This is a genomic window from Methylomonas sp. BW4-1, from assembly GCF_052474385.1.
On record NZ_CP184125.1, the window covers coordinates 1 to 115,343 of the forward strand.

The following is a 115,343-nucleotide window of genomic DNA, read 5'->3' on the forward strand; positions in this document are numbered from 1 at the left end:
GTTGGGTGATTAGAATGAGCGGCTCTTCACTGATCTGGCTTTTAAGTTTTAGCGGTGAAGCGGTCGGTTTAGTTCGGCAGGTTTGAAGCTGTTGATTGACGGGTTTGTTTTTTGAGTTTCGGTTTTTGAAATGACTTAAAAATAAATTTGACAAACACTGAAAACGCTGTAGAATATGTCGGCTCAACAGAGCGAAATGCTCTGGCTCTTTAACAAACGAAATCGAAATAATTTGTGTGGGTATGTGTAGCGACTATGTGCTGTTAGAAATAGTCGACACAGAAACCACGTCAATTCGCAAGAAAAGATGTTCTGTAGTCGAGCCAAGATTGGTCACTAATCTTATTTAGTGACAAGTTAAAATTAAACTGAAGAGTTTGATCATGGCTCAGATTGAACGCTGGCGGTATGCTTAACACATGCAAGTCGAACGGTAGCAGGCCTTCGGGCGCTGACGAGTGGCGGACGGGTGAGTAATGCATAGGAATCTGCCTATTAGTGGGGGACAACGTGGGGAAACTCACGCTAATACCGCATACGCCCTACGGGGGAAAGCTGGGGATCTTCGGACCTGGCGCTAATAGATGAGCCTATGTCGGATTAGCTAGTTGGTGGGGTAAAGGCCTACCAAGGCGACGATCCGTAGCTGGTCTGAGAGGATGATCAGCCACACTGGGACTGAGACACGGCCCAGACTCCTACGGGAGGCAGCAGTGGGGAATATTGGACAATGGGCGAAAGCCTGATCCAGCAATACCGCGTGTGTGAAGAAGGCCTGAGGGTTGTAAAGCACTTTCAATAGGAAGGAATACCTATCGGTTAATACCCGGTAGACTGACATTACCTATACAAGAAGCACCGGCTAACTCCGTGCCAGCAGCCGCGGTAATACGGAGGGTGCAAGCGTTAATCGGAATTACTGGGCGTAAAGCGTGCGTAGGCGGTTGTTTAAGTCAGATGTGAAAGCCCTGGGCTTAACCTGGGAACTGCATTTGATACTGGGCAACTAGAGTTTAGTAGAGGGGAGTGGAATTTCAGGTGTAGCGGTGAAATGCGTAGAGATCTGAAGGAACACCAGTGGCGAAGGCGGCTCCCTGGACTAAAACTGACGCTGAGGTACGAAAGCGTGGGTAGCAAACAGGATTAGATACCCTGGTAGTCCACGCCGTAAACGATGTCAACTAACTGTTGGGTTCTTAAAGAACTTAGTAGTGGAGCTAACGTATTAAGTTGACCGCCTGGGGAGTACGGCCGCAAGGCTAAAACTCAAATGAATTGACGGGGGCCCGCACAAGCGGTGGAGCATGTGGTTTAATTCGATGCAACGCGAAGAACCTTACCTACCCTTGACATCCAGAGAATCTGTTAGAGATAGCGGAGTGCCTTCGGGAACTCTGAGACAGGTGCTGCATGGCTGTCGTCAGCTCGTGTTGTGAAATGTTGGGTTAAGTCCCGTAACGAGCGCAACCCTTATCCTTAGTTGCCAGCGGGTCATGCCGGGAACTCTAGGGAGACTGCCGGTGATAAACCGGAGGAAGGTGGGGACGACGTCAAGTCATCATGGCCCTTATGGGTAGGGCTACACACGTGCTACAATGGCCGGTACAGAGGGCTGCGAACTCGCGAGAGTAAGCGAATCCCAAAAAGCCGGTCCCAGTCCGGATCGCAGTCTGCAACTCGACTGCGTGAAGTCGGAATCGCTAGTAATCGCGGATCAGAATGCCGCGGTGAATACGTTCCCGGGCCTTGTACACACCGCCCGTCACACCATGGGAGTGGGTTGCAAAAGAAGTAGGTAGTTTAACCTTCGGGAGGGCGCTTACCACTTTGTGATTCATGACTGGGGTGAAGTCGTAACAAGGTAGCCCTAGGGGAACCTGGGGCTGGATCACCTCCTTACAAAGACGGCACACCGTTACACGTACTCACAACAAATTATTTCGATTGAAAGACGCACCTGGGTCTGTAGCTCAGTTGGTTAGAGCGCACCCCTGATAAGGGTGAGGTCGGAGGTTCAACTCCTCCCAGACCCACCAACGCATAAAAGGCGAAAGCAATAAGGCGAAACACAATCAGACCACACGCCTGGTTAGAATAACTGGCGCTGTGCTTAGTCACGTTTCGGCTTGAGTCTTGGCTTTAGTCTGCTTTAGGGGCCATAGCTCAGCTGGGAGAGCGCCTGCCTTGCACGCAGGAGGTCGGGAGTTCGATCCTCCCTGGCTCCACCATCATGCTGAACGCTGAGGGTCAACCAGTTCGTCAAACGTAAGAAAAATAGTGGGTGAACATCAACGCTATAGGGTTTTATCGGCGGCAACAGATAAAGACTTTATAGCATTGGTATTCGTACCGATAGCTCTTTAACAATATGGAAATCTGTAACTATAGTAATGATCAGCAATGATCAACACTAAAACGAGTTGCGGTTTGAATGACGTCGTTCTCGAAAGGGAAAGGCAGAAAACAAACGGCATGTCGTTCTCAAGCAGAAAAAATCAGCGAAAATGTCAGCTGACAGTATAACCAAAGTACAGACGTATTCGGGTTATATGGTCAAGTGAATAAGCGCATACGGTGAATGCCTAGGCAGTAAGAGGCGATGAAGGACGTTGTAGCATGCGAAAAGCTTTGGGGAGCCTGCAAACCGGCTGTGATCCAGAGATGTCCGAATGGGGAAACCCGGCGCGCATAAGCGCGTCATCTTTGAGTGAATACATAGCTCACTGAAGCGAACCCGGAGAACTGAAACATCTAAGTACCCGGAGGAAAAGAAATCAACCGAGATTCCCTAAGTAGTGGCGAGCGAACGGGGACTAGCCCTTAAGCTAGGATAAGGTTAGTGGAACGGTCTGGAAAGTCCGGCGATACAGGGTGATAGCCCCGTACACGAAAACCTTTTTCTAGTGAAATCGAGTAGGTCGGAGCACGTGAAACTTTGACTGAATATGGGGGGACCATCCTCCAAGGCTAAATACTCCTTACTGACCGATAGTGAACCAGTACCGTGAGGGAAAGGCGAAAAGAACCGCGGAGAGCGGAGTGAAATAGAACCTGAAACCGTATGCGTACAAGCAGTGGGAACCCCTTCGTGGGGTGACTGCGTACCTTTTGTATAATGGGTCAGCGACTTACATTTTGTGGCAAGCTTAACCGAATAGGGGAGGCGTAGCGAAAGCGAGTCTTAATAGGGCGTTTAGTCGCAAGGTGTAGACCCGAAACCGGGCGATCTATCCATGGCCAGGCTGAAGGTTGGGTAATACTAACTGGAGGGCCGAACCCACGTCTGTTGAAAAAGACGGGGATGAGCTGTGGATCGGAGTGAAAGGCTAATCAAGCTCGGAGATAGCTGGTTCTCCTCGAAAGCTATTTAGGTAGCGCCTCGTGTATCACTGCTGGGGGTAGAGCACTGTTTCGGCTAGGGGGTCATCCCGACTTACCAACCCGATGCAAACTCCGAATACCAGCAAGTGCCAGCACGGGAGACACACGGCGGGTGATAAGGTCCGTCGTGAAAAGGGAAACAGCCCAGACCGTCAGCTAAGGTCCCCAAATCTATGCTCAGTGGGAAACGATGTGGAAAGGCACAGACAGCCAGGAGGTTGGCTTAGAAGCAGCCATCCTTTAAAGAAAGCGTAATAGCTCACTGGTCGAGTCGGTCTGCGCGGAAGATTTACCGGGGCTAAGCATAGTACCGAAGCTACGGATTTACACGTAAGTGTGAGTGGTAGAGGAGCGTTCCGTACGCCTGCGAAGGTCGATTGAGAAGTCGGCTGGAGGTATCGGAAGTGCGAATGCTGACATAAGTAACGATAAAGGGGGTGAAAAACCCCCTCGCCGAAAACCCAAGGTTTCCTGCGCAACGTTAATCGACGCAGGGTTAGTCGGCACCTAAGGCGAGGCTGAAAAGCGTAGTCGATGGAAAACAGGTTAATATTCCTGTACCAGTAGTAACTGCGATGGGGTGACGGAGAAGGCTATATCAGCGGTCGGTTGGAAGTGGCCGTTTAAGCAGGTAGGCATGCATCTTAGGCAAATCCGGGGTGCTCTATGCCGAGACGTGATGACGAGCGGTTCGAAAGAACAGCGAAGTGATAGATGCCCTGCTTCCAGGAAAAACCTCTAAGCTTCAGGTTACTAGTGGCCGTACCCTAAACCGACACAGGTGGGTGGGATGAAAATTCTAAGGCGCTTGAGAGAACCCAGGTGAAGGAACTAGGCAAAATGATACCGTAACTTCGGGAGAAGGTATGCCCTCATTACGTGAAGGTCCTCGCGACTGGAGCGGAAGGGGGTTGCAAAAAATCGGTGGCTGCGACTGTTTAGCAAAAACATAGCACTCTGCAAACACGAAAGTGGACGTATAGGGTGTGACGCCTGCCCGGTGCTGGAAGGTTAATTGATGGGGTTATCTTCGGAGAAGCTCTTGATCGAAGCCCCAGTAAACGGCGGCCGTAACTATAACGGTCCTAAGGTAGCGAAATTCCTTGTCGGGTAAGTTCCGACCTGCACGAATGGCGTAACGATGGCCACACTGTCTCCACCTGGGACTCAGTGAAATTGAAATCGCTGTGAAGATGCAGTGTACCCGCGGCTAGACGGAAAGACCCCGTGCACCTTTACTATAGCTTGACACTGGACTTTGAACCTACTTGTGTAGGATAGGTGGGAGGCTTTGAAGCGGGAACGCCAGTTCTCGTGGAGCCAACCTTGAAATACCACCCTGGTATGTTTGGAGTTCTAACCTCGATCCATTATCTGGATTAGGGACAGTGTCTGGTGGGTAGTTTGACTGGGGCGGTCTCCTCCTAAAGAGTAACGGAGGAGCACGAAGGTACCCTCAGCCTGGTCGGAAATCAGGCAATGAGTGCAAAGGCATAAGGGTGCTTGACTGCGAGACGGACAAGTCGAGCAGGTACGAAAGTAGGTCTTAGTGATCCGGTGGTTCTGTATGGAAGGGCCATCGCTCAACGGATAAAAGGTACGCCGGGGATAACAGGCTGATACCGCCCAAGAGTTCATATCGACGGCGGTGTTTGGCACCTCGATGTCGGCTCATCACATCCTGGGGCTGAAGCAGGTCCCAAGGGTATGGCTGTTCGCCATTTAAAGTGGTACGCGAGCTGGGTTCAGAACGTCGTGAGACAGTTCGGTCCCTATCTGCCGTGGGCGTTTGAGATTTGAGGGAAGCTGCTTCTAGTACGAGAGGACCGAAGTGGACGAACCTCTGGTGTTCCGGTTGTCATGCCAATGGCATTGCCGGGTAGCCACGTTCGGACAGGATAACCGCTGAAAGCATCTAAGCGGGAAGCCCCTCCCAAGATGAGATCTCACTGGGACTTTAAGTCCCCTGAAGGGCCGTCGGAGACTACGACGTTGGTAGGCACGGTGTGGAAGTCCAGTAATGGGCGTAGCTAACGTGTACTAATTGCCCGTGAGGCTTGACCATATAACACCCAATGCGTTTGGGTGTCACTGACACGCTGATAAACGTAAGATAACGACACACTCGATACAGATTTCCATGAAGACAGGTAAACGGCAAATGCCGGGAAGCGAATACGCTTCAAGCCTGTGCATGACGGCTGCAAAACAGCCAAACCAGTTTGCTTGGTGAACATAGCAAGCGTGAACCACCCGATCCCATCCCGAACTCGGAAGTGAAACCGCTTAGCGCCGATGATAGTGTGGCAGGTTGCCATGTGAAAGTAGGTCATCGCCAAGCTCTTAAACCAAAAGCCCTGCTTACCCATAGCAGGGCTTTTTTTTACCCCCAAATCACCCCTACTGCTGCTCCCTTCTCTTTTGCGGATTTACTGTTACCAGACAACACCTCTATAGCTAAATTACAAAGTAGTTTTCTATAATTGCGTCAGAAGTGTTTTTAAAGATGCTAAATCGAAAGCGCCGATTTTGTGCATGATGATCACGCCCTGTTTGTCTATTAAAAACATCGTTGGGGTCAATTGCACATCACCAAAAGCATGTACAAGACTACCATCTATATCAAGAGCAACTTGATAAGGAAGCTGACGTTCTTTGGCTAATGTTTGCACGCGGCTAGGCGGGTCGTATGGCATTGCCACAGCAATGATTTTCAGGCCTTGCTGATGCAATGCAATCAAATCCGGAATTTCCTCAAGACAGCTAGGGCAGTCGGTTGCCCAAAATGTTATCAATACGGGCTTGCCTTTCAGCTCGGCAATTGCCAGTCGTTCGCCTGTCAATGTTGTAAAAACGGCGTTGGGGGCGAAACTTTTAGTGTAAGTCAGCCACCAGGCGATTGCGCCAAGTAAACAGATCACCGATAGGACGCCAAGCGCCGATTTTATTCTCATAAGTAATAGACTTTGGTTGTTTGTCGGGAACGCGCATTACGGCGATTATAGCAAAGCTGCTAAAATGCCGGCCTTATCCAATAATCCAGTCATGGCGATGAAAAAGATACTGATTTCAGACAAGCTTGCGGAAGACGGCATTAATTTCTTGAATGTCCAGGACGGTATACAGATACATATCCAAACCGGCTTAAATGAAGACGAGTTGTGCGAGATTATTCCGGAATTCGACGCCTTATTGATTCGCAGCGATACTCAGGTGACGGCTAAGGTTTTAAAAGCGGCGACTCGTCTGAAGGTAGTCGGGCGTGCCGGCATAGGGGTCGATAATGTTGACTTAAATGCCGCGACTGAACAAGGCGTTATCGTAATGAATACGCCGGATGCCAATGCCACCACGACGGCGGAACTCGCTATCGCGCACATGTTTTCCTTGAGTCGCAATCTACCGTTTGCCAATCAATCGGTCAGAGAGGGGAAATGGGAGCGATCTAAGTTGATGGGCGCTGAAATTGCTCATAAAACTCTGGCAGTGCTGGGTTTTGGTACTATCGGCCGGATAGTCGCGCAACGCGGCAACGGTTTGGGAATGCGGGTGATCGCTTATGATCCGTTTGTAGCGCCGGATGTTTTTGCCATACATGGCGCGGAAATGGTCGACTTGGAGACCCTGGTTAAACAAGCCGACTATTTGACTCTGCATTGCCCTTTGCTGGAAAAAACCAAAAACATTATCGGCCGGGAACAATTGGCGATGATGAAAAAATCTGCACGGTTGATCAATTGCGCGCGCGGCGGCTTGGTTGACGAATCGGCATTATATGATGCTTTGAAAGACGGCCGGATCGCTGGCGCCGCGCTGGACGTTTATGAGCAAGAACCCCCCAAGGATTCGCCATTGCTTACACTGGATAATGTGGTATTTACGCCGCATTTGGGCGCTTCGACCAAAGAAGCGCAAGTGGCGGTGAGTGTCGAAATTGCCCGCCAGGCGGTTAAATATTTGCAAACCGGCGAAGCTGTTAATGCTTTGAATCTCCCTAGGTTGTCGGCAGAAGAGCTATCCAAGGCTCAACCATTTATGAACCTTGCTAATATTCTCGGTAAGGTTTTAGTAGGGTTGATCGATCAACCGATTCAAAAATTGGAAGTTGCGGTTTATGGAAAGGCTGCTGAGGTAAAAATTCGGCCGATTTCCGCAGAGGCGATGGTCGGTTTGTTGGGGGGGCAGCTTTCCACGCCGGTTAACCGCGTCAATGTTGAGAACATTGCCAAACGCCAAGGTATAACGCTAATTGAGTCCCAGACCGAGGAATCGGAAGGCTATCAGTCTCTAATCAAAATTACCGGGCACTGCGCCGATAAGTCGGTATCTCTGGCGGGAACGTTGTTAGGAAATCAACATCCACGCTTGGTCAGTATCAATCATTTCGAAATTGAAGTGGTGCCGGAAGGCGCGTTACTGATCACTCGCCACGATGATAAGCCGGGCGTGATTGCGGCGATTAGCTCGATCTTGGGCGTTGCCAATATCAATATTACCCGCATGCAAGTCAGTATCGCCGACGAACATCAATTGGCGATGATGGTCATCAGCATCTCTGATCCCTTAAATGAACAAGTATTGAAATCGGTTTGTGAGGTGCCTGCGGTGCACACAGCAAGGCAGATCGCGTTATGAGTTTTGAAGTTGTTTGTTTCGATTGCGACAGTACGCTGAGCCGGGTCGAAGGTATCGATGAATTGGCTAGGCGTAACGGTTTATTCGAACAGGTTGCGGCGTTAACCGATGCAGCTATGAATGGCGAATTGGCCCTTGAGGATGTCTACGCGAACCGACTGGATTTGATCAAGCCCGATAAAGCCGCGATAGACTGGTTGGCCGAGTTGTATATTGCCGAAATGGTTGACGGTGTCAGCGACACAATTAAAACCCTGCAAGCCAATAATAAGCTGATCCACATCATAAGTGGCGGCTTGCGGCAGGCGATACTACCTTTGGCGGAGCAACTGGGCATACCGGAAGCGCATGTGCATGCGGTTGATGTGCTGTTTGACGACGACGGTAATTACCAGGATTTTGCCCGACACTCGCCGTTGGCCGTCAGTGGCGGCAAAGCCAGGATTTGTCGCCGACTGAGGATGCATCATTCGTCCTTGGTCATGATAGGCGATGGCAAGACCGATCTGGAAGCTAAATTGGCCGGTGCCTATATGATCGGTTTCGGCGGTGTCGTCCGCAGGCCGTTGGTGGAAGAGCAAGCGGATAGCTACGTCTCGGATGCTTCGTTAGCGGCTATATTGCCGCTAGTATTGTAAGCAAGGGTCGATAAGCCGGCGGGACGATGGTAAAATTTCCAAATTTTTAGCAGATTCAGAGAGATAGAATGGCTGGGCATAGTAAGTGGGCTAACATCAAGCATCGCAAAGGCGCGCAGGACGCAAAACGCGGCAAGATTTTTACCAAACTGATTCGCGAGATTACCGTGGCCGCAAAAGGATCGGGTGGCGGTGATCCCGCCAATAATCCGAGTTTGCGTACCGCTATTGATAAAGCGCTTGGTGCTAACATGAAGCGCGATACCATCGACAACACCATCAAAAAGGCCATCGGCGCGGTCGATGGCGTGGTTTACGAAGAGGTGCGTTACGAAGGTTATGGTCCTGGCGGCACGGCGGTGATGGTGAATTGCTTGACCGATAATCGCAATCGTACCGTCGCCGATGTCAGGCACGCCTTCTCTAAGGCTGGCGGCAACTTGGGCACGGACGGTTCGGTGGCTTATATGTTTCGCAAGGTCGGCATTATCAGCTACGCCAACGGCGTCGATGAAGACGCAGTGATGGAAGCCGCGATGGAGGCCGGCGCCGAGGACGTGGTCACCAACGACGATGGTTCTATCGACGTGTTTACCACCCCTGAAGACTATATGACCGTCAAGGAAGCTATGCTTGCTGCGGGCTTCGAGCCGGAAAACGCCGAAGTGACGATGCATGCCGACGTTAAGACTGAATTGGATAGCGAATCCGCCGAAAAAATGCTGAAGTTGATCGACCGTTTGGAAGATCTGGACGATGTGCAGGACGTTTACTCGAATGCCGACATCAGCGACGACATCATGACTGCGCTAGATGCCTAATCACACCGCAAAATTACTCGTATCAATAGACTATTGACCAGAATCTTAGGAATAGATCCAGGTTCGCGCATAACCGGATACGGCGTGGTGGAATCGACCTCGCGCGGTATTCGCTACGTAGCCAGTGGCTGTATTCGAATCAAATCCGACGAGTTTCCCGAGCGCTTGAAGCAGATTTTTGATGGCGTTAGCCAGGTGATTGAGTTGTACCGTCCTGAGCAAATGGCCATAGAGCAAGTGTTTATGCACAAGAATGCCGATTCTGCCCTGAAGCTAGGGCAGGCGCGCGGCGCTGCAATTTGCGCCACCTTAAACCGAGATCTGCCGGTTTTCGAATATGCGGCTAGGCAAGTTAAACAGGCCTTGGTAGGCAAGGGCAATGCCGATAAGCAGCAAGTGCAGCATATGGTGAAAATTTTGTTGAGTATTCAAGGTGATATGCAGATCGATGCTAGCGATGCATTGGCTATTGGCCTGTGTCACAGCCACTATCAGGAGACCGCGATGCGTTTGCAGAAGGCGATTTCATGATCGGTTTTTTATGCGGTAAATTGATTTACAAAGCTCCTCCGCAACTGTTGTTGGATGTGCACGGCGTCGGCTATGAAATTGAAGCGCCGATGAATACCTTTTACGATCTGCCGGCATTGGGTGAAGTGGTTAAGCTGCATACGCATCTCGTGGTTCGCGAGGACGCGCATATCCTGTTCGGTTTTGCCACAGAAAGCGAACGCATGCTGTTCAGAACCCTGATCAAAGTCAATGGTGTCGGCCCCAAGCTGGCGTTGACTGTTCTGTCCGGGCAAAGTACCGAAGAATTCTATCGTTGCGTCCATGATAACGATGTAAAAGGTTTGGTGCGCTTGCCGGGCGTCGGCCAAAAAACAGCTGAACGCTTGATTATCGAAATGCGTGGTCGTTTACCGGAACTAAACAAACTATCGGCAGCTAGTGATAGCCCAAGTTCGCTTCCCGGTTTGGCAGCAAGTCCTAAGCAGGAGGCGATTAGCGCGCTGTGTGCCCTGGGTTATAAGCCACCGGACGCGACGCGGATGGTGCAAGCGGCTGCTACAGACGATAAAAGCTGCGAGGACATTATTCGTCTGGCGCTGCGCGGTGCGGTTAAATGATTGAAAGCGACAGATTGGTTACTGCGCACGGTAATAACGACGAAGAGCGAGTGGACCGAGCCATTCGCCCCAAGCGCTTGAAAGACTATGTCGGGCAAAAAGAACTCCGCGAGCAGATGGAAATTTTTATCCAGGCGGCGGTAACGCGCTCTGAAGCTTTGGATCATGTATTGATCTTCGGGCCGCCCGGCTTGGGGAAAACCACGCTGGCCAACATCGTGGCTGCTGAGATGAATGTCAACATTCGCCAAACTTCGGGTCCGGTGCTGGATAAAGCCGGCGATTTGGCGGCTTTGCTGACCAATCTGCAAGCCCATGATGTGTTATTCATCGACGAAATCCATAGGCTCAGCCCGGCGGTGGAAGAGGTGCTGTATCCGGCTATGGAAGACTACCAAATTGATATTATAATAGGCGAAGGCCCGGCAGCCCGCTCTATTAAGCTGGATTTGCCGCCCTTTACGCTGATAGGCGCGACGACCCGAGCCGGCTTGTTGACATCGCCTTTACGCGACCGTTTCGGTATCGTCCAACGTCTTGAGTTTTACACCGTGGAGGAACTGGCCAGTATCGTCAGTCGCTCCGCAAAGCTATTGAATATCGGCATGGACGGCGGCGGTGCCGACGAGATCGCCTGCCGTTCGCGAGGTACGCCGCGCATCGCCAACCGACTCTTACGTAGAGTGCGCGATTTTGCCGAAGTCAAAGGCAACGGCACGGTGACTCGTGAGATTGCCAAACAAGCCTTGGATATGCTGAAAATAGACCAGCAAGGTTTCGACATGCTGGATCGGAAATTGTTGACCGCCATGATAGAACATTTTCAAGGCGGTCCGGTTGGGCTGGATACGCTGGCTGCGGTAATCAGCGAGGAACGTGGCACGGTTGAAGACGTGTTGGAACCTTATTTACTGCAGCAGGGTTTTATTATGCGCACCCCCAGGGGGCGAGTAGTCACGCATAAGGCATACAGTCATTTTGGCCTGCCCGCGCCCAGGCAGCAAATCGGCAGCGATGACATCTTTGATATTTAATAATTCGTTAAGAGACGAATGAAAGAATTTAACTGGCCGGTACGAGTGTATTACGAAGATACCGATGCGGGTGGCGTAGTGTTTTACGCTAATTATTTGAAGTTTTTTGAACGGGCTAGAACCGAAATGCTGCGTAGTGTGGGTTTTGAGCAGGATAATCTTCTAGCCGAACAAAACCTGATTTTTGTAGTCCGTTCGGTGAAAGTCGACTATTTAAAGCCCGCCCGCTTCAACGAACTGTTGGACGTTAGCGCAAAAGTTATTGAGTACAAAAAAACTTATTTTACCTTTGAGCAAGCGATCACCCGGCAACAAGATACTTTATGCACGGGTGAAATCCGGATTGCCTGTCTTGATGCGCAAAGCATGAAGCCCAAACTTATTCCCTCTGCTATTTTGGAACATTTAAACTAATGAATACCGATTTATCCATCCTGACGCTGGTCAAAGAAGCCAGTATCGTCGTGCAGTTTGTTATGTTCATTCTGTTATCGGCATCGGTTGCGTCCTGGACCTTCATCTTCTCCAAACGGAAAGAATTGAAGCAGGCCATAGCCATTACCGACGATTTCGAAGAGGAGTTTTGGTCTGGCGTCGGTTTGGCCGAGTTGTATAAAAAGATGTCCAGCGACCGGTTCGAGCCGGAAGGTATTGAAAAAATCTTTCTAGCGGGTTATCGCGAGTTTGCGCGGATGCGCCAGAAAGGCGATGTCGAGCCTTCTGTCCAGGTTGAAAGTGCGCAACGGGCCATGCGTATCGAATTGTCCCGCGAGTTGGATAGGTTGGACGAGACTTTGCCGTTTTTGGCGACAGTCGGTTCGACCAGTCCGTATATCGGTTTGTTTGGCACTGTCTGGGGCATCATGAACTCGTTCCGCGCTTTGGGCGAAATTAAAAATGCTACCTTGGCGAATGTCGCTCCAGGTATTTCAGAAGCGTTAATTGCCACCGCGATTGGTTTGTTCGCGGCGATTCCAGCGGTAATTGCCTATAACCGCTTCTCCACGCGCTTGGATCGCTTGGCCGGCCGTTACGAGTTATTCGTCGACGAGTTCGTGGTATTACTGCAAAGACAGGCGCACAGCAAATGAATGTAGGTGGCAGCAATCGTAGATCGCGAAAAAAACGCGGAGTAATGGCCGAAATCAACGTCGTTCCCTATATTGACGTAACTTTTGTGCTGTTGATGATATTCATGATCACCGCGCCGCTGGTGCAAACCGGCGTCGATGTCGAATTGCCGCAAGCCGAGGCCGAGTCTGTGGATTTACAAGATCAGGTGCCGGTGATCGTTTCGATCAAAAAGGACGGCAGTTTATACGTCGATATTGGCAATGGCGATGAAGAAGCCGATACGCCTGTCGATGTTGATACCGTTAAAACCAGAGTAGCGGCGGTATTCAGAAATAATCCCAAAGCCCAGCTCTACGTGCGTGGCGACCATGAAGTGGATTACGGCAGTATCGTCAAAGTGATGGTTGAGTTGAAGAAAACCGGCGCCCCCAAAGTGGGCTTGATGACCGCGCCGCCGCCTGACAGCAAATAATCACTATCATGAAAAGTTTTAAACCTTCGCTCGCGCAGGCGATAGCGCTACATATTCTGATTGTGTTGTTGTTCAGTTTCAGTTTTCTCACCGAGACTGACGACGCGCAAATGTCGCCGCCCGCGGACATTATTGAAGCGACTGTATTGGACGGCGCGGAAATCGATGCGGAAGCCGAGCGCTTAAAGCAGAACGAAACAAACAAGCAGCAAGCCGAGAAACAGCATCAAGAGCAACTGGAAAACGCCAGAAAAGCCGAAGAGCAGTTGTTGCAGCAAGCTAAAAAGCAACGTGTGCTTGAAGAGCAAAAAATTCAGGAAGCCGCCGAAAAGCGCAAGCAGGAAGCATTAGAAGAAAAGAAGATGCAGGAACAGCTCGCTGCGAAGCGTAAGGAAGAGGAAAAAAAGTTAGAGGAGGCCAAGGAACGGCAAGCTCTCGAACAGAAAAAAGCCAAGGAAGCCGCGGAAAAGCAGAAACAGGCCGAACTGGACAAACAAAAGGAATTCGCGGAAAAACAGAAACAAGCCGAACTGGAAAAACAGAAGGAGTTGGCGGAAAAACAAAGGGAAGTAGAGAAACAGAAATTGCTGGAAAAGCAAAAACAACAGGAAATGGAACGCGAAGCCAAGTTGAAGGAACAAAAACTGGCGGAAGCGGCGCGAGAGAAACAGCAGCAGGAAGCCGAAATCAAAAAGCTGGAGCAGGAAAAGAAGTTGCAGGAGCAAAGAGCCCTGGAGCAGCAAAAAAAGCTGCAGGAGCAAAAGAACGAGGAAGCCAAGCGCCAAGAACAAGCAAAACAAGCGGAAGCCAAGGCCAAAGCGGAAAAGGAAAAGCAGTTAGCTGACGAAAAAGCTAAAGCCGAAAAAGAAAAACAGGCCGCGCTTAATGCGGAAAAAGCCAAGCAAGCTGCAGAAGCCGAGGCTAGGGCCAAAGCGGAAAAAGATAAACAGCTCGCTGCCGAGAAAGCGGAGAAAGAACGCCAAGCCAAATTAGCGGCGGAAAAAGCCGAAAAAGAACGCCAGGCTGCCGAAGCGGAAGCCAAAGCCAAGGCTGAAAAAGAACGTCAGGCCAAACTGGCTGCGGAAAAGGCAGAGAAGGCTGAGAAAGAAAGACTTGCTGCAGAAGCGGCGGCAAAAGCCAAAGCAGAACAAGAGCGCCAAGCTGCGATAGCGGCGGCTGAAAAAGCGGAAAAAGAACGGCAGGCTGCGGAAGCAGCCGCGGCGGCTGCGGCAAAAGCGGCATCGGATAAGCAGGCTGTTGATTCTGCCAAACAGATGATTGCGCGCAAAGTCGAAGGCGCCTGGACGCGGCCGATCAACGCAACGCAAGGCTTGAGATGCACAATTCAGGTAAAATTGTTGGCTAGTGGTGATGTGATGGACGCTGTGGTAATTGGTAGTAGTGGTGATCCGATTTTTGACCGTTCGGCGGAGAATGCAGTGAGAAAAGCCTCGCCTTTGCCGGTACCACAAGATAGAAATTTATTTAATCAGGAATTTAGAGTTTTCACCTTTGTGTTTAAACCGGAATAATCAGTAAAACGGAAACGAGAGAATGATGTTAATCACAAGAATGTTAGTCGGCGGCATTTTGGCTGGGATGTTTACAGTGGCGCAGGCGGCCGGTTTAACCATAGAAATTACCAAAGGTTCGCAAACTGCGGTGCCTATCGCCATCGTCCCGTTTGCTCAACAAGGTTCTATCGGCAATGTTAAATTGTCCGATGTGATCAGTTCTGATTTGGGTGGCAGCGGGTTTTTCAAAACCTTGTCCGAAGACGATATGCTGACCAAACCTAGCGAACCCGAGCGGGTTAATTTCAAGGATTGGCAGGTACTGGGCCAAGACTATATGGCGATAGGCCAAGTGGTCGGTAATGGTGGCAGCTACAACATCCAGTTTCATTTGTTTAATGTGCATAACGGCCAGTTATTGATGGGTTACCGTTTGACGGCCGGCGCTAACGAATTGCGTCGTGCCGCGCATCACATCAGTGATCTGATTTACGAAAAACTGACCGGCCGCAAAGGCGCATTCAATACCCGGATTGCTTATGTCACCAGCGTGCGCCGCGGCAATGGCAAGCAGTTCATGCTGCAAGTGGCCGATGCCGATGGTTATAACCCCCGGACTATTGCCGAATCTCCGGAACCTATTATGGCGCCGGCTTGGTCGCCTGACGGCAGCAAAATCGCTTATGTATCCTTCCACACCAAACGTTCGGAAATCTGGGTGCAGACTTTGGCGACGGGACAACGTGAAAGCGTTTCCTCTTATCCGGGCATCAACGGTGCGCCGGCTTTTTCACCGGACGGTAGTCGTCTGGCGGTTACGCTTTCTAAGGACGGCAGTCCCGATATTTACGTTTTGAACTTGGGTAGCCGCTCTTTGACGCGCTTGACCAACAGTTTATCTATCGATACCGAACCGACCTGGTCGCCGGATGGCAGCTCTATCTTGTTTACGTCTGATCAAGGCGGCAAACCGCAGCTTTATTTGATGCCAGCTTCGGGGGGCAAAGCTAGCCGGGTTACATTCCAAGGCGACTATAACGCCAGAGGCCGTTTTTCCGCCGATGGCAGAAGCCTGGCGATGGTAACGGGTAGTGGCGGTGGCTATAAGATTGCGGTTATGGACATGGCCTCGCGCACTGTGAACGTGCTAACCGAGGGTAATCTTGACGAATCGCCCAGTTTTGCGCCTAATGGCAGCATGGTCTTGTTTGCCGCGAATCGCGGCGGGCGCTCGGCCTTATCGGTGGTGTCCACCGATGGCGCGATGCAACAAAAATTGGCATTTGAGAGTGGCGAGGTCCGTGAGCCGGCCTGGGCACCTTGATTGCAAGCGCGATAGCCCTCACACTATTGCTACCTGAGCTTTACTTAATATTTGGAGAAAATTGATGAGATTTAACAAAACCTATTTGGCTTTGGCCATGACTGCGATTTTGGTAACAACCGGCTGTAGCTCAACCGAAGAAGAAGGTTTGGCCGATTCTACCCAAGGAACCGATGCGTCTACCAGCGGTTACAATGACGGTTCCATGTCCGGCAGCCAATTCGGTTCAGGCAATGGCAGCAGCTTTGGCTCCGGTTCCGGCGCGAACCTGGGTCCTGAATTTAGCGACCCTAACAATCCGTTGTCCAAACAAGTGATTTATTTTGAATTGGATAGCAGCCAAGTCAAACAAGACTACGTACCTGTTGTTGCGGCGCATGCCCGTTATTTGGCTTCACACCCAAACCAGCACGTGATTCTATCCGGTCATGCCGACGAGCGTGGTTCCAGCGAATACAACATCGCGCTGGGTGAGCAACGGGCCAAATCGGTGGAAAGAATGATGCGCTCGCAAGGCGTCACTGCCGGCCAATTGGAAGTGGTGAGCTACGGTGAAGAAAAGCCCGCTGTTTCCGGTCATGACGAGTCGGCGTGGCAACAAAATCGCCGCGTGGAAGTTGGCTATCAATGAGTAAGCGTGCGCTTCTGATACTGAGTCTCGGCTTTGGCTTATCTGCCGGAGCTGGTGCTGCGCCTAACGGTGCGGGTTACCCGGCTGGGAATGCTTATGCACAGCCGGCCGCCACTGACAATGCTATTTTTGAGGTATTGGGCAGATTGGAGCAGTTACAGTCGGAAGTGCAGCAATTGCGCGGCATGGTCGAGGAGCAATCCCAGACCATCGCCGACTTGCAAAGAAAACAAAGCAATATGTACTCCGATCTGGATGATCGGATGCAGGCGCTTACCGCGGGCGGGCAAACGCCGCCGAGTCAAACGCCTGCGCCAGTTCCTGCAGATACTGCTGCGGCTGGGCAAGCGCCGGTTACTGCTGCTCAACCCGCTGCTGCGGCTGCACCAACTCCGGCGCCAGTTGCAACTGCGACGCCAGCTCCGGTTGCTGCGCCCGTAGTGGATAATAAGCCGACCGCGACATTGACACAAGGCAACGAAAAGGAAAGGTATCAGTCGGCTTACGACACTTTGCGTAACGGCCACAATGCCCAGGCCATCAAAATGTTTCAGGATTTGCTGAAAGATTTTCCGGCGGGTGAGTTTGCCGACAATTCTCAGTATTGGTTGGCGGAAGCGTATAAGATCAACCGCGAATTCGATGCGGCGCGCGCCGCATTCAATAAGGTGGTTAGTCAATATCCCAATAGCTCGAAAGTCCCTGATGCCTTGTTGAAACTGGGTTATATCGAATTCGATCTGCAAAACACCGCAAAAGCTCGCGATTATCTGACGCGGGTGACGACCAGCTATCCAGGCACCACAGCCGCGCATTTGGCTGAAAAAAAACTGGCGCAAATGCCGCAATAAGTTGGCGTTGGGATGGAACAAACGCTACGTATTACCGAAATTTTTTATTCCCTGCAGGGTGAGGCGAATACAGTGGGGTTACCCACCATCTTTATTCGCTTGACCGGCTGTCCATTGCGCTGTTCCTATTGCGATACCGCATATGCGTTTACTGGCGGCGAAAAACTCAGCATCGACGATATTTTCGAGCAAGTTGGCCGTTACAACACCCGCTATGTCACGGTAACCGGCGGCGAACCTTTAGCACAACCGGGCTGCAATCCTTTAATGGTCAGACTGCTCGATGCTGGTTACCAGGTTTCGCTGGAAACCAGCGGTGCCTTGGATGTGTCGATGGTTGACAGCCGGGTCAGTAAAGTCATGGATTTGAAAACGCCGAGTTCCGGAGAGCTTGAGCGCAATCGATATGACAATATCCAGTATTTAACGTCCCACGATCAAGTCAAATTCGTGATTGCCGACTCCGCCGATTACCAATGGGCCAAGCAGCAACTTGAGCTGTATCGCTTAGTTGAACATTGCCAAGTACTGTTCTCGCCGGTGATGGATGTGATGTCGCCGACCGAGCTGGCTGAGCGTATTTTGGCCGACCAATTACAGGTTAGGTTTCAAATTCAATTACATAAATTTCTTTGGAACGACGCGCGTGGAAAATAACAGCAGTTCCAGGCCGGCAATCATTTTATTGTCCGGCGGCCTGGATTCTATAACGGTGTTGGCACTTGCCAAACAACAAGGCTTTACTTGCTACGCCCTGAGTTTCGATTACGGCCAGCGCCACAATGCTGAATTGGAGGCTTCTCGGAGAATCGCCAAGCATTACCAGGTGGCCGACCATAAGATTATCAATCTCGGCTTGAGCGCAATAGGCGGTTCCGCGTTGACAGACGCTCGGATCGATGTGCCGACTTCGCCGCAAGCCGGCATTCCGGTAACTTATGTGCCGGCCAGAAACACTATATTTCTGGCGTTTGCCCTGGGTTGGGCGGAAGTGGTGAACGCTCACGACGTAATCATCGGCGTTAACGCCGTCGACTATTCCGGTTACCCAGACTGCCGGCCGGAATTTATCAAAGCTTTTCAGGATATGGCCAACCTGGGCACCAAAGCCGGGGTAGAGGGCCATAAAATTCAAATTCACACGCCGCTGATAGCGCTGAGCAAAGCCGAAATTATTCGACAAGGTCTGGCGCTTGGCGTCGATTATGCCGATACCGTTTCCTGTTATTCAGCGGATATCAAAGGCAGAGCCTGCGGTGTGTGCGATGCCTGCAGATTGCGGGCGGCCGGTTTCCAAAATCTGGGTGTGGACGATCCAACTCATTATCGACCTAAATAACCGGTGTTGACGCGCATTTATTAGAAACTCAAATAGCACCGGTATTTATTTGTCGGCTAAGCTATAAATAAATTTATCGTCGATCTGAGGGTCTTTCAGTATGCAAGTCAATCAAACCAAGTCCCAATTTGTCGCCGTGGCTTCCATAGCCGCCGAATTGAGCGCGGTGATGGAAGTGGCCAAGGAAATTTCTCTCGCGGCAGCCAATGCCAAAGCGATTGCTTTCCGCGCCGGTGAAAAGGCCAAGGGCTTCCAACCCATCACGGACTTCATAAACGAATTGGCCAAGGATACGATCGAATTGGTCAATAACATCAACGAATACGCATTCCATCTTTATCGTCTGACAGTCAATGAACAGCGCATGACCGAAGCATGCAGACGCTTCGAGAAAGTGGGGCAGTTGGCTGTCGGAGCCAGATATGCCGATTCCTTAGCCACTCCGTTGCAGGAAGTCAGACTAAGAACGCAGATTTGTCATCGAGAGTTTATTATCCAGGTTTCGGAATTACTGATTAAGTTGGCGGATGTGATGCATCCGGCCAGGGCGGCGCGGGTGATTGCTGCCAACTCCCGGATAGAAGCTTCGCAAGCGGGAGAGTATCTGCAAAGTCTGCAAGCGGTCGCTGAAAGCGTCGATAACGCCGCGCAAATAATAAACGACAAAGTACATAAATGCCGGAGTGCATTGACGATTATAAACGTCGCCGAATAGCGCACCCATCAAACCCAGTATGGCCAAGAGGTACAGTTAGCATGAGAATGACCAAAATTTATGAGGGCGCCTATCAATGGATAATGTTTGGCCGCGATGCACATAAGCCCGAGAAAATCATTGATACCAACCAATATATGGTAAGGACGGCCAATCGCTGCCTTTTGATCGATCCCGGCGGCATAGAGCTGTTTGCGCCAATGCTGGCGGCGGTATTACACCATGCGCCGGTCGAGGAAATTACTGATTTGTTCGCCTCACATCAAGATCCGGACATCATTTCATCTTTGGGTTTATGGGATCAAGCGCTGCCCAATGCCAAGCTGCATGCCTCAGCATTATGGGAAGGTTTTTTAAGGCACTTCGGCTGCGAAACTATCGAATATGTACCGATTCCCGACCATGGCGGAGTCATCAATCTCGGTACTACCGAATTGCAGATTGTTCCCGCTCACTATTTGCATGCCTCCGCTAATTTCCATATTTATGATCCACACGCCAAAATCCTGATGTCCGGCGATGTCGGTGCAGCCTTGGAACCGCCTGGAACGCCAGTATTTGTGGACAACTTCGATATGCACGTCGATAAAATGCGTTTTTTCCATCAGCGTTGGATGCCCTCTAATCAAGCTAAGCGCGCCTGGATTGATCGGGTCAGGAAGTTGGATATCGACATACTGGCCCCGCAACATGGTCGGATGTTCAAAGGCGATGATGTGAAGCGTTTCTTAGATTGGTTCGAGGCCCTACAAGTGGGGATTGCCGTATAAAACAAGCATTTGCCGAAAATTGGGTTTATAATCCGGCCATTACGAGCCCCCGTCGCGAGACGGGGGTTTTTTGTTAGTGAGAGTAGTTGAGGTATCTCATCAAGCATGGCGCAAAAACTTTATATACAGACTAACGGCTGTCAAATGAACGAATACGATTCCGATAAGATGCGGGACGTATTGATCGCATCGCACGGCATGGAATTGACAGACATTCCGGAACAAGCCGATGTGCTGCTGCTAAACACTTGTTCGATCCGCGAAAAAGCCCAGGAAAAGGTATTTTCCGCCGTGGGGCGCTGGAAAAAAATCAAAGACAAACGTCCTGGCGTGATTATTGGTGTTGGTGGCTGCGTAGCCAGCCAGGAAGGTGCGGCCCTGCAAAAGCGCGCGCCGTATGTAGACATTGTGTTTGGTCCGCAAACCCTGCACCGCTTGCCTGAGTTGTTAAACCAAGCACGTAGTGGCGGTAAGCATGTCGTAGACATTTCTTTTCCCGAAATCGAAAAATTCGATAATTTACCGGAACCGCGTGCGGAAGGGCCCAAGGCTTATGTATCGGTGATGGAAGGTTGCAGTAAGTACTGTACCTATTGCGTAGTGCCTTACACCCGCGGAGAAGAAGTCAGCCGGCCGCTGAACGATGTGATTGCTGAAATCGAAACGCTGGCTAGACAAGGTGTGCGCGAGATCAATCTGCTCGGTCAAAACGTTAATGCTTATCGCGGCGCGATGGAAGATGGCGATGTGGCTAGTTTTGCGCTGTTGTTGCATTGCGTTGCCGCTGTCGATGGTATAGACCGTATTCGTTTCACTACATCGCATCCTTTAGAATTCACTGACGATATTATCGAAGCGTTTGCCGAGATTCCGCAGCTGGTCAATCATTTGCATTTGCCGGTGCAAAGCGGCAGCAACCGGATTTTGGCCGAGATGAAGCGCGGTCATAGGCGCGAAGATTATCTGGAAATCATGCGCAAGATGAAAGCGGTGCGGCCGGGCATCAGTTTGTCGTCGGATTTTATCGTCGGCTTTCCCGGTGAAACCGAAGAAGATTTTGAAGATACCATGGCCTTGATCGAGGAAGTCGGTTACGACCTGTCTTACAGTTTTATCTTCAGTGCCAGACCCGGTACGCCGGCGGCCAATTTTGCCGACGATGTCAGTATGGCGGTTAAGGAACAACGTCTGAAGCGATTGAAAGACCGTCTGAACGAAATGTTCATGGCTATTTCGGAGGCTATGATCGGTAGCGTGCAAAGTGTGTTGGTGGAGGGCATCTCCAAGAAAAACCCGTTGCATCTAACCGGGCGGACCGAAAATAATCGCGCCGTCAATTTTGCCGGGCATCCGCGCTTGATCGGGCAGTTCGTCGACGTGTATATTGCCGAAGCCTTGCCCAATTCGTTACGGGGTCGCCTGGTGGAATCGTCCATTGAAAAAATCAAGCAGACCGCCTAGTGTTGACCGCCAGCCATATTTCTCAAGAAATTACCCTGTTACCCGCCGATGCGCAACGCCTGTCCAATTTTTGTGGACAGTTGGATGCGCATATCCGCCAAATCGAGCAACGCTTACAGGTGGAGATCGCCAATCGCAGCAATCATTTCAAGGTCACGGGTGTCGATGCTGCGGTCAAAGCGGCTTGCGCGGTGATTCAGAAATTGTTCGAATTGACCGAGCGGGAAGAAATCACTCCGGAGCAAGTGCATTTGAGTTTGCAGGATGCCAGTATCGACCAGTTACTACAGACTGTTCCGAACATTAAATCGGAGCCGGTGGCGATTAAAACCAAGCGCGGTGTAATCAAGGGTCGCGGTTTTAATCAGCAGGACTATTTGCGCAAGATCATTTCGCATGACATTAATTTCGGTGTCGGTCCCGCGGGTACCGGTAAAACCTATCTGGCGGTCGCGTGTGCGGTTGATGCGTTGCAAAACGAGACCGTGCGGCGGATTATTTTGGTACGGCCGGCGGTGGAAGCGGGCGAGAAGTTAGGTTTCCTCCCAGGCGATATGGCGCAGAAAGTCGACCCCTATTTGCGGCCCTTGTATGATGCGCTATACGACATGTTGGGTTTCGAGCGCGTCGAAAAATTGCTGGAAAAAAATGTCATCGAAGTGGCGCCCTTAGCCTTCATGCGCGGTAGAACCTTGAACGACTCGTTTATTATTCTGGATGAGGCGCAAAACACGACGGTGGAACAAATCAAGATGTTTTTGACCCGGATCGGTTTCGGTTCCACTGCCGTCATTACCGGCGATGTTACGCAAATCGATTTGCCCAACGAAAAAATGTCCGGTCTGAAACATGTGTTGAAAGTGTTGAAGGATGTGGACGGTATCAGTTTTACCTTTTTCGGCGTGCGCGACGTGGTTCGGCATCCGTTGGTGCAGCGCATCGTCGCCGCCTACGAGCATTACGAAAAAGAGCACATGCCGTCGGCGTAGTCTATGAATTATATCGACATGCAAATTGCTACTTCGGCACCTCATCCCGAACTCGAGCAGTTTCAGCAATGGGTGGACGCCGGGCTAGCAAGCTTTGAGGATGATGCGGACTGCGAGTTGGTGATTCGTTTGGTCGACGATGTGGAAAGCGCAGAGCTGAATCAGCAGTATCGGCATAAAAACGGACCGACTAACATCCTGAGCTTTCCCTTTGAAGCCCCGGCGGGCATGGACATGGACTTGCTGGGCGATTTGGTGATTTGTGCACCGCTGATAGGGCTGGAAGCTGCGCAGCAAAATAAATTGCCCGAGCACCATTGGGCGCATATCACTATACACGGCGTATTGCATTTGCTAGGGTATGACCACATAGAGGATCAGGATGCCGAACAAATGGAAGCATTAGAGATTGAGATTTTGAGCAAATTAGGTATAGCAAACCCTTATATGGAGGATGGAAAGCAATGAGCGATGGTAACCCCCCGAGTAGTCAACCCCATAAGAGTTTGATCGAGCGCATCGGTCATTTTCTGAGTGGGGAGCCGCAAGATCAGGAAGACTTGCTGGAAATATTGAGAGAATCGCAAGAAAAACATCTGTTAGACTCCGACGCACTGGCCATGATGGAAGGCGTGATGCATGTGGCGGAGATGCGGGTCAGAGACATCATGATTCCGCGTTCACAAATGGTCGTCGTTCCTAGGGAAGCGGAACTGGAAACCATCTTTCCTTTAGTGGTCGAATTTGCTCATTCCCGTTTTCCCGTCATCGAAGAAGACCGCAGCAAGGTGGTTGGTGTTTTGCTGGCCAAGGATTTACTGGCTCATGCTTTAAAGGATAAAACCCTGAAAGTCGAGGATGTCATGCGCCCGGTCAACGTGGTGCCGGAAAGCAAACGTTTAAATGTGTTACTAAAAGAATTTCGCACCGAGCGCAACCACATGGCCATCGTCGTCGACGAATACGGCAATGCCGCCGGCTTGGTGACGATTGAAGACGTCCTGGAGCAAATCGTCGGCAAGATTGAAGACGAACACGATGACGACGAAGTACAAGAATTTATTTCTCAGCGTAGCGAGAAAGAATTTATCGTCAGCGCGCTGACACCCATCGAAGAATTCAACGATTATTTTTCCGCCGCATTGGAAGACGACGAATACGACACGCTAGGCGGTTTAATCGTGCAGCGTCTAGAACATTTTCCGAAGAAAGGCGAGAAGGTGGAGCTGGACGATTTCTGTTTCGAGGTATTGCGGGCCGACAATCGGCGAGTGCATTTACTGAAATTGAAGATCAAATAACTGTGTTCTGCGCGCTGGTGCCTGAGGCATTAAGCATTAGTAGTTCCTCGAACGCATCGGCCGGCAGGGCTTTGGAGAATAAATAGCCCTGCCCATAGTCGCACTCCGCTTCCAGCAGTAGCTGGCGTTGTTGTTCGGTTTCTATGCCTTCCGCGATGACTTTCATCCCCAGCTTGTGCGCCATGACGATAATCGCTTCGCAGAGAATTTTGTCGCTGGAATTCGGCGACAAATTGCCGACGAAAGACTGATCGATTTTCAGATAGTCGATATCGAATTTCTTCAGATAAGCCAGCGACGAATAGCCGGTGCCGAAATCGTCCAGCGATACTTGTATCCCTGCGTCTCGAAAAGCCAGTAATTGATCTTTCACCACATTACTGGCGTCCAGCAGCAAGCCCTCGGTAATTTCCGCGACGATGCTTTGTCCCGGCAGCTCAAGTGTTTGTAAGTATTCCAGCCAAGTGCCGTGGGACTGGTCGTCGTAAAACTGCATCGGCGACTTGTTGACGCTGATCTGAAAGTCCGGATGGTATCTTGCACGCCATTGTTTGACCTGTCCTGCCGCTTGTTTAAATACCCAAGTACCGATTTCGGCAATCAGGCCTATATCTTCGGCAATATGCACAAATTCGCTGGGGCTGACCATGCCCCGTGTCGGGTGTTGCCAGCGGATCAGCGCTTCGGCTTTATGGATGGCGCTGGATCCCAGTTCCACGACCGGCTGGTAATATACTTCAAATTGGTTGGCCTCCAAAGCATGGCGCAAATCGTCGGCAATCAGCATGCGCGCTAGAGCGGCTTCCTGCATTGATGGAGTGAAATAACAATAGCGATTACGGCCCTGGTGTTTCGCTGCGTACATTGCCTGATCGGCGTTTTTTATTAAGGTATCGATTCTCTCCGCGTCCTTCGGGTACAGGGTGATGCCGATACTGGCCGAGATGTAGGCCACTTTGCTTTTCAGCTGAAAAGGTTCGGCGAGTCTTTGCAGGATGTTTTTGACCACCCGTTCGGCATCCTCAGCATCATCAAGTTCGCCGAGGATGACTGTGAATTCGTCGCCGCCCAATCGGGCGACAGTATCGGAATCGCGTACGCAATGCAGCAGCCGTTGCGAGGCATCTTTTAACAATAAATCGCCCATATCGTGACCCAGCGTATCGTTAACTTCCTTGAAACGGTCCAGATCAAGCAATATCAAAGCGACCTGCAAGCCGCTGCGATGTGCCTTTTTGATTTCTTGATCCAGCCTGTCATGAAACATGCGGCGGTTGGGCAGGCCGGTGAGCGGATCGAAATTGGCTTGGGTCCAGATCAGTTCTTCGGACTGCTTCTTTTGGGTGATGTCGGAAAATAACGCAACTCGCCGCTGCGGCAGGCCATCGGCGCTAAATATGGTATTGATGGTCAGTTGCTCAGCAAATATCTCGCCGTTCTTCCGACGATTCCAAATTTCGCCTTTCCAGTGACCACTACTGTTGATGGCTTGCCACATGGCTTGATAAAACTGTTCGCCCTGCCGCGCCGAGTTCAGAATGTTATGGTTTTTACCGATGACTTCGTCCAATGTGTAGCCGGTCAAAGCGGTGAAAGCCGGATTGACATTGATAATCATGCCTTGTGCGTCGGTCACGGCCATCGCTTCGCTGCTGTTTTGATAGACTAACGACGCCAATTGCAGTTCTTCATTGCTGCGGCTGCGGTCGATTGCAATGCCGGCCAAATGCGAGGCCTGTTCAATCATCTGAATGTCGTCTGCCCCTGGCTCCGCAGGATGGCGCTGGTAAATACCAAAAGTACCCAACAATTGGCCGGACGCGCCACGTATCGGCTCAGACCAGCACGACCCTAAACCGGCCCTAGCCGCAAGCTCGGTAAACGGCGCCCAATAAGTATGGTTTTGAATATCTTCGACAATGACTCGCTGGCCGAAATACGCAGCCGTACCGCATGAGCCGACACCGGGGCCTACGTAAAGGCCGTCTACAGCAGAATTGTAGAAGTCGGGTAGATGCGGTGCAGAGCCTATGAACAAGCGATTACCTTCGTTATTTAATAGCAATATCGAACAAATTAAGTCAGGATTTTGGGCTTCTACACCCAATACCACCGCTTGCAGGATCTCCGACAGTGCCGCACCTTTGGATACTAATTCCAGCACATGATTATGGGCGCGCTCACGATTGGCCGCTTGTTGGCGGTCAGTAATATCCATGGCTATGCCGATGATGCCGACCGTCTCTTTGTTGATGTCTTGCAATGGCGTGCGGGTTATTTGTATGGTGTGCCGTTTGCCATCGGCAAATTTTATTTGCTCGAGGGACTGATGTGCTTGATTTGCTTGCGCTAAACACGCTTGATCGGCACTTAAAAAACGGGCTGCGATCTCCGCGCCAAACAACTCGGCCAATGGTTCGTTGGCAATTAAACGGGTTTCCGGCAGGCCAAGGGCATCGCAAAAAGTATGGTTCACAAACAAAAAGCGCGTATCAAGGTCGGCCAACCAAATGCCGACGGGGGCGTTGTCGAGAATGGCATGCAACTTAGCTTCGGAGGCATGTAACTCGGCTATTTGCGAGTTTAATTGTTCGGTCATCGACATGAAACTATTCGCCAGATAGCCGATTTCGTCGTTACGATGTGTCGGTAACCCGGTCAGCGGCGTGCCCAGCTTGAATTGACCGATGGCGGTGGTCATCGAATTGAGCGGTTTTGCCAGGACGCGCGCCAACATTAGCGAAATTGCACTTGCCAGCAGGCTGAACAACAAGGTTATTTCGATAACGCTCACTCCCAGAGCTTTACTTTCCTGCAAAACGTTTTTCAGCGGCGTATATAAACCCAGCATGGCGAAGCGTCCGCTGCTTTCCGAGCCCAACGGCAGTTTTACGAAAGCGGCGAGTGAAGAAGCGGCCAAGCTTTGCGTATCGCTGGTCGCGAATACCGAATGCGCTTGTTTGCCAGCCAGAATCGCTTTTACGTTCGGGATGTCTTCCTGAATCAGGAAACTGCGGCCGCTCTCAAATCCAAAGGTTTTTGCCGCGTCGGGGTGAATTAAATAGTCCCCTCTGTCGTTGCTGAGCAGCAATTCAATATCGTCGGGAATATTGCCGCGTACTTGCTCGAATAGCCCTTGTAAATCGACATTGATGACGATCACTGCGATGGTGGCGTTGGCCGACTTGATCGGCATCGCTATCCGCAGTGTGGGTTTGCCGAATCCCAGGTGCGTGCCTAATTCCTGATTTAAATTGATTTCCGAAACGTAATATTGCTCCGCAGCCAGCGGCACGGTTTCGAATACGTAAGGAAAATGGTTTTTCTCTTGTAACTGCGCGTCGGCAATCACTTTGAGGTTGTCTTGATCTCTATCGACTCTGACTAATTCCTTGCCGTAATGCTGCGTGTCGATCAAACGGATTTGACTGTATTCGGGATGGGCATTTAGCAAGCTGACAAAAATCTCCGCCAATTGATTTTTACGTATGCCCAACTTTGCGTCAGGTGTTGCCGAGACCATGTCGGCGCTGACCGGCAAATTGCTTAGAAACTTGACGTTGCTGGCGGTAGCTGCCAACGCATCGGCAAATCGGTTTCCCACGGCTTGGGTGTCGTTGAGCAGCTTATCCTTGGCGGTTCCCACCAGCATGGCTCGGCTGCGGTCGTAAACATAATAACCGGTCAGGCCTGTCGATAACGTGCCTAGCAGTGCCAGCCAGAAACCCAATTTTATGCCTATGCTGGAGCGCACTCAGAATGCCTCGGGCGCTTCGCCGGAAATGATTCTATCCCATAGCGTTTTGCGCGCTAGCGGATTGAGTATCGGTTCCAGCCAAATGATGGGTTGGTTTTGGGTGCTGTCGTTCTCCGGCGCTGTAATGGTGTTTGCCAAGCCGTGTTGCTGGGTTAGCGTTTCGCTGACTGCTTTTTCCAAGGTGTAATTGATCCATTTTTCTGCTAACTCGGGGTTCCGGCTATTTTGGGTGATGGCCCAGCAATCCAGCCAGGCCAGCGCACCTTCGCGGGGAATCACATAACCAATGTCTGCACCTGCTTCGCGCAGAGCTTTCAGTTGCTGGGTGCCGTAATTACCGAAAATCAAGGCTATATCATATTTGACAAACAGCCTGGTCGCTTCTTCGGCGGTCGCGTAAAAGGTCAGCACATTACGGCGTAACTTGGCCAATTCGTGAGCAGCCTGTTTTAGCTCGGGATCTGTCATCCGGAAGGGATTGGATACGCCCCTTAATAAGCCGACTATGGAGAAATTGTGATTACTGGCGTTAAAAGCCAATACTCGGCCCCGATAGGCTGGGTCCCACATAGCCGACATGGATTGGGGGGGAGTGTTAATGAGTTTGCGGTTATAGATCAGCCCCATTTCCGAGTAGGTGTAAGGGACAGCATACGTGTCGTTCCCGCGAACCAGGCCGGGGATGGCTTGCAAGTTTTGGAAACGCGGCAACTGCCGGGCATGGTTGGGAATATTTGTCATGCTGATCGGCCTGCTCAGGCCTTGATCGATATAACGCTGCAATTCCGCAGTATTGACAGCAAATACGTCATAGTTGCCACCATTGATTTTCTGCCAAAGGTCGTCGTCGGACGTTACCAGGGTTAACTCTATCGCGACGTCGAACCGCTGCTGGAATGCCGAAACCACTCCACTATCGGCGTAACCGTCCCAACTAAGCACCCGCAGTGTTTCCTGGGCGGATACCCATCCGGATGTTGCCAGACATATAATCGTAAGAAAATATGTCAGAACGGTGGCGGAACATTTGGCAGTAATGCTCATAAGGCTATCGGCATGAATTTGTCGGGCCATCATAACCAATAAGTATGCGCTTTCCGCCAATGTCGATATTGATATTATGTTTCCGCGCACAGATTCCGAAAATAATGCCATGAGGCTATCTGGTCGGATTGTCGTTTAGGGTGGGTCCGGATTAATCGGCTTGATCGACTTTGATCAGAATGCGTAAAGCATTTTGCCGGGTGCTGTGGTTGAAACTGTTGAAGCCGTGATTGTCGGATTGTTCAGTGTCGGTGTTGCCGGCAATTTCCACCCATTCGCCGAGATTGGCGCGTAAAGTGGTGTGAGCGGATTGGGTTTCGATGTGGCCGTTGCGCTGAAAGCTATCCGACCACGGTTCTATATCGAGAGTAACCTGGTTGCCGGCCAAGCGCGGCGTAACAGCGAAGCCGGTACTGGCTTCTATCATCTGGGTATTGCTGCTCACCGCGGAGCCGTAACCATAACCCGAGTCGTATACGCTGTAATTTTGCATCGGCCGGACCTGTCCGGTTTTGATATGGGCCGCCTGGCCTTCCAGGGTGCGTAATTGTTGGTGTTGTTGCCGGTTTCGCAAGTCTTCGCTGTTGCCCATCATGCCGCGCATCTGAATCGTATTCTGCGTTGCGGCAATGGCCGCTTCGGCGTTCAATTCGGCTGCGGTTTTGCTACTGGTTTGCAAGACGCTGATGACTAAATTGCTGAGCCGGGCATCGAGTTTTTGAATGACGGCCCGGATTTCGCCGAGTTTGGCGGGATTGGTTTTAACGATCAGACTGGCGCCGTTCTCGATGACGCGATCATCGGCATCCAGCAGCGGCGCCAGTAAAGCGCGTACGTCGGAGGCCGGACGGTTCATCAGGGGGATGACTTCTATCACCGATTCGTCGGCAACCGCGAGGCCGGCTATCAACATCAAGCCGGCCAAGCAGGTTTTAAATCTCATCGTAAAGCGCGAGATATTGATTCGCACTGTTTTGCCAGGAGAAATCCTTGAGCATCGCGTTACGTTGAATTTTCTTCCAGACCGGTCGGTTGTGGAATAACACGAGGCTGCGTTTGATGGCTTCTATCAGCGCGGCCGCCGACGCATCGTTGAACGAGATGCCGCTGGCGGTGCCGTTGGCAATACTTTCCGGCAATGCGTCGACTACTGTGTCTGCCAAGCCGCCGGTCTTTCTGACGATAGGTATCGTGCCATAGCATTGGCTATACATTTGGTTTAAGCCGCAAGGTTCGAAGCGCGAAGGCATCAGGAAGATGTCGGCGCCGGCTTCGATTTGATGCGCCAAGCGTTCGTCGTAGCCAATGGTGATGGATACTTTTTCCGGATATAGGCGGGCAAACTCCTGCAGGCGGTATTCGATGCTTTTATCGCCGCTGCCCAGTAAAGCAAATTGCAAGGGTAGGGTGGTCATCTCTTGTAAACAGCTTAGTACCAGATCGATACCTTTTTGTTCGACCAAGCGGCCAATCAAACCAAACAAAGGAGTTTCCGATTCCACCGGCAAGCCCAGTTGTTGTTGGAGTGCCGCTTTATTGATTTGCTTGTCTTTTAGGGTATCGACGCTGAAAGGCTTTGCGATATAGGCGTCGTTCGCCGGATTCCAGACCGACACATCAATGCCGTTCAGAATGCCGCGTAACTGGCTTTGTTTATGCGCCAACAAGCCTTCCAAGCCGTAACCGAATTCAGGGGTCTGGATTTCCTGGGCATAAGTGGGGCTCACCGTGGTAATTCGGTCGGAATAGCTCAACCCGCCTTTGATAAAGGACAGCATGCCGTGGAATTCCAGACCGTCCGGGTGTAGTAATTGCCCCGGCAGATTTAACTGGGCGTAGGTGCTGCCGGGAAACAGTCCTTGGTAGGCCATGTTGTGAATGGTAAAAATCGTCGCCGGCGGGTTGGGTTCCAATGACAGCAGTGCAGGTACCAAGCCGGTTTGCCAATCGTTGCAATGCACAATGTCGGCGTGCCAGTCTAAATAAGCCCGGTTGGTGGCCACTTCGACGATGATGCGGCAAAACAGCGCAAAGCGCTCACCAATGTTCGGCCAAGGGCGTCCGGCTTCATCAAGGTATGGGTTACCCGGAAAATTAAAGAACGGCGGATAGTCCACCAGCCAGACGATGACGTTGCTGTCCGGCAAGCGGGTCTCCAAAAGATTGACGTCGCAATTGTTGACTCGCACCGTGCATAGGTAACGGCCGGGCTCGCAGTTCTTGATGCCCTGGTAATTGGGCATGATGATGCGCACGTCCTGGCCCAACGCGGCCAGGGCCAGAGGCAGGCTGCCGGCGACATCCGCCAGGCCGCCGGTCTTGATCAAGGGGTGGGTTTCGCTGCTTGCGAACAGAATTTTTTTCATGGCGATAAAACTACATTTTCAAAATAATACCGGCCAGGGGCGGCAAGGTGACGGAAATGGAGTGGTCTTGGTTCATCCAGGGTTGCGGTTCTGACAACACCGAGCCGTTGCCAAGGTTGCTGCCGTCGTAATACTGCGAATCTGAATTGAAAATCTCGTAATAGGTGCCGGGATTAGGTACGCCGATTCGGTAACTTTCGCGCGGCACCGGGGTAAAGTTCAGGATCACGATCAAATCTTCATGCGCCGATTTGCGGCGATAACTAATGATAGATTGTTGATAGTCATGGCAATCGATCCATTCGAACCCGTGATGATCAAAGTCGTAACGGTGCAGGGCGGTATGGCTGGAATAGAGTTTATTCAAGTCTTTCACCAGGGTTTGCAAGCCTTTGTGATGCGGGTAATCTAAAACATACCAATCCAACGTGCGGTTACAGCTCCACTCGGTGCCTTGACCGAATTCGCAGCCCATGAACAACAATTTTTTGCCCGGATAAGTAAACATCATCGTGTACAGCAGGCGCAAATTGGCAAAGCGTTGCCATTCATCGCCCGGCATCTTATTCAACATCGAGCCTTTGCCGTGTACCACTTCGTCGTGCGAGAACGGCAGCACAAAGTTTTCTGTGAATGCGTAAAGCAGGCCGAAAGTCAGCGAATCGTGATGGTAGGAGCGGTGGATCGGTTGTTCCTGCATGTAATGCAGAATGTCGTGCATCCAGCCCATGTTCCACTTCATCGAGAAGCCCAAGCCACCGGTCCAGGTGGGGCGAGTGACTTGCGGCCAGGAAGTAGATTCCTCGGCCATGATCACCGTGCCGGGATGCTGCTCGTGGGTGACGGTATTCATTTGACGCAGGAAGTCGATAGCTTCCAGGTTTTCATTGCCGCCATACATGTTCGGGATCCAGTCGTTGGCGTCGCGGGAATAATCCAGATACAGCATCGACGCCACCGCATCGACCCGCAGGCCGTCGAGGTGGAATTCCTCCAGCCAGAAGAAAGCGCTGGACAGCAGGAAGTTTTTCACTTCGTTGCGGCTGTAGTTATAAATCAGTGTGCCCCAATCGCGGTGCTCGCCTTTACGTGGGTCTTCGTGTTCGTAAAGCGGCGTGCCGTCGAAGCGGCCCAGAGCGAAGTTGTCTTTTGGAAAGTGGGCGGGCACCCAATCCAAAATCACGCCGATGCCGTTTTGATGACAATGGTCGACAAAATAACGGAAATCGTCCGGGGTGCCGTGGCGGCTGGTCGGCGCAAAATAACCGGTGGTTTGGTAGCCCCAGGAGATGTCCAGCGGATGTTCAGTGACCGGCAATAACTCGATATGAGTAAATCCCAGTTCCTTGACGTAATCCACCAATTGCTCGGCAAGCTCCCGATAATTCAGGAAATTGCCGCGATGGTCGCGTCGCCAGGAGCCCAGGTGTACCTCGTAAATCGACATTGGCTGATGCAGCCAGTCGTGTTGTGGACGGTGGTCCATCCAGCTACCGTCTTGCCAGGTATAGCTGTCTTCTACTGTGACTATCGCGGCGGTTTGCGGACGGAATTCGAATTGCTGGCCGTAAGGATCGGTTTTGACAAGCAGTTGGCCGGTATGGCGATTCAGAATTTCAAACTTGTACAAGCAGCCGGCAGACAGGCCGGGAATGAAAATTTCCCAGATACCGCTACTGCCCAAGCTGCGCATCGGATGGCAGCGGCCGTCCCAGCGATTGAAGTCGCCGATCACGCTGACCCGCTGTGCGTTTGGCGCCCAGACCGCAAAATGTACGCCGGGAATATCGGCCACGCTGTGCAGATGCGAGCCAAGCTTTTTGTAAATATGCCAATGCCGACCCTCGGCAAACAAATGTTGGTCGAACTCCGGCAGCACCGGGCCGAAGCAGTATGGGTCGTAGTGTTGATGGTCGTAGCCGTCCTTGTCCGTCCAAAATAATGGGTAATGCTCGGGGATGGCTTCGTTGCCCGGATGGTATTCGAAAAAATCGGTGTCGGGAATGCGGGAGAATTCTGGGCCTTTGGGACTGCTGATTCTTACGGTTTCCGCATAGGGCAAATACACTCTGATGACGTTATCGCGGCCTTGACCATGACGGCCTAGCAGGGCGAAAGGATCGTGATGCTTTGCTTCGGTGAGTTTGATTAGTTCTGAATCAAGCGTGTTGGTTTTGCTTGGCTTGTTCATTTTGCAATGCCTCAGTTATAGTTAGTTATCGGTTGGCAGGAATAGCAATTTTGGTAATGACCGACTTTTCAGCATCAAATCGCTTGAGTTTTTACTTTTCCGTGAAGAGTAACGATAATGGCTCTACGCGGCAAGTGGCAGGTAGAGAAATCTGTGAAATGTCGGTTGCAGCCGGTTTTGGGCGGTAAAGCTTATTTAATTGAAAGAGGATACACATGTCAGTCGTCGATACACATCAAACGGAGAGACGGGTCAATGATTTAACCCGCAACACCATTGCGTTAATTCTGGCTGGCGGACGCGGATCGCGGCTGAAGGATATGACCGACTGGCGGGCCAAGCCGGCGGTGCCGTTTGGCGGTAAATTCCGTATCATCGACTTTCCTCTATCCAACTGTATCAACTCCGACATTCGCAAGATCGGTATCCTTACCCAGTATAAAGCTGATTCGCTAATTCGCCACATCCAGCAGGGTTGGGGTTTTTTGCGCGGCGAGTTTGGTGAATATGTCGACTTGATGCCGGCGCAACAACGGCACGACGAGCATTCCTGGTACCAAGGTACCGCTGACGCGATTTACCAAAACATCGACATCTTGCGAGCCCGTAATCCTGAGTTTGTATTGGTATTGGCTGGCGATCATATTTACAAGATGGACTATTCGGTGATGCTGGCCGATCACGTTGCCAACAAGGCCGATCTGACTATCGGTTGTATCGAAGTCTCGCTGGAAGACGCCAAAGCGTTCGGCGTGATGCATGTGGATGAAAATCGCCGGGTCAAGGCGTTTGTGGAAAAGCCCGAAAATCCGCCGGTCATGCCCGGCCGGGAAAACACTGCGCTGGCTTCCATGGGTATTTATATTTTCAATGCTGGCTTCTTGTTCGAACAACTGATCAAAGATGCCGATACCAAAGGCTCCAGCCGTGATTTTGGTAAGGACATCATTCCGTCAGTGATCGAAAAATATCGGGTCAACGCCTATCCGTTCCTCGATTTACAAAGTGGTCAACAAAGTTACTGGCGTGATGTGGGAACCATCGATGCGTACTGGGCGGCCAATATGGAATTGGTCGGTGTCAAACCCGATATGAATTTGTACGACAACACCTGGCCGATCTGGACCTATCAAGCGCAAACGCCACCGGCTAAATTTGTGTTTGACGATGACGATAGACGCGGCCAGGCTATTGACTCCATGGTCTCCGGCGGTTGCGTAATTTCCGGCGCCACAGTGCGCCACTCCTTACTGTTCTCTATGGTGCGTGTTAACTCCTACAGTTCGGTGCAGGATTCAGTGATTTTGCCCGAAGTGAATGTCGGTAGACATTGCCGGATTACCAAAGCCATCATCGAAAAGGGTTGTCAAATACCGGAAGGTACCGTGATCGGCGAGGACAGGGCGGAAGACGAAAAACGTTTTCACGTCAGCGAGGGCGGGGTGGTGTTGGTGACATCCGATATGCTGGGACAAAGACGGAATTATGTCCGATAAAAAGCTTAAGCTGGTGCTCTGCTGGCACATGCACCAGCCTGAGTACCGCGACATGCAGAGTGGGGAATTCAAGCTGCCGTGGACCTATCTGCATGTGATCAAGGATTATGTGGATATGGTCGCGCATCTGGAAGCCGTGCCGGGGGCTAAAGCGGTGGTGAATTTTGCCCCTATCCTATTGGAGCAAATCGAAGATTATTCCAACCAAGTCAACGGCTATTTGCACGATAGAATTGCCATCAAGGACCCTCTGTTGGCTGCTTTGGTCGAACCTTCGGTTTCCGCCGATCCTGAAAAGCGCTTAAAGTTGTTACGCGATTGCCGGAAAGCCAACCGAGAGCGGCAGATCGAACGCTATCCGGCTTTTCGTAAGCTAACCAATATGGCAGACTGGATTGAAGCTCACCAGGACTCAGTCAATTACCTGAATGCGCAATTTATTTCCGACATTCTGGTCTGGTATCACTTGGTCTGGATGGGCGAGACGGTCAAGCTCAACGATAACCGCGTCAAACGCTTAATCGAAAAAGGCAGCGGCTTTAGTCTGCATGATAGGATCGAGATTGTCGAAATTATTCGCGATCTGTTGTCGAAAGTTATCTACCGCTATAAGGCTTTGGCTAGAAAAGGCCGCATCGAACTGTCGGTGACGCCTTATGCGCACCCCATCATGCCGTTGATGCTCGAGATAGACAGTGTCCGCGAGGCAATGCCTGGAGTAACCTTGCCGGGTATTAGTCATTACCCCGGTGGTGAAGAGCGCGTGCGTTGGCATTTGCAAAAAGGCTTGGCGACCTTTCGGCATTTTTTCGGTTTCGAACCGCAAGGGTGCTGGCCGTCCGAGGGCAGTATCAGTCAGCGGACCCTGGAAGTGTTAGCTGATTTTGGTTTCAAATGGGCCGCCAGTGGCGGTAATGTGTTGCATAACAGCATACGCGCCAGCGCGGTTGGCGAAGCAGTTGCTGTGCATCGCCCCTTTAAGCTGGGTTCTGCGGAGATCGCCTGTTTTTTTCGCGACGACGGCTTGTCGGATTTAATCGGATTTGAATATTCAAAATGGCATGCTGATGATGCGGTGGCCGATCTGATTCAGCACTTGGAAAATATCGCCGATTATGAGCCACAGACGCCCCTGGTTTCGATAATCATGGATGGCGAAAATGCCTGGGAATATTTTCCGGATAACGGGTATCATTTTCTTAGTGCGCTGTATAAGCGGCTTAGCGAACATCCGCGTATCGAATTAACCACTTTTTCTGACTATCTGGATAGTGCCGCTCCCCAGTCTGGGTCCTTGCCGAAATTGGTGGCCGGTAGTTGGGTGTATGGTACGTTTTCGACTTGGATCGGCGATGCCGATAAGAACTGCGGCTGGGAGATGTTGGCTGATGTCAAAAACGCTTTCGACAAAGCGGTCGCCAACGGCAAACTCTCCGAGCAACAATTGGCTGCCGCACAGGTGCAATTGGGCGTCTGCGAGGGGTCGGATTGGTTTTGGTGGTTCGGTGATTATAATCCCGGCGAAGCGGTCAGCGATTTTGAAAAACAGTATCGGCTTAATTTGAGCAATCTCTATCGTTTGCTGGGCGAAGAGCCGCCGCCGTATCTGGCCTTGTCGTTTACGCAAGGTAGCGGTAGCCCGGCGATGGGTGGCGCAATGCGGCGCGGTATTCAAATATAATAAAACGGAATAAACAACATGGGTGCTCTCTTGGATAAACGCCGCGCAGGTGTTTTGTTACATATAACATCGCTCCCGGGCCGTGGAGAGTGTGGTGATTTGGGTAAGGAAGCCTTCAATTTTGTTAATTTTCTGCACGATATAGGTGCTACCGTCTGGCAGACCTTGCCGCTGGGCATGACGCATGGCGACGGTTCACCTTACCAGTGCTTGTCGGCACATGCCGGCAATCCTGCCCTGATTAACATTCAATGGCTAGCCGATAAGGGTTGGCTGCAAACTACCGACCGTTGCGGCGATTGCCATACCAACGCCGAATACACCAAAAGTTGTTTGGTAACTAAAGCCTTTTACGGTTTTCAAAGCTTGGCTGATGCCGAGCAGCAGCACGATTTTAAACAGTTTTGCGTGGAAAAGGCCGATTGGCTGGATGACTTTGCCTTGTTTATCGCTTTGCGCAATGTGTTTGGACATAAAAGCTGGAATCAATGGCCGGACGCGCTGAAGCAACGCGAGCCGGGCGCACTGAATGAATCAAAGCAGTTACTGAAGGCTGTGATCGAAACGATCAAATTCGAGCAGTATGTGTTTTTCCGGCAATGGCACGAGTTGAAAGATTACGCCGCCAAGCATGGCGTACTGATGTTTGGCGATATTCCGATCTTTGTATCGTATGACAGTGCCGATGTTTGGGCGAACCGGGCGGTCTTCAAACTTAACGATTTGGGCGAAATGGATGTCGTGGCCGGCGTGCCGCCCGATTATTTTTCTGAGAACGGTCAGCGTTGGGGGAACCCGCACTATGACTGGAAATATTTGCAGAAAACCGGTTTTAACTGGTGGTTGGATAGAATCAAATCCCAGTACGAAATGTTCGATATTTTGCGAATCGATCATTTTCGCGGCTTAGAGGCGGCATGGGAGATTCCGGCCAGCGAGCACACCGCCATCAACGGGCGTTGGGTTAAAGCGCCGGGTGCGGAATTGCTGGCGGCTATTCAGGAGCAATTTGCCTCGCTATCCTTGGTGGCAGAAGATTTGGGAATCATCACCGAAGAAGTGGAAGCTTTGCGCGACGATTTCGATTTGCCGGGCATGAAAATTTTGCAGTTTGCTTTCGGTGACGATAGTCGCAATCCTTATTTGCCCTGCAATTATCAGAAAAATAGCGTGGTTTACACCGGTACCCACGATAACGATACCACGCTGGGCTGGTTCGAAGGGCTTAATGACGGCGAGAAACAGCGTATATACGATTATCTTGGCTGGTCTAGCCTACCTATGCCCAGCGCCTTGATTCATGCCGCGTTAGGCTCGGTTGCCAATCTGGCGGTGATTCCGATGCAGGATATTCTGAAGTTGGGATCACCCGACAGAATGAACACGCCAGGCACAACCGAAGGAAATTGGCGCTGGCGGTTCGATTGGTCGCAATTAACCGATGATAAAGCCGGACATTTTGCGCATCTGGTTAGATTGTTTGGACGTTAGCTCTTAAATGGCATTTCAATCGTCGTCTTTTTTGCCGGTGTCTGCCGGGATCGGCAATACAGCGATGTCGTAACTTGCGATGATGGCCTGGATTTTATCCAGGTTTTTGTCGATCAAATCATTCAGTTGTTGCTTACGTTTGTTGTCGCCTTGACGCAGGCCCATGGCTATTGAAAAATCAAACTTTAAGCCCGGTGAAGATTGCATAGGTATAGCAATATAACTGCCTTTTGGGGCTTGCGATTGCACATATCCCGCCATAGGTCCCCAAAGTATCACCATATCTATTTTTTTGGCACGTAAGTCTTTTTCGATTTGCATAGCGGTGTTGTGTTCGCTGTCTCCGGTCATGCTTTGGTAGGGAATCCCTTGCTCCAGCAAGCCGTTTTTTTGCAGCCATTCTGTGCCTGGGCCGCGGTCGAACATTGCTATTTTCAGCTTTTCCTGCCTGGCCAATGGGAGATTGGCTAGTTGTGCGCTGTCTTTAATATCGTCCCAGCCGCGGCCTTTGGCAATCAGCAGCACATAAGTCGAGTGGAAGTAGGGTTTGCTGGTATCGGTAAGATCGTAGCCGGCTGGCACGCCCATCACTACATCGCATTTAAAACCTTCGCCGTTATCGTTCTCGGCTTTCAATGTGTTGCGGATAAAGCCGATTCTTTCCGGTAGCCAGGTATATTCCAGTTCCTGTCCTAACTGTTCGGCAAATAGGGCGGCGATTTTGTTTTCGTAGCCGGTTTGTTCTTTGGTGGAATAAGGCGGGTTTAACGGGTCGGCGCAAACCCGGAATTTATCTTGGGCATTCACGGAAATAGTGGCTACCGCCAAGGTCGCCGTCATTAACAATCTTGAGGCGGTTGAGAGCATTTTCATCGCAGTTTCCTTTTAGCTGGGGTCTATACGTAAAAAAGCCTTGGCCGATGACTCGGCCAAGGCTTGCTTTACTGAAATCTAACGAGTTAGATCTTAGTTAGGCAGAGCGAACACAGTCAGTGTACCACCCAGTTTGGTGTAAGAGCTCAAGCTTCTGTAAGCACCCACCGCGCCCAAACCTTCTGAGCTGGATGCAGAAGTACCGTCGTCGATACCGGCAGCGATACCGATACCAGCCCAACCGCCGATACCTGACAGAACGCCAACGTATTGTTTGCCTTCAAATTCCCAAGTATTGACGTTACCGATGATGCCGGACGGAGTTTTGAATTTGTACAATTCTTTACCGGTTTTAGCATCAACTGCTTTCAGGTAGCCTTCCAGGGTGCCGTAGAATACGACGCCGCCAGCGGTAGCAACCGAACCTGACCATACAGAGAATTGCTCTTTGTTGGACCAAGCGATTTTGCCGGTTTTAGCGTCATACGCAGTGAACTGACCCAAGTTGGTGGTGCCGTCTTTTTTACCGGTCAGCACGTCAGCGCCGGCAGGCATCATGGACAGCGTAGCACCTACATAAGGTTGGCCAGCAGTGTATGAAACTTCAAAGGGTTCATACTCCATGCACAAATGGTTGCCTGAGATGTAGAACAGGCCGGTTTGTGGAGAGTAAGAAACAGGTTGTTGGTTTTTAGAACCCAACGCCGCAGGGCAAGTACCTACAGTGTTGACGTCTTCACCGTTGTGCTCGGTAGAAAACTCTGGCACTACTTCAGGACGGCCTGATTTCAGATCGACGTGAGAAGCCCAGTTGACGGATTTGTCGAATTTCTCAGCAACCAACAATTCGCCGGTTTCGCGGTCCAGGGTATAACCGAAGCCGTTACGGTCGAAATGCACGATGGTTTTGTGCATTTTGCCTTTGACTTCTTGGTCAACCAGAACGGTTTCGTTGATACCGTCATAGTCCCATTCATCGTGTGGAGTCATTTGGTAAACCCATTTAACTTCACCGGTGTCGGCGTCACGCGCCCACAAAGACATGGACCATTTGTTGTCGCCTGGACGTTGTACAGGGTTCCAGGTCGATGGGTTGCCTGAACCGTAGTAAACCAAGTTCAGTTTAGGATCGTAAGAATACCAACCCCAGGTAGTGCCGCCGCCGATTTTCCATTGGTCGCCTTTCCAGGTGCTGGTGCCAGAGTCAGCGCCAACAGGGGTGACTTTGCCGTCTTGCCAAGTGGTGGATTTGCCGGGTTTCAACAGGGTGTCTTTATCCGGACCCATACTGTAGCCTTTCCATTCCAGCTGGCCGGTGCGGATGTTGTAAGCAGCCAAGAAGCCGCGTACGCCAAACTCACCACCGGAAATACCGGTAATGACTTTATCTTTAACAACCAATGGTGCGTTGGTGTTGGTCATACCCAATTTTGGGTCGCCGTTTTGTACGCTCCATACGCGCTTACCGGTTTTGGCATCCAGCGCAGTCAGTACGGTGTCTGATTGTTGCAGGAAGATTTTGCCGTCGCCGTAAGCCAAACCGCGGTTAACGGTATCGCAGCACATTACTGGGATGGTGACGTCAGCGTCCATGGTTGGGGTAAATTCCCAGATGACTGCTTTAGTTTTTTGATCGATCGCGTAAACGGTGTTTGGGAACGGAGTGTGGATGAACATGACGCCGTTAACAACCAAAGGGCCGCCTTCATGACCACGCAAAACACCTGTAGAAAAAGACCAGGCTGGTTGCAGGTTTTTAACGTTTTGAGCGTTGATTTGCGACAGCTTGCTGTAACGTGTGCCGGCGTAGTCGCCGCCCCATGTAGCCCAGTTGGCTGGGTCTTGTGTCAGTTTTTCAACATCGCTGTTAGCGGTAGAGACAGTTGGTGCAGCAAGTAAAGTCGCTACAGTCGAAGCAAGCAGCCAGTTTTTTACAGGCTTCTTCATATGTTTCCTCCTGGTAATCTGTTGATGAGACAGAGTACGGTTTTGTGTTGTTAAGACTAATATTAGTTTTAAAGCTCTGTTTGGATGACTGCCCTTTAGGGCTTGTTCGGCTATAACCGAGCGCAGAGGGAGAGCCACACCAAGCGCGTAAATTGAAGGATTTTTTCCTAAAAGTCAACCGGAAAAACTCTCCCGGGATGGCGGGGAAACAATAATCTCAAGTCTTATAATGCCTTAGGATTTCTCGGCGATTCGGCTATCTGGAAAAACAGACACCCAGGCCGCCCAAGCCACAGTAACCGGACGGGTTTTTAGTCAGATACTGTTGATGATCTTCCTCGGCATAATAAAAAGTCGGAGCATTGCGGATTTCGGTGGTGATTGCTGGAAAGCCGGCGGCTGTTAATTTTGCTTGGTATTGTTGTTGGCTTGCCACGGCTGTTTGATATTGGTCGTCCTGGCAATAGATGACTGATCGGTATTGGGTGCCGACATCGTTGCCTTGTCGCATGCCTTGGGTGGGATTGTGAGATTCCCAAAATATTGCCAATAAATCCTGGTAAGACACTACGCCCGGGTCGAACACCACCAACACCACTTCGGCGTGGCCGGTCATGCCGGTGCAAATTTCCTGATAAGTAGGGTTGGGCGTAAAGCCGCCGGCATAGCCCACTGCGGTGCTGAATACGCCGGCTTGTTGCCAGAATTTACGCTCGGCACCCCAGAAACAGCCCATGCCGAACACGGCTTGTCGCAGATGCGCCGGAAATGGCGGATGGATAGGATGTCCGTTGACGGCGTGAAATAGGCCGCTGTCTATGGCTTGCTGACGTCCGGGTAAGGCTTGGTCGGCGCTGGGCATGGCGGTTTTTTTGAATAGAAAAGACATGAGTGCATCCCGAGGTCGAATGATGAGGGTGTGCGGATTATAATCTCCGCTTATTCAAGAGGATTCCACTAAATCATGAAACAACAAGATTGCTTACGCCGCTTTATTTTCGAGGAACACGGAGTTCGTGGCGAATGGGTGCGGCTGGAACAAAGTTGGCAGCAAGCCAAACAATATCAACATTTAGTCAATGATGCCGTCGATGCGCAAATGGGACAAGCCTTGGCGGCGGTGGTGTTGTTGTCGGCAACCATCAAGTTTAAAGGCGCGATGATCATGCAGATTCAGGGCGGCGGCGATTTGAAAGCCCTGGTAGCGCAATCCAGCAATGAACGGCAAATCAGAGGCTTGGTGCGCAGTGAGGCCACTGTTGCCGGCGCAAATTTGCTGGACATGGTAGGTGAGGGCGGCCGATTGGTATTGACCGTGGAATCGGAGAATGCCGAACCGTATCAAGGCATCGTCGGTGTGGAGGCGGAAACGCTGGCGGATGTGTTAAGAACCTATTTCACTCAGTCCGAGCAACTCGATACCCGGTTGTGGCTGTTTGCCAATCAAACCCATGCGGCCGGCCTGTTCATCCAGGAGTTACCGAGTAGCAATCAGAACAAAGCCGACTGGGAACGCATCGAAATATTGGCGAATACCGTTACCGCCGACGAACTGTTGAGTCTGGATTGCGAGGACTTATTGCACCGTTTATTTCATCAAGAAAAGGTCAGGATTTACGACCCGGAGCCGGTGGAATTTAAATGCAATTGCTCCCGGCAAAAAATCGGCGGCACTTTAGTCGCATTGGGGCGGTCAGAGTTGGAGGCGATTTTGCAGGAACGCGACGACATCGAAGTCGATTGCCAATTTTGCGGAGCGCAATACCACTTTGACAAGGTTGATGTGGAGAACCTGCTGACCAATCCGGCAGCCGAAACCGATACTAACTCGCCTACCCGGCATTGAGGGTGCTATGAATAAAATTAATCGCTTTTTTCGCCTGTTCCTGGCTTTTGCATTGCTCAGTACCATGACCGGGTGTTTGCACTGGCTGCACGCCTACCAAACTTATTTGCAAATGGACGAGTTTGATCGTTATTTTGCGGTGACGTCTAAAGAGGATTTCACTGTGCATTTCAAACAACCCAAGCTGTTGAGCGAAGATTTTGTATCGCTGGCCAAGCTGCATGCCAGCAGCGAGGAACACACCGGCGACGGCAAGCGATGGCGCTATTGGTTTCGTAAGATAGACAAAGACAGTAAGTTGATCGCGCCGGAGATTAGTTTTTATCTCGATCTGGCCTTTAACAAGGAAGACAAGATCACCGATTGGACTTTCTCCAACCTGTTTTTACAAATTGCGCCGCCGGAGTTTTTGGAAGCGTCATTTCGTTCGCTGGGCGGCGCGGAAATCAATGAAGAGAAAAAACAGTTGAGAGCCAAGGCCGATCAAATGGAAAAAATCGCCGCGTTGCTTCCGAAAAAAGCCACGGTGATTAAACAATTGGGCGAGCCGTTGGAAATCACCGATGAAGAAAAACAGGAAGTCTATCTTTACCATTTTCGGCTAGACGCCAAGGACATCGAAGAAGGCTACGAGGACAGAGCTTTGAGCGAAGTCAGGCTGATGTTCGACAAAACCACGTCCGAATTGATCAAAATGTCCGGCCGCTTTGCCGGTTTAAAAATATCCATCAACTACAGGAATTTCCAGGAAGAAGACGAGAAAAAAGTGGCGGGCATGTAAGCTAGAACGGCAGGCATAAAAAAGCCCACATTGAGTGGGCTTCGTCCTGTGTTATTTTTTATATTGATTGGACGCCTACCGTTGAACAGTAGGTTAATTTCTTGCGTTTATTGTTGTTGTTATACCGGATTAACGGTCGCCTATCCCCCCCCTCATTTAACGATCACGATTCTTTCGAATCGTCAGCGCTTCGCTGAAAGTGGGCGAATTCTATTGGATTAAAATACGGCTGTCCACAAAAAAGTGTGACAATTTGTCGCACATTGATTTTGTGGGCATTCTGCCTGGTTTCTCCTCGGCGTAAGCGAATGACCGAATCGTCTGATTATTGACGCTTTAGAGAGCTAATTGCTTGTCCAGCCAGCGGTTTTAACGAATTTTGCTCGCCTTGACTAAGTGGGATCGCAAGGTAACTTCTCCCGAGTGGTGCTGGTGATGTTCAGGTTTAGGTCGGGAGATAGCTAAATTTGACTTATTAGTGCCACTGCGAACAAATGAAGGTATTTTTACTTTGCTGCCGGCTAAATCTCGAGCCGTTTGAATACCGTGCAGTATTGCCTTATAGGCTCTTGCCTGTCAGCGCTGGGTCCAGCCGGAAGCCGTTTCTACAAATTGTCCCGGTGCCGCTTGGCCTATGACTTTCTGAGCGGTCAGTCGACCTACTTCCTCCACAGCAACGCCGTTTTTAGCCGCTATGCGTTGATATTCCGCCAGGCGTTGGGCGTTAATGCTTTCAACTAGGGCTTTTATCTCGGCCGATGCATCGGGCTTAACCAAGCCCAGGAAACCGTTCATTTGTTCACCCACCAACCCAGCCGATTTTGCCTGGGCTAGATCGGTGGCGTTGACCGGTAGGGCGGTCAGATATAAGCCCAGAAACAAAGGCGCCAAAATTGATAGCAAATTTTTGTTGTTCATCACTCGCTCCTTTAAAACAAGCCTTTTTGGCTGGAAAGCAATTCGTCTACGTCTTTTTCCACTTTCAGACGGATTTCGTGTTCGATTTTGACGTTCATATTGATCTCAATCGGTTTGTCCGGCGCTTCCAACCTTACGGAGGGCGAACACCCCGTCAGGTAGATGCTGCCGCACAAGATGGCCGCGCTGCTTGCAGCTTTCCAGTTCATTGATTCCTCCGGTCCGCCGGCGGCGGTTTGGGTGGTTGATCCCCGCTTGGGGGCTTGGGCGATGCTCCTGCATCGGCCGGTTTGGCGATAGCCTGTTCCAGAATGGTCCGTTCCAAATCGCCGGCTAAAATACCTTTTTGTAGTAACTCGGGTAGCTGGCCGCTGATATTTAGGTTAAACGCCAGCGGATGGCCGGACAATACTTCCGGGTTATTGCCTTCCAGGCGTAAGCCCAGGTGATAGTCGCCGTTTGGGCGATAATTTACCTTGGCTTGCAGATTCCGGTAAACCAGGTTTTTGAGAGCCTTAAAGGCGATATTCTGACTATCGGCCGGTCCCATATAGCGTAACACACCCGGCTGTGTGCCGCTGAGGCTGCCGTCTTGCACATCTATGGCCCCCGCCGACAACTGCAACGGTAGTTCGCCGTCTATTGAGCCGGTTCCGGAAATATTCGGATAATGCAGGCTTATTAAAAGTTGCGACAGATCGATGTCATGCAGTCGTAAAGTCAGCAGTATCGGCGTTTGCTCCAGCGGTATTTTGTCCGGTTTCAATTCCATGATGCCGCCGAATATTGCCAGATTGGCTTGGCTTAGTGTCAGTTCCTGATCGAGATAGCGGGCCTTGATACTAAGATTTTGCGCTATTAAGTCTTTACCTAATCCCAGCGTAGGTATCTCGGCAGACAAGTCCAAGGCGCGATCCGCCAGCTCCGGAATGTTCAGTTCCACCTTGCCGTTCTCGATTTTCGCCGCGCCGGCCGTCAAGGCCAAATCGGCGATAATCAATTGTGCCGTTCCGGAAACATCTTGTTTGCTTGGCCGATGCAGTTTTAGATTTCCGTGTGCCTTGCCGCCGGCAACCGTCCAACTGGCCGCCATGGCCGGTAACCAGGGCTTGATTAAATCGAATGCCTGGCTGGCGGCCATGTCCAGGCGGCCGTTCATATCGATTGTTTGCTTGTTCGTCATCGACAAATCCATAGCCAGCAGAGACTGTTTATCTTTTGTCAGAAAGGCTTCAGCTTGCAGAGTGGCAAAGTTGTCCGGCGTAGTGGCGCTTGCACTGAGCTGCGTGGCGCTTAGTAGCTGGTTTAATTTGGCTAAGTCGTATGACTGGGTTTTTGCCCGCAAAGTCTGCGGTATCAGTAGGCTGTTGCTGAGCCATTCGATTAGCGAAAGTGCACCGGCATTCAGGTTGATTTGCTTGGTGGGGCTATCCAGTTGTTGGACTGCCAGTTCGAATAGTTTGCCAGTTGGCAGCCGTTGGACCTTGAGTTTGGCGGCGCTAAAACCGGGTTCGATATCTAGGTGAATGGATTGTTGAGTGTCTCGAAACGTTGCCTTGAAGGAGTCGGCCTCACTACGCATAACCTCCGCTTGACCAGCAAAGCTGCTCAAGCCCCAAGGCGTATCTACATCAACTTCCAGTTTCGCGATGCTCAATCGGTCCAGCGGTAAGCTGATGGGATTGTTTTCCGATGTCTGCGTCGCGGCTTGGTCGGTAGGGTGGTAGTTGAATTTTAGCGCGGCGTGACCGATGCTGACGTTGCTGATAGTTCGCTTTTCCAGATCGTAATCGGTTGAAACATTCTGCATCGCAACCGATAAGTTGCCAGCCGGTGTGGCGAGGCCGAAGCTGATTTCAGCCAGCTTGGCTTGCTTGGAATCAAACGACAGCCCCGACAGCGAGGGTGAGCTTAGCGAGGTTTGTTTCAGCGCCTGTTGCAGTAGTAACTCCAGCATAACTGAACGCTGCCACCATAGGGCCAGGCAAAATAACCCAAGCATCAGCAGCGTAATAGCCATCTTGCGCCGCCATGAGCCGCGCTGCTGCAAATTATTTGTGGTGGCAGGCAAGTTCATAGCCTGCCGTAGCCGGTCTGTTGCGTGACTAAGCCGTACATGGGAGCTGGGAGTTTGGGACGATAGACACGCAAAATCGGCTGCCCTCAGCCCAAACGCTCGATAAAGGCATCGACTTGCTCCGCCTGCGTCGCAAAAGTGGTGACCAAACGCACCAATACTTCCTGGTCGGCTACCAGGCCAGGGTTTGCGCGCGGCGGATTCCAGGGGTAAAACACCGCCCCTTGTTGTTGCAAGAGGTCCGCGTGCGCTTGGTCTAGCACGGCAAACACCTCATTGGCTTCTGCATGCCAGGCCAGGCGGGCGTTTTTTGAGTGGGCAATGCCGTTTTGCAAACGCGCCGCCATCGCGTTGGCGTGGCAGGCGAGATTCAGCCAAAGTCCGTCGTCTAAATACGCTTCAAACTGACAGGCGATAAATCGGCTTTTAGATACCAACTGCGCGGCGCGCTTGCGGATAAACGGTAAATCTTTGGCCTGTGCCGGATTCATAAACACCAAGGCTTCAGCGCACCAGCAGCCATTTTTGGTGGCCCCGAAAGACACAATATCTATCCCTAGCTTCCAGCTCATTTCCGCAGGCGTTAACCCCAGCGAGACTAGTGCATTGGCAAAGCGCGCGCCGTCCATGTGCAAGGGTAAGCCGTAAGTTTGGGCAATGTCGGCAATCGCGGCAATCTCCTCCGGTTGATAAAGCGTGCCGATCTCGGTGGCCTGAGTGATGGAAATGGCCATGGGTTGGCCGGCATGCACAAAATTAGGCGGGAAACGCTCGATTTCCGCTTTCAGATTTTCCGGATCGATTTTGCCGTTGTCGCCGTCCACTGGCGCCAACCGTGCGCCATGCGTGAAAAACTCCGGTGCGCCGCATTCGTCTTCCAGCATGTGTGCTTCTCGATGGCAAAACGAGACGCCGCCCGGACGGTTGACGGCCGCCAGCGCCAGCGAATTGGCGGCCGTGCCGGTGCTGACGAAATAGACTGCGACTTCCCGTTCGAATAGCTCGTTAAACTGTTGCTCGATTTTGCGATCCAGCGCGCTGGCGCCATAGGGGGCTGAAAAGCCCGCGGAGGCTGCCAACAAACGTTGGGAAATGGCCGGATGAGCGCCGGCCCAGTTATCGGATGCAAAATTCATGGTTGCTATCATGGCGGTGATGTTTAATGTATGGGCTATACGACGGTATGAACTATACCAACGATACCGCAATCCGACACGCGAGCCTGACTTTCGTTCGGCGTATTCCCGGAAAATAGCAATCTTTTAAGGCACTCTCAACTCATGCAAAATACCATTCGCGATCTCGTGCTTCAGGCGACCGGTGCCGATGATGCATTTCAACTTGAAACCATTCAAAGTCTGTGGAGCGGCTACGGCTATATTTTGCGCTATGGCGTAAGCGGCTGCGACAGTGCTAGCGTGATCGTCAAACACGTAAAACTGTCGGCACAAAGTCTGCAAACGCCCGGTTCCAATGAAGATTTATCGCATCGGCGCAAAGTCCGCTCTTATCAGATAGAGGCGGCTTGGTACCAAGGATGGGCCAAACGTTGCGACGCGGATTGCCGAGTCCCGGCGTGTTTAGCTTTCGAAATGTTCGGTGAGGATATAGTCATGGTCTTGGAAGATCTGCATCCGGTGGGGTTTCCGCAACGCCGCTCGCGGGCCGGGGAAGGGGAGATACGCACATGTTTAAATTGGCTGGCCAATTTTCATGCCACGTTTATCGGTGAAAATCCCAGTGGTTTGTGGCCCACCGGCACTTATTGGCATCTGCAAACCCGGCCCAACGAATGGGAGGCCTTGCAGGATATTGTCTTGAAAAATGCCGCGCCGATGATTGATCAAAAACTGCGCGATACGCCTTACCAAACCTTTGTGCACGGCGATGCCAAATTGGCCAATTTTTGTTTTTCGGCGGACGGCAGCCGGGTCGCGGCAGTGGATTTTCAATACGTCGGCGGCGGTTGCGGAATCAAGGATGTCGCGTATTTTATCGATAGCTGTTTGGGCCAGGACGAGTGCCAGCGCCGGGAGAGCGAATTGCTGGATATTTATTTTCAGGCTTTGCAACAGGCGTTGAGGCGTCAACAAAAACCCGTCGATGCCGATGCGGTCGAACGTGATTGGCGGGCACTTTATCCAGTAGCCTGGACCGATTTTCACCGCTTTTTAAAAGGCTGGAGTCCCGGCTATTGGTCCCCCAACAGCTATAGCGAGCGGCTGACGCGGCAAGTCATCGCCCAATTATAAAATTACCAGGAGAACCGATGCGCTTGTCAGCGGACGATCTGTATTTACTCGGCCAGTGTGCCATCTCCGCTGCGATGCAGGCCGGACAATTGATTGCCAGGTCTGCGCATACTGCGGTTGTTGTAAACAGCAAAGACGGCGGCGCCAGTCTGGCTGCTCGGGTAGTGACGGAAATCGATCATTTGAGTCAGGAGATTATTCTGCAAACCTTGCGGCCGATCTGCGCCAGATACGATTTGGCTTTATTGTCGGAAGAAAGTCTGGATGACGGCGCGCGTCTGCAACACGACTATTTCTGGTGTATCGATCCTTTAGACGGCACCTTGCCGTTTATCGAAAACGTGCCGGGTTATTCGGTGTCCATCGCCTTGGTATCGCGCGCCGGAGAGGCGCTGATTGGCGTCGTTTACGATCCCTTAACTCATACGCTGTATCGGGCGATTACAGGCCAAGGCGCTTGGCAAAACCAACACGCTTTTAAGCCGGCACCGCCTGCGCCAGTCTTGACGTTCATTACCGATAAAAGCTTTGCTCACGACCCCTTGTACCAAGCTACGCTAGTCGAATTGCAACGGATTGCCGTTGAGTTGGGCTATGCCGAGGCCAAGCTGCGTTTGCAAGGCGGCGCGGCCTTAAATGCCTGTCAAGCGCTGACTGAGGCACCGGCGTGTTATTTCAAATTTCCTAAGCTGGATAAGGGCGGCGGCAGCGTTTGGGATTACGCGGCTACCGCTTGTTTGTTCCAGGAAGCCGGCGCGCCGGTCAGCGATATACACGGCAAACCGTTACTATTAAATCCGAACGGCTCGACGTTTATGAATCATTGCGGCGTGTTGTATGGCTCGGAACAAGCTATCGCCGATAGCATGATCAGGCTTTACCGGCAGTTACGGCAGGGATAAGCGAACAAGTTGCCCGTTTTATGGCTTGCTAGTGAATGAGGCCCGATAGACGCAAGGTTTTGAATCTATCGGGTATGGATGGTGGCTTCGGTCTTTTTCAGCAGGGAAACAAATCCTGGAAGTGACGCTTATAAAATCGGTTTTTGGAGCGGGCTTTCAGAAATGCGGCGAACAGGTGTTCGGGCACATGGCAAAAATCCTGAGCTTGCCGGTCTTTGAATGACACCCGTAATTTATGGGTTTGTTCGTCGTAGCCGATCACGTCGATGGTGCTGGATTTAACTGATTGCATTTGCATAGTAGCCTCCGGGAATTTCATGCTAAAACTGTGTCGGTGAGGCATGGCTAAATACGAATAGTTCAATCGGCAATTACTTATCAAGACTGCGTAAAACTATAGCTTCCCTTATTTTTCAATCACTCGTTTGGAGACGTAACGATGCAAACTGTTTTAATTACCGGCGCCAATCGCGGCTTGGGTCTGGAGTTTTGCCGGCAATATGCCGCCGCCGATTACCAGGTCATCGCGGCCTGCCGCAAGCCGGACCAGGCCGAACATTTGGCGGCGCTTGCCAAACAATACTCGCACATTCAAATCGAGACACTGGATGTGGCAGATTTCAGCCAAATCGATGCGTTGGCAAGCAAGCTAGCCGACCGCAAAATCGATGTCTTGCTGAATAATGCCGGCGTTTACGGCGATCAAACCGGTCGCGGTTTCGGGCAACTGGATTATCAAACCTGGGAAAACGTGCTGGCGGTCAACGTGATGGCGCCACTTAAATTGGCCGAAGCCTTCCTGCCGCAGGTGCAGAGTGGCGACAAACGCTTGATCGTGGCCTTGAGCAGCTTGATGGGTAGCATGACCGACAATACCAGCGGCGGCAGCATTCTGTACCGCTCCAGCAAGGCCGGTTTGAATGCGGCATTGAAGAGCCTATCCATCGATTTGCGGCCTTCGTCCATCGGCGTATTGATTCTGCATCCGGGTTGGGTCAGAACCGATATGGGCGGACCGAACGGCCTGATTGACGTTGAAGAAAGCGTATCGGGCATGCGTAAGGTGATAGCCAATTTCAGCTTGGCCGATAGCGGCAGCTTTGTTAAGTACGATGGCTCGGCATTGCCTTGGTAAGCTTTTTGGCTTCTAAGTTTTCGCGTCTTAAATAAGTCAGTATCAGAACCACTGCTTAGGTCTGCATAAGCGGTGCGTATACCCCCTCAAGCTAATGCTCATTAGCGATAAAAATATCGAATCGAAACGTTATTGCTTGCATAAAAATTTCGATTCGATATTATTTGTTCGGCTGCCGATACGATCTTCCAATACATCGGTTGCTTAAGTGCGACGCCTAAGAATCGCATCGTTTACATCGCAACGACACAAGAGGAGGGGTTTATGCAGACTCCCAACAAATTGCTGCTGGAAAACAAAGCCTGGTCAGAAGCCATGACCGGTAAACAGCCCGATTACTTCATCAATATGGCCAAGGAACAACATCCGGAGTTTTTATGGATAGGCTGTTCCGACAGCCGCGTGCCGGTCGATACCATCGTTCATGCCCAACCCGGCGAAATATTCGTGCACCGCAATATCGCCAATCAAGTCATCACCACCGATTTTAACGGTTTAAGCGTGCTGCAGTACGCGATTAACGCCTTAAAGGTCAAGCATGTGATCGTCTGCGGCCATTATGGCTGCGGTGGTGTTGAAGCCGCTTTGCGCCAGCAACGCGGTGATTTGGCGATTGCCAACAAGTGGTTGACGCACATTAAGGAAGTGTATCGCTTGCACCAAGACGAACTGGACAATTTACAGCCCGAACGCAAGCTCAACAAATTGATCGAGTGGAATGTCATCGAACAAGTGCAACGTCTGGCCCACACCTCTATCGTGCAATCGGCCTGGAAGTCCGGCCAAAAAGTCAGTTTGCGCGGCTGGGTATACGGTTTGCACGACGGTTTGTTGAATGAGTTGATACACATCGACGCCACCTCGCCGATTCACAACATCTACCAATACGCCCATTAAGGCTCCCAGTTATCCGCACGGAGACCGTCTATGAAAATGCAGTTTAATGATTACCTGAAATATTTTTGTCAGGATTTTTCGGCCAGCATTGTGGTATTTCTGGTGGCCTTACCCTTGTGTTTGGGGGTGGCGTTGGCGTCCGGCGCACCCTTATTCGCCGGGGTTATCGCCGGCATGATCGGCGGTATCGTTGTGTCCTTGTGCAGCGGTTCGCAGCTCAGTGTCTCCGGCCCCGCGGCTGGCCTGACGGTCATCGTTTTCAACGCCATCGAAACCTTGGGCAATTACAAGGCTTTTTTGTTGAGCCTGATGTTTGCCGGGATTTTCCAAATGCTGTTCGGTTTCCTTCGCGCCGGGGCTATTGCCGCGTTTTTCCCTACCGCGGTGATCAAAGGTATGTTGGCGGCTATTGGTATGATCCTGATCATCAAGCAAACCCCGCACGCCACCGGTTACGATGAGGGCTACGCGGCTGACGAGAGTTATATGCCGGATACCGCCAGTTCCAGCTTCATCGAGTTTACCCACTCACTGCACGGCATTTCGCCCGGCGCGACTCTGGTGGCTGGCGTGGCCTTATTGATTCTGATTTTTTGGGAAAGCGCTTTCATCAAACAATTTAATGCCTTGCGGATGATTCCCGGGCCGTTGTTGGCGGTGATTTGGGGAGTGTCTTTCAATGCCTGGGCCTTGGCTGCGGCACCTGAATGGTCCATCGGCGTCAAGTATCTGGTGTCTTTACCGGAACTTGGCTCCACCAGCAATTTTGTTAACCAGTTGCGCTTGCCGGATTTCAGCTATCTCGGCAATCCCAAGATATACAGCATCGCGCTCACCCTGGCCATCATCGCCAGCCTGGAGACCCTGCTGAGCGTTGAAGCGGTGGATAAGCTCGATCCGCATAAGCGCGTTTCGCCGACCAATCGCGAATTGAAAGCCCAAGGCCTGGGCAACCTGCTCAGCGGATTGATAGGTGGTTTGCCGATCACGGCCGTGATTGTGCGCAGTTCGGCTAACATCAATGCCGGCGGTCAAACCCGGGTATCCAGCTTTTTCCATGGGGTGTTGTTATTGATCAGCGTATTGTTTTTCGCGCATTTTCTGAACATGATCCCATTAGCCTGTCTGGCGGCAATCTTGTTGCAAACCGGTTACAAGCTGGCGAAGCCGGCCATGTTTGTGGAGTTTTACCAAAAAGGTTTGAATCAATTTGTGCCGTTTGCGATTACCGTGTTCGCGATTTTATTTACCGACTTGTTGGAAGGTATCGCGATTGGCATGGTGTGCGGTATTTTTTTCGTCTTGCGGGCCAACTTCCATGCGGCTATCACCTTAACCCAGCATGGGCCCAACTACTTGCTGAGGCTGCACAAGGACGTGTCTTTTTTAAATAAAGCCTTGCTTCGTAATTATCTTGCCAGTATCGCCGACGATAGCGAATTGATCATTGACGGCGGCAAAGCCCTGTTTATCGATCACGATATTCTGGAAACGCTGAGCGATTTCCTGCAAGCGGCGCCGGATCGCAATATCCAAGTGGAATTACAAGGTTTGGCCTTGGAGTCTCGATTGCTTGAGCAGGAAGCCGTCTTCATACCCCGCTTGGCTGCGGCTGGGCATTAGCGGGAAACACGTTCATAGGCTCTGCGACACGCGGGCTTTGCATCAATCCAGCAAGATGCAAAGCCTTGCGCTCTACGGATCCGATGCCTTATGAACTATTTTATGACACGCTGTTTTCTTTGCGTGATGCCGGCCAGTCCCAGGGCTGAAGCAAATAGCCAGACACTTGCTGGCAACGGGACCACGGACGCCTGTATGTGATAACTGTAACCCGCTTTTATGTTATCGACTGCTGCGAAGCCGTTCATGCTGATGGATTCATTGCTTAGGGTTCCGAACCAAGACGATGGGTTTGGGTTGGGCATGGTCACACAGGAAGGAATAAGGCCCTGTGGGATAGTACAACCGAGAGATGCCGACTCCGACTGAAACGCCGTGTCGCTGGTCATAAGACTAAGCAAACTCGGGAAATTGAAGCTATGGATTGCGCCGTTCAGTGTGACGTTGGCGTTGGTAAACAATAGCTTGTCGGTAATTTCACCGCTTGCCGACGTTGTAGAAGCACTTGCCGTGCTTTGATAGCGCTCGACGTCAAATGACCCGAAAATAGTGAACGGTCCGAAATTCTCACTTGGCTCCGAACCGTCTGCGCCGATTACGATAAAAGAGGGGATGTAGGTAGCAAAGCTTCCCGCTGAGTTAATAACGTAATGAGTCGTTGCAGTCTTGATGAAATCCGAGCCGGCAACCACGGTTGCTTGCGCCGAACTGATCGCCAGCATGCCGCCTAACAGAAGGATGCCGCGTGAAATAGCCAAAGATCTAAACATGAATTTTCCTTAAATTGTTGAAACGACAGGCTTCCTAACCATGCGTTAGGCGGCGGCGATTCTATAGGCACAGGTAATTTCAGTCAAACAAATAAGCTATGCGGCCAGGCGGTTTTGCCGTTTCCCCAGTTGCCGATTACGTCTCATGTAAAGTCTTTTAAATGCGTTTCCAAGAAATCGATAAACACCCGGGTCTTGGTCGGCATCAAACGCCGACCTGGGAACACCAACCAAGCCGTGGTTTGCGGCAAACACCATTCCGGTAGCACGCGCACCAGTTCCTGATTGGGCATGTAAGTGCTGGCGTAAGAATCCGGCGCGGCGACGATGCCTTGATCCTGCATTGCCAGCTTGACCAATAATTCCGGCGAGTTGGCTTGGATGCGTACCGGCGGCATGCCCAGCCATTGTTGTTCACCCTTCGTCAAGCGCCAGACCGGCGCTTCTCGATTACCGGCCAACAGGCTGAGGGCATCGTGTTCCAACAATTCTTCAGGGTGCGCAGGTGTGCCGCGCTTATGCAAATAAGCTTCAGACGCATACAAGCCCCAGGTTTGCAGATTCAAGCGCTTGGCCGTCAACGTCGCATCATCCGGCAAATCGCCCATCCGAATCGCCAGATCGAAACTCTCGCTGAGCAAATCCACCCGCCGTGCAGATAGATCGATTTCCAAGGTAATAGCCGGGTAGCTGTTGCTGAATTGAGCCAGTAAGGGAGCCAAAAACAGATTGGCGAAGTCGTTGGGCATCGAGATGCGTAGTGCACCGCTGGGCTGGATTTGCCGATGTTGTGCCAATGCCATCGCCGCTTCGATTTCCTCGCTGACCTGTCGGCCGTGTTGTAACAAGCGCAGTCCAAATTCGGTCAAATTCAGCTGTCGGGTGGTGCGTTGCAGCAAGCGCTCGCCCAGTTGTTTTTCCAGATTGCTGATGCGCCGCGACAAGGTTGACTTAGGCAAACCCAGCAATTCGCCGGCTTTGGAAAAACTGCCGGCATCAGCGATTTTGGCGAATAGCCACAGGTCGTTAGGTTCTATCTGCATGATTGTTCCTCCAGTGGAACAATGTTATCCATTTTCCGGTCTTCTGCCCAATATTATCCCGGCGTATAGTCAACCCAACTTCAACACCTTTGGGAGACTTAAATGAACATTCTGCAAATCAATTCCAGCATCCGTGCCGAAAATGCCTATTCCAGCCGTCTGGCCGACAATTTGGTGGCCGGTTTACGCCAGCAAACGCCCGCTGCACAATTGACCGTGCGCGACTTGGCGAAAACCCCGCATCCTTTGCTGGATGAAGCGGCTTTGATTGCGCTGAGTACGCCCGCCGAACAGCGCAACCCCGAGCAAGCGCAACGGGTGGCGCTGGACGACGCCTTAATCGCCGAAATTCAACAAGCCGACATCGTAGTACTGACCGCGCCGATGTATAACTTTGGGATTCCGGCGCAACTCAAAGCCTGGATTGACGCCATCGCTCGGGCCAGGGTGACCTTCCAATACACCGCAAACGGCGTGGAAGGCTTGCTGAAAAACAAACAGGTGTATGTGATTCAAACCGCCGGCGGTAAACACAGCGGTACCGAGACTGACAGCCAAAGCGCTTATTTGCGCACCGTCTTGGGATTTTTGGGCATGACCGATGTCACCTTTATTTATGCGGAAGGCTTGGCGATGGGCGGCGACGCCGAGCAATTGGCCTTGCAAGCTGCCGCTACGCAAATCGCCGCCTTGGCGGCCTGACCTAACCTTAATATAGGAGATTCGCGATGAACACAGACACAGTTAAAAACGATGAAGTAATGCGGTCCCGCGCTATCGAGCAATTGGTGGTTGGTCATGCTACGTCGGATGGCGCCGGCGTGAAATTGACCCGCGTGCTGGGCCAATCCTTGCAGCTACGCCTCGATCCATTTTTGATGCTAGATGCCTTCGGCAGCGATAAGCCCAACGATTACATCGCCGGCTTTCCCAATCATCCGCACCGCGGCTTCGAAACCCTGACTTATTTGATTACTGGGCGGATGCGGCATAGTGATAACGCCGGCCACCAAGGCTTGCTGGAAACCGGTGGCATTCAATGGATGACCGCGGGGCGCGGGATTATTCATTCGGAAATGCCCGAGCAAAAAGACGGCATGCTTGAAGGCTTTCAATTGTGGATCAATCTACCGGCTGCCGAGAAAATGCAGCCGGCCGGTTATCAAGATGTGCAAAGTGAGCAGATTCCGGAATTACTCACGGCCAACGGCGTCAAGGTGCGGGTGATTGCCGGCAGCAGTCATGGCGTCGCGGGCGCGATTCAGCGGCCGGATACTGAACCGCTGTTTTTGGATCTGCATCTGCCCGCTGGGGCCAGTTTCAGTCAGTCGCTTCCGGCAGGCCACAATGCGTTTTTTTATGTGTATCGCGGCGAGGTTGCGGTGGCAGAGCGGTCGGTAGCTGCGCAACGCATGGCGGTGTTAAGCAGCGGTGAGTCGGATGGGGTGATATTGCAGGCCAAGCAAGACAGTCGTTTGATCCTGGTGGCCGGCAAGCCTTTGCGTGAACCAATCGCTCAGCACGGGCCGTTTGTGATGAACACTCGCGAGCAGATCGAGCAAGCTATAGACGATTACCAAGCCTGTCGTTTTAACGTCGCGGCTTAGAAGCAAACATATGGGAGTAGAGACGATGAATACGGCCCAGCCCGACAACCAAAACTTGCCGAGGATGCCGGCCTTATTCATCGGTCACGGCAGCCCGTTGAATGCGCTGGAAGATAACGAATTCAGTCGGGCTTGGGCGGAACTGGGGCAAAATCTGCCCAGGCCCAAGGCGATTTTATGCATCTCGGCGCATTGGCAAACCGATGGCACACGGGTTACTGCGATGCCGCAGCCACGGACCATCCACGATTTCTACGGCTTTCCACAAGCCTTATTCGATTTTGTCTATCCTGCGCCGGGTAGCCCAGCATTGGCGGCGAGGATCAAGGCGCGGATGCCTGGGATTGAGCTGGATCAGGACTGGGGTTTGGATCATGGCAGTTGGTCGGTTTTGTGCCATCTGTTTCCCGATGCAGACATCCCGGTTTTACAACTCAGTCTGGATACAAAAAAGTCGCCTGAACAGCATTACCAACTGGGTAAAGCCTTACGCTGCTTGCGAGACGAGGGGGTGTTGATCGTCGGCAGCGGTAATATCGTACACAACTTGCAAGCGGCGATTTGGCGGGATACGGCTCATGACTGGGCCGTCGCGTTTGCCGAGCGGGTTAAACGCTTGATTGCCGCAGGCGATCACAGCGCCGTCGTCAAATATCGCGAATTAAGCGATGCGGCGTTGGCCATCCCGACAGACGAACATTTTCTGCCCCTCCTATACATCCTGGGCTTGCAAGGTGACGGCGAACAGGTCGGCTTTTTTACTGACAAAACCACGTTGGGTGCCATTGCCATGTTGTCTGTGCAAATAGGTTAACGGCCGTCATGTAGTTTGGCTTACTTCCCGCCGATCATTGAATATTCGCCGTTTGTGGTGGTCTGTTTGCGCATTCGGGCATAAAATCCGCCGATTAACCATTCTGTGCGCCGCCAGCAATATGCCCAACGATCCAATTCGCCGCAAGTCACCTGAACACAAAGCCAGCAATAGTGTTGCCGTTCCTGGAAATACGCAGCGCGAAGTCGCCGCTGGCTGGGCGGACTATGAATTATTGGATGCCGGTGACGGTAAGAAACTGGAACGCTGGGGCGACGTGGTGACGATACGCCCGGAGATTCAAGCACATTTCCAGCCGGGTTGGTCGTGGTCCGATTGGCAGGCGAGGGCAGATTGGGAGTTTGTAGAGCTGTCATCCACGCAAGGCGCCTGGAAAAAATTGAAGCCGCAGGCAGTCGAAAACTGGCAGATTGCTTATGAGCAATTGAAATTCGGGTTGAAGCTGACCAAATTCAAACACCTGGGCTTGTTTCCGGAACAACAAGCCAACTGGCGGTTCATCGCCGAGCGGGTCAAACCGGGCGACAAACTATTAAACCTGTTTGCTTACACTGGTGCGGCCTCACTGGTGGCGAGGGTGAATGGCGCGGAAGTGGTGCATGTGGATTCAGTCAAGCAAATGTTGGATTGGACCAACGACAACATGGTGCGTAGCGGGTTGGCCGACATCCAATGGGTACTGGAAGATGCCTTGAAATTTGCCAAGCGCGAATTGAAACGCGGCAACTATTACGACGGCATCATCATGGACCCACCGGCCTGGGGTTTGGGCGCCAAGGGCGAAAAATGGAAACTGGAAAATCAGCTGGCCGACTTGATCGAAACCGCGCGCGGCTTGATGAATCCGGGGGCGTTTTTAGTCCTGAACACCTATTCTCCCAAGGTGGACTTGCAGGATTTAGCCCGCGCTGCCGCACCTTGTTTTGCTAAACGCCAACTCGAAATCAAACAACTGTGGATGCAGAGCCAAACCGGCAAAGCTTTGTTTTATGGGAATTTGCTGCGGGCGACGGCTTAATCCGTGAATGGATTGAGGACCCGAATTCCTGTGCCGGCAAAGTCACCAACATTCCGGGTGACAACGGTAAGATCGTAAATTAACGCCGTAGCAGCGATCAATTTATCCAAGGGGTGTTGAGGATTTGGTACGCGCAATTTCCCCCAAACCAGCGCAATCTCGTTGTCGATAGGCAAGACATGATGGCGATATTCCTGCATAAGCTGGTTTAGCCAGTTCTCGAGTAACTTGCCTTGGCTAAAATCGCCGCGGTGATTCAGCAGATCCACGCCGCGCCGCAATTCACCGACGGTGACGACAGAAATATACAGCTTGTGATCATTTTGGGCGACGCCGGCAAAGAACTGGTTAACGCCCGGATTTGTCTTGCTGCCTTTGCGGATTTCGCTAATCACATTCGTGTCAATCAAATACATCAGCCAAATCGCTCTCGGTATCCACACGCAGAAAGTCAGTATCCGAACCGACATTGGGCATGGCGGCTAGCGCTTCCGTAAAAGATTTCCGTTGCGGCCCGGTCAAAACCTCCGCCAGGATGGCGCGATGTTCTGCTTCTGTGGAACGATGGTGGGCGGCAGCTCTGGCTTTCAAAGCCTTAACCAGCGTTTCATCAAGATTTCTAACAACAAGGCTGGGCATAGCTAACTCCAAGGGGTGGTGCTATCAATGCTAGCACGCGCTTTGGCGTAGCGGTAGTCTTTTAACTCTAACGTTGTTGGCCCGTAAAAAACGGCCGAGTCGCAAATACACCGTCGGCAAAACGCTTGCCCTGCCACGACAAACTGCGTTTCAACACAAAATCGAAGCGAAACGGGTGATATTCCTGTAGGGCCAGCAACGGTTCGACGGCATCGTCCGCCAGCAGGCCGGCCTCGGCAAAAGCCGACGGTGAGATCAACGGCAAAATGCCGGTCAACGGGTAATCCGAGCCGTACAGCAAGCGGCTATGCCAGCTGGTTTCCGTCAGCAGGGTTTTGATCACGCCCATATCGCGGTTGCGTAACACAATCGCCGAAATGTCACCGTATAGCCGGTCCTGCCACTGTTTATCCGCCATCAACTTGGCAAACAAATCAAAACTTCGCACTTCCCGGCCGTCTTCGTCTACATCCTTGCCCAATGTCGCACAATGGGCAATCACCACCCGGACGCCGGCATCGAGAGCTCGCCGCAAACGCAGCGGATTCCCGAACAAAGGTTGGTCGGCGCCATGCAATGCGTTCTCTTCGCCACCGTGGGTAATGATCGGTATGTTCAATTTTGCAGCCGCTTTATAAAACTGGTCGCATTGCGGCGACGCCGGGTCTATGCCCATTGCCGGCGGTAGCCATTTCACGGCGCGGGCACCGTTGGCGGCGGCCTGTTCCAGTACAGAGACGCAATCGGGGCGATAAGGATGAATGCTGGCTACCCATTCGAAGCGCTGCGGATAGGCTTGCGCCAAACGCTGAGCGTACTCGTTGGGGACAAAGAATGCGGTATTGGCATGATCCGGGTCGCCGCTGGCCCCATGCGCACGGTCAAACGCATAGAGCATGGCCTTGGCGCCCTTGGGCATGTTGTCCATCAGGGCTTGTAAGCGTTTGACGAAGGCGGTGTCTTGGTTCGTGTCAGGGATGCAGGCCGCGTTGGCGTAAGCCCAATGTTGCAGGGTTTGCACCGGGTGCTTGAGCGGGGCATGCATATCCGGCGTTTGCGTAATGCCGCTACCGCCGTCGCCGGAGCCGATGATATGCGTGTGGCAATCCCACCAGTCTGCCGGATCGATGCCTTGCCAAGCGGCGGTTTCTAGGGCTGATGCCGGCGTCCCGGCTGGATTCAGACAGGGATTAGTTAAGCGAAACAGTGCAGACGCCGGCATGCTGGTGGTGACCAAGCCGGCAGCCGCCAGTTTTAAAAAGCGGCGGCGGGCGCGACTGGTAGCGGGCACACGATGGTTTGATGTCATGGGCTGTTTTCTAGGTCGGATACTGTGGGGATAGGATCCGCAAAATCAAATGGGTTGTAAAGAGGTTGGGGCGGATTTTGCCTGGCTTGGTGCTAGCGCCATGGCCTTGCAGATTGGGTGATTATTAACCCGGCTCTTAAATTTCCTGGAAGGTGGAAGCCGTTAGACGGCTCATGGGTTTCGCGCAGCTGCAGCGCTCCCGCTTTTGCGGGAGCAACGATGTGTAAAGGCCGGGTTAAAAAATTTCTTACAACTTAGAAACTTATTGCGCCCTCAAGGAAGAACGTTCTTTGCGGATAAGGATGGAACACATAAGCCGTTTTGTCCGTCAGGTTGTTGATACCGAATGAGATGCGGCTTTTCGCGGGTTTACCCAGCAAATCGTACTTAAAGCGGTAGCTGGTTTTAAAGTCCAGGAAGAAAAAACCGTCCTGCGAGCCGAAGACATTGTTGACGTGGTCTTTGTTATCAATATCGTTGTAAGAGTCGCTGGTGTAGCGGCCGGCCATCGAGACATCCAGCGCTTCGTTCACATGATAGGTCGCCAGCGCATTAAAACGCCATTCCGGCAAACGGATACGTTCTTTGCCGGTTAGGTTAAAGCGGGTAAGTGATCCGTTCGCTTCTTGAAAGTTAATGTCCGGCCCGCCGTCTTCCACAATAGCGTTCATCCAGGTGGCGTTGAAATTCAGATCAAAGTCAGAGTCGAGCACGCGAGCTTGGTCATACACCAGTTCTACGCCGGTAGTGCTGGTGGCGGGAATGTTTTGGAAGGCATTTTCAGTCAAGATGCCGGTGGCGCGTCTAACCTGCTGGATAGTGTTGCGGATGTCGTCGCGGAACACATTGACCCGCACGTAACCGTTATCCAGTCCGTATTCGATCATAAAATTATGATGCCAGCCGTCCTCGGCCTTTAAATTCTCGTTTGCCGTGGTTATGCTCGTCGGCGACTGGAGGTTTTGATACAGCTCTGCGATGACCGGAAAGCGGTAGGCGCGACCAAACGAATAACGGAATTTCCAATTGGACGGCTCAAATCCCAACGATGCTTTCGGGGAGATGGCATCGTCGCTACGATCTGACAATGCACGGTTAGAGCCCACGCCACTGGACGCCAGCCACCACTCGTAACGTGCGCCCAATGTCAAATCCCAGTCCGGCGCAAAGTGATAGGCGAACTGACCGAACATCGCATTGGTAGTGACTTCACCTTGGTTACGCCGTCCTATGGTTTCTGAGCCTATCTGATCGGCCGAATAGCTGTTATAGGAGAACTGTTTGAAGTTCATGTTGTAGTTGTCGAAGTGGTAACCGCCTAAAAATTCCAAGGGTTTCCAGCCTAAAAACTCTCGGGTGCTCAGTTTCAAGTCGTAGTTTTTCCAATTGAAATCGTCAAATACTTGCAGTTGGCCGGTGTTTTGGTTGCGCGGATCGTCAGGATTAAAAAAAGCGGTTCTGCGCTCGTCTTTGATTACATCCAAGTAGCTGAACGTGGTGTCTATATCCCAGGTGTCGGTAATCGCCCCTTTTACCTGCATGCCGATTTGCATGGTTTGTCGTTCGTCATCGGACGGCCCGAAGCCGCTGTTCAAAACGTTGAATGCTCTTCCCGCGTAAACGGCATCGCGAGAATTGGTATTGTTATCGCCGTAATAGGCATTGCCGTTTGCAGAGGTCAGATAATTGCGCGGTTTTTCGGATTTGCGGGTACGTTCCTCGAACGCACCGGTAAAGATGGCCTGCAAATCCGGCGTGATGTCGTATCCCACTTTGAGTTTAACCAGATCGGTATTGATTAATTCGGGGCCAGTGTCGCCGTAGATATAACTGGGCGTGCCGCGGGTGTCCAGAATCGGCACCGCGCCATTGACTGCGGTCGTTACGCCGGTAGGATTGCGCAAACCGGTATTATCGATGAAGTAACTCATAGGCTGGCTTTCCGCTTCCAAGCGGTTGTAGGAAAGCAGCGCAGACCATTTATCCAAGCGGTTACCGTATGAAAAATACTGCCGGTTGCCGTCAAAGGTGCCGCCATCCGCGCCAATATTCTCCCAAGGCTGCACAAAGTAGCTGGTTTCCGCGTAATACTCTTCTTTCATTGGCATGTGGGTTTTAAGGTTCACTACCCCGCCGATGGAGTTGCCGCTGTATTCCGCGGAGAAAGGACCGTAAACCACGTCAACCGCGTCGATTTCGTTTGGGCCCACCATCGACCAGCGCGGCGCACCGTTAAAAGAAGCCTGCAATTGATTGTGCAGCGGTAAGCCATCGGCATACACCATGTTTCTGGCCGTCGAGAACATATCGGCCCCGCGGATGCCTAACACGCCGTTCGGGTCGCCGATATAACGCTGGCGTATCTGCAAGCTCGGTTGATACTTGACCGCTTCTTCGGTGGTTTGGGCGTTTTGCCGTTCAATTTCGGCGCGTGATAGGCGGGTTGATGGCGAGGTGAAATGCGAGTCTTTCGCCACTTCACCGGTGATCACCATTTCTTCCATCACTTCGTCTTTGGTGCTACCGCCCACAGCCGGCGTTTCCGACGACACTTGTTTTGATGCTGTTTGACTATTGTTAGCAGTGGGCTGGTCCGATGGCTTGGAAGCTTCTGCATTTTTTGCCGTATGTTTCGTGGCGTCGCCTGTACTTTTCTTCTGTGTTTCAGCGATGGCGACATTGCTGGTAATAGCCAGCAGAACAGCAGTAGACAATAAAAAACGCATCGGCAATCTATAAGACGCTGATTTATCAAGTGTTTCGGATTGGTTTTTCACGTTTGATCTCGGTTGTAATTATTATTTCTGGATTATTGCTAAGTTTGTTTTAGCCTTCTGATCTACTCAATTTGAGCGATTTTCCGAGCTGGATCATGCTGATAGCTAACAGGTTTTCCGGATAAAAAATATTCCGAATTTCCGGCAAGATTGGGGCCAAGATTAAATGGCTTTGATTTTATTGATAAAAAATTAATAGTTGCGTTTTATATTTAATAAACTGTGTTATTTAACTGATTTTTTAGGTTTTTTTGGGTGATACGCCTTGCTATTCCAAGGTGCTATGTCTGAGACATAAACTTTTAAACAAGCGAGATGTTTAAAAAAAGTCGGATAGTTCAATAATTTGATAGGCGTATTGGTTTGCACAAGATTGAGTGGCTTAAAAAGATTCAACCATTCGTTAAAGCAGCCGGTAGGTAAAAGCAAAGTAATAAACTATGTTAAATGACTACATCGCCTGAGTTGAACCTGGACCACAGCCACTTTATCGTTACCTCTGCCGTTTGGGCTTGAATGTGGTCTTGACTGGCGATAAGGTGCTTAGTTTTTTGATGGCACATTTGGCCCTGGCAGCTAATTTAATAAGGATACTATGAACACAAGAACCATTCTGGTTGGTCTAGCTTTAAATCTCATTGGCTGTGGTGTGGTTTTGGCGGAACAGCCCGAAATAAAACCCTTCACTCCCGGCAGCTATCAACAGATTTTGGCGGTAAACGCCAACAAGCCGTTAATGCTGGCAATCTGGTCGGTGGATTGCCCATCCTGCCTGAAGGACATGGACATACTGGGTAAGCTGCACGAGAAACATCCGGCTCTGAAAATCGTCATGCTAGCCACCGACGACGCGGAAGCCTTGCCGGAGATCAAACGTATCATCGATAGCCATAAACTCGGCGGGCTGGAGAATTGGGCTTTCGCCTCCGATAACCCCGAAAAACTGCGTTACGAGATCGACCCGGCCTGGTATGGCGAATTACCCAGAACCTATTTCTTCGATGCCGGCCATCAGCGGGTGGGTAAGAGCGGGGCGATGTCGCTGGAAGAGTTTGAAGCACAATTCAGCAAGTTAAAGATGTAACGGGCATCTCTAAATCTCTCTGTAAGCACATCGACGGGTCCTAGCACGTCTTTCTGGTTTGCCGGGAACCATACAGGTAATAAACTGCAACCCCCAGCAGGTTCCAGATCAGAAAATACAGCTGCGTAGTGCTCGGCAGGCTGATAAACAGATACAGGCAGCCCAGTATCGCCATCGGCCCGGTGATCCAGACAAACGGTGCCGAGAATTTCCGCGGCATTTCCGGCTGTTGATGCCTGAGCAACAACATGCAAACCGCCACGACACAGAATGCCAGCAGCGTGCCGGCATTGGCCAGTGCGGCGATGTCCGCCAGCGGAAACACGCCGGCGATGATACTGACGATCACGGCGGTAAACACACTGGTGCGAACCGGCGTACCGCGTGGCGACACTTTGGCTAAGCTGCGCGGAAGCAAGCCGTCGCGGGCCATCGCAAAGAAAATCCGGCTCTGTCCGTAAAAAAACGCCAGGACCACGGTTGGCAGGGCGATGACGGCCGATGCCGCCAGCCAGCGCGCCGCGTTAGGTTTGCCCAACTCGCGCAAAATCAGCGCCAGGGGCTCGGGGCTGTCGGCGAAGCGCCGATAATCCAAAGCGCCCAGTGCTGCCACCGCCACCACGACGTAAATGGCCACGCAGATCAGCATCGAACCGACGATGCCTAGCGCCAAATCGCGTTCGGGGTTGCGGGTTTCTTCTGCCGCCGTGGCAATCGCATCGAAGCCGTAGAAGGCAAAAAAGATGATGGCCGCCGCAGCCATCACCCCGCGCTCGACGCCGTCCGCGCCCAAGGTTTTAATGAAGCCAAACGGCAGAAAAGGCTGGAAATGCTCGGCTTTAAACAGCGGCAACACCACTGCGATAAACAGCAGTAATGCGGTGAGCTTTACCACTACTAACAAGGCATTGACGCTGGCGCTTTCCTTTGTGCCGATCAGCAAAAGCATGGTGACAACCAGGATGATGAAAATCGCCGGCAGGTTGATCAGCCCGCCCAATTCCGGGCCTTGCATCCAGTGCATGGGTACGCGCAATCCTTCGTGCAACAGCGGCGCCGCATAACCGGACCAACCGACTGCCACCGCACTGACCACCAGCGAATATTCCAAAATCAAACTCCAGCCCACCAACCAGGCGGCCCATTCGCCGATCACGCTGTACGCATAGGTGTAAGCACCGCCGGCCGCCGGCATCAGCGTCGCCATTTCCGCATAAGCCAAGGCCGCGCAGGCGCAAATCGCCCCGGCAATCACAAACGCCAGGATTACACCTGGTCCGGCCTTGGCCGCGCCAACCCCGATCAAGGTCAAGATGCCGGTGCCGACAATCGCCCCCACGCCCAGCGCCATCAGGTGTGGCCAGCTTAGCGTTGCGGGCAGGCGGTGTGCAGTCTGCTGGCTGTCAGCGGTCGGCCAAGGTTTACGTCGGCTCTGATTGTTCATATCGCGTCCCCGTTGTGGTGCGCAAGCCGGTAAAATAACTAGTCAATTCGGTCTATCCCAATGGAACCCCACATGAAAATCATCTCCTGGAATGTCAATGGTATCCGCGCCGTGCAAGATAAAGGTTTTGCCGATACGCTGTCCAAACTCGATGCCGACTGCGTGTTGCTGCAAGAAACCAAGGCCCAAGACGAGCAAGTCAGCAAGGCTTTGGAAAATATACACGGCTATCATCTGTACTCCAACTCCGCGGAACGCAAGGGTTATTCCGGGGTGGCGATATTGAGCCGGCAACAGCCGCTGCAAGTGGTGCACGACATGGGCATCGCCGAGCACGACCAGGAGGGCCGGATCATCGTCGCCGAATTCGAAAAATTTTATTTGTTGAATGTCTACGTGCCCAATTCCGGCGACGGTCTGGCGCGCCTGGATTACCGGCAGACCTGGGACAAAGAGTTTTTGGCCTATATGCAAAAATTGCAAAGCCAAAAACCGTTGATTGCCTGCGGCGATTTCAACGTCGCCCATCAAGCCATCGACATCGCCCGCCCCAAAGCCAATTACAACAAGTCGGCCGGCTATACCCAAGTCGAGATCGACGGCTTCAGTCATTTTGTCGAAGCCGGTTTGATCGACAGTTTCCGGCACCTGCATCCGGATACCGTGGCTTACAGCTGGTGGAGCTACCGCGCCAATGCCCGCGAAAAGAACATCGGTTGGCGGATTGATTACGTATTGACCAGCCAGGCGCTGCTCGGACAAATCAGCGATGCGTTCATCCTGCCGGACGTCTTTGGTTCGGATCATTGCCCGGTCGGCATCGAGCTGGCGCTTTGAGCGAAATGATCGAAAAGTCCCCTCTCCCTCCGTACCCGCAGGGCATAAAGGAGAGGGTTAGGGTGAGGGATGTTTTTAATTTTTTTATTCCGACAATCATGAGCGACCAACAGCATTTGCTACAACAACACCGTCAAGCGCTGCTGGCCTGTACTCGCTGCCCGGCCATGATCCGCCCAGTGGTTAGCGGCAAGCCGGTATTGTCGCCGGTGTTGCTAATCGGTCAGGCACCCGGCGATAAAGAAGGGGTGTTGGGCAGGCCGTTTGCCTGGACGGCGGGTAAGACGATGTTCAAATGGTTTGCCCAGATCGGCCTGGACGAAGCCAGTTTTCGGGAGCGGGTCTATATGGCGGCGGTGTGCCGCTGCTTTCCGGGGAAAAACCCCAAGGGCGGCGACCGCGTACCCAATCCGCAGGAAATCCAGCAATGCGCGGGGTGGCTGCAAGCGGAGGTAGCGCTGTTGCAGCCCAAGTTGATCATCCCGGTCGGCAAACTGGCGATTCAGCAAATGCTGGAGGTGGATAAGCTCAGCGAGGTCATCGGCGGTTTGCACCGCCTGAATTTTCACGGCCACGACACCGACGTCATCCCGCTGCCGCATCCCTCCGGTGCCTCCACCTGGCATCGTACCGAACCGGGTGCCGGTTTGCTGCAAGCGGCATTGGCCGAAATTCAGAAGCATCCGGCTTGGCGGCAGATTTTGCTTGGTTGAGTTAGGGTGTCGTTGAGCTTGCGAGTTGCTTCATTCGCGAATGATGTAGCCTATAGGATGTGCCGACGTTAGGAGGCGCATCGATCGTGAAACAATTGCGCCATGACAGAATACCGCCGATTTTACATACCCAACGCTATGTGGTTTTTCACCGTCAATCTTGCGGAACGGAAAAACAATCACCTGCTGATTGATAAGATTGATGAATTGCGAAATGCCTTTAGCTATGTAAAACAACGCAAACCTTTTCATATTGATGCCATCGTCATCATGCCTGATCATTTGCATTGTATTTGGACATTGCCGCCCGATGATGGCGATTTCTCTGTTAGATGGAATATGTTGAAAGGACGGTTTTCCAGATCCATTGACCATGGAGAACGAATTTCAAAAAGCCGTCAAAAACGCCGAGAACGAGGTATTTGGCAACGCCGATTGTGGGCGCATTTGATCGAAGACCAAGACGATTACAACAGTCATGTCGATTATATTCATTGGAATCCGGTGAAACACGGTCATGTCAAAAACGTCATCGACTGGTCGTATTCAAGTTTTCACCGTTTTGTGAAACAGGGGGTTTATGAAGAAAATTGGGGGAAGAGCGAAATGCCGGATATCAAAGGCATCGAGTAACTCGACAGATGCGCCTCCTGGCGTCGGCACATCCTATTTTCGTCAGAGTTTTGCGCACATTATCGCGTTGGCCATACTCGACTTTTCACCGATGGGTTGAAAAGGGCGTCTATCCGTTAGATTGGGCAGGAATTGACGGAGATTTATATGGCTTTGAGTAGTTTTAAAATACGGCGCAATCCCCGTTGGCTATGGCGCCTTACGGTTTTTGTATTACAAATCCAAGTGTAGGGCGTCAATAGGCGCAGCCGTATTGCGCCGTATGCTGGCCTTCAAACATGCGGCGCATTACGCTATCGCTAATGCGCCCTACGAGCTATTTTCGCCGGGATTTAGCGCACGTTATCGAGTTGCCGGAGCGCGGAGGGAAGCAATAAGCTCAACTTGTTGGCAGTCCCTCTCGAATGCAAAGTTAGATTTTTGCACCCATCTTCCTTTTCTTAACCCACTCAGGAATCTCTCCAATCTCTGGTGCTGTATCAATCTCAAAGATGTGCTGAAGTAGTGAGTTTATATCGGTGTCGATTTCTGACTTTGATATGCCAAGTTTTGATTTCATGTATATAGGCGTATTTTTTTCAAAATCCCCGTAAGCAACAACGATGTATTTTGTATTCATTTCTCCTTGGAGCATCATATCTCCTTGGATAATCATTGTTTCCCAGCCGACACCCGCTTTTCGCATGTCAGCTTTTTCTGCATAGTGCGAATCACAAATCAACAAAACCTTGCTTGCCTTAATTAATTCGTTCGTCATCCATTGCGGAAGATCCATGCCTGGTTTTAGATGAAATCTATCTAGTCTGGCGTCCACTCCATTTGCACAAAGTCTTTTTGCAAGTTCGAAGGTCCAGCTCTTAACGGAATCATCCTTCCACGAGTAGGAAATGAAAACGCGAGGATGCTCTATAACAATTTCTTCGTGATGGCGAGAGGCGGGTTCTTTTCCGGATATTAGTTGATATATATTTTTGTCCGGAATATAGACATTGACGGTGAAGTTTTCATTGCCGATAACTCGTTCGTAAGTATTAAATACCTCTACTGGGTCGAGGCTCCCAGCTCCTGTTCCTAGGAGAGGGATATTTACTATAGAGCAATCGTTTTGTTTACAAAAAGAAATTAGATCAGAGGCTATTTGTTCAATGGCCAGCAACTCTGAACTAGTTGTGTTTGCGTCGACAGATGCAGCATAGCCAACATAATCCGCCTTTGTATATCGCGCTTCTGTTGAAAGGACTCTGAGCTGTCCAAATGGCAGTGATGCGCTCGGGTACGGCAGATTGTTTTGCTCTATTTCCCCTTTAACCCAACTCGTGACTGAACCGCTGGAGCTGCAAGGCAGCACAATGAGGTCACATTTTTCATCAAATACGCTACCGCGCTTAATTTTTATCATTGGCAGTAATCCAATCGGACTAGAATTAGACGTCCTAAATGACGTAAAACATTGCGTCAAACATCGGTCTAATGGGTTTGTTAAGTAAAAAATTCATATTTACGCCAATGTTTTATAAAGATTCAGCCTATCCCAATCTCTTGGGCAAAAACGTCAATTTCCTGGGGCCGGTTATTTGGATGGCGGCATTCTAACGTGACTAAGGCCTTGGTGCTACATCGGACAAATCAGTACTCTGCTGACTCAACGCCCAACCACCCCCCAGCGCCTTATACATCTGCACCTGGGCGACTAGCACGTCCAGCCTGGCTTGTACCCGGCTGTTTTCGGTGGTTAGGTAGCTGCTTTGCGCGTTCAGCAGGGCTTGGTAATCGACGGCGCCGAGCCGGTAGCGGTTTTGCGAGATGTCGTAGGCCAGTTTGGCCTGGGCGGCGGCGTGTTGCAGGGCTTGCAGGCGGCGGCTGGAGTTGGCGTAGGTGGTGGCCGCATCTTCGACTTCTTTGAAGGCGGTCAATACGGTTTTCCGGTAGTTTTCCACCAATTCGGCATTCGTTGCCAGGGCGTTGCCCAAGGCGCCCTCCAGACGGCCGCCTTGAAACAAGGGCTGGGTCAGGCCGGCCGCCAGGCTGGCGGCGACGCCGGCTGGTTGCGGGTTGGATAATACGCTGCTCAGGCTGAGTTGCAGTTTGGGATAAAACGCCGCACGGGCCACGGCGATGTCGGCATGGGCGGCGATCAATTCCATTTCCAACTGGCCGATGTCGGGCCGACGTTGCAACAGCGTGGCCGGCTGCTCGGCGGCGATGGCCGGCACGCTCAGTGCGGCGAATTGCGCCGGTTCCAGTACCAGATGTTGCGGCGGATGGCCCAGCAAAATGGCCAGGGTGTTTTCCGCCAGGGTTTGCTGTTGCATCAGTAAATCCAGATTGGCCCTGGCGTTGGCTTGGGCGGTGCGCTGCTGCGCCACTTCCAGTTCGTAAGCGGCGCCGGCTCGCTGCCGGGCTTCGACGATGCTCAAAATCGCAGTAACCGTATCCAAAAAGTCGCTGGCGATTTGCCGGCGCTCCTGGATAGCCAGCAAATTGAAATAGGCCTGGCCGACATCGGCCATTACCACCAATTGTAAGGCATCGCGGGCGAACACCTGGCTGAGCAGCCGCGCGCTGCCGGCATCGCGCCGGGCCCGGTTGGCGCCCCATAAATCCACTTCGTACGAAATGTCCAACTGGCCGCTGGTTTTTTGGGTGTCGCTGGCGTTGTTGCGGGTGTCGGTAAAATCGCCGTTCAAGCTGGCGGCCGGCCACAGCCCGGCACCGGCGATACGGGCTTGGGCGCGGGCTTGTTCGATACGCTGGCGGGCGGCGCTCAAATCGTTATTATAGGCCAGCGCGTCGGCCATCAACCGGTTTAACTGCTCGCTGGCAAAGGCCCGCCACCATTGCGGATTGATGTTGGCGCTGTTGGCTTGTTCGGTCTGCCGCCATTGCGTGGGGGTTTCCACGACGGGGCGCTGGTAGTCGGTCAATAGATTGCAGCCGGTCACCAATAGCACCGTGCCGGCCAATAGCAAACGCACAGGCTTGATCAAACGTATTCTCGAATCGCCATGGGTCTTCATTCCCACGAAACCGGGAAGCCATGGTGATGTAAGCTGTTGATTGGATTCCCTCATCCCAGCCTTCTCCTTTATGCCCCACGGGTGCTGAAGGGAGAAGGAGTCTTTTTGAGCTGTTAGAAAGTCCCTGAAGTCAAGGTTAACCATTTTATTCATTCCGCCGCCAAAGCCACGACCGGGTCTAGATGAGCGGCCTTGCGGGCCGGTAAATAACCAAACAGCAGGCCGGTGCCGAAGGCGCAGGAAAAGGCCAATATCGCCGGCAACGGCGAGAACAATACCGCCATCTCGAAATACTTCAGGACGTAACCGGCAGCAAAACCCAACAATACGCCCATCAATCCGCCCAAAGTGCAGACCACCGCCGCTTCGGTATTGAATTGCAGCAAAATGTCGCGGCGGCGGGCGCCGGTGGCGATGCGGATGCCTATTTCGCGGGTGCGTTCGGTGACGCTGACCAGCATGATGTTCATCACGCCGATGCCGCCGACCAGCAGGGAAATCGCCGCGACGATGCCCAGCATCAGGGTAAAGGTATTTTGGGTTTCGGTGGCCGATTCGATGATGGAGGCCATGTTGCGGATCCGAAAATCTTCGGTCTGATGGCGGGCGATCAACAAATCGCTGATGGCTTGTTGGGTGTCGTCAATTTTGTTCAAGTCGCGAACCTTGACGGTGATGCCGCCCAGATATTTTTGACCAAACAGCCTGATCAAACCGGTACTGATCGGCACAAACACTCCATCGTCGCGGTCGCTGCCCATCGCGTCGGCGCCTTTGGGCGACATCACGCCGATCACTTCAAACGGAATATTGCCTATCATCACAAAGCGGCCGATAGGGGCTTCGCCTTCCACAAAAAGCAGTTTGCGCACCGTTTCGCCCAGCACCATCACCGGCGCATAGCGGCGCTGGTCGCGTTCGTCGAAGAAGTCGCCGCTGCCGACCGGCCAGTCGCGCACCATCGGCATGCTCGGCGCGACGCCTTGCACGCTGGTGGCGTAATCGACGGCGCCGTAACGCACCGTCAAGCGACTGCTGCGCTCGGGCGACGCCCATTCGACATTGTCCAGTTCGGCTATCGCCTCGGCGTCGGTCAAAGTGAGTGTCGCCACGTCGCCGCCGCCGCGAAAGCCGGTCAGGCCGGGGCGAATCGACAAGGTGTTGGTGCCCATCGCCCGCATCTGATCCAGCACTTTTTCCTGGCTGCCCTGGCCGACCGCCAGCATGGTGACCACGGCGGCGACGCCGATCACAATGCCCAGCAAGGTCAGGGAGGTACGAAACAAGTTGGCGCGCAAAGATCGCAACGCGGTTTTGGCGGCTTCGCCCAGTTCGGCCAGCAAACCAGCCGCGCCGATGCCGCGGTGCTGGGGCGGGGCCAATCGCTGTCCGCTTTGATTGGGGGTGCCGTCGCTGACGATTTTGCCGTCGGCGATATGAATGATGCGCTGGGCGTGGGCGGCGACTTTATCGTCGTGAGTGATCAATAAAATGGTGCGGCCTTCCTGATGCAAAGCTTTCAAAAGGGCCATCACTTCCGTACCGCTTTGGCTGTCCAGCGCGCCGGTAGGTTCGTCGGCCAGGATGACCGGCGGATCGTTCATCAAGGCGCGGGCGATGGCCACCCGTTGCTGTTGGCCGCCGGATAGTTGCATGGGTTTGTGACCGCTGCGTTCTGCCAAACCGAGTTTGCCGAGCAATTGCAAGGCGCGTTGCTGGCGTTCGGCTTTAGGTAGACCGGCGTACAAGGCCGGAATTTCCACATTTTCGGCGGCGGTTGCTGTGTTCAACAGGTTGTAGCGTTGGAAGACAAAGCCAAAGCTTTCCCGGCGCAGCTCTGCCAGTTGGTCAGGGTCTAAATCCGCGACATTTTGCCCCAGCACTTGGTAGCTGCCGACATCGGCTTTATCCAGACAGCCGATCAGGTTCATTAATGTGGATTTGCCCGAGCCGGACTGGCCGATGATCGCCACAAATTCGCCGGGCCAGATGCTTAGCGAGACATCGTCCAGCGCGCGGACGATGGCATCGCCGTTGGGGTAAAAGCGTTGAATATGCTCAAGTTGCAGCAGGGGCAGGGTGCTCATAGTCTGGGCACTCCGGCGCCGGGATAGCCTTGATTGTTTTTGCGGTTTTTAGCCTTGTCGTCCATGCCGGCGTTGATTTGTAGTTTGTCGCCGACGGTCAGGCCATCCAGCACTTGTGCAAAGCGCCGGGTTCTCAAGCCGATTTGGACGATTTTGTCTTGCACGCCTTGTTCGGTAAGGACTTTGATTTGGTAAGCATGACCGCTGGCTTTATCTTCCTTGCGTTGGCGTGGGCCCAGTGCGTTCACAGGAATCAGCGGCACTTGTTCGGCCTTGCCCAGCACAAAAAACATCTGGGTGCTCATGCCGGTCATCAGTTGCCGGTCGCGGTTATCGACATCCACCAGCACGTTGTAAAGCACCACGTTATTGATCACTTCCGGTGTCGGCAAAATCTGCCGCACCGCGCCTTGCCAGCGGCGTTCGCCGGAACCCAGCGTGGTGAAATACACCGGCATGTCCGAACGCAGGCGCATCACGTCGGCCTCGGCCACTTGAGCGCGCACTGTCATCGTATCCAGTTTGGCCAGTTGCAGGATGGTGGGAGTGGTTTGGTTGGCGTTCAGGGTTTGACCTTCGCGGGCTTTCTGATCGACCATGGTGCCGTCCATCGAGGCAAAGATTTTGGTGAAACCCAGATTGGTTTTGTCGCCGTTTAAAGTCGATTGCACCTGTTCGATTTGGGCTTGCAGCGATTCGGCGGTAGCTTTGGCGTTTTTCAAGGTGAATTCGCTGTTCTGAAAGTCCTGGACGCTGACGCCCTGGCTTTTCAGCAGTTCGCGGTTGCGGTCGTATTGTTGTTGGGCAAACACCACTTGCGCCTGCTGGCCGGCCAGTTGCGCCTGCAAATTTTTGATATTGGCTTCGTCGGCCGCAACGCGAGCGGCGTAGATCCGTGGGTCAATCTGCGCCAGCAATTGGCCGGCCTGGACGTTGTCGCCGATTTTAACGTAGATTTTTTGCAACTGGCCGGTCACCTGCGCACCGACATCCACGTATTCCTTGGGTTCCAGCTTGCCTTGGGCGGTGACGTTTTCTTCCAGATCGCCCAGCGTTACTTCCACGCTATCGGCTTTGTCCTGGTTTGCGTGTTTGGGTTGCTTGGCAAAATACCAGCCGCCAACTGCGACCGCGATAGCCAATAAAAACAGAGCAAGCCAGCGCAGACGCCGGCGGTTTGGGGAGGAAACGAGCGATTGCTGCATGGCAATAATGTATGTCTACTTGAGGATGACGGATAGTTTCCCGACCGGCAGTAGTGGCGATGGCTTCGACAGCGGATAGCAGGATATGGCTTGGCGGGATGCAGGAACGCTAGCTCAAGCCGCCCGCCAAGTCTGCAGGGAGTTTATGCTTTGGTATCGGGCTTGGCAATACTGGGAAGGTAAAGCTTGGTAAAGATGAGGTATCGGATTTTGGTTAGCGTCAATCAAGCAGGGAAGTAGTCGCAGTCGACCCAACGCGGAAGTTCGTGTATTTATCTTGAATGTCGGTTTAAAATTTAAATCGGCCATTCAAATAATAAAAATTGTAGGGTGGATAAGCGAAGCGCCATCCACCATGGGAACGCAAATAGGTGGATGACGCTTCGCTTATCCACCCTACGGCCCTGGGGTAGGTTTGTGACCTTTCCAGTCGTATAGTGCTGAGCCTGTAAGCTAATTACACGGCCTTTGCCGCCGGTCGCGGTCATACAATCGAGTGATTGTGGCCGGCATCTCGCAGCTTGCTGTCATTGAATAGGCAATTTGAGTTGGAGGAATACTCCCAAATTGATCCTAAATGTAATTACCCCGGCCAACGAGCAGTAACGTCATACTCGAAAAGCGCCTTGTTGCAGTTCCGCTTCCGTATGACCATCGAATCAGTGTTTTCGTACCCAAGCATCAGCAGGGAGGCAGTCAGAATCGCTGGGGTATCAACCATGTTTCCGAAGAAGCTGGAATTGCCGACAATGTAATGAAGCTCTGCACCCGGCTCCAGTACGTTTGGTAGCGACGATAAATGCAGGTGCATGTCATAGAAGTACTTGAGCACATAGGTCGCCATGAGCTGAGCATTCTTGCCGTCGCTCTTTGCGATGCGTCCAACCGCATCAGTTAGAACCTCCGGGAGCACTTTGCCATTTGGTCCCCATTCATTTAGGCGACTTGTAGCGATCCCCCAAGTGCCGCCTATCGCCTTCCAATCCATCTCACCCGCTTCTCGGGCTTCTTCAAGAAACTTCATCCAATACATGTATGGGCGAAGTTCTCTAATATAGCTGATGCGATTCGGATAAGGGGGGGAGGTGACGACAAGGTTGAAGCGCCGCCCCATTTCTGGAATAGCGCGGGCATCCACCGCAACAACCGCCCCCTGGCCGCGTAGCTGGGTACCGCTAGAGGCAAGCACGGCATCGAGAATGACTAGATACAGGTCTGTCACATGCTCGACTTCGTGGTCTATCGTCTCCGACGAGAATGACATGGACACGTGATTGAAGGCGGCTGCAGAAGTCTCTATCACCAACCGACAGAAGGCCACCCACGCCAGCCCGGTCGCTCGATCTTTCGCCGGCTCTCCGAACACTTCGACAAGCCCTGTCCGAAGTGCCGCTAGAGCTTGGAGTGTATCGGCTGACCACCAGCGCTCGATGTTGAACAGGCGGGGGGTCCAATTGTCCTTCTTCATCAAGGCGGGAACCCGAGCGATAGCCTGTTGCGCACCGTCTTGCACTAAGGCCAAGTGATCAGACGAGTATGACCGACACTTCACATTGCCAAGCCAGATCAAGAACGGATTGATGTCGAATGAAAGCGCAGAGTTGCCATGCTCCGCCGCCGTAAGTGTCGTGGTCGCAGTCCCGGAGAACGGATCAAGAATCGCAATATTGGGGGGGAATCTGGCGATTATCTCCTTCACCAGCTTTACAGAGTAGGCCGGAGTAAGCCGGAGCCAGCCGTGGCGACCGAGCGACTTGTTATGCTTAAACGTGAGGTCCGAGCGTTGCTTAACGGAATGGCGCGTGACTTCAAGCATTCAACAAGGCTTCCAGCGCTTCTTGGACTTCCTTCTGGATTGCGGGGGAGTTGCGCTTGAAAAAGTCGGCAAGATCAAAGCCCAAGACCTCCTTGCAGAAGGCGAACAGGGATGCGGTCGATGCGTCGTCTGCACGACCGACCAAAACTCCACCTCGGCTGTTTTGATAGCGAAGGACCAAATCACCGTCAATCTGACCGGAGAAGATGGCAAACACGGGCATGTAGCCTTGTGCCCAAGCTACGGCGATGTTGTCGATATCGCCGTTCTGCCGTTTACTATCCTTGCTCTTGTACCCCTGACGAACCTCGAACACCGCGCCGTGGTCGGGGATCTTCGCACCAAGAATTCGGCAGTATTCGGCAACCCACTCGTTCACCCGTGCCTTCACCGCAGCGTTCGTAATGTCATCGAATTGGAGGCGACCATCAAGCGAGAGTGTTTTGTCTTTCCCTGCGCTCGTCTTAGTCTTGTAGGACCATGTGGCGCTGTTCCTGTCCGTGTAGCCCGTGGCATCGATGATGATTTCACGAAAAAGGTTCTCGCACCCCTTGCCGATTTGCCGGTACACCGAGGTCATACCGCCTGCGGCTTTGTGGGCTGCATACATCAGTTCAGAATTCAGGCCGCACCACGCATAGAACGGGTCGGCCCCGTACAAGTCAAGAAACTGCGGAAGGGATACGCCTTCTTCTTTATTTCCCTGTCCAAACTTTGGTTTGTACCGCTTGCATACCTTCAGCGGGTCTAAAAACTTCTTCAACAACTCTTTCTCTGTCGCCACCGGCGATTCCTCTTCATTCTTGGTCTAAAAGCCGCCTCAAAGGCGGCGTTTCCATTATCCCACAATCAGAAAGGCCGAATCCCTGGAATTGACCGCCCGTCTGTATTCAGGATAAAGAGGCCCATTGAATGCCACTTAATCCAAACAATTGGTTCGCTAAAGACTTGCCTAACTCAACTAAAAAAACGCCAACCTTGCCGCCTCGCGCTCGCCGCCGTCGAAAAATCGCAAAGCCCATTGGTCGGTAGGGTCCAGAAAGCCGGCTTTGGGATCGGTTTTCTTTTGTTTGGCGGTCCAGCTGACATAGTCGCGAAAATAGTAATGATCGAACATACGCATGAACTCGCCCAAATACACGTCGGCGACCGCTGTGTCGCCGATGATGAATAGCTGGTTCTCGTCGTTGTAACGGCAGGAATTGGTGCTGAAGTTGGCCGAGCCGGTGACGACCAAGGGCTTGTCGGAAAGCGGATCTACCAGCAGGATTTTGGTATGCACATGCACACCGGAATGATGTTTGGATTCGGCCAGCAGCCGGCCTTGCCATTGCTCCAAAATGGATTTTTCATCTATAGCGGCACTGGCCGCCAATTGGGTGTTGGGCGCGTCGTGCAAGGCTTGACCGACTACGCTGCGGGTGTTCAACAAGCCCAAGACGTGAGCAGGCGCTGCGGCCAGGGCCGCTTCCAGGTCGTCGTGCATGGCAAACGGCGCGGTAAAGCAAATCAGGCGTTTGCTTGCCGTTACCCATTCCGCGCATTCGTTGATGGCTTCGGTGGATTTGCGTGGGCTTAGTACCAGATGCGAACCCGTCGCGGTCGTGGTCGGCGGTTGGGTTAAACCCATCGCGACTTTCCGCGAGTCGGCGCCGGGCAAGCTGGGGTTTTTCCAGACGGTTTGATGCCACTCGAAATATTGTTTGGCGGCTGTGGCATCACTGATGACGTGGCCGACGTTGGATTGCCCGTAAATCGCGCTATCGGTGAAATTGGTCGAGCCGGTCCACACCGACAGCGGTTTGCCTTTGCCGTTGCTCAACACCATAAATTTGTTATGCGAGATATTCAAACCGGCACCGGTGCGGGCTTTGCAGACGCTTTTCAAACCGTATTTTTTGATCTGCGGCAGCGCGTCGAGTGAAGGGCCGTCGCCTTTGGCGTCCAGCAAGCCGTCGTACAAAATCTCCAGCCTGACCTTGCGTTGCTTCGCGCGTTTAAGTGCCTCGAAAAATGCGTCCTTGGCAAATTCGTATAAAAATAAATGTAAGCCCTGTTTGGCTTTGGCCGCGTCTATATAGGCGATCAAGGCCTCCTCCAGGCCGCGCGACAGCCAGCGGCGCGCATTTTCATCGACAATCTCGCCGGCCGGCAAATGTGGAAAGCGCGATGCAAAAGCTTGGCTGGCAGCCGCACTGCGGTTGAAATGCACCGCATGACCTTGGCTGCCGATGGCGGCGGGTTGTTCGCAATTGACTTGCACGGCTACCGAATCGAAAGTCTTTAACGCGCCTGGTTTGCCGGTCAGCGCATGGACGGTGTAGGTATAACTGCGCCCAGGCTTGGTAGTGTAGTCACCCCAATGAAATTTCTGGATCGGGTGATGACGGCTGCTAACGCTGGAGCCGTCGTCGCCGGGTAGCTCGAAGCGCTTTAAGCCGCGCAGCCAAGTGATTTCGCCGTTTTCATGGTCTGTGCGTTGGATGCCGAAGCCGAGCAAGCCGCTGCAATAGGCTTTCGGGCAGGTAAATGCCAGCAGCACCACGTAGGTGCCGGCGATCGCTCTGACTTGCAAGCCCTTGGGGCTGATATTAATTTCGCTACGCATGGCCGTCTCCGTTTAGATAGAGTGGATGACAAGTTTAGGTCTGTTAACCCTCGGTTGCGAGGCTGGCAAGCGTCAAGAAATCGCTGTAAAGCCCCCGCAGCTATTTAATATTCCGCACCAAAAAATCCTTTTGCCCGCAAGATTTCGCCGCACTTTTCACCACGTCGGCGCTGCAACTAGCTGTCGCGCCGCTCTTATCCAAACACACGAACATTTCCTTGAAAAACCGTCCGCCGCCGCTGCAGAATGGGGCGATGGCTTGCTCTTTCAGCCAGGGGTTGACGTCGGCAAAGGCGTTTTTCAAAACTTCGGCTGTGGTTCGGAAAGGTTTTTGCGGCCGCTGGTAGGCCTCCGGGATGGCGACTTTGCTTTTCAGTGCTTGCGATAATTGAAAATAACCGGCTTGGGTTAATCCGGAGCAGGTGCCGTGCTTTTCCCATTCGTGTTCGAACAGAAATTCGGACGGATAAAGCTCTGGAAACGCTTGAGCTTGACTAGGTGCGTAGGCTTCCTTGGTGCAAAAGCTTGGATAACCAACGTTGTATTGCGGCCAAAGGCCATGCAGTACCAAACCCAGTTTTTTGCCGCATTGTTCGCGGTCTTTGGGCTGTTCCTCGCAATAGGTGGGTGACCAGGATAAGGCCAGCACATACCCATCAAACTTGCCGGGCTTGCCGTTGGCGGCCAGGGCGGTCGAGAACGCTGCCAAACACAGCAGTAACCAAGCTTTCATAAATTTCTCCAAGTCTTAGAGTTTAGGGCGAGGAATTCGCCGTCTATATTTTTTAGCTCAGTATCAGAGCATAAACTGCTGCCAAATCCGCTCCACTTCCTTGCGCAGTTCTTGAAATTCGTCGCCGTGCGCGGTGGCGCTGAGGCCTTGCAGTACCTGATGATGGCCGTAATCGCGGTAGGCGCAATAGGCTTGTTTTAGCAAGGCGGCATCGGTTGGCGAGATAAAACCGTGCTGCTGTAAACCTTCCAACAGGCGGACGTTGTCCGTGTAAGTCGCTAGACTCGGCTGCTGCGCGGTTTCTGCGAGGACGCCGAACTGGACGATAAACTCAATGTCGGCGATGCCGCCCTGGCTTTGCTTTAGATCGAATATTGCCGGGTCTTTGGGGGCCAGGTTGTCGCGCATTTTTTCACGCATCTCCCGCACCTGGGTTTTCAGTTCTTCGCGATCCCGCGGTAAGGCTAAAATCCGGCCGCGGATGGCTTCGTAGCTGTGTTTCAAACTTTCGTCGCCGGCCACGAAACGGCCGCGCACCAAGGCTTGGTGTTCCCAGGTCCAGGCCTCGTTTTTTAAATACGCTTCGTAATGGTCAATATGCGTGACCAGCAAGCCGGAGTCACCGTTGGGCCGCAAGCGTAAGTCCGCTTCGTAGAGGATGCCGGACAGCATTTTGGTATCCAGAATGTGGCGGATTTTTTGGCCCAGGCGTAAATAAAACTGGCCGGAATTGATCGGTTTTTCGCCGTTGGTTTGCGCGTCGCCGTCGGCGCAGGCATATAAAAATACCAAATCCAGATCCGAGCCATAGCCCAGTTCGATACCGCCGAATTTACCGAAGGCAATGATCGCAAAGTTTTGCGGATCGGGGCCGGTGCCGGGCGGGTGGCCATGCTTGCTGACCAGCATTTGCCAGGCGCATTGCAATACCTGCTCCAGAATGGCTTCGGCGGTCCAGGTTAAATAGTCGCTGACGATCATCACCGGTATCACGCCCATGATGTCGGCGGCGGCCACCCGCAACACATTCAGATGCTTGAACTGGCGCAGCGCAATCATCAGTTGTTCGCTGTCCTGGGTATCGACGCGCGCCAGTTCGCGCTGCAAGTCCTCGCGCAAGGCCTGCTTTTGCAGCGGGTCGTACAGCGAACGGGTATCCAGCAGTTCGTCGAACAGAATCGGATACAGCGACAGATATTCGCAAATCCACGGACTGGCTGCGGCCAGCTTGATCAGCTGATTCAGCGCGTCCGGATTTTCGGCCAGCAAGGCTAGATAGACGTTGCGGCCGGCTACGGCTTCGAATAAATCCAGAATCCGCAGCAAGCTCGCATCGCTTTTTTCGCTGTTTGCCACTTGTTCTATCAATTGCGGCATCAACCGGTCCAGGACACCGGCGCCTTTGCTGGTCATGCGTTTAATCGCATGCGATTCTTTAAAATTGACGAGCGCTTTTTGGATGTTCAGCGGATCGGCAAAGCCATAGTCGGCCAGTGCTTCCAGCGCCAGTTCGTTGTCCGCGGGGTTGGCCCAGATCAAGCGCGCGCTTTGCTGTTTATTGTCCTGTTCGCTGAGCGAAAACACTTGCTCGAAAATATCCTGCACCGACTCGCGGACCTGGTCCAGTTCGGCTTTGAACGCGCTCCAATCCTCAAAGTCCAGTGAATACGCCAGAATTTGCTGTACCAGCGGGTTAGCGGGTAGGTCGTGGGTTTGTCTGTCCTGGTATTGCTGGATGTGGTTTTCCACGCGCCGTAAAAACCGGTAGGCAAATTTTAAGGTCGCCACATCCTCGACCATCATCAACCCCAACTCTTCCAGTACGCTGAGGATGGTCTGGATTTCCCGTTGCTGCAAGGCGACGTCCTGGCCGCCGCGGATCAACTGAAAGGCTTGGCCGATGAACTCTACCTCGCGGATGCCGCCGGGGCCGAGTTTGACATTGTCGGCGCGATCACGGCGTTTCAGCTCCTGGGCGATTTGGAATTTTAATGAACGTAACTCCTCGAACGCACCGTAATCCAGATAGCGGCGATAGACAAACGGTTTGATTAATGCGGCCAGGTGTTTGCCGGTATGGAAATCGCCCGCCACTTGCCGGGCTTTGATCATCGCATAGCGTTCCCATTCCCGGGCTTGGGTCAGGTAGTAATGCTCCATGCCGTCGAAATTCATGATCAACGGGCCGCTGTCGCCGAACGGGCGCAGGCGCACGTCGGTACGGAACACAAAACCGTCCACGGTAATTTCGTCGAGCATTTTCACCAAGGAACGACAGATGCGGGTGAAGAATTCGCCGTAGCTAATTTCCTTTTTCTCGGTGAGGACGCCGTCTTCGGCGTAAGCAAAAATCAGGTCGATGTCGGAAGAATAATTCAATTCCCAGGCGCCTAGTTTGCCCATCCCCAGCACCACGATGTTAAACGGCGTGCCGTCGGCCAGCGTGGGCGTACCCCAGCGCGCGCAAGCCTGCCGGTATAAAAAATCCAGCGCGGTTTGAATGCAGGCCTCGGCCAAGGCGGTTAAATCCGACAGCGTTTCGTCCAGATCGGACCAGCCGGCCAGATCGCGCCAGGCGATTCTGATCATCTCCCGGCGGCGGAATATGCGTAATTGCCTGGCTAGGGCTGGTTCACCGTCGGCATTGCCGTTTTGTTGCAGCGCGGCGGCGTAATCGGCGCGGCGTAGCGGGGCGAATAGATCGGTGGATGTCACCAGCTCCGGAATCAAATCGGGATGGCGCAGCCAGCTTTCGCTGATAAATTGGCTGCAAACACAAACTTTTAGTACCGAAGCGCAAAATACGGCGTTGTCGAAAACCTGGCGTTGCTCCGGGCTAAGCTTTTCGTCGAGCTTGGTGCAAAAGTCGGAGGCCAAAGTCCGCAGTTCATCCGGCAACAGTACCGTGTGCTGGGACAGCGAATCGAAAAGTGACATAGGCGGGATCCTGTCGGAAGAACGGAAGCAGCATGATACCTAAACTGCAGACGCTACCCTAGATGGCGGCTGAAAAAATATCCACACAGGAATCGGGTAAACTTAAACCAGGCCATGATGCGGCTGAACGCCGCATCATGCAGATTGATCGAACCGGAGCGCAACGTATGAAAACCCTGTATCTAGCCGCACTACTATTGATGTTGAGCGCTTGTAGCCAAAATAATCAGTATGCGTATTTGCAGGGTGGGCACAGCCAAACCGGCCAGCCGGCCTTACATGCGGTGCGGGACAAGCGCTTGCATGAACTGATGGACCGGATGAACAGCCTGATGCAGGAGCGGTTTATGACCGAACAGCAACTAGACGTGGAGCGCCGTAAATATTCAAGGCAAATCGGCGAAGCGGCGCGGGATTTGGCGGCTACTGTCGAGATCATGATTGCCCGTATGCCCGGTTTGCAGTTAAACGCGGCCGAACAAACCACGTTTCTGGCCCTGGCCGGCAAGCTGCGCGAAGAGATGCGCCAATTGCAGCAGCTGGCCGAGCAAAATCATATAGACGCCATTCCGGATAGCTTGCATGAAATCAATACCACCTGTACCTCTTGTCATGCGTTGTTTAGAAAGCTGGGGGGTTAGAAAATGAGCAAATTCCTACAACGATGTTTCATGTTGATGTGCTGTTGGATGGTTAATCCCGCGCAAGCGGCCGACGAAGATATTAAGGCTTTGCTGAAAGCCTTGAGTCAGCAAGTCAATCAATTACAGAGCCAGGTTGAGCGTTCCAATGCCAGGATCGAACAGCTGGAGCAGGAGTTACAGCATGTCCGCGCCGAGCAAGTTGCCGCCGGCAAGGCACCGGTCGGCACGGTGCAAGCTGCGGCGGCGTCGCCGACAGCGGTAGCGACGGGCGGCACCGGTTCCGCTTCGGTGAGCGATAAGGCCAAAGAGAAACCGGCGGTGACGGTTGGCGATGTGAAAGGCACGTTTAAAATTCCCGGCACAGACACTTCGGTGGGTTTGGGCGGGTTCGTGAAAATGGACACCTTGTTTAACAGCGTCAGCGCCGGGCGAGACAGGCTGGGCGATCAGCAGTTGGCGATGGCGCAAATCCCGGTGGGTGCGGCCGGTGAACGTGGGCAAATCACCTTTCACGGCAAAGAAAGCCGCTTGTGGTTCAAATCGTTTACCCCGACGACTGACTGGGGCGACATCAACACCTATATCGAGTTTGACTTTTACGGCGATCCGGCAACGTACACATACACGCCGCGTTTGCGCCATGCTTACGGCTCCATCGGTCATTTCCTGGCCGGACAAACCTGGACCACCTTTCTCAACGTATCCGCATTGCCGGATACGTTGGATGTGGGTGGCTCTGCTGGCGCTGTCGCGAGCCTGCGCGATCCCTTGGTGCGCTGGAGCGAGCCGTTTAATTGGCTGGATACGCCGATGGAGTGGCAAGTGGCGTTGGAGGCACCGCGCAGCCGTTTATGGGTCGATAGTGCGCTGGAGACTTCTTCCAGTAAAAGTACCAATCCCAATTTGGATGCGGGTTATTACACGACGCCCAACGCTGATCGTTATCCGGATTTGATGGCAAGGCTCAACCTGAATCCGGATTGGGGTAATGTGTCTTTGGCGGCGGTCGGCAGGCAGTTGCGCTATACCCATGGCACGACGGGTTATCGACAAGCCGAGTGGGGCGGCGGGGTTAACTTGGCCGGACGGATAAGTACCTTCGGTTTGGATAATATGCGCTTTATGGCGCATTACGGCAAAGGCGACGGGCGCTACGTGTCCACCAATAACACTTTCGCCGACGCGGCGCTGGATCAACATGGCGCTATCGAGCTGGTCAATGCCTACGGCGGGATGTTGTCTTACCAGCATTGGTGGGATAAGCAATGGCGATCTAATGTTACCTATGGTTTTGCGCAGGCGGATTACCCCAGTTACGCAAATACTGTGCTGAGCCGTCAAGTGCAGTCCGTGCATGCCAATTTGCTGTGGAGCCCGGTCAGTCAGGCCATGTTTGGCGTGGAATACACTTATGCGACGCGCGAGTTGATCGATGGTCGGGATGGCGTGTTACAGCGCGTGCAGTTTTCAGCCAAATATAGTTTTTGAATTTGGCTGCAACAAATTCCAATGGGTCGGGCGGAAGCTTTTAGGTGTGCCGCCAACGGTTATTAGCGTTTGATCTTGAACACTCGGCCCTGATAACGGACGATGATTCCGTCTTCTGCTATTTCCTTCAGTTCCAACTGGTCTTTGATAGTTTGGCCGGGCACGTATTTGACCATGTCTATCATCACGAAACGCTCCGCCGGTGTGGGTGAATAGCTAAATACATTAATCGGCAGACTCGGCAACGATAGGCGCACTTCCGGCGGCAAGTCTTGCAAGGTGGGTAAATCGTTTTGTGGCCTTGCTAGCGCGAGTGGCTCCGGTTTTTTTGCTACGGCTTGTTCACTGGGTTCTTCGATGCGTTGCGGAACAAGTTTAGATTGTCGTTCTATCTCGGCTGTCGGCTTGCTAGCCGGCGTTGCTTCGGCGATTATCGTCGGTAAGGGCTTAACCGGCTGCGCTGGCGCAACGGCCGGTTTAACCCTCTCGACCGGCTCAACCGCTTGTTTTGTGTTAGCGGCGAGTTTCTCGGCTGCCGACGTCGGATTGCGAGGCGGCTCAGTTTTGGGCGTGGGGGCAAGCTTTGCCGGTTTCGGTGGACTATCGGCCGGCAATTGTGGATTTGCTTTCGCGATCAACGGCGCCGCTTCTTCGATATTGGCCAGGGGCTGCACTTTGTCTGCGGGTGCCTGCGGCGCGATGCCCAGAAAATAGATCAGAATCGCCAAATTCAACAGGACCAGCGCCACAATGATCTTAGTCAGGCCGTGTCGTTCCGGCATTTGCTCGATAGCGATGCGGCTGGTCACCGAGTCGGGCTGCATGGCTTGGCGTTCTCGTTCAGATTTGCGCAATGCATTCAAGATGTAAGACATATCAACAAGCCTAGCGAGTGGTGATTGCCAAATGAGGCGCAGCAGAGGCACCGATTTGGTTATCCAGGTGTATCAGAGTGCGGGCGCCGGCTATGCCGTCGGGCGTCAGATGTTGCCGGCGTTGGAAAGTAGACAATTCGGCTTTCAGCGTTTCATCGAAAACTCGGGAAGCCATGTCCCCAGCAGGTTTGCCGGTGATTTTACTTAACCGTTCGCGCAGCCAGAGCACTGCTGCGGATTGCTGCGGGGGAGCGATTTCCGTGATCCCCGGATGCGGCGGCCGCCACAGCAGCAAATAATTGCCGTCCCAGAGGGTTAAAAGCTCCGCGAGTGGGATGTTGACGGTGTCCTTTAAGTGGATGATTGCCGAATCCTGGTCAACACCGGGCAACAATACATAGCGTTTGGTGCCGGTCGGGTCGGAAAAAGCCAAAATCGCCGGCCGGTTTAAGGCCAGGAGTTCTTGCCAATTGCCCTTGCCGAATAAGCAATTCAAACCCAAAGCGGCCGCCGCGCTGCAATCCGCTGTGCGGCCGGCGGGGGCGGATAGATGCCAAGTCTTTAGCGACTCGGTCACGGCTTCGGTAAAGTTGAGGCCGGCCTGATCCAGCTGATCGGCAAAACTGACCGGCTTGGCGGCGGGGATGGGCGCTGCCAGTATCGGCAGCACGGTTGGTTGGGTAACAGCCGGTTTGGCCGGTTCAACAACGGGCATCGCCGGATGCCAAAACTGCAATCCTGCCCAAGCGCCGACTGCCAAAATCGCGGCGGTTGCGCCATACCAGCGGCGTTTGGCTGTTACCGACCCCAACACTTCCTGCGCCGCTCGGCGAATAATCGCCGGGTTGATTTCCCGCGCATTAGTGGCGTAAGCGCCTAACAAGGCCCGGTCGCACAGAATGTTGATCAGCCGCGGCACGCCTTGCGAATACAGGTAAATCTTGCGGATGGACGCTGGATTGAATAGGCGATGGTTGCCCTTGCAGACCCGCAAGCGATGCCTGATATAAGCTCGTGTCTCGTCCAGCGACAATGGCAGCAAATGATAGCGGGCAGTGATGCGTTGATTGAGCTGGCGCAAGTCTTGGCGGGCCAGCAACGCATTCAGTTCCGGCTGCCCGACCAAGATGATTTGTAACAGCTTGGCTTTGCTGGTTTCCAGATTGGTCAGCAAGCGAATTTGCTCCAAAACGTCCAAGCTAAGGTTCTGGGCTTCATCGATCAACAATACCGTGCGCCGGCCTTGCGCATAAGCGGCCAGCAGGTATTGATTGATGGCGTCGATCAGCTGTTTGGCCGCGAAACCAGCATGGCTGATGCCCAATTCGTCGCAGATTGTCGCCAGTAATTCCTGTGCCGTTAATTTAGGGTTCAAAATTAAGGCAATATCCACGTTATCCGGTAATTGCTGCAGCAAACAGTGGCACAGCGTAGTCTTGCCGGTGCCTACCTCGCCAGTCAAAGCGACAAACCCACCCCCTTGATTAATGCCATACAGCAAATGCGCCAAACCTTCCTGATGTCGCTCGCTCATGAACATGAAGTGCGGGTCAGGCGAGATCGAAAATGGCAATTCGCTGAAATTGAAGTATTGCTGGTACAAGGTTCTGGGGCTTCAAGGAAATGGTCGCACGATGCTAATTGAAACTGGGGGAAATTGCACTTAAAAGTCTGTATCGAGGCAAGTCTGGGAGGGCTTTTGGTGTCGCTAACGCGACGGTTGTTTTAATGTCGGGTCTCGGCCCGACAGCCGAGTAACTTTTCTTTGTTTGGCCAAAGAAAAGTCACCAAAAGAAAAGCCACCCGGATGCCGCTTGTTTCCTGCGCTCCAGAGCTTTTGGCAGGGGTTGGCGAAAGGGGCTTCCTGCCCCTTCGCCAACGTGCGGCATCCCTGCCGCACCCCTTCGGGCTATTCCCACCAAAAGCTCCGGTGCTCGGCGCGGCATACGGGGAAACCCCGTCGCGAGCTTAAAGGGCTTTGACGGTTCTTTTGGATTTAGAGGAATAGTGGTGTAGCTCGTAGGGCGCAATAACCAACGGGCATTGCGCCGCGTGTCGATTCATCCGGCGTATTGCGCTAACGCCTATGCGCCATAAGGCCTTGGAGGACTACTTGTGCAGCCAATAGTCACGCATTAGTTCATGTGACCAGACTGGTTGATGAACTTCCTGGCGTGGCAGGAACTCAGCCATGACGGGTTTGATGTCGAGCACTGGCGTGCCATTGATGGCATCCAATTCAGCGACGAAAAGCTTCGCCCCTTCCACACGAATCACACGGCAGATCGTGCTGCCGATGCGGTTTGGCCGATTCTTACCACGTTGTGCGAAGATGCCTACGGCTGGCCACGCGCTATTGTTCCGAGGGTGGCGCGCGGCCTTGACAATTTTTGATGGCTCGACTTCATGGAAAAGAAACAGTACTTCGACATGGGAAAAATCAGAAATCCCTTGCAATGCCTCAAAAGTAAATTCCGATGTCAGCGCAATACACGCTTCCTCTCCTCCCCAAAAGTCATCTTCCGCATGAGGCCGAACGGCGTCGACAAATCCGATTGCTGTGACTTGTGAGTGCATTGAAACATTTTCCATTTTGATGCCCAACAAAGAATTAGATAGTTAACTGCACATCTAGCACGAATCCGATCTGGCTGCAATAAGTCTATGTTTTATAGAATGTATTTCCTTATGACTGTCTTCCAAGCCATCGAAAATGGCTAGCCGGGTTTCTCCTCGCGGTGAAAAATCAGTGGCGTAGCTGCGAATAGCGAAGCGTATTCGGAGGAACGAGGGGTATGCGAAACATCGTTTGGACCATTTGCGAGATAGCACACGCCCAGAGTGATTAAGGGATTGCCAACATGTGTTCGAACAGCTCGTAGGGCGCAATAACCAACGGGCATTGCGCCGTGTGTCGATTCATTCGGCGCATTACGCTAAAGCTAATGCGCCCTACGGTCTCTCGAAAGCCCACCGATAACCGGGATGGTTTTCTCCCGTATGCCGCGCCGAGCACCGGAGCTTTTGAACGGTTCAGCCCGTTAGGGGCGCCGCAGGGATGCGGCGCGTTGCCGAAGGGGCAGGAAGCCCCTTTCGGCAACCCCGTTCAAAAGCGAGGAGCGCAGGACAAATCGGCAGGATAGCCGATTTGCATGCGTTAGCACCCGAAGGGCGAAAAACAAGGACGTTTTTCGTGAAACCGACATTAAAATCAGTCGTCGCGTTAGCGACACAAAATACGAAAGCTTATTAACCGGGCTTAAAAACCAACGGGCATTGCGCCATGTGGTTTCATCCGGCGCATTACGCTATCGCTAATGCGCCCTACGGCCCTGAGCGGTTAGGCGTCATTGTGCGGTAGGCAATTCAGGAAGCCACCGACGCGAGATGTAGTCAATGGTGATTCGGCCATTCATGTATCGACTCATTCCAACGGTGCCAAGAATTGGCTCTACGGGGCGGAATGTTAACGTCGGGCAATAGGTGACGCTTGGCCTGAACGGCTTAGAACCCGAAAGGATGATCGCTCGTCGTGATGGCCTCGTTGTGCACCAATGCTGCCTTCCCCAGGCTTGGACTGAGAACTCGCGATCATGCTTCCTCGGTCTCTTGGTCAAAGCACGCCATACGCGCTCGTCATGCACACCCAGATCAAGGCGCAGGGAACCCGTGTCCAGCAGGGCCTCATTGGGTAGGTTCTTCCGAGAGTCCGCCGGCACCAAGACGTGTCCACCCTCGGCGCCCCATTTCGCATACCTGAACGAACTGGCTCGCGTTTCATTGGCAAGCAGTGGTTCTGGGCTGAAGGTCAAGCGTTGGGCGGCGAAATCAATTTCCAAGGTTCCGGTATCGAAGAAGCCATTTCCGACTGTCGCAATGGGATCTCCAAGGTGACATGACTGAATGGCTGCTCTTGTCGCCTGGCTAATCGCGACAGTGTGGCGCAGAGAACCAAGCCGAAAATCGACCGGCTCCAACGCTTCTCCGCTTTGGTCGGTGTGCAGAATGACTGCTGCATTGGCACCAGTGTCTACTTGAACACTGCACTGCTGGCCGCCTATCTCGGCTTGCACCAGAAGAGCAACGGGAGTGTTCCTTTCACCCGCGAAGTCGCCGATGGCATAGTGGACCGCGAGCGATTCGGGTGAGCATTGCGCACCTGTAGCGAAAGCGAGCAGAGGTAGAGTCAATACGGCAATGCGGATCATGGCGCCTAACAAGTAATTAGATAGTTAACTGTATATCTACTAAAAATCATATATTTCTCCGATAAGTCTTTGTTCGATATGGTGTATTGCCTTCTGTCTATCACCCCAGGCCATGTAAGATGTCGGTTGGGCTCCGCCTCGTGGGGGACAACCCCGCCACTCACCCCCCAACAACGGCGACTGCATCATTATCGCCGCCGCAATCAACACCGCCGCGCTGAGAATCGCCCGCAACGTGCGGGTATTATTCCGCTTAAGTTGTTTGCGTAGCTCCAGCATGTCTTTTTGTTGCTGCTGAAGCTGCTGCTGCATGTGCGCGGCGCTTTGCAGGGCTTGGAATACCAGGCCGGGGACTTCCGGAATCTGTTCGGTGATTTCCGGGAATTTGGCAAGCAGCTCTTTGATCTTTTTACCGGGACCGACGCGCTCTTTGAACCAGTTTTCCAGAAAGGGTTTAGCGGTTTGCCATAAATCCAGATCAGGATAGAGCTGGCGGCCTAGGCCTTCGATGTTCAGCAGGGTTTTTTGCAATAACACTAATTGCGGTTGCACCACCATGTCGAAGCGGCGGGCGGTCTGGAACAGTCTGAGCAGCAGTAAGCCGAAAGAAATGTCCTTGAGTGGCTTCTCAAAAATCGGCTCGCAGACGCTACGGATTGCTGCTTCAAATTCTTCTACCCGCGTCGTCGCCGGCACCCAGCCGGATTCGATGTGCATTTGCGCCACTTTCCGGTAGTCGTGGTTGAAGAACGCTAGGAAATTTTCGGCCAGATAACGCTGGTCGGAGCTGGACAGGCTGCCGACGATGCCAAAGTCTACCGCCAGGTATTTGTCCGGCAATTGCACGAAAATATTGCCCGGATGCATGTCAGCGTGGAAGAAATTATCCCGAAAGACTTGGGTGAAAAAGATTTCCACGCCGCGCTCGGCCAGCTTTTTGAAATCGGCATTGCCTTTGCGCAGGGCGTCGATGTCGCCGACCGGAATGCCGTAGATGCGTTCCATCACCAAGACTTTGCGGCGGGTCAGCGGCCAATGAATTTCCGGAATGTAGAGCATCTCGGAGTTCTTGAAATTGGCGCGAATGGCGCTGGCGTTGGAGGCTTCCCGCACCAGATCCAGTTCATCGAGAATGGTTTTTTCGAACTCGGCAACGATTTCCATCGCCCGCAGTCGGCGGGCATCGCTCCAGAAGCGTTCCGCCAAGCGCGCCAGTTCGTACAGCAAGCCGACGTCGGAATGAATCTTGTCTTCGATGTCCGGCCGCAAGACTTTAACGATGACTTTTTCGCCGGTGTGCAGCGTGGCGGTGTGTACTTGCGCAACCGACGCCGAGGCTAGCGGTTGCGGATCGAACTCTGCGAAGGCCTCTTCTATCGATTGCCCCAGCTGTTGCTCAATGATTTTGCGGGCAGTTTCGGCGGAAAACGGCGGCACCTTGTCTTGCAGTTTGACCAGTTCTTCGGCGATGTCTTCCGGCAGTAAATCCTTGCGGGTGGACAGGGTTTGGCCGAATTTGACGTAAATCGGCCCCAGGTCTTCCAGGGTTTTACGGATGCGGGCGCCGCGCGGTTCGCGGGAGTTGCTGGTCCAATAATTTGGCGACAAGAACGCGATGTAACGGATGGGCCGGAACAAATGAGTTTTTAAGACGATTTCGTCCAGGCCATGGAACATCATCACCCAGTTGATATGGATGAGGCGCATCAGAATTTTCGGGCGAATCACGGGGCAGGTCCTTGTTATTGAGGCGCGGATGTAGTTTGGATTGCGGCTTCCAGGCGGGCGAGGCGGGCATCAAGGCGGTCGCAGTCGCTGCGGCAAGTGTCGATGTCGCGGAAAAATAACTCGGCTTCCGATTTGGCCGGCAGCTCACGAGTTTCTTCTTGCAGGAATTCTTCCAGGTTTAAGCGAAAGGTGGTCAGGGTGTGCTGCGTCCAGTCGCGGCTGCCGCGGAACAACTGGCCCAAGCGTTGAGCAAAGGCGTCGCCGGTATAACGGGCGATTTTGCTTTCCAGATTGATGTCCAGTTTTTCGAAGAGGCGTTGCAGACGGCGGGCGACTTGGGCGTCGCCGTCGATGCGAACTTCGCCTTTAAACAGTGAGCGCATCGGTGTGGCACTCAAACCCATCAAACCCAAGGCTGATAGAGAGCCACTCAACGTGGCATCGACGGTTCCCGGATAACTTTCTAGAATTTGCATGCCTTGCGTGGTAGGGCAAAGATACAGGCTGCTGTCGAAAGACGTCACATGCAGGGCGATGACTTTGCCGGCCATGGGCGTTAGATACTGTTCGATGTGATCGTCCAGCGCTAAATAACGATTCAGTGCGGTTTCGAGCGCGGAGATTAATAAGGACTTAACGCTGCTCGACATCACTCGCCTGTGCTTGCTGTTGTTGCAGAAACTCTTGCATGTCTTCGTTATTGACTCGTTGGTATAAATCGCTGACTGTCACGGTTAAGTCTATTGATTCCAGGGTGAGGCTGTCGCCAAGGAAGTAATGTTCCGATAGCCAGTGGGTCGAGCGGCGTAAGATTTCGACGTCGACAAAATCCTGTTCGATCAGTACATATTCTTGCAAGCTCGGCAAGGCCTTATAGGCCGCCAGTTTGGTGGATTTGTCCATGCGTCGGGTGGCTTTGGATAGCACTTCGACGATAATGGTTGGCTTTTCGGTGTAGTACTCGTCGCCGTTTTCGTCGGCGCAGACTACCATCACATCGGGATAGAAAAAGTTGTTTTCGGCTTTGACTTTTATGTCAGCCATGAACGTCTCGCACGGCGTGCCTCGTAGATGTTGGGCGAAAGTCGTGAAAACATTCCCGGCTAATCTTTGATGGTTACGGCTGGCGCCAGCCATTGCGTAAACTTCGCCGTCGATCAATTCATGCTTGATGTCGCTGATCATTTCGCCGGCCAAGTATTCGGCTTCACTGATGTAATGCTGAGCTGGTTTTAGTGCCATTGGCAATTCTCCGATTTCACGACCGGCGAACGGGAGCTTAAAATTTATAGCCCCGGTGTACGGCAACGATACCTTGCGTCATGTTGAAATACTCGCAACGCTCCAGGCCGGCGTTTTCCATCATTTGCTTGAGTTCGTCCTGCTTGGGATGCATGCGGATCGATTCGGCCAGATAACGGTAGCTGTCTTCGTCCTTCGCCACCACGGCGCCGATTTTTGGCAGTAGTTTGAAGGAGTAAAAGTCGTAGACTTTCTCGGTAATCGGGTCGATGGGATGCGAAAACTCCAACACAATCACGCGGCCGCCCGGCTTTAGAACCCGATACATGGAGCGTAAGGCGGCGTCCTTGTCGGTGACGTTGCGCAGGCCAAAGCCGATGGTCACGCAATCAAAAGTGTTGTCGGCAAAAGGCAGGCATTCGGCGTTGACTTGGGCGTAGCGGATATTGCCGCTCAAACCGTGGTCGATCAGCCGGTCGCGGCCGGTGCGCAGCATGGCGGCGTTGATGTCCGCCAGTATCACCTGGCCGGATTTGCCGACGCGCTTTTCGTAGAGTTTGGTCAAATCGCCGGTACCACCTGCCAGGTCCAGCACGCTGTCGCCTTCACGAACATTCGCCAGTTGCACGGCCACTCGTTTCCAGATGCGGTGGATACCCATCGACATGAGATCGTTCATGACGTCGTACTGGCTGGCGACCGAGTCGAACACGCCGCGCACCAGCGCCACTTTTTCCTGTTTAGGAACCTGTTTGAAACCAAAATGGGTGGTATTGTCGTTTGTCATGATGTCGTTTAATTATGGATGGGCGAGCGGCGGCTGAGGCCGGCGGCTTTCAGGGTTTCAAGATACTGCGACCAAAGCAGCGGAAATTCCGAACCCAATTTATACAGTAAATCCCAGCTGTAAATGCCGGTGTCGTGGCCGTCGCTGAACACCAGTTTGATGGCGTAATTGCCCACCGGCTGGATGTCGGTAATCGTCACGTCTTCCTTGCCGATTTGCAGGGTTTCCTGGCCGGGGCCGTGGCCGACCGCTTCTGCCGATTGGGTAAACACCCGCAGGTATTCGCTGGGCAGCTCGTAAATACTCTCGTCGTCGAAATGAATTTCCAGGATGGCCGAAACCTTATGCAGCTTGATTTCGGTCGGGAAACGCTGAGTGGGGGTGATTTTGACGCGCATAATTATAAAATGTAGCGGCTAAGGTCTTCATCATCGGCCAGTTCCATCAAATGTGAATCCACGTAAGCGGCATCGATGGTAATGGATTTTTCGGCCAGGTCCGGCGCATTGAAGGAAATTTCCTCCAGCAGTTTTTCCAGAATGGTGTGCAAACGGCGGGCGCCAATATTTTCGGTCTTTTCATTGACTTGCCAGCCCAGTTCCGCAATGCGCTGAATACCGTCGGCGGTAAATTGTACGTCTACGCCTTCGGTTTTCAAGAGTGCCTGATATTGCTCGGTCAGCGAGGCGTCCGGCTCGGTCAAAATCCGCACGAAATCGTCCGCGCTCAAGGCGTTCAGCTCGACCCTGATTGGAAAGCGGCCTTGCAATTCCGGAATCAGGTCCGACGGCTTGGTCAAATGAAACGCACCGGAAGCGATAAACAGAATATGATCGGTCTTGATCATGCCGTATTTGGTGGTGACGGTGCTGCCTTCCACTAACGGCAATAAATCGCGCTGCACGCCTTCGCGGGACACTTCGCCGCCGCCCATTTCCGCGCGTTTGCAGATTTTGTCGATCTCGTCCAGAAACACGATGCCATGTTGCTCAACCGCTTCCAGCGCGGCTTGCTTGATTTCTTCTTCGTTGACCAGTTTGCCGGCTTCTTCTTCCTGCAACTGTTTCAAGGCATCTTTAATTTTTAATTTGCGGGTCTTGGTGCGGCCGCTGCCTAGGTTTTGAAACATGCCTTGCAACTGGCTGGTCATTTCTTCCATGCCCGGTGGGGCCATGATTTCCACACCCACTGCAGGTGCGGCAACGTCTACTTGAATTTCCTTATCGTTCAAATCGCCTTCGCGCAGTTTTTTGCGCATTTTCTGCCGGGTGGATTCCTCGGTTTCCGAGAGCATGCCGCCTTCGGCGCGCGGCAATAGAATATCCAGCACTTTTTCTTCGGCGGCATCGGCGGCGCGGTTTTGCACACGTTCCATCGCCGAGATGCGGGTGGTTTTCACGGCAGTATCGATCAAGTCGCGAATAATCGATTCCACGTCGCGGCCGACATAACCCACTTCGGTAAATTTGGTGGCTTCAATTTTGATGAAAGGCGCGTTAGCCAAGCGAGCCAGACGGCGGGCGATTTCAGTTTTACCGACGCCGGTGGGGCCTATCATTAGAATATTTTTCGGGGTGATTTCATCGCGCAGCTCGGCGGTAACCTGGCTGCGGCGCCAGCGGTTACGCAGGGCTATTGCGACGGAGCGTTTGGCGGCGGCTTGGCCGACGATGTGTTTGTCCAGTTCGCTGACGATTTCTCTCGGGGTCATTTGACTCATGGTTTTACTCTTGTGCCGGTTGGGGTTCGGCGTCTAATTCTTCGATGCGCAGATTGTGGTTGGTGTAAATGCAAATATCGGCGGCAATGCCTAGCGATTTCTCGACGATTTCGCGGGCGCTGAGTTCGGTATTTTCCAGTAAGGCGCGCGCGGCACTTTGCGCAAACGCGCCGCCGGAGCCGATGGCGATAAAGTCGTATTCCGGTTCGATGACGTCGCCGGTGCCGGAAATCACCAGCGAGGTTTTACTGTCGGCAATGATCAATAACGCTTCCAGCTTGCGCAGGGCGCGGTCGGTGCGCCAGTCTTTGGCCATTTCCACGGCGGCACGGGTCAGATTGCCGCGATGTTTTTCCAGCTTGCCTTCGAAATGTTCGAATAAGGTAAACGCATCGGCCGTCGCGCCGGCGAAACCGGCAATCACTTTGTCGTGGTACAGGCGTCTGACTTTACGGGCATTGCCCTTCATCACGGTGTTGCCCAGGGTGACTTGGCCATCGCCGCCGATCACGACTTTATCGCCGCGTCTGACGGAAAGAATGGTGGTGCCTCTGAAGTTCGTCATGTCTGTGAATGAGAAAGGGAAAGGCGGCGATTTTACATGTTCTCGACGGCGATAGGGTAGAAGTTTAAAACCGTAAGCCCGGTGGGTAAAAGGCGCAAAGATTGAACAAAGCAAGAAAACTGATTAAAGTTCAAAGTGCTGGTATTTTAAAGGATGCGCCGCATTGACCGGCGTTTCCAACATTACAATAACAACAAGAGGGTAGCTAGTCATGAAATTGTCAAATCGCTGGAGAGGTGCGTGCTTACTGGGTGCTATGGTGTTTTCAACGGCGGCCCTGGCTTTATCGCCGGAAGAAGAAGAGCGCTTGAAAGAGTGTAAAAGGCCCAAATTCCGGGATTTTGTGCCTGAACAAAAAGCCGAGGTCGATGCGGGCACGGAAATCTCTTTTCATATCTCCCACAATGCCGATCCATTGACCGTGACCGCCGAAGCGCGTGGCGAAAAAATGAAAGTCAATGTGGTGGATAAAAAGACCTTTTACTTTGTGACCGCGAAATTGCCGCCATTGACGCCGGGATTTGCCCGTGTGCATGTCACCGCTAAATCCGCAGAAAGCAAATTGGAGAGCGGCTGTTTGGGGCAGGATGGCTGGTTGCTGAAAATCAAAGGCGAGGAAGCTGCTAAACCGGCTGAACAGCCGGCGGCGGCTCAGTAGCGAATTTTATCTGTTTTGATCCGCCACATTTGGAAGGGGCGATTGGCCGAGTCGAGCGAGAGTTGCTGCATGACGATCCGGCGTTGCAGGGCGGGTTTGTCGATTTCGGTGTAAATAAAACCGTCGTCGAACCCGGCTTTAGCGGCGTCGAAACGGTCGCAAGCGAAGTAAACGGCTTGCAGTCTTGCCCAATAGATGGCGCCCAAGCACATCGGGCAAGGCTCGCAACTCGTGTAGAGCGTGCAATCGGTTAATTGAAAATCGCCTAGTTTTTGACAAGCCAGCCGAATGGCGACGATTTCGGCGTGAGCGGTCGGGTCCAGATCCGGCGTCACCCGATTCCCGCTGGCGGCAATAATTTCGCCGTCTCTAACGACAATCGCGCCGAACGGCCCGCCACCTTGGTCGATGTTATCGCAGGCTAGTGCGATGGCTTGGTTTAGAAAGCCTTCGTGCATTACAAATCCAGCGGATTATCAGGATTAATACCGTCCATGAACGGCAATCGGCGGTCTTCGTTGGTGATCTGATAAACCTTCCCCAGCCAGTTATTAAACACGGCTTTAGCGGAATCCCGCCAGGTGATGTCCAAGTGCTCGATGATTTGTTGCTCAGGCATGGCTTGCAGTGGGCAGTTACCAAGCTTGGCTTCTTTCACGTGTTCTGTGTACTCGGCCAGTAGCTGTTGCACTTCGTTATCGAAATAATGCTCGGGGTAGGGTGGGTAGTCGTCGCGCTCGCCGTTGTAATAACGCAGTACTTCGCGCTTGTATTCTTTGAGCAGGCTAATATCGTCGTACTCCGGATGACCCTGGAAGAAGACGACGCGAAATCCGTCCGGACTGACGGCTAGATGCACACCGGCGGATTCGCTGGCCACCAGGACTTTCAGTCCGTGTGTTTCCATGTCGCGCTGAAACACTTCGTTAAAACGCGAATGCGGCACATCGAAGCGGGTGTTGATTTCCGCTACCAGGGGATGCTGCCTATCCACCACTTTGTGCGAGAAAACACCCCAACGCTTGGCCGGCAGACGGGTGCGCTCCACACCGTAACTATGCTGAATGAAGGCATGGGTGGCCAGGCAGGAGCAAAGCACCGAGGTGACGTTTTGCGTGGCCCATTCGAACACTTCGGTTAACGGCCGCCAAAAATCTTCCTCCTGCAAATGGTCGTGGGTGACATTGGCACCGCTGATAATCAAGGCATCCAGGCCGTCTTGTCTGATTTGCTCGAAGGATTCGTAATATTGCTGGATATGCGCCAGGGCTTGCGGACTTCTTTCCAGGCCCGCAATCGTAAACGGGTGCACATGAAACTGGGCGATCTGATTACAGGCGCCAACCAGCCGGAAAAACTGGCGCTCCGTGGCTTCCAGCGCCGCGTCAGGCATGATATTCAACAAGCCGATGTGCAATTCTCTAATCGATTGGTGGCTGGCGCGGTCCGGGCTGAGAATTTCTTCGCCTTCTTCGTGCAGACGTTGAAAAGTGGGTAAAGCGGTATGGGCAACTAGCGGCATTACAAGAACGGTCTCAAGATTGTTGCCGGGCAATCGCCTCGGCAATCAGACGGATAAAGTCGTCTTCGTTATTGACTTTAGCGGTTTCGTCGGCACTGATGGTGTAGCCGTACTGGGCGGCAATCGCTTCGTAGCGCGGCACTCTGGCTTTGAACAACTCCGGAAACACCCAGCTGACGAATTCGTCCGGTGGAATCTGATCGGTAGAACTGTAACCGCGTTCACTCATGAATTGGTCCAGTTTTTCATCGACGAATTCAGGGCGGTAGTACAGGGGTTTGGGATCTTTTTTGGCGCGGTCGATGATGGTCTGTTCCAAGGCCGGCGGAATTTTGATGTAGACGATCAGTGTGTGTTTGGCCAGGTTTTCCAGGACTTCCGGACAATCCAGTTCGCAAACGCTACCACCGGCGTCGTTGATGAAATGTTTGTAGCCGTAGATGTCCTCGGCTTTGTGGATAAAGTCCGGCACGTCGTTCATCGCTGCGATTTCGGCTTGATGATGCAGCGCTTGGCGGCGTTTGAATTCGGCTTGCGACAAGCCGCCTTTGGCCGGGTCGCCGATTTTGCCCAGAAAACTGGATACGGGGGCCAGGTTTTCCACGGTGATATTGCTGCAAATATAAATCGAGTCGGATTTGAGCAAATCGCGCAAAAACGGCACGCCCATCGCTTGCTGTTTGATGTTATCCAGAATCGGCTCTTCCAGATATTTGGTGCCGATGCGGTAATCGCCGGAATAATGAAACCATTTATCCCTAGGTAACTTGGCCGAGAGGGTGGTTTTGCCGGCGCCGGACATGGCCAGCAGGGTGATACTCTTGGATTCCCAGTCCAGAAATTGTTGCGGGGTCATTCTCATAAATTATCTCAATCCAACAAATCGCTAATGTCCAAATCTTCCGCATCCGGGCGGGCGTGTCTATCGGGGTCTGTGTAGCCCAGATCGTCGGCTTCCAACTCGTCGAACGGCGCGCTCCAGTCTTCCGGATCTTCGATGTAATCGATAGTGGAGCCGTACCAGGATTCGTTGTCGTATTCGCCCAAATCGCCGTTGGCGAACTGAACCTCCACCGATTCGTCGTTACCCTCAATCGCTACGACCTTGAAGGTAAGATTACTTTCCAGGTCTTTATACCAGCGGCCAATGACCGGATCTGTAATAGTTGCCATAGTTGCATCCTCGCTATTTTGATGACTTATCAATGATAGCGAGTTTATAGAAGCTGTGCGAGTGCATGCGGCAAAACTGTCGGGATTTTCGATTAGAATGGCAAATTTACACAGTCAGCGGCGGGAGCCATGAGCGAAGAAAGATTCATCGAATTGGAGATCAAACAAGCGTATCAGGAAGATTTGATTCAGGCGTTGAACCAAGTGGTGGCAGACCAGCAAAAGCAAATCGGCAAACTGGAAGAAACTTGTAAGTTGCTGCACGACAAGATCAAAAGCCTGGCGCTGGATGAGCGCCAAGCGGGGGCGGTCGATGAGCGTCCGCCCCATTACTGACTTATCAATTACGACTTGCGATGGCTGACGCGGCGTAGCTGCTTCGTCGGGTTGGATGCTGTTGCCAAGCTGGTTCGAGGTTGCGGCGAGGCGCTGCAATCCATATGTTTGGCGCGCAAGCGTCGACAAAAATCCTGACTGTCGTCTTGCTGTAAGCCGGTCCATTGCGCCCGCCAAGATGTGGCGTTTTTGACTTTGGTTTTGACAATGCCGGCCCGCCCGGTTTTTGCTAATGGGCCGAGAGCATTACGCGCACGCTGCAGATTGACATTGGCATCGATTTTTCTGGGGAAACTTCCCATGCTGACGGTCCAAACATTGCCGCGGCTTTGCGGTTTGGCTTGCGCTAATTGCGTGAGCTTTTCGCGGCGACTGTTATACGGCGCGTTGATATGAATCGGTTCATATCGGCTGCTGCCGGAATCGGCGCCCATTTGTTCCGCACTGCCGGCGCAGCGGTTGGACGACAACTGAAACGGCGGCGGCAAGGCACTGTAATCCTTCAGTTGCGATATGTGCTCGCCGAACAGGCCTTTTTCGCTATTGGCAAAGCCCATGTCCAATAAATTACCCATTTGTTCGAAGCGTTCGCCGCTGCTGTGTGCGCCCAATAGCACGCCAATCAAGCGGTGGCCGTTGCGTTTGGCCGAGGCGATCAGGTTGTAGCCGGAGCCGCAGGTAAAACCGGTTTTCAGGCCGTCGGCATCCGGATAGCTTTTCAGGATGCGGTTGGTATTGGGCATTACCCGGCCTTTGTAGTTAAATTCCGTTGCCGAAAAATAATGATAATGTTGCGGGAAATCGCGAATCAACGCGGCAGATAACAAGGCCAGGTCGCGGGCGCTGCTGATTTGCCCGTCGTTGGGCAAGCCGCTGGCATTCTCGAACGAACTGTTGTACATGCCCAGTGTACGCGCTTGCTGGGTCATCATCGCGGCAAAGTTGCTTTCCGTACCGCCCAGTTTTTCCGCCAGCACGACCGCCGCGTCGTTGGCGGAACGGGTGGTGACCGCCATGATGGCTTGTTCCACCGTCAAACTTTGGCCGGTGCGCAAACCCAGCTTGGAAGGCGGTTGCGAGGCGGCGTGTTTTGAGGCGAACACGGTATCGGTCAGTCGCAGACGGCCATTTTCCAATGCCGACAGCGTTAAATAGATAGTCATGACTTTAGTCAATGACGCGGGATACCAGCGTTGAGTGGATTCGGTTTCGTGAACCACGCGGCCGGTGTCGGCGTCGATGACAATCGCCGCATATCTGGCGGACGCAGGAGCGCTTTGCAGCATTAGGCAAGCTAGAGAAAGTAACGCTAAACGGGTTTTGGGTAGGGTGCTCAAGTTATTACTTTGCTCCAGATATGTGGCCTAAACATTTGGCTATATTATTTAATCAGAATTATCGATTTCGAAAAAGACCCAATTAATGCGGGGATGGTCGGTTTTGATCTGCTTTTCCATTCCGTTAATTAATTCAACAGCTTCCCCCACGCTTAAATCCGCCGGCAATTCGGCTTTAATGGCCAGCATCACTTGGCTGCCGTGGCTAATAGCCCAAATATTCAGCACGCGATTGACGCAGCCTTGCTTTTCCAGATAGCCGCGAACGGCATCGCGAATCCCCGCATCGGCCTCACCGAGCAGCAAAGAATGCACTTCCCGGCCAACTAACACCGCCACGACGACCAATAAGGCGCCAATCAACATCGAGCCCACTGCGTCGTACATTGAATTACCGGTAAGCGTAGTCAAGCCCAGCATCGCCGCGGCTATCACTAGACCAATCAGCGCCGCCAAGTCCTCGCCGATGACCACCATCAATTCGCTGGATTGCGTTTCTTTAAACCATTGCCACATGCCTCGTTCGCCGCGTTCGCTTGCCATGGCCCCCAAGGCCGCGCGCAACGAAAAGCCTTCCAAAACCACGGCGATAGCCAGTATCCCCAAAGCCATGCCGGCGTTTTCCACAGTGTGCGCTTCGTGAAAACGCAACCAACCTTCGTGGATAGAGAACAAGCCGCCCACCGAGAATAGCGTAATCGCTACCATCATCGACCAGATATACGCTTCCCGGCCATAGCCCATTGGGTGGTGTTGGGTTGCTGCCCGCGCCGAGCGTTTCATGCCGATAAACAGCAAGACCTGATTGCCGCAATCGGCGAAGGAATGAATGGCTTCCGCCAGCAGCGAGCCGGAACCGGTCCAGACTGCTGCGCCGGTTTTGATCAAAGCGATACCCAGATTAGCGGCGAACGCATAAATGATGGCTGAGGCGGAATTGCTATGAGACATGAGCTATGGGCCAAAAAAATTAAGAATTAGGCGGCGATTGTTTGCAGCAGACAGCACCGAAACAAATCAAGTAATTATGCAGATTTTAGATGAGTCGAGCGGATTTGCTGCAAATACTTAGGTGTTGACAGACAACTTGAGTCATTGACTGTCAACTAGGCAATAGAGAGCTTATCGATTCTGTAAGGCGGGCGGTTGATGTGGGTTTTTTGCCGATTGCTGGTGCCGAGGATGCAGTTGCCGGCCGCGGCGTTTTTGCAGCCAGCGTATCACGCCGGTGATGAACAGCAGCGGGCAGAGCAAGCCGGCAACCAACACCAGCAATTGCCCGGTCAAGCCAAACGCCTCTCCGGTATGCAGCGGATGCAGCCAGTTGATGATTGTGTCCGAGCCGCCCAGTTCTTCGGGGTTGCTGACCGCCAACACCTGGCCGGAATATTGATCGACCCAGACGTTGGTTTTGGGAAAGCGCTGACTGGGCTCGCCAGCCTGGCGTAAATTGATGCGATAGCTGCCGTTGGTATCGTGCGGCGTTTCTATCCAGCACAGGCGCGCCTGTGGAAATCGCGCTTGGCCGACGGCCACGGCTTGATCCAGGCTGATGCGCGCTGGGTTGTTTTCGCTGATGGCCGATTTTGGCGCGGGCGATGCCTGCAAAGGCGAGAAATAGCCCAGTATCGGATTGACGTATTGCGGAATTTCCAAGGCAATCCCGGTTACCGCCAATACCAGCATCACAATCAGGCTGTAGACGCCCGCCAGTTTATGTAAATCGTAATTTCGGCGTTCGCGGCTGGCATGGCGCTTTAGGCTCAAAGCGCTCTTTAATTTGTGTAGTGGAGGCCACCACAGATAGACGCCGCTGATCAAGGACATCAGCAACAAGCCGCCGACGATGGCCATCAAAATTTTGCCGGGATTATCCAGTAGCAGCTTGTAATGCAAGTCGTAGAGCCAGGTCATCGCAAACTCGCCCCAGAAACGATTGGCGAGTACCGAGCCTGTATAGGGATCGACCGACAGCATCAGCGGCGCAAAGCCGTGATGCTCGGTTTCTTGCGGCTTATAGTAGCGGGCGGTGATGGCGCGCTGTGGATCGTCGGGAATTTCCAGCCGCCAGCCGCGTTGCCGCGTGGGCTCCGCGCGGCGCAAGGCTTGAAAAATATCCTCGTAGCTTTGCCGCTGGGCGCTGGATTCGGAAATGATCAACTTTGGATTCAGCCACTCGTCCAGATCGATATAAAACACCAACAGGCTGCCGGTCAGGCCGACCAGGGCGAAGATCAAACCCAGCGACAGTCCGAGGTATAAATGCACGGCCAGCCAGAACTGGCGTCTAGCCTGCTTCTTGCTGGCCGTTGCTCTCATGATTTACGCTAACTCAGTAGTCGAACTTGACGTTGACGGCGCCGTAGAAGGCAACGCCGTCGCCTGGCGAGAAGAACGGTTGGGCGGTGGCACCGAATGATTCGGAATACCAAACGTATTCCCGGCGAACGTCGGTCAGGTTTTTAGCTTGAAATTGCAATTCCACTTCCTTGGTCACCTGATAGCCCAAATCGAGGTTGAGCAGGGCGTACTCACCGTATTGGCCGCGCTGATTGGCTTGATCGACAAAGTAGTCGCCTTGGCCGCTGGTCCATAGCGAAGAACGCAATTGCGGCAGGATTTGGTAGTCGATGCCGGCCGAGAACAAATAATTCGGGGTATTGACCACCTGATTACCCGAGACGTATTCCATCGTGCCAGCCGAAACCGCCGGCGGATTGGTGACTTTAGCTTCCTGCAACGAGTAGGCAGCCCAAACCCCGACTTTATCGGTGGGATACACCTTGACTTCAATGTCCACGCCTTGGCGCAGTGTGGGGCCTATTTGGCTCGACTCCACGCTGGCCAGATCGCGGCTAATTTCGTTGCTGGCTTTTTGCGACCAGTAGGCGACCCGGCCCTCGGCCCACTCGACCGGTTTCAGCTTGACACCCACTTCCCAGCCATCGTTCAACGAGGGGCCGATATTCGCTTGGTTGCGGCCGATGAAGGTGGCTTGGCCCAGGCCGACCTGGAAGGTGCGGCCCCAGTTGCCGTAAAGGCTGTAGCCTTCGATCGGCGTAATCACCGCGCCGATTTTCGGCTGCGAAATCGTACCGTAGTCGTTAAGGGGGTAGGAGCCGAACGCTGAGCCGGGGCGATAGCTGAAGAAGCTGCCGTCGACGATATCGGCACGGTAACCTGGCGTCAGTTTCAACCATTTGAAAGGCTTGATGATCGCCTGGATGTAGCCGCCGTAATTCAAGAAATCCCACTTTTCGTCGTTACGCAAACCGCTGCTACGGCGAACCCTGCTATCGGTTAGATAACGCAGATATTTGTTTTCTTGTTGCTGGAAGTCGAAGCCGGTTTCCAGCGAAAAGTCGTCCAGCCAACTGACCACCGGATGGTAGGTCAGCGAGGTCATCGCGCCGTACTGGATTTCGTCGCGGTCGCGTTCTTGCTGTGCTGCGCCAGGGCCATAGGTGACATAACGCTGGTCGTCGAATAAAGTGCCGTAGACTTTGGACGACCAGAATAAGGTCGGGCTGAGGTTGACGTCCAAGTGGGTGCTGACCTGGCCAACCGTGCGTTTGCCGCCGTCAGTGGCATTTCGGGTGAAGGTTTGGGTTTGATTGAGTAACTGTTCCTGGTAAGTCATATAGCCGGGTTCTTGGGCGCCGGCTTCGCTCCAGCGGGCGATCAAACCTATTTTGTATTTTTGGTTGTCCGGCGTATAGAACCATTTGCCGGAAAAACTGTTTTTGTCGGTGTCGCTATGGTCGCGGTAGCCGTCGCTGGCACGGTAGGAAATTTGATAGTTCTGCGAGAAACCATCTTTTTCATAGCCCAGACCGGATTGGATGTCGTGGGTATTGAAACTGCCAAAACTGGCTCTGGCCTTAGCGTAGTTGCCGCCAGTGGTGGTGTTCATGCTGATGTTGCCGGCAAACGAATGCAGGCCGTAGCGGGCGTCGTTGGTGCCGCGCACCACTTCGATGGATTCGATGTCCAGTGGAAACAATGAATCGACGAAGTAGGTGTCGCCGCTGTTGGTGTTGCTCGGAACGCCGTCGATCAATAATTTGACCGCGTTAACCCTGCCTTCGCCGTTGAAACCGCGAAACGACATTTTTCCGGTGGTGATGCCTTGGCCGAATTGGGTCACTTGAACGCCGGGCATGCGGTGGAACAAATCGTAGGCCGTTAATACGTTTTGGTCGGCAATTTTATCGGCGTACATGATGTCCACTGAAGTGGCAATGTCCTTGCTGGTTAATTTCATGCTCTCGGTTTGATCACTCACTGTGACCGCACCCAGTTCGAAAGTCGAATCGTCCTTAACGGCTTGTGGTTTTGGCGCGGGGACTTTTTTAACCGCAATGACGCCTTCGCCTACTTGCTCGTACTGTAAGCCATTCTGACTTAACACTTTTTCTAGCGCCTGTTGTACGGTGTATTGGCCCTTCAGCGGCTGGGCTTGCAAGCCTTGCACCATCGAGTCGGCGTAGATCAATTTGGTATTGGTGGACTTCGCCAAGTTCTCCAACGTAGCTGCCAGCGGCTGCGCGGGAAGGTCTATGCTTGCGCTGGTGCTGCCTGCCGCGTTTGCGTCGATTGAAGCGGCTAGGGCGAAAGCCAGCAGTGGCGCCTGTCGGCGCGGTTTTTTCGCGGGTGTGGTGTTAAGTTTGCAATCCATGATCGTCTCCTGTTAGTCGTGGGTGGCAATATTTTTTGACTCGCCATACCCCATTAACGAAGCAGACAGGTCAAACTGGACAGGTTTGGGGAATATTTTTTTAACCCAAACGCGAACCTTGTTTGTTAGCGGTTGTAAAGCACGACGGTTTGTTTTTGGCGTTGTACGTGGATAGGCAGGATTTTTTCCAGGGCCTGCAGAAACGGCTTGAGATCGGCGCTATTGAAACTGCCGCTCAGGGTTTGCTTGGCCAAGGCCGGATCGGCAAACGCAAAACGCACGGTGTGATAACGCTCCAATTCCGCGACGACTTCGGTCAGCGGCGTGTGGTCGAACAACAGTTGGCCGTTGAGCCACGCCGCCACTTGCTTGGTATTGGTTTTTTCGGTTTTTTGCCAGTGACCGCCTGCATCTATTTTGCGGCTGAAGCCGGCGGGTAAATTTTCGCCAAACCAACTGCGTCCCGCGTGCACGGCAACTTCGCCTTCCAGCACCGATACGGCGGTGCCTTGATTATCATGTCGCACGTTAAACACGGTGCCAATGTCTTTAATTTTTAGATTGCCGGTGTTTACGGTAAACGGGTGCCAGGCCTGATGGGCGACGTTGAACATGGCTTCGCCTTGCTGCAACTCGATCTCGCGGCGCCACCAGGATAGACGTACGCGCAGTTGTGTATCGGTATTCAATTGCAGTTGGGAACCGTCGGCCAGTTGCACGGTTTGCCGTTCGCCAATGCCTGTTTGGTAAACTCTGCTAGGTGCCTTGAAGTCCAGCCATGCGCCGGTCAACACGGTGGCAAGCAGCAGGCTAATGGTTAACATTTTGCCGTTTCGCCAGACGCGGGGCCTTGCGGAGCGCGCGGTATTCAAGCCGGCGACCTCAGTGGTTTTTAGCTCGTCCAGGTTGCCCCAAAGGCTGGCGATGTCGTCGTAAGCGGTCTGATGCGCTGGACTTTGCAGAAGCCATTGCGCGAATGCTTGACGCCGCTGCTCATCACAGGATTCAGACTGTAACTCCACGAACCACGTCGCAGCTTGCTGAAGAATTTTTTGCGATTGCGAAAGCTTGGGCGCCGTCATCGATTGGCCGGTTTAGTGCTGCGTGCCGATTAGCATGTGATGGCAGTGCAACATGGCCTTGACCAACTGGCGTTGCACCGTTTTCTCGGAAATACCCAGTTTTCCGGCGATTTGGGCATAAGTGAGTTCGTCGATCTTGCGCAGCAGTAAAATATGTCGGCATTGCTGCGGCAGGCTGGCGATAGCCTGCAACAGGCGTTCGCATTGTTGGCTAAGAATGGCAAAGTCTTCCGGTTGCATAAGCGGGCAAGTCAGCTCGTCGTCCAATTCTTGGGTTTTTGCACCGCTGCGCTGATGGTGGCGAATAAAGTCTATCGACAGGCGTTCGGCGGTACGAAACAGATAACCGGGCAGATTGTCGGTGTGTGTCAGACTGTCCTTGCCCAGCAAACGCAAATAAGTTTCCTGACTCAGATCTTGTGCGGCATCGGGGCACTTTACCTTGCGCAGCAAAAAATCGACGATGGCTTCTTTATGAGTCAGAAATAATTCGGCTATCTGATCGTGCTTTATGGCGATGACGGACAAGCGACAAGCTCCGGATTTTTGTGAACGAAAGACGGAAACTGCCGCAAGCTGTGTGCCAATAAACGCATAAAGCCGTCCAATTCCAATAGTGCTCGGCTGTAAGGTTGTTGAGGGGAGGTGTAGGGGGAGGCTTACGTTTAAAACTATGTCATTTAACGCAATTACCTGTGGCATATGACCTGATTTTTCTGTGCAAATCAGCTGCAATGGAAGTCATTCTTCGGCAGGAATCGAGGAAAAGTTGTCCTTTAAACACAATTCAAGAATTGACAATCAATCGATTGATTGATATTGTTTAAATCAATCGATTGATTTTTTCTAACAAGCACTTCCGCAGAGGCAGCATGGTCGCACCTGAAAACTCCGAAACCGAAACTCACGATGCCCGCAGCCGGCTGGTCATGGCGGCATTGCGGCTGTTTGCCGAAAAAGGCTACAAGGCGGCCTCCACCCGCGAAATTTGCGAGGCGGCTGGCGCCAATATTTCTGCCATCCGTTATTACTTCGGCGATAAGGCCGGTCTATATCGCGCCGCATTCTTCGAACCGATGGGCGACGCACGTTGCGGTTCCGATGTCGCGGCCTATGCCGACTTACCGTTGCCCGAAGTGTTGACCCGGTTTTTCGGCGAATTCCTGGAGCCGCTGAAAGAAGGCGAGGACTTTGGGCTTGTGATGAAGCTGCACTTCCGGGAGATGATCGAGCCGACGGGCGCCTGGCAGCAGGAAATCGATGCGGAAATCAAACCGCAGCATGAATCCCTGGTGTTGCTGCTCAAGGAACATTTGGGATTGAGCGGCATCGACGACGACTTGCATCGGCTGGTTTTCGCGATGATAGGCATGGCGGTGCATTTCTATGTGGGACAAGACGTCATCTCGATGATTTCCCCGCAAATTTTAAATTCTCCACAAAACATCGACGTACTAGCGGAACGTCTGGCCGGTTACGCACTGGCCATGATCGACGGTGAAGCCGCGCGGCGTGCTCGGGATGGCGACCATGAACAATAATATCTCGCGGCCGCTGGGCTTGAGTCTGATCCCCTTGCTGCTTTCGGCCTGCGGGTCCGGCGGTTTATTGACGACCGTCGGCCCGGACTATCAAGCCGAACCATTGCCGGCGCCGACTAATTGGCAAGCACCGCAAGCGGATACGGCCAAAGGGCAGCAGGCGCATCAAGGCGACACCGCCGAGCTGATGCGTTGGTGGGAGCGTTTTCAGGACCCGGCTCTGATTCGCCTGTTAAGCGCCGCCGAACAGGTGAGCGCCACGGTCGCCGACGCCCGAGCGCGCATCGAAGAAGCCAGAGCAAATCTCGTGGGCGCCGATGCGGCCATCCTGCCGAAATTGGATTCCGAGTTCGTCTCCAAACGCTCCTCGTCTTCGTTTGGCGGCACGCCGTTCATCTGGAACCAGTTCTCGGCCGGATTGCAATCCAGCTGGGAAATAGACTTGTTCGGCGGTTTGGCCCGGCAGCAGGAAGCGGCCCAAAGCCAACTGGAATCGCGCAACGCCTCCTGGCACGACGCCAGGGTCGCGGTGGCGGTGGAAGTCGCCGATGCCTACCTGGCTTATCGCTATTGCGAAGCGCAAGTGCAGCTATTGCGTACCGACAGCGATTCGCGCCTTAAATCGGCGCGGGTAGCGGCGGTTGCCGGCCAAAGCGGGTTCCGCTCGCCGGGCGATGTGGCTTTGGCTACCGCCAGTGCCGCCGAAGGCAGCAGAACCTTGCTGCAACAACAAGCCCAGTGCGAACGTTCCATCAAAAGCCTGGTGGCGATGACCGGCCTCGCGGAAGCCGACTTGCGGTCGTTACTGAACGGCTCGGCCGATCAGGCGGCGAAACTGCCCACTCCACCGGCGTTCGAAATCGCGTCCTTACCGGCCAAGGTGTTATTGCAACGACCCGACGTGGCAGCCGCCGAACGCGATCTTGCCGAGGCCAGCGCCAATATCGGCGTGCAACGGGCCAAGCAATTTCCGAAACTGAGCCTGTCGGGCAACATCACCCCGACCCTGCAAAACATCAACGGCGCGGCGCTGATGCTGGCACAGACTTGGGCGATAGGACCGACGCTGAGCTTGCCGCTATTCGACGCCGGCAAGCGCGCGGCCGACGTGGAAGTCGCCAAAGTGCAATACCAGGCGGCGGAAAGCCGTTTTCGCGCCAAAGTGCGCACGGCGGTCAAGGAAGTCGAAGACGCCCTGGTGCGATTGGACAGCAGCCGCCAACGTTTGCCGCAAGGCCGCGAGGCGGTCAGCGGCTACCGGGCAAACTTTCAGGCGCTGCAAACGCTCTACCAAAGTGGCCTGGGTAATTTGCTTGATGTGGAAACTGCCCGCCGCAACGTGCTGGCCTCTGAACTGGCGCTAGAAGAACTGGAGCAGGAACAGGTTGGCGCCTGGATCGCGCTGTATCGCGCGGCGGGCGGCGGCTGGATGGATGCCGGCGAGTCGCCGAATCCGGAAGCGGCGGCGGCAGATCCATCCATACCTAGTGACACTGGCAACACGCATTTATATCCGAATCAAAACGACATGCTCAACGGAGGAAACTCATGACCAAGGGAAAAATAGGCGTGCTATTCGCCGCCTTACTATTATTAATCGGCATTGGCGTAGCGATCGGCCGCGTCAGCCAGCCCGCGCCATCGGCCGAAGCACCGGCTGCCAATCCGGCGCTCAGCGTTTCCGCGATTCGTCCGCAAACGCGCGATATTCCGCTCAGTCTCACGGCTAACGGTTCGATTGCAGCTTGGCAGGAAGCCGTGATCGGCGCCGAAATCGGCGACCTGCGCCTGAGCGCGATTAACGTGCAAATCGGCGAAGCCGTTAAAAAAGGCCAGGTGTTGGCCACTTTTTCGGACGAGAGCGTATTGGCCGACGTCGCGCAAGCCCGCGGCGTCGTGGCCGAAGCTGAAGCCAATCTGGCCGAAGCGCGGCTTAACGCCGAGCGGGCGCGCAAGGTCTCGGTATCCGGCGCTTTGAGCGCGCAACAAGTGGATCAGTATCTGACCGGCGCCAAAACCGCGGAGGCCAAACTGCAATCCGCCAAGGCGCAGTTGGATGCGCAATTGTTGCGGCTGAAATACACCAAAGTATTGGCCAGCGACGACGGCGTGATTTCCGCGCGTAGCGCCACCTTGGGCGCGGTCGCCACGAAAGGTCAGGAATTGTTTCGCTTGATTCGGCAAAACCGCCTGGAATGGCGCGGCGAGCTTACCGCCGCCGAAATGACGCAGTTGAAACCGGGCAACAGGGTGAGGGTGGAAGTGCCGAATGTCGGCAGCCTAGAAGGAACTGTACGTTTCCTGGCGCCTACCCTGGATGTGCAAAATCGCAATGGCCTGGTTTATGTTGATTTACCTCATGCCGCGCAGACCGGTTTGCGTGCCGGTATGTTCGCCCGCGGCGAATTTGAATTGGGCAGTTCCACAGCTCTAACGGTGCCGCAAGAGGCGCTGTCGCTGCGGGATGGTTTTAGTTATGTATTTTTGTTGACCGAACAAACCGAAGACCGGGCCCGCGTCAAGCAAGTCAAAGTGCAGTTGGGCCGCAGAAACGGCGACCAGGTGGAAATTTTAGCCGGCGTGGCCGCCGAAGATCGGTTGGTGGCTGGCGGTGCCTCGTTTTTGGCCGACGGTGACAGCGTGCGGGTGGTGACACAATGAACGTCTCAGCCTGGTGTATCCGTAACCCCATTCCGGCCATGATGTTGTTCGTGCTGCTCAGCTTCGCCGGTTTGCTCAGCTTTAAAGCAATGAAAATCCAGAACTTCCCCGATCTGGATCTGCCCACCATCACGGTCTCGACCTCGCTGCCGGGCGCTTCGCCGTCGCAACTGGAAACCGAGGTGGCACGGAAAATCGAAAATGCCATCGCCACCTTGCAGGGTTTGAAACACATCACCTCCAAAGTGCAGGATGGCAGCGCCACGATTACCGCCGAATTTCGTCTGGAAAAACCGGTGCAAGAAGCCTTGGACGATGTGCGTTCCGCGGTGTCCAAAGTCCGTGCCGATTTGCCGGGTGACCTGCGCGATCCGGTTGTCACCAAACTGGATTTGGCCGGTTCGCCGATTTTGGCCTTAACCGTCAGCTCCGCGCAGCGCGATGAAGAAGCGCTGTCCTGGTTTGTGGAAGACACGGTAGCCAAACGCCTGTTGGCGGTACGCGGCGTCGGTGCGGTCAATCGGGTGGGCGGCGTCAGCCGGGAAGTAACGATTGCGCTGGACCCGATCAAGCTACAAGCCTTGGGTGCCACGGCGTCGGACATTTCCCGGCAATTGCGGCAAATCCAGCGCGAGAGCGCCGGCGGCCGGATCGATTTGGGTAGCGGCGAGCAACCGGTGCGCACCTTGGCCAACGTGGCCTCGGTCGAGGAAATACGGCCCTTGCAACTATCCTTGGCCGATGGCCGCCACATTAGGCTCGATCAAGTCGCCAAGGTGGACGATTCGGTAGCGGAACCGCGCGCGCTGGCGCTGCTGAACGGCAAACCGGTAGTGGGCTTTGAAGTGACCCGTAGCCGGGGTGCCAGCGAAGTCGAAGTCGGCGCCGGCGTACAAAAAGCCTTGGCCGAATTGCGTGTCGCCAATCCGGATATCGAATTCACCGAAGCGTTTAATTTCGTTACCCCGGTCGAGGAGGAATTTCAAGGCTCGATGACCATGCTTTACGAAGGTGCGTTGCTGGCGGTTTTGGTGGTCTGGCTGTTCTTGCGCGATTGGCGGGCCACTTTTATTTCCGCCGTGGCGTTGCCGCTATCGGTGATTCCGGCCTTCCTGGGCATGGATTATTTGGGCTTTTCGCTCAACGTGATCACGCTGTTGGCCTTATCGTTAGTAATCGGCATTCTGGTGGACGACGCCATTGTCGAAGTGGAAAACATCGTCCGCCATCTGCGGATGGGCAAAACGCCTTACCAAGCCGCGATGCAGGCCGCGGACGAAATCGGCTTGGCCGTGGTGGCGACCACGTTTGCGCTGGTCGCGGTATTTCTGCCGACCGCCTTCATGAGCGGAGTGGCCGGCCGGTTTTTCAAGCAATTCGGCTGGACGGCGGCGCTGGCGATAATGGCGTCGTTGGTGGTCGCCAGGATGCTGACGCCGATGATGGCGGCGTATATGCTGAAAGACCTCGACCATTCTGAGCCCAAGGAAGGTGCGGTGATGCGCACTTATATGAAGTTGGCGGGCTGGTGTCTGCATCATCGGCTGGCTACGATGGGCGGCGCGGCAGCGTTCTTTATCGGCTCGCTGTTTTTGATTCCGTTATTGCCAACCGGCTTCATCCCGGCGGACGACAACCCACAGACCCAGGTGTTCGTGGAACTGCCGCCCGGTTCGAGTTTGGCGCAAACGCGCGCGTCCGCCGAAGCGGCCAGGCAATTGATTGCCGGTATCGACTACGTAAAAACGATTTACACCACCATCGGCAGCGGTTCGGCGGGTAGCGATCCGATGGCCGGCAACCAGGGCGCCGGCGAGGTTCGCAAGGCCACGCTGACGATTACCCTGGCTAACCGCCAGGACCGCCCGGTGCGTAAACAGGCCATTGAGCAAAATATCCGCCTGGCCCTGCAAAAACTACCCGGCGTGCGCACCAAGGTGGGATTGGGCGCTTCCGGCGAAAAATACGTGTTGGTATTGAGCGGCGACGATCCGCAAGCCTTGAGCGCGGCCGCCCGCAATCTGGAACGCGACCTCAGAACCATTCCCGGCCTGGGCAGCATCGCCTCCAGCGCAGCGCTGGTGCGGCCGGAAATTGCGGTAAGGCCGGACTTCGCCCGCGCCGCCGATCTGGGCGTGACCACCACGGCACTAGCGGAAACCCTGCGCATCGCCACTTTGGGCGATTACGATTGGTCTTTATCCAAGCTCAATCTGGCGCAACGCCAGGTGCCGATGGTCGTCAAACTGGCCGAGGAGGGCCGGCAAGATTTAAACGTATTGGAACGCTTGGCCGTGCCGTCCGCAAAAGCCGGTATTGGCGCGGTGATGGTCGGCCAGGTGGCGAAACTGGAACTGTCCAGCGGACCGGCCGTGATTGATCGATACGACCGCTCGCGGAATATCAATTTCGAAATCGAATTATCCGGCCAGCCGCTGGGTGATGTTGCGGCTGCGGTGGAAAATCTGGACAGCATTAAAAACCTGCCTGCAGGCGTGAAACGCATCAATATCGGCGACGCGGAAATGATGCAAGAGCTGTTCGCCAGTTTTGGTTTAGCGATGCTGACCGGCGTGTTGTGCATCTTCATCGTGCTGGTGTTGCTGTTTAAAGACTTCCTGCAACCCATCACCATTTTGGCGGCGCTACCGTTGTCCTTCGGCGGCGGCTTCGTGGCCTTGCTATTGACCGGCAAAGCTTTTTCGATGCCGTCCTTAATTGGTTTGGTCATGCTGATGGGGATAGCCACCAAAAACTCGATATTGTTGGTTGATTACGCCATCATTGCTCGGCGCGAGCAGGGCTTGAGCCGGGTGGATGCACTATTGGATGCGTGCCACAAACGAGCCCGGCCGATTGTGATGACCACGATTGCGATGGGTGCCGGTATGTTGCCGATTGCGATAGGCATGGGCAACGCCGATTCCTCCTTCCGCAGCCCGATGGCCGTCGCCGTAATCGGCGGTTTGGTGACGTCCACCTTGCTGAGTTTATTGGTGATTCCGGTGGCTTACACCTATCTGGACGATTTCAAAAATCTGGGCATGGCAATTTGGAAACGCTTTACGGGGCCCAAAGCTGTCGCTGTCGAATCGTGATTTTCGAAACACGGCATCATCCATAGCGCATTCGGAAAGATGAAACAGAAGCGGTCGGGCTAGGGTAGGGCGTCAGGCGATGTTCGAACTATCCTGCCGGCCATCAAGCTTATGCCGGCAATTGAAGGGTGTTGGCGTTCGGAGCATCGATTTCATCGAGGCTACGGTTCGCCGAAACTCTGATCGGCAACATTCTCGCCAGCCCAGTTCAGAGGGAGCCAACCGCGATGGACATAACGGTGAAACGATGAAAACGGCCAATCTTGCACGCATTGCGCCCAACCGTGCTTCACCGGGTTGAAGTGAATGTAATCGATGTGATGCAACCAATCCTGTTCGTCGCGAATGGTGTGTTCCCAATAACGGCGTTGCCAGATAGATGCGCTGCCGTCATGCCGTTTGCCGACATCGATACCCCGGCGGTCCAGGGCCTGAGTGAACAGCGATTTGATCGATTTCCAACGTCCGGGATAATCGGTATCGTGTTCCGGCAAACGCCAGATGGCATGCAAATGATCGGGCAATACCACCATAGCCTCAATCACGAAGGGTTTTCGGGCGCGGGTTTGCGCAAATGCTCGGCGTAAATCGCCGATATGTTCGACCAGGAAACGCGCCCGACGATCACGCAAAGTCACCGTAAAAAAGTAGGTGCCACCCGCCACGAAATTACGCCGATACGCGACCATCCCCATTCCTTACGTCGATTAAAGTCAGGCCATTGTAGTCTCGATGTAGCGTCAGCGGAATCGAGGGCGTCGGCTTACCGACCACCAAACCCACTTCGGCAATTGAAGGGGATTGGTCTTCGAAACCTCGATTACATCGAGGCTACTTGCTATTCTGACGCGGGGGGCCAGAAACGATGGGCGCTCTCGGCAACTCGTGCTGTGACAAGAGCCTATCCGAACAGTTGGTTTATCAACCTGATGGGACAGGAAATACGATCCGACCGGCAGTTAGCGCATTGGTTTGATGTTTCTCAGTGGATTCGTCTTGCGTGAGGAGCCGTGTACGGACCCGTACGCACGGTTCTGTGGGCAGACGGGAGCTGCGGCTCCCTCTGACCCGATAAGCGTTAGCGGAGTCGGCTGGAGCGTTGGGTTATGCACCATTTTCAGCCTCGCTTGCCAAGCAGTAAATATCAACGTCAAGCTCGGCACCGATATGACAGAGGATGTTTAACGCTTTTGAACTAAGGTGAAATCCAGGATTGCAACCACTATAATAATACTGGACTACAGATAGCTCCGCACTACAAGTGGCGATTACATCTTTGAGGGTGTCTTTTCTTGGCTCGACAACATGAGCCACAAATTCCTCGACAAGCTCTTCAATAAAGCGATCTTCGCTTCGAATCCAGCGCAATTCCCAGTAATTCCAAGGGTAAGCTCGCTTTTCTCCTTGGTGTGATGGACCGTAATTTCGATTCTCTCCTTTCAATGCCGTTTTTGTTGGTTCAAGTTGCAGACGAGCGCTTAACTCAGCAGCTGAGCCTTCGAAACCAAAAATTTTCAGGGTCGTGTGGTTC

General features: G+C 53.0%; 100 protein-coding genes, 2 tRNA genes and 3 rRNA genes (1 of these 105 running past the window's edge). 52 read left to right on the plus strand and 53 right to left on the minus strand.

Annotation, left to right across the window (positions count from 1 at the left end):
• The first annotated feature begins 365 nt into the window (after nucleotides 1–365).
• The 5 genes from ACH5Y9_RS00005 (at nucleotide 366) to rrf (ending at nucleotide 5,722) form a co-directional block, all read left to right on the plus strand.
• Nucleotides 366–1,899: ribosomal RNA gene (locus ACH5Y9_RS00005) — 16S ribosomal RNA — on the plus strand.
• A 60-nt stretch (nucleotides 1,900–1,959) separates the two neighbouring features.
• A tRNA-Ile gene (locus ACH5Y9_RS00010) sits at nucleotides 1,960–2,036 on the plus strand.
• Nucleotides 2,037–2,152: 116 nt separating this feature from the next.
• Nucleotides 2,153–2,228: transfer RNA gene (locus ACH5Y9_RS00015), tRNA-Ala, on the plus strand.
• 323 nt (nucleotides 2,229–2,551) lie between these two features.
• A 23S ribosomal RNA gene (locus ACH5Y9_RS00020) occupies nucleotides 2,552–5,446 on the plus strand.
• A gap of 160 nt (nucleotides 5,447–5,606) precedes the next feature.
• Nucleotides 5,607–5,722, plus strand: a 5S ribosomal RNA gene (gene rrf, locus ACH5Y9_RS00025).
• Together the 16S, 23S and 5S rRNA genes with 2 tRNA genes alongside form the textbook arrangement of a ribosomal RNA operon.
• Nucleotides 5,723–5,858: 136 nt before the next feature.
• On the opposite strand, the gene ACH5Y9_RS00030 is transcribed toward rrf, so the two are convergent.
• Nucleotides 5,859–6,335, minus strand: coding sequence for a TlpA family protein disulfide reductase (locus ACH5Y9_RS00030; RefSeq protein WP_033158325.1), 477 nt, complete (start codon nucleotides 6,333–6,335; stop codon nucleotides 5,859–5,861).
• A gap of 97 nt (nucleotides 6,336–6,432) precedes the next feature.
• On the opposite strand from ACH5Y9_RS00030, the gene serA reads away from it, so the two are divergent.
• The 21 genes from serA (at nucleotide 6,433) to ACH5Y9_RS00135 (ending at nucleotide 24,080) form a co-directional block, all read left to right on the plus strand.
• On the plus strand, nucleotides 6,433–8,016 hold the full coding sequence (gene serA, locus ACH5Y9_RS00035) for a phosphoglycerate dehydrogenase (protein ID WP_445369862.1): 1,584 nt from the start codon (nucleotides 6,433–6,435) through the stop codon (nucleotides 8,014–8,016).
• Nucleotides 8,013–8,654 carry an HAD-IB family phosphatase gene (locus ACH5Y9_RS00040; protein ID WP_445368023.1) on the plus strand — a complete coding sequence of 214 codons (642 nt, stop codon included), beginning with the start codon at nucleotides 8,013–8,015 and terminating at the stop codon, nucleotides 8,652–8,654. The genes serA and ACH5Y9_RS00040 overlap by 4 nt, the downstream gene beginning before the upstream one ends.
• Nucleotides 8,655–8,722: 68 nt before the next feature.
• The gene (locus tag ACH5Y9_RS00045) at nucleotides 8,723–9,475 is read left to right on the plus strand and encodes a YebC/PmpR family DNA-binding transcriptional regulator (RefSeq protein WP_445368024.1); all 753 of its coding nucleotides are present in this window, start codon (nucleotides 8,723–8,725) and stop codon (nucleotides 9,473–9,475) included.
• A 33-nt stretch (nucleotides 9,476–9,508) separates the two neighbouring features.
• Nucleotides 9,509–10,006, plus strand: a complete 498-nt coding sequence (ruvC, locus tag ACH5Y9_RS00050; RefSeq protein ID WP_033158328.1) for a crossover junction endodeoxyribonuclease RuvC — start codon at nucleotides 9,509–9,511, stop codon at nucleotides 10,004–10,006.
• Entirely contained in the window at nucleotides 10,003–10,605 is a 603-nt protein-coding gene (ruvA, locus tag ACH5Y9_RS00055) for a Holliday junction branch migration protein RuvA (protein ID WP_445368025.1), read from the plus strand. The genes ruvC and ruvA overlap by 4 nt, the downstream gene beginning before the upstream one ends.
• Nucleotides 10,605–11,639 (plus strand): Holliday junction branch migration DNA helicase RuvB, encoded by a 1,035-nt coding sequence (gene ruvB / locus ACH5Y9_RS00060; protein WP_240348370.1) that lies wholly within the window; start codon nucleotides 10,605–10,607, stop codon nucleotides 11,637–11,639. The genes ruvA and ruvB overlap by 1 nt, the downstream gene beginning before the upstream one ends.
• Before the next feature lie 18 nt (nucleotides 11,640–11,657).
• On the plus strand, nucleotides 11,658–12,053 hold the full coding sequence (gene ybgC / locus ACH5Y9_RS00065) for a tol-pal system-associated acyl-CoA thioesterase (RefSeq protein WP_445368026.1): 396 nt from the start codon (nucleotides 11,658–11,660) through the stop codon (nucleotides 12,051–12,053).
• The gene (gene tolQ, locus ACH5Y9_RS00070; protein WP_020483188.1) at nucleotides 12,053–12,730 is read left to right on the plus strand and encodes a protein TolQ; all 678 of its coding nucleotides are present in this window, start codon (nucleotides 12,053–12,055) and stop codon (nucleotides 12,728–12,730) included. The genes ybgC and tolQ overlap by 1 nt, the downstream gene beginning before the upstream one ends.
• 44 nt (nucleotides 12,731–12,774) lie before the next feature.
• The gene (gene tolR, locus ACH5Y9_RS00075) at nucleotides 12,775–13,185 is read left to right on the plus strand and encodes a protein TolR (RefSeq protein ID WP_225587463.1); all 411 of its coding nucleotides are present in this window, start codon (nucleotides 12,775–12,777) and stop codon (nucleotides 13,183–13,185) included.
• Between the two features lie 8 nt (nucleotides 13,186–13,193).
• Entirely contained in the window at nucleotides 13,194–14,717 is a 1,524-nt protein-coding gene (gene tolA / locus ACH5Y9_RS00080; protein WP_445368027.1) for a cell envelope integrity protein TolA, read from the plus strand.
• Nucleotides 14,718–14,757: 40 nt separating this feature from the next.
• Nucleotides 14,758–16,023, plus strand: coding sequence for a Tol-Pal system beta propeller repeat protein TolB (tolB, locus tag ACH5Y9_RS00085; protein WP_225893123.1), 1,266 nt, complete (start codon nucleotides 14,758–14,760; stop codon nucleotides 16,021–16,023).
• Between the two features lie 64 nt (nucleotides 16,024–16,087).
• Nucleotides 16,088–16,654, plus strand: a complete 567-nt coding sequence (gene pal / locus ACH5Y9_RS00090) for a peptidoglycan-associated lipoprotein Pal (protein WP_033158334.1) — start codon at nucleotides 16,088–16,090, stop codon at nucleotides 16,652–16,654.
• On the plus strand, nucleotides 16,651–17,505 hold the full coding sequence (ybgF, locus tag ACH5Y9_RS00095) for a tol-pal system protein YbgF (RefSeq protein ID WP_445368028.1): 855 nt from the start codon (nucleotides 16,651–16,653) through the stop codon (nucleotides 17,503–17,505). Before pal ends, ybgF begins: the two co-directional genes overlap by 4 nt.
• Before the next feature lie 12 nt (nucleotides 17,506–17,517).
• Nucleotides 17,518–18,162: a 7-carboxy-7-deazaguanine synthase QueE gene (gene queE, locus ACH5Y9_RS00100; protein WP_445368029.1), complete on the plus strand. Its 645-nt coding sequence runs from the start codon at nucleotides 17,518–17,520 to the stop codon at nucleotides 18,160–18,162.
• Complete coding sequence (gene queC, locus ACH5Y9_RS00105) at nucleotides 18,152–18,844, plus strand: 7-cyano-7-deazaguanine synthase QueC (RefSeq protein WP_445368030.1); 693 nt, start codon at nucleotides 18,152–18,154, stop codon at nucleotides 18,842–18,844. The genes queE and queC overlap by 11 nt, the downstream gene beginning before the upstream one ends.
• 100 nt (nucleotides 18,845–18,944) lie before the next feature.
• The gene (locus ACH5Y9_RS00110) at nucleotides 18,945–19,559 is read left to right on the plus strand and encodes a hypothetical protein (RefSeq protein ID WP_033158338.1); all 615 of its coding nucleotides are present in this window, start codon (nucleotides 18,945–18,947) and stop codon (nucleotides 19,557–19,559) included.
• Nucleotides 19,560–19,600: 41 nt separating this feature from the next.
• Complete coding sequence (locus ACH5Y9_RS00115) at nucleotides 19,601–20,329, plus strand: MBL fold metallo-hydrolase (protein WP_033158339.1); 729 nt, start codon at nucleotides 19,601–19,603, stop codon at nucleotides 20,327–20,329.
• A 105-nt stretch (nucleotides 20,330–20,434) separates the two neighbouring features.
• Entirely contained in the window at nucleotides 20,435–21,790 is a 1,356-nt protein-coding gene (miaB, locus tag ACH5Y9_RS00120; RefSeq protein ID WP_445368031.1) for a tRNA (N6-isopentenyl adenosine(37)-C2)-methylthiotransferase MiaB, read from the plus strand.
• Nucleotides 21,790–22,779, plus strand: a complete 990-nt coding sequence (locus ACH5Y9_RS00125) for a PhoH family protein (protein WP_445368032.1) — start codon at nucleotides 21,790–21,792, stop codon at nucleotides 22,777–22,779. Before miaB ends, ACH5Y9_RS00125 begins: the two co-directional genes overlap by 1 nt.
• Nucleotides 22,780–22,782: 3 nt before the next feature.
• Nucleotides 22,783–23,247 carry an rRNA maturation RNase YbeY gene (gene ybeY, locus ACH5Y9_RS00130; RefSeq protein WP_033158341.1) on the plus strand — a complete coding sequence of 155 codons (465 nt, stop codon included), beginning with the start codon at nucleotides 22,783–22,785 and terminating at the stop codon, nucleotides 23,245–23,247.
• On the plus strand, nucleotides 23,244–24,080 hold the full coding sequence (locus ACH5Y9_RS00135; protein WP_033158342.1) for an HlyC/CorC family transporter: 837 nt from the start codon (nucleotides 23,244–23,246) through the stop codon (nucleotides 24,078–24,080). The genes ybeY and ACH5Y9_RS00135 overlap by 4 nt, the downstream gene beginning before the upstream one ends.
• Here ACH5Y9_RS00135 and ACH5Y9_RS00140 read toward each other — a convergent pair.
• From ACH5Y9_RS00140 to glgB, 5 genes are all read right to left on the minus strand, one after another.
• A complete protein-coding gene (locus ACH5Y9_RS00140) occupies nucleotides 24,073–27,834 on the minus strand; it encodes an EAL domain-containing protein (protein WP_445368033.1) in 3,762 nt (1,253 codons plus the stop codon). The two genes, ACH5Y9_RS00135 and ACH5Y9_RS00140, sit on opposite strands and share 8 nt — an antisense overlap.
• A complete protein-coding gene (locus ACH5Y9_RS00145; protein WP_240348088.1) occupies nucleotides 27,835–28,881 on the minus strand; it encodes an extracellular solute-binding protein in 1,047 nt (348 codons plus the stop codon).
• Nucleotides 28,882–29,032: 151 nt separating this feature from the next.
• Nucleotides 29,033–29,824 carry a type II and III secretion system protein gene (locus ACH5Y9_RS00150; RefSeq protein WP_445368034.1) on the minus strand — a complete coding sequence of 264 codons (792 nt, stop codon included), beginning with the start codon at nucleotides 29,822–29,824 and terminating at the stop codon, nucleotides 29,033–29,035.
• Nucleotides 29,814–31,247, minus strand: coding sequence for a glycogen synthase GlgA (gene glgA / locus ACH5Y9_RS00155; RefSeq protein WP_445368035.1), 1,434 nt, complete (start codon nucleotides 31,245–31,247; stop codon nucleotides 29,814–29,816). The genes ACH5Y9_RS00150 and glgA overlap by 11 nt, the downstream gene beginning before the upstream one ends.
• A gap of 10 nt (nucleotides 31,248–31,257) precedes the next feature.
• Nucleotides 31,258–33,438 carry a 1,4-alpha-glucan branching protein GlgB gene (gene glgB / locus ACH5Y9_RS00160; protein ID WP_205451249.1) on the minus strand — a complete coding sequence of 727 codons (2,181 nt, stop codon included), beginning with the start codon at nucleotides 33,436–33,438 and terminating at the stop codon, nucleotides 31,258–31,260.
• A 215-nt stretch (nucleotides 33,439–33,653) separates the two neighbouring features.
• Here glgB and glgC point away from each other — a divergent pair, with 215 nt between their 5' ends.
• The 3 genes from glgC to malQ are packed head-to-tail and all read left to right on the plus strand — an operon-like array spanning nucleotide 33,654 to nucleotide 38,106.
• The gene (glgC, locus tag ACH5Y9_RS00165; protein WP_033158346.1) at nucleotides 33,654–34,934 is read left to right on the plus strand and encodes a glucose-1-phosphate adenylyltransferase; all 1,281 of its coding nucleotides are present in this window, start codon (nucleotides 33,654–33,656) and stop codon (nucleotides 34,932–34,934) included.
• On the plus strand, nucleotides 34,924–36,615 hold the full coding sequence (locus ACH5Y9_RS00170) for a glycoside hydrolase (protein WP_445368036.1): 1,692 nt from the start codon (nucleotides 34,924–34,926) through the stop codon (nucleotides 36,613–36,615). Before glgC ends, ACH5Y9_RS00170 begins: the two co-directional genes overlap by 11 nt.
• Before the next feature lie 18 nt (nucleotides 36,616–36,633).
• The gene (gene malQ / locus ACH5Y9_RS00175) at nucleotides 36,634–38,106 is read left to right on the plus strand and encodes a 4-alpha-glucanotransferase (RefSeq protein ID WP_171694320.1); all 1,473 of its coding nucleotides are present in this window, start codon (nucleotides 36,634–36,636) and stop codon (nucleotides 38,104–38,106) included.
• A gap of 15 nt (nucleotides 38,107–38,121) precedes the next feature.
• Here the strand turns inward: malQ and ACH5Y9_RS00180 are convergent, their stop codons facing one another.
• The 3 genes from ACH5Y9_RS00180 to msrA all read right to left on the minus strand — a co-directional run bounded on the left by ACH5Y9_RS00180 (nucleotide 38,122) and on the right by msrA (nucleotide 41,815).
• A complete protein-coding gene (locus ACH5Y9_RS00180; RefSeq protein ID WP_445368037.1) occupies nucleotides 38,122–38,979 on the minus strand; it encodes a quinoprotein dehydrogenase-associated putative ABC transporter substrate-binding protein in 858 nt (285 codons plus the stop codon).
• Between the two features lie 93 nt (nucleotides 38,980–39,072).
• A complete protein-coding gene (locus tag ACH5Y9_RS00185) occupies nucleotides 39,073–40,926 on the minus strand; it encodes a methanol/ethanol family PQQ-dependent dehydrogenase (protein WP_033158350.1) in 1,854 nt (617 codons plus the stop codon).
• Between the two features lie 256 nt (nucleotides 40,927–41,182).
• On the minus strand, nucleotides 41,183–41,815 hold the full coding sequence (msrA, locus tag ACH5Y9_RS00190) for a peptide-methionine (S)-S-oxide reductase MsrA (RefSeq protein WP_445368038.1): 633 nt from the start codon (nucleotides 41,813–41,815) through the stop codon (nucleotides 41,183–41,185).
• 75 nt (nucleotides 41,816–41,890) lie between these two features.
• Between msrA and hslO the strand changes: the two genes are divergently transcribed.
• Both hslO and ACH5Y9_RS00200 read left to right on the plus strand, forming a co-directional pair.
• The gene (gene hslO, locus ACH5Y9_RS00195; RefSeq protein ID WP_445368039.1) at nucleotides 41,891–42,772 is read left to right on the plus strand and encodes an Hsp33 family molecular chaperone HslO; all 882 of its coding nucleotides are present in this window, start codon (nucleotides 41,891–41,893) and stop codon (nucleotides 42,770–42,772) included.
• A gap of 7 nt (nucleotides 42,773–42,779) precedes the next feature.
• Nucleotides 42,780–43,553: a hypothetical protein gene (locus ACH5Y9_RS00200; protein WP_445368040.1), complete on the plus strand. Its 774-nt coding sequence runs from the start codon at nucleotides 42,780–42,782 to the stop codon at nucleotides 43,551–43,553.
• A gap of 576 nt (nucleotides 43,554–44,129) precedes the next feature.
• Here the strand turns inward: ACH5Y9_RS00200 and ACH5Y9_RS00205 are convergent.
• The 4 genes from ACH5Y9_RS00205 to ACH5Y9_RS00220 form a co-directional block, all read right to left on the minus strand.
• The gene (locus ACH5Y9_RS00205; RefSeq protein WP_171694325.1) at nucleotides 44,130–44,471 is read right to left on the minus strand and encodes a YdbL family protein; all 342 of its coding nucleotides are present in this window, start codon (nucleotides 44,469–44,471) and stop codon (nucleotides 44,130–44,132) included.
• 11 nt (nucleotides 44,472–44,482) lie between these two features.
• Nucleotides 44,483–44,680 (minus strand): YnbE family lipoprotein, encoded by a 198-nt coding sequence (locus ACH5Y9_RS00210; protein WP_064010563.1) that lies wholly within the window; start codon nucleotides 44,678–44,680, stop codon nucleotides 44,483–44,485.
• Entirely contained in the window at nucleotides 44,677–46,542 is a 1,866-nt protein-coding gene (locus tag ACH5Y9_RS00215) for an intermembrane phospholipid transport protein YdbH family protein (RefSeq protein WP_445368041.1), read from the minus strand. The genes ACH5Y9_RS00210 and ACH5Y9_RS00215 overlap by 4 nt, the downstream gene beginning before the upstream one ends.
• 92 nt (nucleotides 46,543–46,634) lie before the next feature.
• Nucleotides 46,635–47,684 carry a threonine aldolase family protein gene (locus ACH5Y9_RS00220; protein ID WP_445368042.1) on the minus strand — a complete coding sequence of 350 codons (1,050 nt, stop codon included), beginning with the start codon at nucleotides 47,682–47,684 and terminating at the stop codon, nucleotides 46,635–46,637.
• 144 nt (nucleotides 47,685–47,828) lie between these two features.
• Between ACH5Y9_RS00220 and ACH5Y9_RS00225 the strand changes: the two genes are divergently transcribed.
• Both ACH5Y9_RS00225 and ACH5Y9_RS00230 read left to right on the plus strand, forming a co-directional pair.
• Complete coding sequence (locus ACH5Y9_RS00225) at nucleotides 47,829–48,800, plus strand: oxidoreductase family protein (protein ID WP_445368043.1); 972 nt, start codon at nucleotides 47,829–47,831, stop codon at nucleotides 48,798–48,800.
• A 17-nt stretch (nucleotides 48,801–48,817) separates the two neighbouring features.
• The gene (locus ACH5Y9_RS00230; RefSeq protein WP_445368044.1) at nucleotides 48,818–49,702 is read left to right on the plus strand and encodes a 3'(2'),5'-bisphosphate nucleotidase CysQ family protein; all 885 of its coding nucleotides are present in this window, start codon (nucleotides 48,818–48,820) and stop codon (nucleotides 49,700–49,702) included.
• Between the two features lie 97 nt (nucleotides 49,703–49,799).
• Here the strand turns inward: ACH5Y9_RS00230 and ACH5Y9_RS00235 are convergent, their stop codons facing one another.
• On the minus strand, nucleotides 49,800–50,000 hold the full coding sequence (locus tag ACH5Y9_RS00235; RefSeq protein ID WP_033158359.1) for a KTSC domain-containing protein: 201 nt from the start codon (nucleotides 49,998–50,000) through the stop codon (nucleotides 49,800–49,802).
• 141 nt (nucleotides 50,001–50,141) lie between these two features.
• Here ACH5Y9_RS00235 and ACH5Y9_RS00240 point away from each other — a divergent pair, with 141 nt between their 5' ends.
• The 3 genes from ACH5Y9_RS00240 (at nucleotide 50,142) to ACH5Y9_RS00250 (ending at nucleotide 53,357) form a co-directional block, all read left to right on the plus strand.
• Nucleotides 50,142–50,837 carry an SDR family oxidoreductase gene (locus ACH5Y9_RS00240; protein WP_445368045.1) on the plus strand — a complete coding sequence of 232 codons (696 nt, stop codon included), beginning with the start codon at nucleotides 50,142–50,144 and terminating at the stop codon, nucleotides 50,835–50,837.
• Nucleotides 50,838–51,101: 264 nt separating this feature from the next.
• On the plus strand, nucleotides 51,102–51,734 hold the full coding sequence (locus ACH5Y9_RS00245; RefSeq protein WP_171694331.1) for a carbonic anhydrase: 633 nt from the start codon (nucleotides 51,102–51,104) through the stop codon (nucleotides 51,732–51,734).
• Between the two features lie 30 nt (nucleotides 51,735–51,764).
• Complete coding sequence (locus ACH5Y9_RS00250) at nucleotides 51,765–53,357, plus strand: SulP family inorganic anion transporter (protein WP_445368046.1); 1,593 nt, start codon at nucleotides 51,765–51,767, stop codon at nucleotides 53,355–53,357.
• A 95-nt stretch (nucleotides 53,358–53,452) separates the two neighbouring features.
• Here ACH5Y9_RS00250 and ACH5Y9_RS00255 read toward each other — a convergent pair whose 3' ends face one another.
• Together ACH5Y9_RS00255 and ACH5Y9_RS00260 are read right to left on the minus strand one after the other, a co-directional pair.
• Entirely contained in the window at nucleotides 53,453–54,127 is a 675-nt protein-coding gene (locus tag ACH5Y9_RS00255; protein WP_445368047.1) for a hypothetical protein, read from the minus strand.
• A gap of 143 nt (nucleotides 54,128–54,270) precedes the next feature.
• Entirely contained in the window at nucleotides 54,271–55,170 is a 900-nt protein-coding gene (locus ACH5Y9_RS00260) for a LysR substrate-binding domain-containing protein (RefSeq protein ID WP_445368048.1), read from the minus strand.
• 102 nt (nucleotides 55,171–55,272) lie between these two features.
• Between ACH5Y9_RS00260 and ACH5Y9_RS00265 the strand changes: the two genes are divergently transcribed.
• The 4 genes from ACH5Y9_RS00265 to ACH5Y9_RS00280 are packed head-to-tail and all read left to right on the plus strand — an operon-like array spanning nucleotide 55,273 to nucleotide 58,630.
• Complete coding sequence (locus tag ACH5Y9_RS00265) at nucleotides 55,273–55,872, plus strand: FMN-dependent NADH-azoreductase (RefSeq protein WP_445368049.1); 600 nt, start codon at nucleotides 55,273–55,275, stop codon at nucleotides 55,870–55,872.
• 26 nt (nucleotides 55,873–55,898) lie between these two features.
• Entirely contained in the window at nucleotides 55,899–56,777 is an 879-nt protein-coding gene (locus ACH5Y9_RS00270) for a pirin family protein (RefSeq protein ID WP_445368050.1), read from the plus strand.
• Between the two features lie 25 nt (nucleotides 56,778–56,802).
• Entirely contained in the window at nucleotides 56,803–57,591 is a 789-nt protein-coding gene (gene ygiD / locus ACH5Y9_RS00275; protein ID WP_445368051.1) for a 4,5-DOPA-extradiol-dioxygenase, read from the plus strand.
• 37 nt (nucleotides 57,592–57,628) lie between these two features.
• Entirely contained in the window at nucleotides 57,629–58,630 is a 1,002-nt protein-coding gene (locus tag ACH5Y9_RS00280; protein WP_445368052.1) for a class I SAM-dependent methyltransferase, read from the plus strand.
• Here ACH5Y9_RS00280 and ACH5Y9_RS00285 read toward each other — a convergent pair.
• The 4 genes from ACH5Y9_RS00285 to ACH5Y9_RS00300 all read right to left on the minus strand — a co-directional run bounded on the left by ACH5Y9_RS00285 (nucleotide 58,627) and on the right by ACH5Y9_RS00300 (nucleotide 63,355).
• The gene (locus ACH5Y9_RS00285; RefSeq protein WP_445368053.1) at nucleotides 58,627–59,046 is read right to left on the minus strand and encodes a type II toxin-antitoxin system VapC family toxin; all 420 of its coding nucleotides are present in this window, start codon (nucleotides 59,044–59,046) and stop codon (nucleotides 58,627–58,629) included. The two genes, ACH5Y9_RS00280 and ACH5Y9_RS00285, sit on opposite strands and share 4 nt — an antisense overlap.
• Nucleotides 59,033–59,269, minus strand: coding sequence for a FitA-like ribbon-helix-helix domain-containing protein (locus ACH5Y9_RS00290; protein ID WP_026603505.1), 237 nt, complete (start codon nucleotides 59,267–59,269; stop codon nucleotides 59,033–59,035). The genes ACH5Y9_RS00285 and ACH5Y9_RS00290 overlap by 14 nt, the downstream gene beginning before the upstream one ends.
• A gap of 67 nt (nucleotides 59,270–59,336) precedes the next feature.
• Nucleotides 59,337–60,578 carry an amidohydrolase family protein gene (locus ACH5Y9_RS00295; protein WP_445368054.1) on the minus strand — a complete coding sequence of 414 codons (1,242 nt, stop codon included), beginning with the start codon at nucleotides 60,576–60,578 and terminating at the stop codon, nucleotides 59,337–59,339.
• 254 nt (nucleotides 60,579–60,832) lie between these two features.
• Nucleotides 60,833–63,355, minus strand: coding sequence for a TonB-dependent receptor (locus ACH5Y9_RS00300; protein WP_445368055.1), 2,523 nt, complete (start codon nucleotides 63,353–63,355; stop codon nucleotides 60,833–60,835).
• A 595-nt stretch (nucleotides 63,356–63,950) separates the two neighbouring features.
• Between ACH5Y9_RS00300 and ACH5Y9_RS00305 the strand changes: the two genes are divergently transcribed.
• Nucleotides 63,951–64,439 (plus strand): TlpA family protein disulfide reductase, encoded by a 489-nt coding sequence (locus ACH5Y9_RS00305; RefSeq protein WP_445368056.1) that lies wholly within the window; start codon nucleotides 63,951–63,953, stop codon nucleotides 64,437–64,439.
• Between the two features lie 40 nt (nucleotides 64,440–64,479).
• On the opposite strand, the gene ACH5Y9_RS00310 is transcribed toward ACH5Y9_RS00305, so the two are convergent.
• Nucleotides 64,480–65,883, minus strand: coding sequence for an amino acid permease (locus ACH5Y9_RS00310; RefSeq protein ID WP_445368057.1), 1,404 nt, complete (start codon nucleotides 65,881–65,883; stop codon nucleotides 64,480–64,482).
• A 72-nt stretch (nucleotides 65,884–65,955) separates the two neighbouring features.
• Between ACH5Y9_RS00310 and ACH5Y9_RS00315 the strand changes: the two genes are divergently transcribed.
• From ACH5Y9_RS00315 to ACH5Y9_RS00325, 3 genes are all read left to right on the plus strand, one after another.
• Nucleotides 65,956–66,720: an exodeoxyribonuclease III gene (locus tag ACH5Y9_RS00315; RefSeq protein WP_445368058.1), complete on the plus strand. Its 765-nt coding sequence runs from the start codon at nucleotides 65,956–65,958 to the stop codon at nucleotides 66,718–66,720.
• A gap of 98 nt (nucleotides 66,721–66,818) precedes the next feature.
• Entirely contained in the window at nucleotides 66,819–67,433 is a 615-nt protein-coding gene (locus ACH5Y9_RS00320) for a uracil-DNA glycosylase family protein (RefSeq protein WP_445368059.1), read from the plus strand.
• 102 nt (nucleotides 67,434–67,535) lie between these two features.
• On the plus strand, nucleotides 67,536–68,066 hold the full coding sequence (locus tag ACH5Y9_RS00325) for an REP-associated tyrosine transposase (protein ID WP_445368060.1): 531 nt from the start codon (nucleotides 67,536–67,538) through the stop codon (nucleotides 68,064–68,066).
• A gap of 412 nt (nucleotides 68,067–68,478) precedes the next feature.
• Here the strand turns inward: ACH5Y9_RS00325 and ACH5Y9_RS00330 are convergent, their stop codons facing one another.
• The 9 genes from ACH5Y9_RS00330 to glnE form a co-directional block, all read right to left on the minus strand.
• Nucleotides 68,479–69,465, minus strand: a complete 987-nt coding sequence (locus ACH5Y9_RS00330; protein WP_445368061.1) for a toll/interleukin-1 receptor domain-containing protein — start codon at nucleotides 69,463–69,465, stop codon at nucleotides 68,479–68,481.
• Nucleotides 69,466–69,664: 199 nt separating this feature from the next.
• Complete coding sequence (locus tag ACH5Y9_RS00335; protein ID WP_445368062.1) at nucleotides 69,665–71,137, minus strand: efflux transporter outer membrane subunit; 1,473 nt, start codon at nucleotides 71,135–71,137, stop codon at nucleotides 69,665–69,667.
• Between the two features lie 95 nt (nucleotides 71,138–71,232).
• Nucleotides 71,233–73,170, minus strand: coding sequence for a MacB family efflux pump subunit (locus tag ACH5Y9_RS00340; protein WP_445368063.1), 1,938 nt, complete (start codon nucleotides 73,168–73,170; stop codon nucleotides 71,233–71,235).
• Nucleotides 73,167–74,375 (minus strand): efflux RND transporter periplasmic adaptor subunit, encoded by a 1,209-nt coding sequence (locus tag ACH5Y9_RS00345; RefSeq protein ID WP_033158375.1) that lies wholly within the window; start codon nucleotides 74,373–74,375, stop codon nucleotides 73,167–73,169. The genes ACH5Y9_RS00340 and ACH5Y9_RS00345 overlap by 4 nt, the downstream gene beginning before the upstream one ends.
• A gap of 583 nt (nucleotides 74,376–74,958) precedes the next feature.
• Complete coding sequence (locus ACH5Y9_RS00350; protein ID WP_033158376.1) at nucleotides 74,959–76,191, minus strand: DNA adenine methylase; 1,233 nt, start codon at nucleotides 76,189–76,191, stop codon at nucleotides 74,959–74,961.
• Complete coding sequence (locus ACH5Y9_RS00355; RefSeq protein WP_033158377.1) at nucleotides 76,184–76,975, minus strand: hypothetical protein; 792 nt, start codon at nucleotides 76,973–76,975, stop codon at nucleotides 76,184–76,186. The genes ACH5Y9_RS00350 and ACH5Y9_RS00355 overlap by 8 nt, the downstream gene beginning before the upstream one ends.
• Nucleotides 76,976–77,152: 177 nt before the next feature.
• Nucleotides 77,153–78,799: a phospholipase D-like domain-containing protein gene (locus ACH5Y9_RS00360; RefSeq protein WP_033158378.1), complete on the minus strand. Its 1,647-nt coding sequence runs from the start codon at nucleotides 78,797–78,799 to the stop codon at nucleotides 77,153–77,155.
• Nucleotides 78,800–78,899: 100 nt separating this feature from the next.
• A complete protein-coding gene (locus tag ACH5Y9_RS00365; RefSeq protein WP_051670306.1) occupies nucleotides 78,900–79,532 on the minus strand; it encodes a ribonuclease T2 family protein in 633 nt (210 codons plus the stop codon).
• Nucleotides 79,533–79,595: 63 nt separating this feature from the next.
• Nucleotides 79,596–82,469 (minus strand): bifunctional [glutamate--ammonia ligase]-adenylyl-L-tyrosine phosphorylase/[glutamate--ammonia-ligase] adenylyltransferase, encoded by a 2,874-nt coding sequence (gene glnE / locus ACH5Y9_RS00370; RefSeq protein WP_445368064.1) that lies wholly within the window; start codon nucleotides 82,467–82,469, stop codon nucleotides 79,596–79,598.
• Nucleotides 82,470–82,531: 62 nt separating this feature from the next.
• Between glnE and ACH5Y9_RS00375 the strand changes: the two genes are divergently transcribed.
• Together ACH5Y9_RS00375 and ACH5Y9_RS00380 are read left to right on the plus strand one after the other, a co-directional pair.
• Nucleotides 82,532–83,110, plus strand: a complete 579-nt coding sequence (locus ACH5Y9_RS00375; RefSeq protein ID WP_445368065.1) for a cytochrome c — start codon at nucleotides 82,532–82,534, stop codon at nucleotides 83,108–83,110.
• A gap of 3 nt (nucleotides 83,111–83,113) precedes the next feature.
• A complete protein-coding gene (locus ACH5Y9_RS00380) occupies nucleotides 83,114–84,601 on the plus strand; it encodes a DcaP family trimeric outer membrane transporter (RefSeq protein ID WP_445368066.1) in 1,488 nt (495 codons plus the stop codon).
• 62 nt (nucleotides 84,602–84,663) lie between these two features.
• Here ACH5Y9_RS00380 and ACH5Y9_RS00385 read toward each other — a convergent pair whose 3' ends face one another.
• The 11 genes from ACH5Y9_RS00385 to hslV all read right to left on the minus strand — a co-directional run bounded on the left by ACH5Y9_RS00385 (nucleotide 84,664) and on the right by hslV (nucleotide 95,726).
• Entirely contained in the window at nucleotides 84,664–85,476 is an 813-nt protein-coding gene (locus ACH5Y9_RS00385) for a general secretion pathway protein GspB (RefSeq protein WP_445368067.1), read from the minus strand.
• Nucleotides 85,477–85,486: 10 nt separating this feature from the next.
• The gene (locus ACH5Y9_RS00390) at nucleotides 85,487–87,010 is read right to left on the minus strand and encodes an AAA family ATPase (protein WP_445368068.1); all 1,524 of its coding nucleotides are present in this window, start codon (nucleotides 87,008–87,010) and stop codon (nucleotides 85,487–85,489) included.
• A 575-nt stretch (nucleotides 87,011–87,585) separates the two neighbouring features.
• Nucleotides 87,586–88,053, minus strand: a complete 468-nt coding sequence (locus ACH5Y9_RS00395) for an SAM-dependent methyltransferase (protein ID WP_445368069.1) — start codon at nucleotides 88,051–88,053, stop codon at nucleotides 87,586–87,588.
• Between the two features lie 770 nt (nucleotides 88,054–88,823).
• Nucleotides 88,824–89,684, minus strand: coding sequence for a hypothetical protein (locus ACH5Y9_RS00400; protein ID WP_445368070.1), 861 nt, complete (start codon nucleotides 89,682–89,684; stop codon nucleotides 88,824–88,826).
• A 39-nt stretch (nucleotides 89,685–89,723) separates the two neighbouring features.
• Nucleotides 89,724–91,412 (minus strand): ubiquinone biosynthesis regulatory protein kinase UbiB, encoded by a 1,689-nt coding sequence (ubiB, locus tag ACH5Y9_RS00405; protein ID WP_445368071.1) that lies wholly within the window; start codon nucleotides 91,410–91,412, stop codon nucleotides 89,724–89,726.
• Nucleotides 91,413–91,426: 14 nt separating this feature from the next.
• The gene (locus ACH5Y9_RS00410; RefSeq protein ID WP_445368072.1) at nucleotides 91,427–92,062 is read right to left on the minus strand and encodes a ubiquinone biosynthesis accessory factor UbiJ; all 636 of its coding nucleotides are present in this window, start codon (nucleotides 92,060–92,062) and stop codon (nucleotides 91,427–91,429) included.
• Nucleotides 92,046–92,654, minus strand: coding sequence for a Uma2 family endonuclease (locus tag ACH5Y9_RS00415; RefSeq protein WP_205451221.1), 609 nt, complete (start codon nucleotides 92,652–92,654; stop codon nucleotides 92,046–92,048). Before ACH5Y9_RS00415 ends, ACH5Y9_RS00410 begins: the two co-directional genes overlap by 17 nt.
• 37 nt (nucleotides 92,655–92,691) lie before the next feature.
• Entirely contained in the window at nucleotides 92,692–93,441 is a 750-nt protein-coding gene (ubiE, locus tag ACH5Y9_RS00420) for a bifunctional demethylmenaquinone methyltransferase/2-methoxy-6-polyprenyl-1,4-benzoquinol methylase UbiE (protein WP_033158390.1), read from the minus strand.
• 8 nt (nucleotides 93,442–93,449) lie between these two features.
• Nucleotides 93,450–93,839 (minus strand): gamma-butyrobetaine hydroxylase-like domain-containing protein, encoded by a 390-nt coding sequence (locus ACH5Y9_RS00425; RefSeq protein WP_205451220.1) that lies wholly within the window; start codon nucleotides 93,837–93,839, stop codon nucleotides 93,450–93,452.
• 2 nt (nucleotides 93,840–93,841) lie between these two features.
• Complete coding sequence (gene hslU, locus ACH5Y9_RS00430; protein WP_445368073.1) at nucleotides 93,842–95,161, minus strand: ATP-dependent protease ATPase subunit HslU; 1,320 nt, start codon at nucleotides 95,159–95,161, stop codon at nucleotides 93,842–93,844.
• 4 nt (nucleotides 95,162–95,165) lie between these two features.
• Nucleotides 95,166–95,726, minus strand: a complete 561-nt coding sequence (gene hslV, locus ACH5Y9_RS00435) for an ATP-dependent protease subunit HslV (RefSeq protein WP_020483114.1) — start codon at nucleotides 95,724–95,726, stop codon at nucleotides 95,166–95,168.
• A 211-nt stretch (nucleotides 95,727–95,937) separates the two neighbouring features.
• On the opposite strand from hslV, the gene ACH5Y9_RS00440 reads away from it, so the two are divergent.
• Complete coding sequence (locus tag ACH5Y9_RS00440; protein WP_445368074.1) at nucleotides 95,938–96,384, plus strand: hypothetical protein; 447 nt, start codon at nucleotides 95,938–95,940, stop codon at nucleotides 96,382–96,384.
• Here the strand turns inward: ACH5Y9_RS00440 and ACH5Y9_RS00445 are convergent.
• The 4 genes from ACH5Y9_RS00445 to ACH5Y9_RS00460 are packed head-to-tail and all read right to left on the minus strand — an operon-like array spanning nucleotide 96,378 to nucleotide 99,079.
• Entirely contained in the window at nucleotides 96,378–96,842 is a 465-nt protein-coding gene (locus ACH5Y9_RS00445; protein WP_033158393.1) for a nucleoside deaminase, read from the minus strand. The genes ACH5Y9_RS00440 and ACH5Y9_RS00445 overlap by 7 nt on opposite strands.
• Complete coding sequence (gene metA / locus ACH5Y9_RS00450) at nucleotides 96,842–97,906, minus strand: homoserine O-succinyltransferase MetA (protein ID WP_445368075.1); 1,065 nt, start codon at nucleotides 97,904–97,906, stop codon at nucleotides 96,842–96,844. The genes ACH5Y9_RS00445 and metA overlap by 1 nt, the downstream gene beginning before the upstream one ends.
• Before the next feature lie 13 nt (nucleotides 97,907–97,919).
• Nucleotides 97,920–98,768, minus strand: a complete 849-nt coding sequence (locus ACH5Y9_RS00455) for an ATPase (RefSeq protein ID WP_033158395.1) — start codon at nucleotides 98,766–98,768, stop codon at nucleotides 97,920–97,922.
• A gap of 8 nt (nucleotides 98,769–98,776) precedes the next feature.
• Nucleotides 98,777–99,079, minus strand: a complete 303-nt coding sequence (locus ACH5Y9_RS00460; RefSeq protein ID WP_033158396.1) for a DUF6763 family protein — start codon at nucleotides 99,077–99,079, stop codon at nucleotides 98,777–98,779.
• 129 nt (nucleotides 99,080–99,208) lie between these two features.
• Between ACH5Y9_RS00460 and ACH5Y9_RS00465 the strand changes: the two genes are divergently transcribed.
• Nucleotides 99,209–99,415, plus strand: a complete 207-nt coding sequence (locus tag ACH5Y9_RS00465) for a SlyX family protein (RefSeq protein WP_033158397.1) — start codon at nucleotides 99,209–99,211, stop codon at nucleotides 99,413–99,415.
• Nucleotides 99,416–99,423: 8 nt separating this feature from the next.
• Here the strand turns inward: ACH5Y9_RS00465 and ACH5Y9_RS00470 are convergent, their stop codons facing one another.
• The 6 genes from ACH5Y9_RS00470 to ACH5Y9_RS00495 form a co-directional block, all read right to left on the minus strand.
• Complete coding sequence (locus tag ACH5Y9_RS00470) at nucleotides 99,424–100,752, minus strand: D-alanyl-D-alanine carboxypeptidase family protein (RefSeq protein WP_445368076.1); 1,329 nt, start codon at nucleotides 100,750–100,752, stop codon at nucleotides 99,424–99,426.
• A 48-nt stretch (nucleotides 100,753–100,800) separates the two neighbouring features.
• Entirely contained in the window at nucleotides 100,801–101,703 is a 903-nt protein-coding gene (locus tag ACH5Y9_RS00475; protein ID WP_445368077.1) for a cation diffusion facilitator family transporter, read from the minus strand.
• Between the two features lie 171 nt (nucleotides 101,704–101,874).
• Nucleotides 101,875–103,071, minus strand: coding sequence for a PepSY-associated TM helix domain-containing protein (locus ACH5Y9_RS00480; RefSeq protein ID WP_445368078.1), 1,197 nt, complete (start codon nucleotides 103,069–103,071; stop codon nucleotides 101,875–101,877).
• A gap of 13 nt (nucleotides 103,072–103,084) precedes the next feature.
• Entirely contained in the window at nucleotides 103,085–105,430 is a 2,346-nt protein-coding gene (locus ACH5Y9_RS00485) for a TonB-dependent receptor domain-containing protein (protein WP_445368079.1), read from the minus strand.
• A 125-nt stretch (nucleotides 105,431–105,555) separates the two neighbouring features.
• The gene (locus ACH5Y9_RS00490) at nucleotides 105,556–106,512 is read right to left on the minus strand and encodes a FecR family protein (RefSeq protein ID WP_445368080.1); all 957 of its coding nucleotides are present in this window, start codon (nucleotides 106,510–106,512) and stop codon (nucleotides 105,556–105,558) included.
• A gap of 12 nt (nucleotides 106,513–106,524) precedes the next feature.
• Entirely contained in the window at nucleotides 106,525–107,040 is a 516-nt protein-coding gene (locus tag ACH5Y9_RS00495; RefSeq protein WP_445368081.1) for an RNA polymerase sigma factor, read from the minus strand.
• Between the two features lie 344 nt (nucleotides 107,041–107,384).
• On the opposite strand from ACH5Y9_RS00495, the gene ACH5Y9_RS00500 reads away from it, so the two are divergent.
• Genes ACH5Y9_RS00500 through ACH5Y9_RS00515 form a run of 4 tightly spaced genes read left to right on the plus strand, consistent with a single transcriptional unit; the run spans nucleotide 107,385 to nucleotide 113,812 of the window.
• The gene (locus tag ACH5Y9_RS00500) at nucleotides 107,385–108,053 is read left to right on the plus strand and encodes a CerR family C-terminal domain-containing protein (protein ID WP_445368082.1); all 669 of its coding nucleotides are present in this window, start codon (nucleotides 107,385–107,387) and stop codon (nucleotides 108,051–108,053) included.
• Complete coding sequence (locus tag ACH5Y9_RS00505; RefSeq protein ID WP_445368083.1) at nucleotides 108,043–109,605, plus strand: efflux transporter outer membrane subunit; 1,563 nt, start codon at nucleotides 108,043–108,045, stop codon at nucleotides 109,603–109,605. Before ACH5Y9_RS00500 ends, ACH5Y9_RS00505 begins: the two co-directional genes overlap by 11 nt.
• On the plus strand, nucleotides 109,602–110,714 hold the full coding sequence (locus ACH5Y9_RS00510) for an efflux RND transporter periplasmic adaptor subunit (protein ID WP_445368084.1): 1,113 nt from the start codon (nucleotides 109,602–109,604) through the stop codon (nucleotides 110,712–110,714). Before ACH5Y9_RS00505 ends, ACH5Y9_RS00510 begins: the two co-directional genes overlap by 4 nt.
• Entirely contained in the window at nucleotides 110,711–113,812 is a 3,102-nt protein-coding gene (locus tag ACH5Y9_RS00515) for an efflux RND transporter permease subunit (RefSeq protein WP_445368085.1), read from the plus strand. The genes ACH5Y9_RS00510 and ACH5Y9_RS00515 overlap by 4 nt, the downstream gene beginning before the upstream one ends.
• Before the next feature lie 161 nt (nucleotides 113,813–113,973).
• Here ACH5Y9_RS00515 and ACH5Y9_RS00520 read toward each other — a convergent pair whose 3' ends face one another.
• Together ACH5Y9_RS00520 and ACH5Y9_RS00525 are read right to left on the minus strand one after the other, a co-directional pair.
• The gene (locus ACH5Y9_RS00520) at nucleotides 113,974–114,501 is read right to left on the minus strand and encodes an REP-associated tyrosine transposase (RefSeq protein WP_445368086.1); all 528 of its coding nucleotides are present in this window, start codon (nucleotides 114,499–114,501) and stop codon (nucleotides 113,974–113,976) included.
• 415 nt (nucleotides 114,502–114,916) lie between these two features.
• Nucleotides 114,917–115,343: the 3' portion of a DUF4279 domain-containing protein gene (locus ACH5Y9_RS00525; protein ID WP_445368087.1), read on the minus strand. Its footprint extends 8 nt past the window's final position; the window shows 427 of its 435 coding nt (coding positions 9–435); its start codon lies off the right edge, out of view; the stop codon is at nucleotides 114,917–114,919.

Bases quoted from the DNA above. Each gene is read 5' to 3' on its own strand.
- ybgC (WP_445368026.1), top strand. From the start codon at position 11,658: ATGAAAGAATTTAACTGGCCGGTACGAGTGTATTACGAAGATACCGAT.
- ACH5Y9_RS00500 (WP_445368082.1), top strand. From the start codon at position 107,385: ATGGTCGCACCTGAAAACTCCGAAACCGAAACTCACGATGCCCGCAGC.
- ACH5Y9_RS00415 (WP_205451221.1), bottom strand. From the start codon at position 92,654: ATGGCACTAAAACCAGCTCAGCATTACATCAGTGAAGCCGAATACTTG.
- ACH5Y9_RS00440 (WP_445368074.1), top strand. From the start codon at position 95,938: ATGAAATTGTCAAATCGCTGGAGAGGTGCGTGCTTACTGGGTGCTATG.
- ACH5Y9_RS00290 (WP_026603505.1), bottom strand. From the start codon at position 59,269: ATGCCCAGCCTTGTTGTTAGAAATCTTGATGAAACGCTGGTTAAGGCT.
- ACH5Y9_RS00305 (WP_445368056.1), top strand. From the start codon at position 63,951: ATGAACACAAGAACCATTCTGGTTGGTCTAGCTTTAAATCTCATTGGC.
- ACH5Y9_RS00445 (WP_033158393.1), bottom strand. From the start codon at position 96,842: ATGCACGAAGGCTTTCTAAACCAAGCCATCGCACTAGCCTGCGATAAC.
- malQ (WP_171694320.1), top strand. From the start codon at position 36,634: ATGGGTGCTCTCTTGGATAAACGCCGCGCAGGTGTTTTGTTACATATA.
- ACH5Y9_RS00220 (WP_445368042.1), bottom strand. From the start codon at position 47,684: ATGAATTTTGCATCCGATAACTGGGCCGGCGCTCATCCGGCCATTTCC.
- ACH5Y9_RS00515 (WP_445368085.1), top strand. From the start codon at position 110,711: ATGAACGTCTCAGCCTGGTGTATCCGTAACCCCATTCCGGCCATGATG.
- ACH5Y9_RS00185 (WP_033158350.1), bottom strand. From the start codon at position 40,926: ATGAAGAAGCCTGTAAAAAACTGGCTGCTTGCTTCGACTGTAGCGACT.
- ACH5Y9_RS00425 (WP_205451220.1), bottom strand. From the start codon at position 93,839: ATGCGCGTCAAAATCACCCCCACTCAGCGTTTCCCGACCGAAATCAAG.
- ACH5Y9_RS00040 (WP_445368023.1), top strand. From the start codon at position 8,013: ATGAGTTTTGAAGTTGTTTGTTTCGATTGCGACAGTACGCTGAGCCGG.
- ACH5Y9_RS00270 (WP_445368050.1), top strand. From the start codon at position 55,899: ATGAACACAGACACAGTTAAAAACGATGAAGTAATGCGGTCCCGCGCT.
- ACH5Y9_RS00350 (WP_033158376.1), bottom strand. From the start codon at position 76,191: ATGCTTGAAGTCACGCGCCATTCCGTTAAGCAACGCTCGGACCTCACG.
- metA (WP_445368075.1), bottom strand. From the start codon at position 97,906: ATGCCGCTAGTTGCCCATACCGCTTTACCCACTTTTCAACGTCTGCAC.
- ACH5Y9_RS00245 (WP_171694331.1), top strand. From the start codon at position 51,102: ATGCAGACTCCCAACAAATTGCTGCTGGAAAACAAAGCCTGGTCAGAA.
- queE (WP_445368029.1), top strand. From the start codon at position 17,518: ATGGAACAAACGCTACGTATTACCGAAATTTTTTATTCCCTGCAGGGT.
- ACH5Y9_RS00250 (WP_445368046.1), top strand. From the start codon at position 51,765: ATGAAAATGCAGTTTAATGATTACCTGAAATATTTTTGTCAGGATTTT.
- ACH5Y9_RS00400 (WP_445368070.1), bottom strand. From the start codon at position 89,684: ATGATCCGCATTGCCGTATTGACTCTACCTCTGCTCGCTTTCGCTACA.
- ACH5Y9_RS00310 (WP_445368057.1), bottom strand. From the start codon at position 65,883: ATGAACAATCAGAGCCGACGTAAACCTTGGCCGACCGCTGACAGCCAG.
- tolR (WP_225587463.1), top strand. From the start codon at position 12,775: ATGGCCGAAATCAACGTCGTTCCCTATATTGACGTAACTTTTGTGCTG.
- ACH5Y9_RS00385 (WP_445368067.1), bottom strand. From the start codon at position 85,476: ATGTCTTACATCTTGAATGCATTGCGCAAATCTGAACGAGAACGCCAA.
- ACH5Y9_RS00315 (WP_445368058.1), top strand. From the start codon at position 65,956: ATGAAAATCATCTCCTGGAATGTCAATGGTATCCGCGCCGTGCAAGAT.
- ACH5Y9_RS00475 (WP_445368077.1), bottom strand. From the start codon at position 101,703: ATGTCTCATAGCAATTCCGCCTCAGCCATCATTTATGCGTTCGCCGCT.
- ACH5Y9_RS00485 (WP_445368079.1), bottom strand. From the start codon at position 105,430: ATGGATTGCAAACTTAACACCACACCCGCGAAAAAACCGCGCCGACAG.
- ACH5Y9_RS00320 (WP_445368059.1), top strand. From the start codon at position 66,819: ATGAGCGACCAACAGCATTTGCTACAACAACACCGTCAAGCGCTGCTG.
- glnE (WP_445368064.1), bottom strand. From the start codon at position 82,469: ATGTCACTTTTCGATTCGCTGTCCCAGCACACGGTACTGTTGCCGGAT.
- ACH5Y9_RS00240 (WP_445368045.1), top strand. From the start codon at position 50,142: ATGCAAACTGTTTTAATTACCGGCGCCAATCGCGGCTTGGGTCTGGAG.
- ACH5Y9_RS00030 (WP_033158325.1), bottom strand. From the start codon at position 6,335: ATGAGAATAAAATCGGCGCTTGGCGTCCTATCGGTGATCTGTTTACTT.
- ACH5Y9_RS00365 (WP_051670306.1), bottom strand. From the start codon at position 79,532: ATGAAAGCTTGGTTACTGCTGTGTTTGGCAGCGTTCTCGACCGCCCTG.
- ACH5Y9_RS00505 (WP_445368083.1), top strand. From the start codon at position 108,043: ATGAACAATAATATCTCGCGGCCGCTGGGCTTGAGTCTGATCCCCTTG.
- ACH5Y9_RS00210 (WP_064010563.1), bottom strand. From the start codon at position 44,680: ATGAACTGGAAAGCTGCAAGCAGCGCGGCCATCTTGTGCGGCAGCATC.
- miaB (WP_445368031.1), top strand. From the start codon at position 20,435: ATGGCGCAAAAACTTTATATACAGACTAACGGCTGTCAAATGAACGAA.
- ybeY (WP_033158341.1), top strand. From the start codon at position 22,783: ATGAATTATATCGACATGCAAATTGCTACTTCGGCACCTCATCCCGAA.
- ACH5Y9_RS00265 (WP_445368049.1), top strand. From the start codon at position 55,273: ATGAACATTCTGCAAATCAATTCCAGCATCCGTGCCGAAAATGCCTAT.
- ACH5Y9_RS00285 (WP_445368053.1), bottom strand. From the start codon at position 59,046: ATGTATTTGATTGACACGAATGTGATTAGCGAAATCCGCAAAGGCAGC.
- ACH5Y9_RS00330 (WP_445368061.1), bottom strand. From the start codon at position 69,465: ATGATAAAAATTAAGCGCGGTAGCGTATTTGATGAAAAATGTGACCTC.
- ACH5Y9_RS00490 (WP_445368080.1), bottom strand. From the start codon at position 106,512: ATGACGGCGCCCAAGCTTTCGCAATCGCAAAAAATTCTTCAGCAAGCT.
- ACH5Y9_RS00170 (WP_445368036.1), top strand. From the start codon at position 34,924: ATGTCCGATAAAAAGCTTAAGCTGGTGCTCTGCTGGCACATGCACCAG.
- msrA (WP_445368038.1), bottom strand. From the start codon at position 41,815: ATGTCTTTTCTATTCAAAAAAACCGCCATGCCCAGCGCCGACCAAGCC.
- ACH5Y9_RS00180 (WP_445368037.1), bottom strand. From the start codon at position 38,979: ATGAAAATGCTCTCAACCGCCTCAAGATTGTTAATGACGGCGACCTTG.
- ACH5Y9_RS00520 (WP_445368086.1), bottom strand. From the start codon at position 114,501: ATGGTCGCGTATCGGCGTAATTTCGTGGCGGGTGGCACCTACTTTTTT.
- ACH5Y9_RS00395 (WP_445368069.1), bottom strand. From the start codon at position 88,053: ATGCACTCACAAGTCACAGCAATCGGATTTGTCGACGCCGTTCGGCCT.
- ybgF (WP_445368028.1), top strand. From the start codon at position 16,651: ATGAGTAAGCGTGCGCTTCTGATACTGAGTCTCGGCTTTGGCTTATCT.
- glgA (WP_445368035.1), bottom strand. From the start codon at position 31,247: ATGAAAAAAATTCTGTTCGCAAGCAGCGAAACCCACCCCTTGATCAAG.
- ACH5Y9_RS00340 (WP_445368063.1), bottom strand. From the start codon at position 73,170: ATGAGCACCCTGCCCCTGCTGCAACTTGAGCATATTCAACGCTTTTAC.
- hslU (WP_445368073.1), bottom strand. From the start codon at position 95,161: ATGAGTCAAATGACCCCGAGAGAAATCGTCAGCGAACTGGACAAACAC.
- glgC (WP_033158346.1), top strand. From the start codon at position 33,654: ATGTCAGTCGTCGATACACATCAAACGGAGAGACGGGTCAATGATTTA.
- ACH5Y9_RS00115 (WP_033158339.1), top strand. From the start codon at position 19,601: ATGAGAATGACCAAAATTTATGAGGGCGCCTATCAATGGATAATGTTT.
- ruvA (WP_445368025.1), top strand. From the start codon at position 10,003: ATGATCGGTTTTTTATGCGGTAAATTGATTTACAAAGCTCCTCCGCAA.
- ACH5Y9_RS00110 (WP_033158338.1), top strand. From the start codon at position 18,945: ATGCAAGTCAATCAAACCAAGTCCCAATTTGTCGCCGTGGCTTCCATA.
- ACH5Y9_RS00255 (WP_445368047.1), bottom strand. From the start codon at position 54,127: ATGTTTAGATCTTTGGCTATTTCACGCGGCATCCTTCTGTTAGGCGGC.
- hslV (WP_020483114.1), bottom strand. From the start codon at position 95,726: ATGACGAACTTCAGAGGCACCACCATTCTTTCCGTCAGACGCGGCGAT.
- ACH5Y9_RS00225 (WP_445368043.1), top strand. From the start codon at position 47,829: ATGCAAAATACCATTCGCGATCTCGTGCTTCAGGCGACCGGTGCCGAT.
- ACH5Y9_RS00325 (WP_445368060.1), top strand. From the start codon at position 67,536: ATGACAGAATACCGCCGATTTTACATACCCAACGCTATGTGGTTTTTC.
- ACH5Y9_RS00335 (WP_445368062.1), bottom strand. From the start codon at position 71,137: ATGAGGGAATCCAATCAACAGCTTACATCACCATGGCTTCCCGGTTTC.
- ACH5Y9_RS00145 (WP_240348088.1), bottom strand. From the start codon at position 28,881: ATGAGCATTACTGCCAAATGTTCCGCCACCGTTCTGACATATTTTCTT.
- ACH5Y9_RS00480 (WP_445368078.1), bottom strand. From the start codon at position 103,071: ATGAGAGCAACGGCCAGCAAGAAGCAGGCTAGACGCCAGTTCTGGCTG.
- ACH5Y9_RS00230 (WP_445368044.1), top strand. From the start codon at position 48,818: ATGCGCTTGTCAGCGGACGATCTGTATTTACTCGGCCAGTGTGCCATC.
- ACH5Y9_RS00260 (WP_445368048.1), bottom strand. From the start codon at position 55,170: ATGCAGATAGAACCTAACGACCTGTGGCTATTCGCCAAAATCGCTGAT.
- ACH5Y9_RS00510 (WP_445368084.1), top strand. From the start codon at position 109,602: ATGACCAAGGGAAAAATAGGCGTGCTATTCGCCGCCTTACTATTATTA.
- tolA (WP_445368027.1), top strand. From the start codon at position 13,194: ATGAAAAGTTTTAAACCTTCGCTCGCGCAGGCGATAGCGCTACATATT.
- ACH5Y9_RS00295 (WP_445368054.1), bottom strand. From the start codon at position 60,578: ATGACATCAAACCATCGTGTGCCCGCTACCAGTCGCGCCCGCCGCCGC.
- serA (WP_445369862.1), top strand. From the start codon at position 6,433: ATGAAAAAGATACTGATTTCAGACAAGCTTGCGGAAGACGGCATTAAT.
- ACH5Y9_RS00205 (WP_171694325.1), bottom strand. From the start codon at position 44,471: ATGAACAACAAAAATTTGCTATCAATTTTGGCGCCTTTGTTTCTGGGC.
- ACH5Y9_RS00345 (WP_033158375.1), bottom strand. From the start codon at position 74,375: ATGCAGCAATCGCTCGTTTCCTCCCCAAACCGCCGGCGTCTGCGCTGG.
- ACH5Y9_RS00380 (WP_445368066.1), top strand. From the start codon at position 83,114: ATGAGCAAATTCCTACAACGATGTTTCATGTTGATGTGCTGTTGGATG.
- ACH5Y9_RS00460 (WP_033158396.1), bottom strand. From the start codon at position 99,079: ATGGCAACTATTACAGATCCGGTCATTGGCCGCTGGTATAAAGACCTG.
- ACH5Y9_RS00465 (WP_033158397.1), top strand. From the start codon at position 99,209: ATGAGCGAAGAAAGATTCATCGAATTGGAGATCAAACAAGCGTATCAG.
- tolQ (WP_020483188.1), top strand. From the start codon at position 12,053: ATGAATACCGATTTATCCATCCTGACGCTGGTCAAAGAAGCCAGTATC.
- ACH5Y9_RS00045 (WP_445368024.1), top strand. From the start codon at position 8,723: ATGGCTGGGCATAGTAAGTGGGCTAACATCAAGCATCGCAAAGGCGCG.
- pal (WP_033158334.1), top strand. From the start codon at position 16,088: ATGAGATTTAACAAAACCTATTTGGCTTTGGCCATGACTGCGATTTTG.
- tolB (WP_225893123.1), top strand. From the start codon at position 14,758: ATGTTAGTCGGCGGCATTTTGGCTGGGATGTTTACAGTGGCGCAGGCG.
- ACH5Y9_RS00410 (WP_445368072.1), bottom strand. From the start codon at position 92,062: ATGTCGAGCAGCGTTAAGTCCTTATTAATCTCCGCGCTCGAAACCGCA.
- glgB (WP_205451249.1), bottom strand. From the start codon at position 33,438: ATGAACAAGCCAAGCAAAACCAACACGCTTGATTCAGAACTAATCAAA.
- ACH5Y9_RS00235 (WP_033158359.1), bottom strand. From the start codon at position 50,000: ATGCAAATGCAATCAGTTAAATCCAGCACCATCGACGTGATCGGCTAC.
- ygiD (WP_445368051.1), top strand. From the start codon at position 56,803: ATGAATACGGCCCAGCCCGACAACCAAAACTTGCCGAGGATGCCGGCC.
- ACH5Y9_RS00135 (WP_033158342.1), top strand. From the start codon at position 23,244: ATGAGCGATGGTAACCCCCCGAGTAGTCAACCCCATAAGAGTTTGATC.
- ACH5Y9_RS00360 (WP_033158378.1), bottom strand. From the start codon at position 78,799: ATGCGTAGCGAAATTAATATCAGCCCCAAGGGCTTGCAAGTCAGAGCG.
- ACH5Y9_RS00455 (WP_033158395.1), bottom strand. From the start codon at position 98,768: ATGAGAATGACCCCGCAACAATTTCTGGACTGGGAATCCAAGAGTATC.
- hslO (WP_445368039.1), top strand. From the start codon at position 41,891: ATGAAACAACAAGATTGCTTACGCCGCTTTATTTTCGAGGAACACGGA.
- ACH5Y9_RS00150 (WP_445368034.1), bottom strand. From the start codon at position 29,824: ATGAGATTTAAAACCTGCTTGGCCGGCTTGATGTTGATAGCCGGCCTC.
- ubiE (WP_033158390.1), bottom strand. From the start codon at position 93,441: ATGACAAACGACAATACCACCCATTTTGGTTTCAAACAGGTTCCTAAA.
- ACH5Y9_RS00390 (WP_445368068.1), bottom strand. From the start codon at position 87,010: ATGAGCGAGCGACATCAGGAAGGTTTGGCGCATTTGCTGTATGGCATT.
- ACH5Y9_RS00200 (WP_445368040.1), top strand. From the start codon at position 42,780: ATGAATAAAATTAATCGCTTTTTTCGCCTGTTCCTGGCTTTTGCATTG.
- ACH5Y9_RS00375 (WP_445368065.1), top strand. From the start codon at position 82,532: ATGGCGGCTGAAAAAATATCCACACAGGAATCGGGTAAACTTAAACCA.